Origin of the sequence: Streptomyces camponoticapitis (genome assembly GCF_014646115.1) — a bacterium.
Lineage (GTDB): Bacteria > Actinomycetota > Actinomycetes > Streptomycetales > Streptomycetaceae > Streptomyces > Streptomyces camponoticapitis.
Genome location: NZ_BMMV01000008.1, coordinates 1 through 115343, shown reverse-complemented (window position 1 = coordinate 115343; position 115343 = coordinate 1). Strand labels below are relative to the sequence as shown.

Annotated in this window: 100 protein-coding genes, 1 pseudogene and 1 riboswitch; of the genes and pseudogenes, 68 read left to right on the top strand and 33 right to left on the bottom strand. The window is 71.7% G+C overall.

The window, feature by feature from the left end; genetic code table 11:
- The first annotated feature begins 151 nt into the window (after window positions 1-151).
- Entirely contained in the window at window positions 152-472 is a 321-nt protein-coding gene (locus IEY79_RS14835) for a (2Fe-2S)-binding protein (protein ID WP_189107920.1), read from the top strand.
- Window positions 473-498: 26 nt separating this feature from the next.
- Here the strand turns inward: IEY79_RS14835 and bfr are convergent, their stop codons facing one another.
- Window positions 499-978 (bottom strand): bacterioferritin, encoded by a 480-nt coding sequence (bfr, locus tag IEY79_RS14830; RefSeq protein ID WP_189107919.1) that lies wholly within the window; start codon window positions 976-978, stop codon window positions 499-501.
- A 151-nt stretch (window positions 979-1129) separates the two neighbouring features.
- Here bfr and IEY79_RS14825 point away from each other — a divergent pair, with 151 nt between their 5' ends.
- Window positions 1130-1762, top strand: a complete 633-nt coding sequence (locus IEY79_RS14825; protein ID WP_189107918.1) for a sulfite oxidase-like oxidoreductase — start codon at window positions 1130-1132, stop codon at window positions 1760-1762.
- On the opposite strand, the gene IEY79_RS14820 is transcribed toward IEY79_RS14825, so the two are convergent.
- The 5 genes from IEY79_RS14820 to thiO form a co-directional block, all read right to left on the bottom strand.
- Window positions 1759-2646, bottom strand: coding sequence for a deoxyribonuclease IV (locus IEY79_RS14820; RefSeq protein WP_189107917.1), 888 nt, complete (start codon window positions 2644-2646; stop codon window positions 1759-1761). The genes IEY79_RS14825 and IEY79_RS14820 overlap by 4 nt on opposite strands.
- A gap of 3 nt (window positions 2647-2649) precedes the next feature.
- The gene (locus IEY79_RS14815) at window positions 2650-4821 is read right to left on the bottom strand and encodes a Stk1 family PASTA domain-containing Ser/Thr kinase (RefSeq protein WP_189107916.1); all 2172 of its coding nucleotides are present in this window, start codon (window positions 4819-4821) and stop codon (window positions 2650-2652) included.
- A 165-nt stretch (window positions 4822-4986) separates the two neighbouring features.
- Window positions 4987-5781: a thiazole synthase gene (locus tag IEY79_RS14810; RefSeq protein ID WP_189107915.1), complete on the bottom strand. Its 795-nt coding sequence runs from the start codon at window positions 5779-5781 to the stop codon at window positions 4987-4989.
- Between the two features lie 5 nt (window positions 5782-5786).
- On the bottom strand, window positions 5787-5987 hold the full coding sequence (gene thiS / locus IEY79_RS14805; protein ID WP_229700887.1) for a sulfur carrier protein ThiS: 201 nt from the start codon (window positions 5985-5987) through the stop codon (window positions 5787-5789).
- A gap of 98 nt (window positions 5988-6085) precedes the next feature.
- Complete coding sequence (gene thiO, locus IEY79_RS14800; protein ID WP_189107913.1) at window positions 6086-7369, bottom strand: glycine oxidase ThiO; 1284 nt, start codon at window positions 7367-7369, stop codon at window positions 6086-6088.
- A riboswitch (TPP riboswitch) is annotated at window positions 7366-7480 on the bottom strand. (Overlaps the previous gene by 4 nt.)
- A 175-nt stretch (window positions 7481-7655) precedes the next feature.
- Here thiO and IEY79_RS14795 point away from each other — a divergent pair.
- The 5 genes from IEY79_RS14795 (at window position 7656) to IEY79_RS14775 (ending at window position 12204) form a co-directional block, all read left to right on the top strand.
- A complete protein-coding gene (locus tag IEY79_RS14795) occupies window positions 7656-8819 on the top strand; it encodes an NAD(P)/FAD-dependent oxidoreductase (protein ID WP_373292545.1) in 1164 nt (387 codons plus the stop codon).
- 114 nt (window positions 8820-8933) lie between these two features.
- Window positions 8934-9299 (top strand): Rv2175c family DNA-binding protein, encoded by a 366-nt coding sequence (locus IEY79_RS14790; RefSeq protein ID WP_031231907.1) that lies wholly within the window; start codon window positions 8934-8936, stop codon window positions 9297-9299.
- A 102-nt stretch (window positions 9300-9401) separates the two neighbouring features.
- Entirely contained in the window at window positions 9402-10061 is a 660-nt protein-coding gene (gene thiE / locus IEY79_RS14785; protein WP_189107911.1) for a thiamine phosphate synthase, read from the top strand.
- Between the two features lie 154 nt (window positions 10062-10215).
- Window positions 10216-11133, top strand: a complete 918-nt coding sequence (gene metF / locus IEY79_RS14780) for a methylenetetrahydrofolate reductase [NAD(P)H] (RefSeq protein ID WP_189107910.1) — start codon at window positions 10216-10218, stop codon at window positions 11131-11133.
- A 51-nt stretch (window positions 11134-11184) separates the two neighbouring features.
- Complete coding sequence (locus IEY79_RS14775; protein WP_189107909.1) at window positions 11185-12204, top strand: hypothetical protein; 1020 nt, start codon at window positions 11185-11187, stop codon at window positions 12202-12204.
- A 63-nt stretch (window positions 12205-12267) separates the two neighbouring features.
- On the opposite strand, the gene IEY79_RS14770 is transcribed toward IEY79_RS14775, so the two are convergent.
- The 5 genes from IEY79_RS14770 to IEY79_RS14750 all read right to left on the bottom strand — a co-directional run bounded on the left by IEY79_RS14770 (window position 12268) and on the right by IEY79_RS14750 (window position 18344).
- Window positions 12268-13803: a phytoene desaturase family protein gene (locus IEY79_RS14770; protein ID WP_189107908.1), complete on the bottom strand. Its 1536-nt coding sequence runs from the start codon at window positions 13801-13803 to the stop codon at window positions 12268-12270.
- Between the two features lie 112 nt (window positions 13804-13915).
- Window positions 13916-14524 (bottom strand): DUF4126 domain-containing protein, encoded by a 609-nt coding sequence (locus IEY79_RS14765; protein WP_189107907.1) that lies wholly within the window; start codon window positions 14522-14524, stop codon window positions 13916-13918.
- Window positions 14525-14807: 283 nt separating this feature from the next.
- The gene (locus IEY79_RS14760; protein WP_189107906.1) at window positions 14808-15416 is read right to left on the bottom strand and encodes a TetR/AcrR family transcriptional regulator; all 609 of its coding nucleotides are present in this window, start codon (window positions 15414-15416) and stop codon (window positions 14808-14810) included.
- Between the two features lie 38 nt (window positions 15417-15454).
- Complete coding sequence (locus tag IEY79_RS14755; protein ID WP_189107905.1) at window positions 15455-17572, bottom strand: YhgE/Pip family protein; 2118 nt, start codon at window positions 17570-17572, stop codon at window positions 15455-15457.
- Window positions 17544-18344, bottom strand: coding sequence for an ATP-binding cassette domain-containing protein (locus tag IEY79_RS14750; protein WP_189107904.1), 801 nt, complete (start codon window positions 18342-18344; stop codon window positions 17544-17546). Before IEY79_RS14750 ends, IEY79_RS14755 begins: the two co-directional genes overlap by 29 nt.
- Before the next feature lie 159 nt (window positions 18345-18503).
- On the opposite strand from IEY79_RS14750, the gene IEY79_RS14745 reads away from it, so the two are divergent.
- From IEY79_RS14745 to IEY79_RS14735, 3 genes are all read left to right on the top strand, one after another.
- Window positions 18504-19043, top strand: coding sequence for an SAV_6107 family HEPN domain-containing protein (locus IEY79_RS14745; protein ID WP_189107903.1), 540 nt, complete (start codon window positions 18504-18506; stop codon window positions 19041-19043).
- A gap of 93 nt (window positions 19044-19136) precedes the next feature.
- Window positions 19137-19922: a class I SAM-dependent methyltransferase gene (locus tag IEY79_RS14740; protein ID WP_189107902.1), complete on the top strand. Its 786-nt coding sequence runs from the start codon at window positions 19137-19139 to the stop codon at window positions 19920-19922.
- 285 nt (window positions 19923-20207) lie between these two features.
- The gene (locus tag IEY79_RS14735; RefSeq protein WP_189107901.1) at window positions 20208-20603 is read left to right on the top strand and encodes an SCO2097 family morphological protein; all 396 of its coding nucleotides are present in this window, start codon (window positions 20208-20210) and stop codon (window positions 20601-20603) included.
- Between the two features lie 348 nt (window positions 20604-20951).
- Here the strand turns inward: IEY79_RS14735 and IEY79_RS14730 are convergent, their stop codons facing one another.
- From IEY79_RS14730 to IEY79_RS14715, 4 genes are all read right to left on the bottom strand, one after another.
- Complete coding sequence (locus IEY79_RS14730; RefSeq protein WP_189107900.1) at window positions 20952-23375, bottom strand: transglutaminase TgpA family protein; 2424 nt, start codon at window positions 23373-23375, stop codon at window positions 20952-20954.
- Window positions 23372-24730, bottom strand: coding sequence for a DUF58 domain-containing protein (locus IEY79_RS14725; RefSeq protein WP_189107899.1), 1359 nt, complete (start codon window positions 24728-24730; stop codon window positions 23372-23374). Before IEY79_RS14725 ends, IEY79_RS14730 begins: the two co-directional genes overlap by 4 nt.
- On the bottom strand, window positions 24730-25767 hold the full coding sequence (locus tag IEY79_RS14720; protein WP_189107898.1) for an AAA family ATPase: 1038 nt from the start codon (window positions 25765-25767) through the stop codon (window positions 24730-24732). Before IEY79_RS14720 ends, IEY79_RS14725 begins: the two co-directional genes overlap by 1 nt.
- Window positions 25768-25971: 204 nt before the next feature.
- Window positions 25972-26535, bottom strand: coding sequence for a beta-class carbonic anhydrase (locus tag IEY79_RS14715; protein WP_189107897.1), 564 nt, complete (start codon window positions 26533-26535; stop codon window positions 25972-25974).
- Between the two features lie 377 nt (window positions 26536-26912).
- On the opposite strand from IEY79_RS14715, the gene rsmH reads away from it, so the two are divergent.
- The 16 genes from rsmH (at window position 26913) to IEY79_RS14635 (ending at window position 45356) form a co-directional block, all read left to right on the top strand.
- The gene (rsmH, locus tag IEY79_RS14710; RefSeq protein ID WP_189107896.1) at window positions 26913-27869 is read left to right on the top strand and encodes a 16S rRNA (cytosine(1402)-N(4))-methyltransferase RsmH; all 957 of its coding nucleotides are present in this window, start codon (window positions 26913-26915) and stop codon (window positions 27867-27869) included.
- Window positions 27866-28516 carry a cell division protein FtsL gene (gene ftsL, locus IEY79_RS14705; protein WP_373292542.1) on the top strand — a complete coding sequence of 217 codons (651 nt, stop codon included), beginning with the start codon at window positions 27866-27868 and terminating at the stop codon, window positions 28514-28516. The genes rsmH and ftsL overlap by 4 nt, the downstream gene beginning before the upstream one ends.
- A gap of 4 nt (window positions 28517-28520) precedes the next feature.
- On the top strand, window positions 28521-30539 hold the full coding sequence (locus IEY79_RS14700) for a peptidoglycan D,D-transpeptidase FtsI family protein (protein ID WP_189107895.1): 2019 nt from the start codon (window positions 28521-28523) through the stop codon (window positions 30537-30539).
- A 184-nt stretch (window positions 30540-30723) separates the two neighbouring features.
- Window positions 30724-32271, top strand: a complete 1548-nt coding sequence (locus IEY79_RS14695) for a UDP-N-acetylmuramoyl-L-alanyl-D-glutamate--2,6-diaminopimelate ligase (RefSeq protein ID WP_189107894.1) — start codon at window positions 30724-30726, stop codon at window positions 32269-32271.
- A gap of 279 nt (window positions 32272-32550) precedes the next feature.
- Complete coding sequence (locus IEY79_RS14690) at window positions 32551-33981, top strand: UDP-N-acetylmuramoyl-tripeptide--D-alanyl-D-alanine ligase (RefSeq protein ID WP_189107893.1); 1431 nt, start codon at window positions 32551-32553, stop codon at window positions 33979-33981.
- Window positions 33978-35048: a phospho-N-acetylmuramoyl-pentapeptide-transferase gene (gene mraY / locus IEY79_RS14685; protein ID WP_189107892.1), complete on the top strand. Its 1071-nt coding sequence runs from the start codon at window positions 33978-33980 to the stop codon at window positions 35046-35048. The genes IEY79_RS14690 and mraY overlap by 4 nt, the downstream gene beginning before the upstream one ends.
- Window positions 35045-36544: a UDP-N-acetylmuramoyl-L-alanine--D-glutamate ligase gene (gene murD / locus IEY79_RS14680; RefSeq protein WP_189107891.1), complete on the top strand. Its 1500-nt coding sequence runs from the start codon at window positions 35045-35047 to the stop codon at window positions 36542-36544. Before mraY ends, murD begins: the two co-directional genes overlap by 4 nt.
- 90 nt (window positions 36545-36634) lie before the next feature.
- The gene (gene ftsW / locus IEY79_RS14675) at window positions 36635-38152 is read left to right on the top strand and encodes a putative lipid II flippase FtsW (protein WP_189107890.1); all 1518 of its coding nucleotides are present in this window, start codon (window positions 36635-36637) and stop codon (window positions 38150-38152) included.
- 6 nt (window positions 38153-38158) lie between these two features.
- Window positions 38159-39253, top strand: a complete 1095-nt coding sequence (gene murG, locus IEY79_RS14670; protein ID WP_189107889.1) for an undecaprenyldiphospho-muramoylpentapeptide beta-N-acetylglucosaminyltransferase — start codon at window positions 38159-38161, stop codon at window positions 39251-39253.
- Between the two features lie 13 nt (window positions 39254-39266).
- Window positions 39267-40064, top strand: a complete 798-nt coding sequence (locus IEY79_RS14665) for a cell division protein FtsQ/DivIB (RefSeq protein ID WP_189107888.1) — start codon at window positions 39267-39269, stop codon at window positions 40062-40064.
- Window positions 40065-40339: 275 nt separating this feature from the next.
- Window positions 40340-41554, top strand: coding sequence for a cell division protein FtsZ (gene ftsZ / locus IEY79_RS14660; RefSeq protein WP_189107887.1), 1215 nt, complete (start codon window positions 40340-40342; stop codon window positions 41552-41554).
- The gene (gene pgeF, locus IEY79_RS14655; RefSeq protein WP_189107886.1) at window positions 41551-42303 is read left to right on the top strand and encodes a peptidoglycan editing factor PgeF; all 753 of its coding nucleotides are present in this window, start codon (window positions 41551-41553) and stop codon (window positions 42301-42303) included. Before ftsZ ends, pgeF begins: the two co-directional genes overlap by 4 nt.
- Complete coding sequence (locus IEY79_RS14650) at window positions 42300-43019, top strand: YggS family pyridoxal phosphate-dependent enzyme (protein ID WP_189107885.1); 720 nt, start codon at window positions 42300-42302, stop codon at window positions 43017-43019. The genes pgeF and IEY79_RS14650 overlap by 4 nt, the downstream gene beginning before the upstream one ends.
- 124 nt (window positions 43020-43143) lie before the next feature.
- Window positions 43144-43761, top strand: coding sequence for a cell division protein SepF (locus IEY79_RS14645; RefSeq protein WP_031231917.1), 618 nt, complete (start codon window positions 43144-43146; stop codon window positions 43759-43761).
- 67 nt (window positions 43762-43828) lie between these two features.
- On the top strand, window positions 43829-44125 hold the full coding sequence (locus IEY79_RS14640; protein WP_189107884.1) for a YggT family protein: 297 nt from the start codon (window positions 43829-43831) through the stop codon (window positions 44123-44125).
- 49 nt (window positions 44126-44174) lie between these two features.
- A complete protein-coding gene (locus tag IEY79_RS14635) occupies window positions 44175-45356 on the top strand; it encodes a DivIVA domain-containing protein (RefSeq protein ID WP_189107883.1) in 1182 nt (393 codons plus the stop codon).
- A gap of 351 nt (window positions 45357-45707) precedes the next feature.
- On the opposite strand, the gene ileS is transcribed toward IEY79_RS14635, so the two are convergent.
- Complete coding sequence (ileS, locus tag IEY79_RS14630; RefSeq protein ID WP_189107882.1) at window positions 45708-48854, bottom strand: isoleucine--tRNA ligase; 3147 nt, start codon at window positions 48852-48854, stop codon at window positions 45708-45710.
- Between the two features lie 608 nt (window positions 48855-49462).
- Between ileS and IEY79_RS14625 the strand changes: the two genes are divergently transcribed.
- From IEY79_RS14625 to IEY79_RS14600, 6 genes are all read left to right on the top strand, one after another.
- On the top strand, window positions 49463-50275 hold the full coding sequence (locus IEY79_RS14625; protein ID WP_189107881.1) for a TraR/DksA family transcriptional regulator: 813 nt from the start codon (window positions 49463-49465) through the stop codon (window positions 50273-50275).
- 58 nt (window positions 50276-50333) lie between these two features.
- On the top strand, window positions 50334-50894 hold the full coding sequence (lspA, locus tag IEY79_RS14620; RefSeq protein WP_189107880.1) for a signal peptidase II: 561 nt from the start codon (window positions 50334-50336) through the stop codon (window positions 50892-50894).
- Between the two features lie 138 nt (window positions 50895-51032).
- On the top strand, window positions 51033-51977 hold the full coding sequence (locus tag IEY79_RS14615) for an RluA family pseudouridine synthase (RefSeq protein WP_189107879.1): 945 nt from the start codon (window positions 51033-51035) through the stop codon (window positions 51975-51977).
- Window positions 51974-52498, top strand: coding sequence for a GNAT family N-acetyltransferase (locus IEY79_RS14610; RefSeq protein WP_189107878.1), 525 nt, complete (start codon window positions 51974-51976; stop codon window positions 52496-52498). Before IEY79_RS14615 ends, IEY79_RS14610 begins: the two co-directional genes overlap by 4 nt.
- A 175-nt stretch (window positions 52499-52673) precedes the next feature.
- Window positions 52674-53768: a glycoside hydrolase family 5 protein gene (locus tag IEY79_RS14605; RefSeq protein WP_189107877.1), complete on the top strand. Its 1095-nt coding sequence runs from the start codon at window positions 52674-52676 to the stop codon at window positions 53766-53768.
- A 183-nt stretch (window positions 53769-53951) separates the two neighbouring features.
- Window positions 53952-55538 (top strand): Na+/H+ antiporter, encoded by a 1587-nt coding sequence (locus IEY79_RS14600; RefSeq protein WP_189108106.1) that lies wholly within the window; start codon window positions 53952-53954, stop codon window positions 55536-55538.
- Between the two features lie 55 nt (window positions 55539-55593).
- On the opposite strand, the gene IEY79_RS14595 is transcribed toward IEY79_RS14600, so the two are convergent.
- Window positions 55594-56739: a mechanosensitive ion channel family protein gene (locus tag IEY79_RS14595; protein WP_189107876.1), complete on the bottom strand. Its 1146-nt coding sequence runs from the start codon at window positions 56737-56739 to the stop codon at window positions 55594-55596.
- A gap of 44 nt (window positions 56740-56783) precedes the next feature.
- Between IEY79_RS14595 and IEY79_RS14590 the strand changes: the two genes are divergently transcribed.
- On the top strand, window positions 56784-57365 hold the full coding sequence (locus tag IEY79_RS14590) for a dienelactone hydrolase family protein (RefSeq protein ID WP_189107875.1): 582 nt from the start codon (window positions 56784-56786) through the stop codon (window positions 57363-57365).
- A 140-nt stretch (window positions 57366-57505) separates the two neighbouring features.
- Here the strand turns inward: IEY79_RS14590 and IEY79_RS14585 are convergent, their stop codons facing one another.
- From IEY79_RS14585 to IEY79_RS14575, 3 genes are all read right to left on the bottom strand, one after another.
- Entirely contained in the window at window positions 57506-58321 is an 816-nt protein-coding gene (locus tag IEY79_RS14585; RefSeq protein WP_189107874.1) for a DsbA family protein, read from the bottom strand.
- Window positions 58322-58426: 105 nt separating this feature from the next.
- On the bottom strand, window positions 58427-59119 hold the full coding sequence (locus tag IEY79_RS14580) for a hypothetical protein (RefSeq protein WP_189107873.1): 693 nt from the start codon (window positions 59117-59119) through the stop codon (window positions 58427-58429).
- A gap of 93 nt (window positions 59120-59212) precedes the next feature.
- A complete protein-coding gene (locus tag IEY79_RS14575) occupies window positions 59213-60547 on the bottom strand; it encodes a DUF2252 domain-containing protein (protein ID WP_189107872.1) in 1335 nt (444 codons plus the stop codon).
- 295 nt (window positions 60548-60842) lie between these two features.
- On the opposite strand from IEY79_RS14575, the gene dnaE reads away from it, so the two are divergent.
- Window positions 60843-64388, top strand: a complete 3546-nt coding sequence (gene dnaE, locus IEY79_RS14570; RefSeq protein ID WP_189107871.1) for a DNA polymerase III subunit alpha — start codon at window positions 60843-60845, stop codon at window positions 64386-64388.
- Between the two features lie 111 nt (window positions 64389-64499).
- On the opposite strand, the gene IEY79_RS14565 is transcribed toward dnaE, so the two are convergent.
- Window positions 64500-64676 carry a hypothetical protein gene (locus tag IEY79_RS14565; protein WP_189107870.1) on the bottom strand — a complete coding sequence of 59 codons (177 nt, stop codon included), beginning with the start codon at window positions 64674-64676 and terminating at the stop codon, window positions 64500-64502.
- 236 nt (window positions 64677-64912) lie between these two features.
- Here IEY79_RS14565 and IEY79_RS14560 point away from each other — a divergent pair, with 236 nt between their 5' ends.
- The 4 genes from IEY79_RS14560 (at window position 64913) to IEY79_RS14545 (ending at window position 69484) form a co-directional block, all read left to right on the top strand.
- Window positions 64913-66223, top strand: coding sequence for an NYN domain-containing protein (locus IEY79_RS14560; protein WP_189107869.1), 1311 nt, complete (start codon window positions 64913-64915; stop codon window positions 66221-66223).
- A 124-nt stretch (window positions 66224-66347) separates the two neighbouring features.
- On the top strand, window positions 66348-67319 hold the full coding sequence (locus tag IEY79_RS14555) for an ABC transporter ATP-binding protein (protein ID WP_189108105.1): 972 nt from the start codon (window positions 66348-66350) through the stop codon (window positions 67317-67319).
- Window positions 67320-67935: 616 nt separating this feature from the next.
- Window positions 67936-68778, top strand: coding sequence for an ABC transporter permease (locus tag IEY79_RS14550; protein WP_189107868.1), 843 nt, complete (start codon window positions 67936-67938; stop codon window positions 68776-68778).
- Between the two features lie 34 nt (window positions 68779-68812).
- Window positions 68813-69484 (top strand): hypothetical protein, encoded by a 672-nt coding sequence (locus IEY79_RS14545; RefSeq protein WP_229700870.1) that lies wholly within the window; start codon window positions 68813-68815, stop codon window positions 69482-69484.
- A 9-nt stretch (window positions 69485-69493) separates the two neighbouring features.
- Here the strand turns inward: IEY79_RS14545 and ybaK are convergent, their stop codons facing one another.
- From ybaK to IEY79_RS14525, 4 genes are all read right to left on the bottom strand, one after another.
- A complete protein-coding gene (gene ybaK, locus IEY79_RS14540) occupies window positions 69494-69994 on the bottom strand; it encodes a Cys-tRNA(Pro) deacylase (protein WP_189107867.1) in 501 nt (166 codons plus the stop codon).
- Window positions 69995-70052: 58 nt separating this feature from the next.
- Window positions 70053-70793 (bottom strand): LON peptidase substrate-binding domain-containing protein, encoded by a 741-nt coding sequence (locus IEY79_RS14535; protein WP_189107866.1) that lies wholly within the window; start codon window positions 70791-70793, stop codon window positions 70053-70055.
- Between the two features lie 5 nt (window positions 70794-70798).
- Entirely contained in the window at window positions 70799-71827 is a 1029-nt protein-coding gene (locus IEY79_RS14530) for a hypothetical protein (RefSeq protein ID WP_189107865.1), read from the bottom strand.
- A 113-nt stretch (window positions 71828-71940) separates the two neighbouring features.
- A complete protein-coding gene (locus IEY79_RS14525; protein ID WP_189107864.1) occupies window positions 71941-73560 on the bottom strand; it encodes an oxidoreductase in 1620 nt (539 codons plus the stop codon).
- Between the two features lie 348 nt (window positions 73561-73908).
- Here IEY79_RS14525 and hisD point away from each other — a divergent pair, with 348 nt between their 5' ends.
- From hisD to IEY79_RS14455, 14 genes are all read left to right on the top strand, one after another.
- Window positions 73909-75267, top strand: coding sequence for a histidinol dehydrogenase (gene hisD / locus IEY79_RS14520; RefSeq protein WP_189107863.1), 1359 nt, complete (start codon window positions 73909-73911; stop codon window positions 75265-75267).
- Window positions 75264-76373 carry a histidinol-phosphate transaminase gene (locus IEY79_RS14515; protein WP_189107862.1) on the top strand — a complete coding sequence of 370 codons (1110 nt, stop codon included), beginning with the start codon at window positions 75264-75266 and terminating at the stop codon, window positions 76371-76373. Before hisD ends, IEY79_RS14515 begins: the two co-directional genes overlap by 4 nt.
- Window positions 76370-76963 carry an imidazoleglycerol-phosphate dehydratase HisB gene (hisB, locus tag IEY79_RS14510; RefSeq protein WP_078077820.1) on the top strand — a complete coding sequence of 198 codons (594 nt, stop codon included), beginning with the start codon at window positions 76370-76372 and terminating at the stop codon, window positions 76961-76963. Before IEY79_RS14515 ends, hisB begins: the two co-directional genes overlap by 4 nt.
- 4 nt (window positions 76964-76967) lie before the next feature.
- On the top strand, window positions 76968-77135 hold the full coding sequence (locus IEY79_RS14505; protein ID WP_189107861.1) for a CG2302 family histidine operon protein: 168 nt from the start codon (window positions 76968-76970) through the stop codon (window positions 77133-77135).
- Window positions 77132-77767 (top strand): imidazole glycerol phosphate synthase subunit HisH, encoded by a 636-nt coding sequence (gene hisH / locus IEY79_RS14500; RefSeq protein ID WP_189107860.1) that lies wholly within the window; start codon window positions 77132-77134, stop codon window positions 77765-77767. Before IEY79_RS14505 ends, hisH begins: the two co-directional genes overlap by 4 nt.
- Entirely contained in the window at window positions 77767-78519 is a 753-nt protein-coding gene (priA, locus tag IEY79_RS14495; protein ID WP_189107859.1) for a bifunctional 1-(5-phosphoribosyl)-5-((5-phosphoribosylamino)methylideneamino)imidazole-4-carboxamide isomerase/phosphoribosylanthranilate isomerase PriA, read from the top strand. The genes hisH and priA overlap by 1 nt, the downstream gene beginning before the upstream one ends.
- The gene (locus IEY79_RS14490; protein WP_189107858.1) at window positions 78516-78962 is read left to right on the top strand and encodes a RidA family protein; all 447 of its coding nucleotides are present in this window, start codon (window positions 78516-78518) and stop codon (window positions 78960-78962) included. The genes priA and IEY79_RS14490 overlap by 4 nt, the downstream gene beginning before the upstream one ends.
- On the top strand, window positions 78959-79714 hold the full coding sequence (hisF, locus tag IEY79_RS14485; protein WP_189107857.1) for an imidazole glycerol phosphate synthase subunit HisF: 756 nt from the start codon (window positions 78959-78961) through the stop codon (window positions 79712-79714). The genes IEY79_RS14490 and hisF overlap by 4 nt, the downstream gene beginning before the upstream one ends.
- Before the next feature lie 214 nt (window positions 79715-79928).
- Window positions 79929-80903 (top strand): bis(hydroxyethyl) terephthalate hydrolase, encoded by a 975-nt coding sequence (gene bdeA / locus IEY79_RS14480; protein WP_373292541.1) that lies wholly within the window; start codon window positions 79929-79931, stop codon window positions 80901-80903.
- Window positions 80904-81070: 167 nt separating this feature from the next.
- Complete coding sequence (locus IEY79_RS14475; protein WP_189107856.1) at window positions 81071-83917, top strand: helix-turn-helix transcriptional regulator; 2847 nt, start codon at window positions 81071-81073, stop codon at window positions 83915-83917.
- Window positions 83918-84020: 103 nt separating this feature from the next.
- Window positions 84021-85337, top strand: coding sequence for a PucR family transcriptional regulator (locus tag IEY79_RS14470; RefSeq protein WP_189107855.1), 1317 nt, complete (start codon window positions 84021-84023; stop codon window positions 85335-85337).
- 110 nt (window positions 85338-85447) lie between these two features.
- A complete protein-coding gene (locus IEY79_RS14465) occupies window positions 85448-86035 on the top strand; it encodes an ArsR/SmtB family transcription factor (protein ID WP_189107854.1) in 588 nt (195 codons plus the stop codon).
- A 40-nt stretch (window positions 86036-86075) separates the two neighbouring features.
- On the top strand, window positions 86076-86270 hold the full coding sequence (locus tag IEY79_RS14460) for a hypothetical protein (RefSeq protein WP_189107853.1): 195 nt from the start codon (window positions 86076-86078) through the stop codon (window positions 86268-86270).
- Window positions 86271-86289: 19 nt separating this feature from the next.
- Window positions 86290-87591: an MFS transporter gene (locus IEY79_RS14455; RefSeq protein ID WP_189107852.1), complete on the top strand. Its 1302-nt coding sequence runs from the start codon at window positions 86290-86292 to the stop codon at window positions 87589-87591.
- 6 nt (window positions 87592-87597) lie between these two features.
- Here IEY79_RS14455 and IEY79_RS14450 read toward each other — a convergent pair whose 3' ends face one another.
- Window positions 87598-88230: a TIGR03085 family metal-binding protein gene (locus tag IEY79_RS14450; RefSeq protein WP_189107851.1), complete on the bottom strand. Its 633-nt coding sequence runs from the start codon at window positions 88228-88230 to the stop codon at window positions 87598-87600.
- An 85-nt stretch (window positions 88231-88315) separates the two neighbouring features.
- On the opposite strand from IEY79_RS14450, the gene hisI reads away from it, so the two are divergent.
- The 11 genes and pseudogenes from hisI to lgt all read left to right on the top strand — a co-directional run bounded on the left by hisI (window position 88316) and on the right by lgt (window position 97491).
- A complete protein-coding gene (hisI, locus tag IEY79_RS14445; RefSeq protein ID WP_189107850.1) occupies window positions 88316-88717 on the top strand; it encodes a phosphoribosyl-AMP cyclohydrolase in 402 nt (133 codons plus the stop codon).
- A gap of 11 nt (window positions 88718-88728) precedes the next feature.
- A complete protein-coding gene (locus tag IEY79_RS14440) occupies window positions 88729-90252 on the top strand; it encodes an anthranilate synthase component I (RefSeq protein ID WP_189107849.1) in 1524 nt (507 codons plus the stop codon).
- 6 nt (window positions 90253-90258) lie between these two features.
- Window positions 90259-90942: a TIGR02234 family membrane protein gene (locus tag IEY79_RS14435; protein WP_189107848.1), complete on the top strand. Its 684-nt coding sequence runs from the start codon at window positions 90259-90261 to the stop codon at window positions 90940-90942.
- Window positions 90943-91077: 135 nt separating this feature from the next.
- Window positions 91078-91317, top strand: a pseudogene (locus IEY79_RS14430) (HGxxPAAW family protein); the annotation flags it as partial.
- 275 nt (window positions 91318-91592) lie between these two features.
- On the top strand, window positions 91593-92030 hold the full coding sequence (locus IEY79_RS14425; protein WP_189108103.1) for a DUF2752 domain-containing protein: 438 nt from the start codon (window positions 91593-91595) through the stop codon (window positions 92028-92030).
- A 125-nt stretch (window positions 92031-92155) separates the two neighbouring features.
- Window positions 92156-92965, top strand: coding sequence for an indole-3-glycerol phosphate synthase TrpC (gene trpC / locus IEY79_RS14420; protein WP_189107847.1), 810 nt, complete (start codon window positions 92156-92158; stop codon window positions 92963-92965).
- 6 nt (window positions 92966-92971) lie between these two features.
- A complete protein-coding gene (gene trpM / locus IEY79_RS38195; protein WP_308426670.1) occupies window positions 92972-93190 on the top strand; it encodes a tryptophan biosynthesis modulator TrpM in 219 nt (72 codons plus the stop codon).
- Window positions 93191-93352: 162 nt separating this feature from the next.
- The gene (gene trpB / locus IEY79_RS14415; protein ID WP_373292540.1) at window positions 93353-94642 is read left to right on the top strand and encodes a tryptophan synthase subunit beta; all 1290 of its coding nucleotides are present in this window, start codon (window positions 93353-93355) and stop codon (window positions 94640-94642) included.
- Complete coding sequence (trpA, locus tag IEY79_RS14410; protein ID WP_189107846.1) at window positions 94639-95451, top strand: tryptophan synthase subunit alpha; 813 nt, start codon at window positions 94639-94641, stop codon at window positions 95449-95451. The genes trpB and trpA overlap by 4 nt, the downstream gene beginning before the upstream one ends.
- A gap of 75 nt (window positions 95452-95526) precedes the next feature.
- A complete protein-coding gene (locus IEY79_RS14405) occupies window positions 95527-96372 on the top strand; it encodes a DsbA family protein (RefSeq protein ID WP_189107845.1) in 846 nt (281 codons plus the stop codon).
- A 102-nt stretch (window positions 96373-96474) separates the two neighbouring features.
- Complete coding sequence (gene lgt, locus IEY79_RS14400) at window positions 96475-97491, top strand: prolipoprotein diacylglyceryl transferase (protein ID WP_189107844.1); 1017 nt, start codon at window positions 96475-96477, stop codon at window positions 97489-97491.
- Window positions 97492-97596: 105 nt separating this feature from the next.
- Here lgt and IEY79_RS14395 read toward each other — a convergent pair whose 3' ends face one another.
- The 7 genes from IEY79_RS14395 to IEY79_RS14365 are packed head-to-tail and all read right to left on the bottom strand — an operon-like array spanning window position 97597 to window position 106116.
- Entirely contained in the window at window positions 97597-98445 is an 849-nt protein-coding gene (locus IEY79_RS14395; RefSeq protein WP_189108101.1) for an HpcH/HpaI aldolase/citrate lyase family protein, read from the bottom strand.
- Between the two features lie 38 nt (window positions 98446-98483).
- Complete coding sequence (locus IEY79_RS14390) at window positions 98484-99722, bottom strand: CaiB/BaiF CoA transferase family protein (RefSeq protein WP_189107843.1); 1239 nt, start codon at window positions 99720-99722, stop codon at window positions 98484-98486.
- A complete protein-coding gene (gene rbsK / locus IEY79_RS14385) occupies window positions 99719-100609 on the bottom strand; it encodes a ribokinase (protein WP_189107842.1) in 891 nt (296 codons plus the stop codon). Before rbsK ends, IEY79_RS14390 begins: the two co-directional genes overlap by 4 nt.
- The gene (locus IEY79_RS14380; RefSeq protein ID WP_189107841.1) at window positions 100606-102075 is read right to left on the bottom strand and encodes an ADP-ribosylglycohydrolase family protein; all 1470 of its coding nucleotides are present in this window, start codon (window positions 102073-102075) and stop codon (window positions 100606-100608) included. Before IEY79_RS14380 ends, rbsK begins: the two co-directional genes overlap by 4 nt.
- On the bottom strand, window positions 102072-103238 hold the full coding sequence (locus IEY79_RS14375; RefSeq protein ID WP_189107840.1) for an ADP-ribosylglycohydrolase family protein: 1167 nt from the start codon (window positions 103236-103238) through the stop codon (window positions 102072-102074). Before IEY79_RS14375 ends, IEY79_RS14380 begins: the two co-directional genes overlap by 4 nt.
- 56 nt (window positions 103239-103294) lie before the next feature.
- Window positions 103295-105067 (bottom strand): ADP-ribosylglycohydrolase family protein, encoded by a 1773-nt coding sequence (locus tag IEY79_RS14370; protein ID WP_229700869.1) that lies wholly within the window; start codon window positions 105065-105067, stop codon window positions 103295-103297.
- Window positions 105067-106116, bottom strand: a complete 1050-nt coding sequence (locus IEY79_RS14365) for an ADP-ribosylglycohydrolase family protein (protein ID WP_373292539.1) — start codon at window positions 106114-106116, stop codon at window positions 105067-105069. The genes IEY79_RS14370 and IEY79_RS14365 overlap by 1 nt, the downstream gene beginning before the upstream one ends.
- 251 nt (window positions 106117-106367) lie before the next feature.
- Between IEY79_RS14365 and IEY79_RS14360 the strand changes: the two genes are divergently transcribed.
- The 5 genes from IEY79_RS14360 (at window position 106368) to IEY79_RS14340 (ending at window position 114953) form a co-directional block, all read left to right on the top strand.
- Window positions 106368-107087, top strand: coding sequence for a VIT1/CCC1 transporter family protein (locus IEY79_RS14360; protein WP_373292544.1), 720 nt, complete (start codon window positions 106368-106370; stop codon window positions 107085-107087).
- A gap of 443 nt (window positions 107088-107530) precedes the next feature.
- Complete coding sequence (gene gltB / locus IEY79_RS14355; protein ID WP_189107839.1) at window positions 107531-112129, top strand: glutamate synthase large subunit; 4599 nt, start codon at window positions 107531-107533, stop codon at window positions 112127-112129.
- Window positions 112122-113582, top strand: a complete 1461-nt coding sequence (locus tag IEY79_RS14350; RefSeq protein ID WP_189107838.1) for a glutamate synthase subunit beta — start codon at window positions 112122-112124, stop codon at window positions 113580-113582. Before gltB ends, IEY79_RS14350 begins: the two co-directional genes overlap by 8 nt.
- Window positions 113583-113767: 185 nt before the next feature.
- Window positions 113768-114514 (top strand): VWA domain-containing protein, encoded by a 747-nt coding sequence (locus tag IEY79_RS14345; RefSeq protein WP_189107837.1) that lies wholly within the window; start codon window positions 113768-113770, stop codon window positions 114512-114514.
- Window positions 114515-114749: 235 nt separating this feature from the next.
- Entirely contained in the window at window positions 114750-114953 is a 204-nt protein-coding gene (locus IEY79_RS14340; protein WP_015607926.1) for a cold-shock protein, read from the top strand.
- Window positions 114954-115343: the final 390 nt, after the last annotated feature.

The window sequence follows — 115343 nt, the reverse complement described above, 5'->3', positions numbered from 1 at the left end:
ACAGAAGTGGGGCGCGGATCGCGATGTGATCCGCGCCCCACCCACGTACGGGGGCCTGTCGCGTGCGCCGGGCGGCGGGTAAGGTTAGGTTTGCCTCACCGTTCAGTACGGGGACGGCGCCAGCCAACGATCCCGCCGGGAGGTGAACCGCGTGTACATCTGCTCATGCTTCGGCATCACCGAGCAGCAGGTGCGTGAACACGCGGAGGCGGGTGCGTGCACCCCCCGCCAGATCGCCTCGGCCTCGAAGGCCGGCACGGACTGCGGGTCGTGCGTACGCAGCATCCAGTCGCTCCTCGGGCGCGGCGGCTGTCCGCGCCGCGAGCTGCTGGGGGCGGCGACGGAGCCCGCGATCGCGGAGACGGCGATTTCGCGGCCGACGACCCCTCAGCCGGTGCTCGCACAGCCGGTGCTCGCACAGTCCGGTGCCGTACCGACCGCGGCCACCTCGGCGGGCCTGGAAGCCGCCTGACGCACGGTCGCGCCGTCGGTCGCCCGTCAGCTGTCCGGCTGCTCGATCAGCTGGGCGATGTACAGCGGCTCACCGAGCTTCTCGATCAGATCCAGCTGGGTGTCGAGATAGTCGATGTGGTGCTCCTCGTCCTTGAGGATCGACTCGAAGATCTTCGCGGAAGTGATGTCGGACTTCGCGCGCATGACCTCGACCCCGCGCCGCAGCCGGTCGATCGCCTCGATCTCGATCTGCCGGTCGGCGTTGAACATCTCGGTGACGGTCTGGCCGACACGTACATGGAAAAGTCGCTGATAATTCGGCAGGCCGTCCAGGAAGAGAATCCGGTCGGTCAGAACCTCCGCGTGCCTCATTTCGTCGAACGACTCGGCCCGGGTGTACTTCGCGAGCTTCGTCCAGCCGAAGTTCTCCTGCATTTTCGCGTGCAGGAAGTACTGGTTGATCGCGGTCAATTCGGCGGTCAGCTGCTCATTCAGGAACTCGATGACCTCGGGGTCGCCCTGCATCGCAGAGGCTCCTTCCGCGCGGGGACTGGCAGTTCGCGCATCCTCGCACCAGGCTTGAAAAGCGTCCAGTAAGTCCATCCTTAGTAGTAGTTGCCCGAATCGGGCCGTACCTGGTCATGACCACCCTTCGCGGTCTGTCACCATGGATGGCATGGGTCAGCCGGAAAGCCGGGATGAGCGGGAGTCGGCGCAGTCCGGGCTTCCGCCGGGGCAGCGGCTCCAGCGCGGCTGGCCGGTCACCCATTACGGACCCGTGCCCAAGTTCAAACCGGACCGCTGGGAGTTCCGGGTCTTCGGCGCCACGGCCGACGGTGGCAAGAGCTGCTGGAATCACGAGGAGTTTTCGGCCCTGCCGTTCTCGACGGTCGTCGCCGATCTGCATTGCGTGACGAAATTCAGCATGCTCGGGGCCGAATGGGGCGGTGTACTCGCCCGTACGATCCTGGAACTGGCTCCGCCGGCGACCACCGTGACCCATGTCATGGTCTGGGCCGAGTACGGCTACAGCGCCAATATCAGGCTCGCCGACTTCGCATCGGAACGGTCCGTCTTCGCCACCCACAAAGGCGGCGAACTCCTCACCGCCGAGCACGGATTTCCGCTGCGCCTCGTCGTCCCGCATCTCTACGCGTGGAAGGGCCCGAAATGGGTCCGGGGCGTGGAGTACATGACCGCCGACCGCCGAGGCTTCTGGGAGGAGCGCGGCTATCACAACATCGGCGACCCCTGGGGCGAGGAGCGCTACTCCTACCAGGAAGGCCCCGGGGACGGTCCAGAGCTCTAGCCTTGGGCCTGCCCGTCCTCGCGCAGCTTCTTGAGAAGAGCCACGTCAGCCGCGTGGCCCTCCTTGCCGCCGGGGGTCTCGATCACCAGCGGCACGCCCTCGGTCGCCGGATGCGAGAACAGCTCGCGGAACGGCCCCTCGCCGATATGCCCCCCGCCGACGTTCACATGCCGGTCCTTGCGTGCGCCGCAGACGTCCTTGGAGTCGTTGGCGTGGATCAGCCGCAGCCTCCCGGGACCCACGGTCTCCACGAGCTCGTCCAGCGTCCGGTGGGTCCCGCCGGGCGCGGCCAGATCGTGGCCCGCCGCGAAGATGTGGCAGGTGTCGAGGCAGACACCGAGCCTGGGGTGCGAGTCCAGCGCGGCGAAGTACGGACCGAAGTCCTCGGCCAGCGAACAGAGCGAGGAGCCCTGCCCCGCGGTCGACTCCAGCAGCAGATACGGGTCGTCGTCGTGCGTCAGCTCGTCGAGGAGCGGCAGCAGCCGCTCCCGTACCTGTGCCAGCGCCACCTCGCGCGTCCGCCCGCCGGTCGCCGAACCGGTGTGCACCACGACGCCCGGCGCACCGATCTCCCGCCCTCGGCGAAGGCTGTGCCGCAGCGAATCCACGGACCTCTCGGCCGTCTCCGGTGTGTGGGAGCCGAAGTTGATCAGGTAGGGCGCGTGGATGTACGCGGAGAGCCCCTCGGCCGCGCACTCCGCGCGGAACCGCTCGTCCTGCGCCGGATTCCCGGCCGGTGTCGCCCAGCCCCTGGGGTTGGCGACGAAGACCTGGACGGTCTCGGCGCCGATGTCACGCGCCCAGGCCAGCCCGACACGGGCGAGGCCGCCCGCCACCGGAACATGGCCGCCTACGGGATTGCGCGGCCGGTCGGGGAGCGTCAAGCCTCAGATTCCCTTGGTCGTGAGGGTGATGGTGCTGCCCTCGGGGGCTTCCTCGCCGCCCTCGACGGACTGCTTCGAGACGGTGTCGTCCAGGAACGGGAAGCTCCGGTCGACCTTCACCTCGAAGCCCGCCTCGGACAGCTCGGTCCTGGCGGCGTCAATCGACCTGCCCGTGACATCCGGGACGGCGATCATCCGCGGGCCCTTGGAGATGGTCAGCGTGACGCTGTCGCCCCGGGCGAGCCTGGTGCCCTCCTTCGCGGACTGCTTGGCCACCGACCCCTCGTCCTCGGGGGAGTTGACGCGCTCGGCCGCGATCTTCACATCGAGTCCGGCGTCTTCCAGGGAGGCGGTCGCCTCCTCCTCCGGCTGACCCGTCACGTCGGGCATGTGGACCGGGCTGCCCTTGCTGACGACCAGCGCCACCCCCGCGTCGGGCCGCAGCTCCGTCCCCGCCTTCGGCTGGGTGCGGATGATGTCGCCCTGGCCGGTCTCCTGGTCGAAGGAGCGGGTGATGACGCCGGGCGCCAGCCCGGCCTCCTTCAGCGCGTCCTTGGCGTCGGCCAGCGACTTGCCCGCCAGATCCGGGACCCGCACGATCTCCGGGCCGCGGGAGATCACGAGGGTCACCGACCCGTTGCCCCTTATCCGAGAACGGGGCTCGGGGTCGGTGCGCATCACCGTGCCGCGCTCGAACGTCCCGCTGAAGTCCTTCTCGACCTTCGCGTCCAGCCCCGCGTCGCCGAGGCGCTTCTTCGCGACCTGCTCGGTCTGGCCGAGGACGGAGGGGACGCGGGTGAACTGCCCGGAGTTGATGTACCAGACACCGACGCCCACACCGAGCACCAGCAGCGCGCCCACCACGATCGCGACGATGCCCCTGCGGGGCCCTGAGGCGCTGCGTCCGGCCCGGCGGCGCACCGGTGGACGCTGCGGAGGGGCAGGCGGTCCGGGGGGCGGCATCGTGAGCCGGCTGGTGCGGCGGACCTGGTCGTCCCCCAGGGAGGCGGCCGGGTCGGGCGCACCGGATCCGTCGGGCGCGACCTGGGAGCGGACAAGGCGCGGAATCACGCTCGTACGGTCGTCGGAGCCGTCGCCGGGCCCATCAGCCGTACGGGTGGCCGGGGCACCGGCGGAGGGGGCGTACGAGGCCAGGGAGGCGTCCTGCGCGCGGCCGGCCCCGCCGTCGATGCTGTCGTGGCTGTCCTGGGACGGCTCCGAGGCGCCGCCCGCGCTCGCGCCGCCCGCGCTGTCCTTGGTCCCGGCCGGGGCCGAGGTGGTCTTCTCCGTGGCCGTCGTGGCCTGCGGCGGCATCGCGTCCAGCTGCGCGTCGTCGAGCGCCGCGCGTGTCCGCCGGGTCATCGCGAGGAGCGCCACCGCGTCCTCGGGGCGGGCCTCAGGATCGCGGGCGGTGGCCGCCGCGACCAGCTCGTCCAGCCCGATCGCCATTCCGGGCACCGCGGCGGACGGCGCGGGCACGTCCTCGTTCAGATGGAGGTAGAGCACCTGCGCGGGGGTGTCCCCGCCGTGGGGCTTGGCGCCGGTCAGCATCTCGTGCAGGACGACACCGCACGCGTACACGTCGACCCGGGTGTCGGAGGTGCCGTACTCGATCTGCTCCGGGGCGAGATAGGAGACCGTGCCGAGGATCGTGCCCGTGGTGTCGGTGACCGAGCCGATGGCCCGTACGAGACCGAAGTCGGCGACCTTCACCCGGCCGTCGTCCCCTATCAGGACGTTCTCCGGCTTGATGTCCCGGTGGATGAAGCCGGCCCGGTGCGCGGCGCCCAGCGCGGCCAGCATCGGCTCCAGGATGTCGAGGGCGGCACGCGGCTGGAGGGCGCCGCGCTCGCGCAGGACGTCCCGCAGCGTGCAGCCCTCCACGTACTCCATCGCCAGATACACGTACGCACCCTCGGCGCCCTGGTCGAAGACCCCCACCACGTTGGGGTGCGCCAGCCGCGCCACGGACTTGGCCTCGCGGATGAAGCGCTCCACGAAGACCGAGTCGGTCGCCAGCGCCGGGTGCATCACCTTCAGGGCCAGGACCCGGTCGAGCCGGGTGTCGACAGCGCGGTAGACCGTGGCCATGCCGCCGACGGCGATGCGCCCGTCGACGCGGTAACGGCCGTCGAGCACCTGCCCGACAAGAGGGTCCCTGAGCGTCGTATCCACCCGGCCGAGTCTACGAGCCGCCACCGGCACTCCCGCAGCCCCGGGTGAGGCGGGACGCCTCAATGGAGCCGTCTTGTGACAGCACCCACACCACATCGCGGCAATCGGCCGGGGGACTTCCGGCCGCCCTCCCCCGGTGCGCCTTGGGCCCCCGTCAGAGTTCCGTCAGAACGCCGGCCGCTCCGGGTCCAGCATCGCCAGCCCCTCCTTGGGAGACGAGGCGTCGGCGAAGTGCCGGCGCGGGATGCGGCCCGCGCGGTGCGCCAGCCGGCCCGCCTCGACCGCGTGCCGCATCGCCTCGGCCATCAGGACGGGCTCCTGGGCGCGTGTGACCGCCGACGCCAGCATGACGGCGGCGCAGCCGAGCTCCATGGCGAGGGCCGCGTCCGACGCGGTGCCGGCCCCCGCGTCCAGGATGACGGGCACGCGCGCGTGCCCGGTGATCAACTGGAAGTTGTGCGGATTACGGATGCCCAGACCCGATCCGATCGGCGAGCCGAGCGGCATGATCGCCGCGCAGCCCACGTCCTCCAGCTTCCTCGCGAGCACCGGATCGTCGTTCGTGTACGGCAGCACGGTGAAGCCGTCGTCCACCAACGTCTCTGCGGCGTCGAGCAGTTCGATCGGGTCGGGCAGCAGCGTCCGTTCGTCGGCCACCACCTCCAGTTTGATCCAGTCGGTGCCCAGCGCCTCACGCGCCAGCCGGGCGGTGAGGACGGCCTCGCCCGCGGTGAAGCAGCCCGCCGTGTTCGGGAGCACCCGGATGCCGAGACGGTCGAGCACGGACAGGACGGAGCCCTGCACGGTGGGGTCGAGCCGGCGCATGGCGACGGTGGTGAGTTCGGTGCCGGAAGCGGTGAGCGACCTCTCCAGTACGTCGAGGCTGGGCGCGCCGCCCGTCCCCATGATGAGCCGGGAGTTGAGGGCGGTGCCGCCGATGACGAGCCTGTCGTCGGACATCCGGTTCAGCCTCCCTGGACCGCGGTGAGGACTTCGACGCGGTCTCCGTCGGACAGGGTGGTGGCCGACCAGCGCCCGCGCGGGACGACGGTCTCGTTGAGCGCGGCGGCGACGCCCGACGGGGCGGGGGTGAGGGTCGCGACGAGGACATCGAGGGTGACGGGGCCGGCGAGGACGCGGGCCTCCCCGTTCACCGAGACGGTCACGGAGGAGTTCACGGCCCGATCGGGCCGAGCGGCCCGGTCCACGGAGGGATCGACGGACGGATCCACGGACCGGTTCACGGACGGATTCACGGTGTCTGTCATGCGTGCTGCTCCTGACCTGCGGAGACGGCGGGGGAGAAGCCCGGCGACGGGCTGGGTGCGACGGTGGGCGAGAAGCGGTCCGGTGTGAAGGGCCGTGCGTCGTCGGGGAGTTCGCCCGTCGTGAGCACGGTGGCCATCACCTGGCCCGTGACGGGCGTCAGGAGCACCCCGTTGCGGTGGTGCCCGGTGGCCAGATGCAGGCCCGGCAGAGCGGTCGGCCCGAGCAGCGGGGCGTTGTCCGGCGACGTCGGCCGCAGCCCCGCTCGGGTCTCGGTGAGCGGCAGTTCGGTGATGCCGGGGAGCAGTTCATGGGCGTCGCGCAGGAGTTCGTACACCCCGCCCGCCGTCACCGTCGTGTCCCAGCCGAGCTCCTCGCTCGTGGCGCCCACGACCAGCTCGCCGTTCTCGCGCGGCACCAGATAGATGTGGCTGCCGCGGACCTCGGCCCGCAGTGTCCGGGACAGGAACGGCGCGTACGGGCGCGGCACCGTCAGCCGCAGGACCTGGCCCTTGACCGGCCGTACCGGCGGCAGGACGTCGTCCGGCACCCCGGCGAGCCGCCCGCTGAGGCTGCCGCCGGCGATGACGACCTGTTCGGCGTCGAGTTCGGTGCCGCCGCCGACGGTGACCCCGGCGGCCCGGTCCCGGACCACCCGCAGCCTCTCGGCCCACCCCCGGTGGAAGTCCACCCCGGCCCGTTCGCAGGCCGTCACGAGGGCGGCCGCGAGCCTGCGCGGGTCGATCTGATGGTCGCCGTCGGCCCGCAGCCCGCCGCGTACACCCGGAGCGAGCATCGGCTCCAGCCGCCGGCACTCACGGCCGGTGAGCCATTCGGACTCCAGCCCCGACCTCCTTTGGAGGGCGTGCAGTTCACGCAGCCGCGCCCGGTCGTCGGAGTCGAGAGCGACCGAGAGCGTGCCGCAGGCGCGGTAGCCGGTGTCCTGGCCGGTGGCGGCCTCCAGCTCGGCGACGAAGCCGGGATAGAGCCGCGCCGAGGCGATGTTCAGTCCCAGCAGGGTCTGTTCGCCGTGGTCGAGTTCGCTGACGGGGGCGAGCATCCCGGCGGCGACCCGCGCGGCCCCGCCGCCCGGCTCGGGATCGACGACGGTGACGCGGAGCCCGCGCTGCGCCGTGCGCCAGGCGGTGACGAGGCCGATGACGCCGCCCCCGACCACCAGGACGTCGGTGTGCCGCCGGCCCGGGCCGGCGGACGGGTCCGGAGACCTGCCCGGAGACGTCTCCGGACCGGATTCCCCCAACGGAACGTGAGATGAGCGCATGGGCGTCCAGCTCCTCCCTTCGCCGGCATGACCCGGATCAGGTTCGTACGGTCGGAGGCCGCGTCAGCCTCCCTCTCAGCCCGGTGCGTACGGGCTCCCGCGAGGTGTGAAGTCTCTTGTTCGCTACTGCCGATAAGTGCTTCCGGGTCAGGGTAACCCCCGGTCCCCTTGCCCTGTAAGGGAGTCGCCGGGGGAGTCGTCGTCCCGGCCGGGTCCTTAAGGTGATCGGGTGAACGAGCAGCGGAAGCAGGCGGACGGGCGGCGCACCGTCGTCGTCGGCGCGGGCATGGCGGGCGTGCAGACCGCCGTCGCACTGCGCGAACTGGGATACGGCGGCCCCGTCACCCTCATCGGAGCCGAGCCCCACCGGCCCTACGACCGGCCCCCACTCTCCAAGGCCGTCCTCCTTGGGACGGCGGAGAGTTCGGCCTTCGACGTGGACTTCGACGCACTCTCCGTGGAACTGCGGCTGGGGCTCGAAGTGACCGGCGTACGCCCCGACGACCACGAGGTGGACACGGCGGCGGGACCGGTCCCGTACGACGTACTCGTCATCGCCACCGGCGCCGAACCGGTCACACTCCCCGGTACGGAGGACGTGCCCGGTGTCCATCTGCTGCGCACCCTCGACGACGCCGCGCGGCTGCGCCCCGTCCTGGACCGCCGGAACCACGTTGTCGTGGTCGGCGCGGGCTGGATCGGCGCCGAGTTCACCACCGCCGCCAGGGAGGCCGACTGCGCCGTGACCGTCGTCGAGGCCGCGGACCGTCCGCTCGTCGGCGCCCTGCCGGCCGAGGTCGCCACTCCGATGGGGGACTGGTACGCCGAGAGCGGCGCGGAACTCCTCACCCACGCGCGCGTGGCGGGCGTGGGGCCCGGCACGGTGGTCCTCGCCGACGGCCGCGAGCTGGCCGCGGACGCCGTCGTCGTCGGCATCGGCGCCCGGCCCGCGACGGCCTGGCTTGCGGGCTCCGGCATCGCGACCGGCCCCGAGGGAGCCGTCACCGCCGACGACAGGCTGCGCACCTCACGGGCCGATGTGTACGCGGTCGGGGACTGCGCCTCGTTCCCGTCGGCCCGCTACGGCGAGCGGCTGCTGGTGCACCACTGGGACAACGCGCTCCAGGGGCCGCGTACGGTCGCCGCCGACATCGTGGGGGAGGCGCACGAGCCGTACGACCCGGTGCCGTACTTCTGGTCCGAGCAGTTCGGCCGCTTCGTGCAGTACGCGGGCCACCACGCCCGGGCCGACACGCTGCTGTGGCGCGGCGACCCGGCGACCGCCGCCTGGTCGGTCCTGTGGCTGCGTGACGAGGCGCTGGTGGCGCTGATGACCGTCGGCCGGCCGCGTGATCTGGCGCAGGGCCGCAAGCTCGTCGCGGCGGGCGCGCGGATCGACACCGAGCGGGCCGCCGACCCCGCCGTACCGCTGAAATCGACGGTTCTCTGACCTCCGCCGATCCCGCTCCCGCGCTGTCATCCCCAGGCTGACGCGGGGGTTCGGTGACCCGTTCGGTGCCCGGCTCGGCTTCCGACTGTCAGTCCGGGATGGCAGGCTTGTCCTGTGACTGAGATTGACGCAAAGATCGATGCTCTCGTCCCTGCATGGCTTCACCTGCCTGATATCGCCGAGATGCTGGATATCGAGGTGACGCGTGTGCGTCAGCTGGTGAAGGAAGGCACGCTGATCGCCGTGCGCCGCGGGGAGAACCGCGCGCTTCAGGTGCCGGCCGCCTTCATCGACGGCAACAAGGTCGTCAAGGGGCTCGCCGGGACCTTGACGCTCCTGAGGGACGACAGCTTCACCGACGAAGAGATGCTCGAGTGGCTCTTCACTCCCGACCCGTCCCTGCCGGGCACGCCCGCGCAGGCCCTCAGCGAGAATCGCGGTACGGAGGTGAAGCGCCGCGCTCAGGCGCTCGCCGTCTGACGACACCACCACCGGCCGTACGCGGGACGGGGCGCTCCGCCCCGCGTACGGCCGTCCCGGAGAACCGATCCGACAGACACCGATCCGACGGGGGAGACCCGCATGCCCGCAGCGCCCAGCGCACTCGATCTGCTGTCCGACGCCCGGCTCTATCTGTGCACCGACGCGCGGAAGCGCCAGGGGGATCTCCCCGAGTTCCTGGACGCCGTCCTCTCCTCCGGTGTGGACATCGTGCAGCTGCGTGACAAGGGCATGGAGGCGGCGGAGGAGCTGGACCACCTCCAGGTCTTCGCCGACGCCTGCCGGCGCCACGGCAAGCTCCTCGCCGTGAACGACCGGGCGGACGTGGCGCACGCCATCGGCTCCGACGTGCTGCATCTGGGCCAGGGCGACCTGCCCGTGTCCGCCGCCCGCGCCATCCTCGGTACGGAGCTGCTGATCGGCCGCTCCACGCACTCCGAGGCCGAGGCGATGGCGGCGGCCGGTGAGCCCGGGGTGGACTACTTCTGCACCGGTCCCTGCTGGCCCACCCCCACCAAGCCCGGCCGGCACGCGCCCGGGCTCGACCTCGTGCGGTACGCGGCGTCGCTGTCCACCCGGCGTCCGTGGTTCGCGATCGGCGGGATCGACGCGGGCAATCTCGACGAGGTACTGGACGCCGGGGCCCGCCGGGTCGTGGTCGTCAGGGCCCTGACGGAGGCGGACGATCCGGCCATGGCGGCGGCCGGTCTCGCCAAGCGCGTGCGCGACCGGGTCGCCTGACACCGGCGCCCGACCCCCGGCGCCGGGCGCGCGCACCCGTCCGTCCCCGATCTTCGGTGGCCTTACCGTCCGAGGGATGGACAGGGATGGTGTGAAGTGGACAAATCGCCCTGCTCTGGTTGGGTGATCGCCGCAGCCTCGATAGCCTTCGGGTATGGCCCTTGGCACAGCTTCGACCAGGACGGATCACGCCCGTACGGTGCGTGACCTGCTTGCGACCGGCAAACTGTCGTACTCGTTCGAATTCTGGGCGCCCAAGACGGAGAAAGGCGAGCGCAATCTCTGGAACGCGCTGCGCCGGGTCGAGGCGGTCGGCCCGAGCTTCGTCTCCGTGACCTACGGCGCGGGCGGTTCCACGCGGGCCGGGACGGTCAAGGCGACCCAGCGCATCGCCTCCGACACCACGCTCATCCCGGTCGCCCACCTCACCGCCGTGAACCACTCGGTCGCGGAGCTGCGCAACATGATCGGCCAGTACGCGGACGCCGGGATCAGGAACATCCTGGCCGTGCGCGGAGACCCGCCCGGCGACCCCATGGGCGAGTGGGTCAAGCACCCCGAGGGCGTGCGGTACGCGGCCGATCTCGTCCGCCTGATCAAGGAGTCCGGCGACTTCTGCGTCGGCGTCGCGGCCTTCCCCGAGATGCACCCGCGCTCGTCCGACTGGGAGAGCGACATCCGGCACTTCGTGGCCAAGTGCCGTGCCGGCGCCGACTACGCGATCACCCAGATGTTCTTCGACCCGGAGGACTATCTGCGGCTGCGGGACAAGGTCGCGGCCACGGGCTGCGACACGCCGATCATCCCGGAGATCATGCCGGTCACCAACGTCCGGCAGATCGAGCGCTTCTCGCAGCTCAGCAACGCCTCGCTGCCCCAGGCGCTGAAAGAGCGGATCCTCTCCGTCAAGGACGATCCCGCCGCTGTACGCTCCATCGGTATCGAGTACGCGACGGAGTTCTGCGCGACGCTGCGCGCGGAGGGTGTTCCCGGACTCCACTTCATTACACTCAACAACTCCACGGCGACGCTCGAAATCTACGAGAATCTCGGACTGCACGAGCAGTCGTGACCGGTCGTACCCGCCCCGCTCCGGGGCGGTGACCGCAGGAGAGGGGCGGGCATGGGCTGGACGGTCCTCTACATCGCGTTCGGCATCGTCGCGCTGTGGCTGCTGGGCGAAGTACTGCTCCAGTACAAGGCGCGGCTCCGTTGGCGGCTTCTCGCCTTCACCGGTTTCGTCGGCGTGGTGCTGGGTGTCCTGCTCGCCTCCGTCCCGGTCATCGCGGTCGGCGCGATCGCGTTCGCGGTCGGCCAGACCTATGTGACGCTCTCGTTCCGCCGCGGCTTCTCCACCGGCTGGGCGATCGGCGGCAGCCCCGGCGCCAGCCGGCGCCGCAGGGCCGGCGGCGGTGAGGCCGAGGTCCGCGAACCGAGCCTGGAAGTCTCGGACTTGGAGTACCAACCTGTCGCCGCGAACCTCGCGGAGGCCGCCGGTCCCGTCCCCGACGAGCCCCCGTACGCCGCCTCCGTCTACGAGCCGGAGCCCATGCCGGACGAGACCGGGCAGTACGGCGTGTACAGCGACGCCGCCTACCAGGCGACCCAGTACGGCGACTACGACCCGTACCACGGTTACGACGCGCCGGCGGGCCAGGACGCCTACGCCGGTCACGACGCGTACGCCGGCCAAGGCCAGGGCCCCCAGGACGGATACGGCACCTCCGACGTCTACGCGGCCCCTGACCCGTACGCGAGCCAGGGCCAGGACGTGTACGGCGGCCAGGACGCGTACGGCGCCCAACAGGACCCGTACGCGGCGCAGAACGGCCAGGGCGGGCAGTACGACTACGGCACGGGGCAGCAGCAGTACGCCGCCTACACCGACCCGTACAGCGGCGCGACCACCGGCGGCGAGTCCTACGGCTCGTACGACGGCTACGGCGGCCAGCAGCAGTACGCCGACCCCTACGGCGACCAGAACGGCCAGAGCGCCCAGCCCGAGTACGGCGCGGAGACGCCGCCCGGCGGGGTCTGGGTCCCGCAGCAGCGCGAGGGTGAGAACGTCCCCCCGATGCCGCAGCAGGAACCCCAGCAGTACGGCTACGACCCCAACTACGACGAGCAGCGCTACCGTTACTGACCTCCCCTGACGGGCGCTCAACTCCCGCCCGCTTCGGCTGAGTTCACGCGGCGGCGGAGCGGGTCAGCGCGAGCCGCGGAAGTCCGCGCCCTCGACGATCAGCCCGGCGACCAGCGCCCCCGACATCCCGGCGTGTGCCAGCCCGCCGCCCGGGTGCGCCTCGCCGCCGACGAGATACAGCCCCGGCAGCCGCGTGGTGTTCGCCGGATGCAGCAGCCGGCCTTCGGCTCCGGCCAGCGACGGCGCGGGCACCGAACCGCCGCGCGCCCCGGTCCGGTCAGCCGTGTCCGCCGGAGTACGGACCTCCCGCCAGCGCAGCCGCTCCCGCAGCTGAGGCACGGCGGCGCCCGCCACCTCCACGAGGACATCGGCGTACCGCTCACGCAGCCCCGGGTCCCTCCAGTCCACCGGACCCTGCGGTGCGACGGTCGCCGTGACGGTGACCGCCTCGTGCCCGTCGTCCGGACGCGCCGTCGGATCGTCGGGCCGCAGCACCGTGACCGTGGGACGCTCCGCCGTCCGCCCGGAGAAGACGGCGGCGGCCTCGCCGACGCCGGCGGGGGAGTGGACCACCGTACGGTGTGCCGTGCCCCGAGGCCTGCCTCCCCGCAGGGCCAGCAGCACCGTGAACCTGCCGGGGACCGACGGTGTTCCGCCCCCGCCACCGCCCTGCGGCCGTACGTCTGCGTCCCGCCACAACTCCTGGCCCGTCAGGGCGGCGGGAGCCGTGCCCGCCACCACATGGTCCGCCTCGACGACCGGGGAGGGGCCTGCCGACGCTCCCGGCGCCAGCTCGACACCGGCCGCGCGGCCGTCCTTCTCGACGATCCCGGTCACCTCGGCGTGGAAGACGAACTCCACCCTGCGCTCCAGGCACCGCTCGTACACCGCGTGCGCCAGCGCCCGCATCCCGCCCTGTACGTACCAGCTGCCGAAGGTCTGCTCCATGTACGGCAGCAGGGCCGCGCCCGCCGGGGCGTGCCTCGGATCCAGCCCGTACGACAGGGCGTACCCCTCCAGCAGCGCGGCGAGCCGCGGATCCGCCAGTTCCCACGCCCCCACCTCGGCGACGGTGCCCGCCAGCCGGGGCGCGCGCAGCAGCCTCCGCTGCCGGACGGCGGGATACGGATCGCGCCCCAGCGCCTGCCGGTCCGCGCGCAACGGCTCCTCCAGCAGAGGCCGCCGCGACCGGTCCCAGGCGTCCCGCGCCCGGCCGAGGAAGTCGCCCCAGCGCGCGCCCGCGCCCGCGCCGAGCGCGGCGTCCAGGGCCGCGACGACCCCGGCGCGCGACGCGTTCGGCAGCGACACATCGGTGCCGTCCGGGAAGACATGACGGCTCGCCGGGTCGACCTGGGTCATCCGCACGCACTCTTCGAGCGGCTTCCTGCCGGTCTTGACGAACAGATCCCGGTAGACGGCCGGCAGATGCAGCAGACCGGGCCCCGTGTCGTACGCGAACCCGTCCCGCTCGAACCGGCCGAGGGCCCCGCCGTACGTCGCGGAGCGCTCGTACACCGTCACCCGGTGCCCCGCCACCGCCAGCCGGGCAGCCGCCCCCATCGCGCCCATCCCGGCGCCGATCACCGCAATCCGTGCCATGGAAGTGGACCTTAGCGGCCCGTTTTTCCCCGGTCGCGCGCGGGAGGCTCGGCGGGCGGCGCCTGCCTCGGCGGAGCGGTGCTCGCAAGCGCCGGGACAGCGACCGCGGCGGTCAGAGTGGCGGCCACGTCGTGGCGATGCGCCGCTCCGCGCGTCTCTCCGCCCTGCGCCGCCAGTACCGCCGGATCTTCGAGGCCACGAAGAAGGTGGTCACGATGCCGATCAGCAGGAGGCCGCCCGCGACGATCGCCGCGGGGAGCGGGTGGAAGATCGCGAAGGTGATGATCCCGGCGACACCCAGGTCCTCCGCGGTGCTCACCGCGATGTTGCTGAAGGGCTCGGGCGAGGTGTTGACCGCCATCCTCGTACCGGCCTTCACCAGATGGCTCACCAGAGCGGTCGATCCGCCGGCCGCGCCCGCCGTGATCTCCGGGAGGGAGCCGCTCTGCCCGGCGAGCAGCGCCGCGACCACCGCGCCCGTGACCGGTCTGATCACGGTGTGCACGGAGTCCCAGACCGTGTCGACGTACGGGATCTTGTCCGCCACCGCCTCGCAGAGGAAGAGCGCGCCGACGACGATCAGGACGTCGGTGCGCTGGAGCGACTCGGGGACCTCGTCGGTCATCCCGGTCGCACCGAAGATGCCCAACAGGAGAACCACCGCATAGGCGTTGATCCCGCTGGCCCAGCCACTGGTGAAGACAAGGGGGAGTACGGACACGGAGGCGATCGTAGCCAGAGACTTGGCCGGACGGGTGAGCTCCGGAACGGGGGCGTGAGTATCCGTACCTAGTACATGAGATGAGTAGAGACGCGGATAGGCCCTCATCTGCGAAGACGGAAGAGTGAGGGGCACGGGAGGGGCGCGACGCCGAAACCGCCGGCACGGGGCGGCGGAGCGGCGTGGCACCCCGACCGCCACGGGGTGGGCGGTGCGTCGCTCCGGTCGGGTCGAGTGAGGACGCCCGGTCGGAGCGGCGCACTTTCCGTTGCCCGGCGCCGCGTCAGCTTCCGCCCACCCGGCCGTGCAGCAGCAGCGAGAGCGCCGAGTGCACGTCGTCGATCGACCGCTCGGGCTGGAACGCCTGCCAGTCCAGGGCCGCCACCAGCACCATCCCCACCAGCGCCGCGGCGGTCAGCGGAATGTCGATCTCACGGCTGAGCTCACCGCCCTCGATCCCCTCCTGGAGCACCTTCTCCACGACGGCGACGGCCCGCTGACGCACCACCAGTAACGTCGACTGCCACGCGCGGTTGGTGCGCCAGAGCTCGGCCACGTACAGCTGGGTGAAGGCCGGGTAGCGGTCGATGAAGGCGAGCCCCGCGCGGACCATGGCGTCCAGCGCCTCGACGCTGGTCCCGCCGCGCTTCGCCGTCTCGTCGGCCGCGGTCTGGAGGGAGGCCGTGAGCAGGCCCACGCCGTGCCGCAGGAGCTCCTCGAACAGCTCGTTCTTGTTCTTGAAGTTGTAGTAGACCGTGCCCTTGGCGACTCCGGCGCGCTCGGCGATCTCGTCCACGGTCGTCGCCGAGAAGCCCTGTTCGGCGATGAGCGTCACCGCGGCCTCGTAGAGCTTCTGACGGGTGGCCTGCCGGCGGGTGCTGCTCCTGTCCATGCGGCCGATTCTCACAGGTGCCGGGGGACGCGTCCGACTCACAGGCTCAATTCGGGATGGAGCCGGTCCACGGTCCACACCTGCCCGCGGCGCGCGGAGACGGCGGTCAGCGCCAGCGCGCCTGCGGTGAACGCCGCGAGTACGGCGCAGCCCCGCCACACCGGTCCGAGACCGCCGCCCGTGATGAGGACGCGCAGCGACTCCACCACGTAACTCATCGGCAGGAAGGGGTGGATGGCGTTGAAGAAGCCCGGACTGGTCTGTACGGGGTACGTGCCGCCCGCCGAGGTCAGCTGGAGCATCAGCACGGCGAGTACGAGGATCCGGCCCGCCGCACCGAAGCGGGCGTTCAGCCACTGCACGATCGCGGCGAAGCAGCAGGTGACCAGCGCCAGGAAGCCGACCGTACCGACCGGGCGGGTCATCTGGAGCCCGAGTCCCCAGTGCAGTACGGACATGAGCGCGCCCACCTGGAGCAGGCCGATGCCCACCACCAGCAGCCAGCCCGCGACGGCGATCCGCCGGGCGGAGGCACCGGCGGCGAGGGCACGCCGGTTGAGCGGCCGGATGAGCATGTACGCCACCATCGCGCCGACCCAGAGGGAGAGCGGGATGAAGTAAGGGGCGAAACCGGTGCCGTAGTTGGGGGCTTCGTGCGTGGACCGGGAGGCGAGGTGGACGGGGTCGGCCATCACCTCCGTACGGAGGTCGCGGTCGCTCTTGCCGTAGTCCGGGATCTTGCCCACGCCGTCGTGGAGTCCTACGGCGAGATCGGAGGAGCCGCCGACGAGCTTGAAGAGACCGCCGTCCAGGCCGGCCGCCCCGGACCGCAGCTTTCCGACGCCGGTGTCCAGGTCGGCGGAGCCCTTCTTGGCGCTGGAGAGACCGGTGTGCAGTGCGTCGGCGCCCTTGGCGACCTTCCTGGCGCCGGAGTTGAGCTGGTTGATCTTGGCGACGGCCGTCCTGAGGTCCTCGTCCAGATGAGGGGCGCGTTCGGCGAGGGCGTGCGCCTGCTTCTGGAGCTTCGCCAGCCGGCCGTCGAGCTTCGTCAGATCACCGCTGTTGTCCTTGACCAGGGTGTTGACGCGGTCGGCGACCCGGGCGGCGTCGGCAGCCGCGGTCATGGCGCGCTTCAGGGCGGGACAGGCGGTGGGGTCGGGGACGCCGTCGGGGGCGCCGGCTTCCTGGGCCGTTGCCGCCTTCTCGCAGCGTGTCCGGTGGATGCCGGCGAGATCGGCGGACGCCTCGTGGGCGGCGGTCGCCGCCAAGGGCGCGCCCTTCACGAGGCCGTCGAGGCTGCCGCGCATCGCCCCGGAGGAGTCGGCGACCAGACGGGCGGTGTCGGCGATGGTGCCGCCGTTGTCCCTCAGATACGGACTCAAGCCCCCTGCCGCCCCGTTGACCTTGTCGGCGAGCGCCCGCGTGCCGGCGGAGACCTTCCGTGAGCCCTTCTCCAGATCCCCCGCGCCCTTGTCGAGCTTCTTCACGCCACCCGCCAGTTCGCCGCTGCCCGCCTTCGCGTCCTTCAGGCCGTCCGCGAGGTCCTTGGATCCCTTCTTGGCCGTGCCGACACCGCCCTTGAGCTTGTCGGCGCCCTCGGCGGCCTTCTCCGTCGCGTCGTGGATGCCGGAGAAGGAGATGAAGATCCGGTCGAGGAAGGAGCGCGAGGCCTTGGTCGACGCCGCCGTCCGTATCTCGCTGAAGACGGTCCGGGAGATCTGGCCGACGATGTAGTTGTTGGCGTCGTTCGTACGGACCTGGAGTGCGGACGTCCGCGGCGCGTCGCCCGAACCGGACGCGATCCGCCGGCTGAAGTCCGCGGGCATGGTCAGCGACAGGTAGTACGAGCCGTCCGCCACGCCCGCGCGGGCCTCGGCGCCGCTCACCTCGTGCCAGTCGAAGACCTCGCTCTTCCGCAGGCCCCGGGTGATGTCGTCGCCGGCGGCGATCTTCTCGCCGGACACGGTGGCGCCGCTGTCGTCGTTGACCAGCGCGACGGGTACGCGGTCGAGCCGGCCGTACGGGTCCCAGAAGGACCACAGGTAGAGCGCGCCGTACAGCAGCGGCAGAAGTGTGATCGCGACCAGCGCGGCGCGCGGGAGGCGCCCCCTGCCGAACCGCTTGAGTTCAAGCGCGGCCAGTCCCGGCGAGCGCATCGGCCGTCCCCTCCTCTGTCGTGTCCCGGGTCGTTCCCTCGGTCGTGTCTCCGGCCGTGTCCTCGGTACGGAGGCGTGTGCCGGCCGTCCGGAGGGTGGCGATGCCGGCGGGTGCCTGGGCGCAGACGGCGACAACGGTCGTTCCACCGGCGGCGACGGATCTCAACAGGTCCCAGGCGACGGTGCGTTCGGCGTCGGAGAGGCCCAGGCCGAGGTCGTCGACGGCGATCAGACGTGGCCGGCCGAGGAGCGCCAGGGCCACAAAGAGGCGCAGCGCCTCCAGCCGTTCCAGATCGCGTACGGCGGTGCGTTCGCCCTTGGGCAGGTCCGCGAGGTCGAGTCCCACGGCCGCCTTCGCGTCGGCGGTCACGGTCCGTACCTCGTCGGCCCGTTCGGCGCGCGACCGCAGCAGCGCGCGGAGCGAGCCTCCCAGGGAGGCGTCGAACCGGCGGCGGAGCAGGGCCCGTTCACGCAGATGCTCGGCGACGGTCAGGGCCGGATCGAGTTCGCTCACGCCGGGGACAGGGCCCAGCGCGCTGATCCGGCGCACGGCCGCCATCGCGCGCGGCACCCGCAGACCGTCGATCTCCGCCCAACCGGCCGTGGGACGCATCCGCCCGGTGAGCGCCAGCAGGAGGCAGGTACGGCCCGTGCCGGACGCGCCCTCGATCGCGAGGATCCCGCCGGGGGGCACGTCGAGGCCGACATCGCGGAAGACCCAGCCCCGCGGTCCCTTCAGCCCGAACCCCTCGGCGACGACCGCGGCTCCCATACGCCCTCCCCGGATTTTTGCACTGACCAGTCAGTGCAAAAACTACCCCGCGCCTTCGTGCGAAGCAAAAGCGCAGGTCAGGGCCGATTGTCAGTGGCGTACTCCACGATGGACACATACGGCCACAGAGCCGTCACAGAGACGACCAGGAGGTTCGTCATGGCCAGTTCCTACGCCGCAGCCGCACACCGGCGAAGCACAGGCGGCCCTGCCCCCTCACTGACCGGCGCCGCGACCGATGTCCACCCCGTCCTGAGGCGCGCCACCGCGCCGCCCGCCGCCCTCGACCTGCTCGCCCAGGCCCGCTCGGGACTGGACGAGGCCGCCACACTCGAAGCGCCCAACGAGCGCTACGCCACGGCACATCTGGCCGCCCTGCGCACCGCGGCGGCGGTCCTCGCCGCCCGTGGCCGCCCCGAGCCCACGAGCCCGCGCCGCAGGCGCATACGGAGCGCCTGGGAAGTCCTGCCCGAGATCGCCCCCGAGCTCACCGAGTGGAGCGCCCTGTTCGCCTCGGGAGCCGGCCGCAGGGCGCGGGCGGAGGCGGGCATCCAGGGCGCGGCGAGCAGCCGCGACGCGGACGATCTGCTGCGCGACGTGGCGATGTTCCTGCGCCTCGTGGAGCGGCTGCTCGTGCTCGAACCGGTGCTGCCCCGGCCGAGGGCCGAACAGCCGGAGAAAGGCGGCGCCGTTGGGTGACGGGGACGGCCGACGGAGGCAATAGGCTGTGCGGTGCCTGCACCGATCACGCCCCGCGACCTGGGGCGGCACCGCGCCGAGGAGTCAACTGCCGTGTCGGACCCTTCCCCTGCCTTCGGTGGAGAGACGCCGTCGCGCCCCCGTAGCTCCCTGCGCACCGCCGTGGTCTGGGAGGTGCTCAAGGTCGCCCTCGAAAGCCGCGCCGCCGCGGTGGGTACGGCCGGCCTGGACGTCCTCGACACCGGGGGCGGCACGGGCAACTTCGCCGTGCCCGTGGCCCGCCTCGGGCACCGGGTGACCGTCGTCGACCCCAGCCCCAACGCACTGTTCGCGCTGGAGCGCCGGGCGGCCGAGGCCGGTGTCGCCGACCGTGTCACCGGCGTGCAGGGCGACATCCACGGCCTGTTCGAGGTGGTGGGGCGCGGCGGCTACGACGCGGTGCTCTGCCACGGTGTCCTGGAGTACGTCGACGACCCCGCCGAGGGCGTCCGGAACGCGGTCGAGGCGCTGCGCCCCTCGGGTGCGCTCAGCCTGCTCGCGGCGGGCCTCGGCGGTGCCGTCCTCGCCAGGGCGCTCGCCGGGCACTTCACCGAGGCCCGGCAGGCGCTCACGGACCCCGCCGGCCGCTGGGGCGAAGGGGACCCGGTGCCCAGGCGGTTCACCGTCGAGATGCTCACGGAGCTGGTCGACAAGGCCGGTGTCGATGTGGGCGCGGTACACGGCGTGCGGGTCTTCTCCGACCTGGTTCCCGGTGTTCTGGTGGACACTCAGCCGGGCGCTCTGGAAGCCCTCCTGAAGCTGGAGGCGGCCGCCGCCGAACTGTCGTCCTTCCACTCCGTCGCGAGCCAGTTGCACGTCCTGGGGGAGAAGCGGGCCTGACGGCGGACGTCCCGGAGCGCTGATCGCGGGGCTGATCAGCAACGCAGCTCTGGATGGAGTGCGCCACAGGCCCCCCGGCAAAGCCTCCGGCGCCGTATGATCGGGGTACGCCTTCCGGCATGACGGGTCGACGGTTGGGGAATCAACGCCTCAGCGGCCGAGTCGGCATGGCGGCCCGGATTGGCGAAATGGCGTAGAGGGCGGGTTTCACGGGGGCGATTCCCTGCCTATCCTGAAGGGGCCGCATACCGGTCGCCCCCCGCGACCGACGACTAGGAGGACTCCGTGCCGCTCTCGGAGCACGAGCAGCGAATGCTCGAGCAAATGGAGCGAGCGCTGTACGCCGAAGATCCCAAGTTCGCGACAGCGCTTGAGGGAAGCGGGCTGCGTAGGTACACCCGGCGACGGGTCTACCAGGCGGTCGTCGGCTTTCTGGTGGGTATCGCGCTCCTCATGACCGGTATGGTCGCCAAGCAGATCTGGATCGGCGTGGTGGGATTCCTCGTCATGCTGGGCTGCGCGGTCCTCGCGGTCACCGGCTGGCGCAAGGCCCCGAAACCGGGTGAGCAGCAGCCGTCCGGGGAAGCCACGGCCGACCGACGACAACCTCGGCAGCGCCGCTCGTTCATGAACCGGATCGAGCAGCGATGGCAGCGCCGCCGTGACGAGCAGGGTCAGTAGGACGGCGCAGAGGTACCCGAGCCAAGCTTGTAGTAGTGGTGCGGCTGCCGGGAGACACGGCAGATACGGGTGAGGGGCGGACGCGAGAACGCGTCCGCCCCTCACCCATTTCCGTCCACGGCCCCATCTCCGCCCACGGCGCCGTACCCCCGCCCGGTATCCCGCCCCCCGGCGTCCCTGGCGCGCCTCCCGTCCTGTCCCGCCTCACCACCGGGCTCCCGGAGCCTGCCCCGGGAGCCCTCAGCCTCTTGCCCCGGACCCCGGACCCCGGACACACCGCGGGGGCGGGGTACGAGGCCCGGAAGCCGCCTCGTACCCCGCCCCCGCGGACGGTCCTGTCCCGCCCGCTCAGCCCCGCTGCCGGGACGGCCTGCTGAACAGCGCCGCCGCCCTGCGGGCCAGCTCCAGGCGGTGCACTCCCCAGCGGTCCGTGACGGCCGCCCAGCGCTCGGACAGCGCCCACATCACCCGAATGGACGAGCGAGGCAGGAGAAGCGCGCGCTGCCTGGTCCAGCCGCTCACCCCTTCGCCCAGGCCCGCGCGCACCCGCTGGACCTCGTCGGCGAGGCCCGTGACGGGCCGTGGCTCCGGCGCGTACAGCACCTGCTCCACCGCACGTGCCACCCGGAACACGGCGTTGGCGGCCTCACCCTCCAGCCTCCCCAGCCGCACGATCCGGGCCGCCGTCCTGCGCGGGGTCTGCGCATCGTCGGGACGGATGCCGTGGTCCCAGGCCGTGTCGATGATCTCCCGCCAGACGCCCAGCACCCGCGCCGTGGCATCGGCGGGCGTACGGCCCCCGGAACCGAGACGCCGGGCCCGGGCCCGGACCCGCCACAGCAGTGGCAGGAGTGGCAGCAGCAGCGCGGCCAGGACGCCCAGCGTGATGCCGACGATCGTCCCCGCGGACGTACCCGAGTCGCTCGGCGGCAGCGCACCCGCCTGCGCCGTCGAGCCGCAGTCGCCGATCCTGGCCGCCTGGGGCGGGCAGCTGTCCGAGGCGGACGGCTGCGAACTCGGCGCGGACGAAGCGCTGGCCTCGGGCTGGGACGCATCGCTCGGGTCGCCCGAAGGCGCCTCCGGGATGGTGTAGTCCGGTGCGCTGCCCCGGCTCGGCGTCGGCTCGAAGCGGGTCCAGCCGACCCCCTCGAAGTACAGCTCGGGCCAGGCGTGCGCGTCCCGGAGCCCGACGGACATCGTGCCGTCCGACTGCGGGGTGCCCGGGGTGAAGCCCACCGCCACCCGGGCCGGGATGCCCAGCGTGCGGGCCATGGCCGCCATCGAGAACGAGAAGTGGACGCAGAAGCCCTGCTTCTCCCTGAGGAAGCGGGTGATGGCCGAGGCGCCCGTGCCGGACGCGACCTGCGTGTCGTACGTGAAGCCGCCGTCCACGGCGAACCAGTCCTGGAGTCGGACAGCTCTCTCGTAGTCGTTCGCCGCGCCCTCGGTCACCTCGCGCGCGGTGGCCTCGACCTCCTCCGGAAGGACGTCGGGCACCTTCGTGTACTCACGCACCAGCGAGGCCGGCGGCCGGGGCGCCGCCGCGAGCTGCTCACGGGTCGGTTCCACCAGCAAGCTGCTCACCTGGTACTGCGCGCCCCGCGTCGTCTCGCCCCGGTCGCCGACCAGCGTCCGGCCGCTCGGTTCGAAGCGCCAGCGCCCCTCGATCTCCACCTGCGAGGCCGGATAGGGCATCGGCAGATAGTTCTGCCGGTACCAACCGGCGGCGGAGATGCTCGTCTTGATCTCGGTGGTCCTGACGTCACCGTTCAGACCGGGCGGATTGGGCAGCCTGTTCGGCACGTCCTCGACACTGCGCTGGGAGAACCGCCAGGACGTACCGTCGAAGTCGTCCAGCGCCATGATCCGCAGATACAGATTCTGGGTGCTCTCCGCGTTCGTCCGGTACCGCAACGCCTCCCGGTCCTCTGGCTGGTTGAGGTTGTCCTGGAGCGAGACGAGCGGGTTGACGGCGGAGATCGTGCCACCGCCCAGACCCGAACCCGTCCCGGCCCCGGTGCCGTTGAGCAGTCCGCCGTTCAACGACGGCAGCGCGGCGGGCACGACGAGCGCGATTCCGAGGGCCATCACACCGATACGGTGACCCGCGCGGATCGGCGCGGCGGCCCCGCCCCCGGTGTCCATCCCGGCGGCGGTACGGCCCGGGGCGCGCGGAGCGCCGCCGAAGACCCGCCCCCACTGGGAGAGCCGGTCCCGGCCCTCGGCCAGCAGCAACAGCAGATAGCCGCCGGCCGCGAGCAGGAACCAGAGCCAGGAGGCCGCGCCGCCGTTGAGACCGGCGGCGACCGAGTACAGCGCGAGCAGCGGCAGTCCCGCCGGGGCCGCGCTGCGGAACGTCACGGCGAGCGCGTCCACGGCGAGTCCGATGACCAGCACACCGCCGACCAGCATCAGCTTGATGCCGTCGGTCGCCGGGGCGGGGATCGCGTACCGCCCGACGTCCTCGCCGCCCGCGTTCAGCAGTTCGCCGAAGCGCTGGAAAACCTCGGGGCCGGGCAGCAGACCGAGCACCGCGTGCTCCGAGGCGAACACCACCGTGAGCATCAGCAGCCCGACGACCGCCTGGAGCGCCACGATCAGCGTCCTGGCCAGCGGCACCCGACGGCCGAGCGCGCCCGCCCCGACCAGCACCGCCACCATGAACGCCGCCTGGAGGAGCCAGGTGGCGGGATCGACCAGGGGCAGCAGCGCGCCCGCCGACATCAGCGTGGCGGCGAACGCGCACAGCGCCAGCCTCCCGCGACCGCTCATGACCATCCTCCGGAGAAACCTGCCGAGCCCTGGGTCGCACCCGACTCGGTGCGCTGTTGTGCCGCGAGCTGCCACAGGTCCGGGAGCGCGGACCCGGCGGGCACCGCGAGGGCCGTCCAGCCGGACTCCCGCAGCTGCCTCAGCCGGTCCTGCACCCGCGCGGGCGGTTCACCGCCGTCCTGGAGCCAGCCGGAGCTGTCCAGGACGAAGGCCACCGCGGCGCCGCTGCGGTGCCGCATTCGGCCGGCCACGGCCGTCTGCTCCTCGTCGAGATCACCGAGGAAGGCGATGAGCAGCCCCTCGGTGCCGCTGCGCAGCACGTCGTACGCGCGCGACAGCCCCGCTCCGTCGGAGTGGTCGACGACCGCGAGCGTGTCCATCATCAGTCCGGCCGCGTCCGCGGACTCCTGCGTCGAACCGGCGAATCCGTCCGCGCCCTCGCCGGGCACCGAACTCCCCGTGTCCGTCAACAGCCTTACGGCGAAGCCCCGTTCCAGCATGTGCACCAGCGCGGACGCCGCGCCCGACACCGCCCACTCGAAGGCGGAGTCGGGGCCCGCGCCCTGGTAGGCGAGCCGCCGGGTGTCGAGCAGCACCGTGCATCTGGCCCGCTGCGGCTGCTCCTCACGCCGCACCATCAGCTCGCCGTAGCGCGCCGTGGAACGCCAGTGCACCCGGCGCAGGTCGTCACCGTGCCGGTACCCGCGCGGAATGACGTCGTCCTCGCCGGCCAGCGAGAGCGAGCGCTGCCGCCCGTCGCCGTACCCCGCGGTCGCTCCCGCCAGCCGGACCGGTGGCAGCGGCTCCGTGCGCGGGATGACCGTCAGGATGTCCTGTGCGCTGAAGGAACGCGTCAGCTCGCACATCCCGAACGGGTCGCTCAGCCTGAGCTGGAGCGGCCCGAGCGGATAGCGCCCGCGCAGGTCCGAGCGCACCCGGTAGGAGACCTCGCGGCGCCCGCCCGCCTCCACCCGGTCCAGGACGAACCGCGGGCGCGGGCCCAGCACGTACGGCACATGGTCCTGGAGCATCAGCAGACCGGTGGGCAGCCGCGACACGTTGTCCATCCGCAGATGGACACGGGCCTCGGACCCCGAGGGCACCCGCGACGGCGAGAGCCGCCTGCTGCCGGCGACCCGGTAGCGCGTGCGGTACAGCACGCCCACACAGACCAGCGGCAGCACCGCGAGCAGCATCCCCACCCGGAGCAGATCCGCCTGGCCGAGGACATAGGCACAGACGGCCGCCGCTATGCCCGCGGCGAAGAACGACCGGCCACGGGTGGTGAGACCGCCCAGCGCCGCCCGCAGCCCGCCCTTGTCCCCGGCCTCCGAGGGGGCGGCGCCGGGCTCCATCACAGCCGCCGGACGCCCGGCTGCTGCCGGTCGTAGAGCGGCGCGGCGGCCACGGGAGCCTGCCGGCCTCCGTCGGCCGTCGGCACCGGGACGCGCTGGAGGATCTCCTGCACCACCTGCTCGGCGGTCCGGCGGTTGAGCTGTGCCTGCGCCGTCGGCAGCAGCCGGTGCGCGAGCACCGAGACCGCCAGCGCCTGCACGTCGTCCGGCAGCGCGTACTCCCGGCCGCTCAGGGCCGCGGACGCCTTCGCCGCGCGCAGCAGATGCAGCGTCGCGCGAGGCGACGCGCCCAGTCTGAGATCCGGGTGGTTACGCGTGGAACCGACCAGCTCCACCGCGTACCGCCGCACGGAGTCGGCCACATGGACCTTCCGTACGGCGTCGATCAGCTTCACGATGTCGTGCGCGTGGGCCACCGGCTGGAGGTCGTCCAGCGGCGAGACCCCGCCGTGCACGTCCAGCATCTCCAACTCGGCCTCCGCACTCGGATAGCCGATGGAGACCCTGGCCATGAAACGGTCGCGCTGCGCCTCGGGCAGCGGATAGGTGCCCTCCATCTCGACCGGGTTCTGCGTCGCCACCACCATGAAGGGGCTGGGCAGTTCGTACGTCTGCCCGTCGACGGTGACCTGGCGCTCCTCCATCGACTCCAGCAGCGCAGACTGTGTCTTCGGCGAAGCGCGGTTGATCTCGTCGCCGATCACGATCTGCGCGAAGATCGCCCCGGGCTTGAACTCGAAGTCGCGCCGCTGCTGGTCATAGATGGAGACCCCGGTGATGTCCGAGGGCAGCAGGTCAGGCGTGAACTGGATACGCCGCACCGAGCAGTCGATGGAGCGTGCGAGCGTCTTGGCCAGCATCGTCTTGCCGACGCCGGGGACATCCTCGATGAGGAGATGTCCCTCGGCGAGCAGCACTGTCAGCGAAAGCCGTACGACCTCAGGCTTGCCCTCGATCACACCCTCCACCGATGCGCGCACACGCTCCGCTGTGGTGGTCAGATCTGTGAGGCTCGCTCGATCGTCATAGGTCGTCACCCGGCCCTCCTCGGCCCGTTCATACGGGCCGAGGCTCTTCTCACGGCCCGGCCCACCCCGACATACGGACGCCGCGCCCGGATGGTTCCGGAGCGCCGCCGTCACTCACGCATTCTTGTAGCCGTTACCGCTTCGTGTCACTCGCCTGTGGATAAGTGGGTGTGAATTGCCGGAGTTGCCGTGCTTCAGGGCCGGGCGACGCGATCAGCTCGCCGGGTCGACCTCCCGCAGAAGGCCCGTCGACACGTCGAACACGAAGCCCCGCACGTCGTCGGTGTGCAGAAGGAACGGAGACGTCCGCACCCGCTGCATCGACTGACGTACATCCTGGTCCACGTCCCGGAAGGACTCAACGGCCCAGGACGGACGCTGCCCGACCTCCATTTCCAGTTCGTGCCTGAAGTCCTCGGTGAGGGCTTCCAGGCCGCAGCCGGTGTGATGGATGAGTACGACGCTGCGGGTCTGGAGGGCCCGCTGGCTGATGGTGAGGGAGCGGATGACGTCGTCGGTGACGACGCCGCCCGCGTTGCGGATCGTATGACAGTCGCCGAGCTCCAGGCCCAGCGCGTCGTGCAGGTCGAGACGGGCGTCCATGCAGGCGACCACGGCGACGCGGAGCACGGGGCGGGCGTCCATCCCGGGGTCGGCGAAGTCCTTGGCGTAGAGGCGGTTGGCGTCCACGAGTCGATCGGTGACCGTGCCGTCGGTACGGGCCGCGCCGGTGGATGCCTGGGCGGACTCGGCGGGGAGGTTCGCTGAAGTCGACATACTTGTAGACGGTAATACTCACCCGCGCCGGGAGCCCGCTGTACGACGGGACAAACATCGTCAACGAGCCCCGGTGTGAGGTAAGCCACACAGATGGTGTCCGACCCGCGCACGATTCACCGGACGATCCGTGCCGCCGCTCCGCCCGCACCCGGCCGGGCGACGCGCTGGCCGGTTGATTGACCGGGAGGACCTGTGGACTAAAGTGACGCGAAGTTCACGGACATCCCCAACACTTACCGGAACACTCCCGGAATTCCCCCGCGTGTGCGGCGTACGTGCGGCTCGGCCTCCTCACGCTCGGCGGTACGTACAACCACGCCGGACCTGAGAGGGCGCATGAGCGACCGCAGCCAGCGAACCCGCGAGGCCCGGGTATGACCGCGACCCGGCACGTTCCGGTGATGCTCGACCGGTGCCTCCATCTGCTCGCCCCCGCCCTCGCCGAACCGGGCGCCGTCGTCGTCGACTGCACTCTCGGTCTCGGCGGCCACAGCGAGGCGCTGCTCAGCACCTTTCCCGCCGCGCGGCTGGTCGCGCTCGACCGCGACAAGGAGGCGCTGCGCCTCTCCGGCGAGCGCCTCGCCCCGTACGGCGACCGCGCCACCCTCGTCCACGCCGTCTACGACGAACTCCCCGACGTCCTCGACCGGCTGGGCATCCCGCGCGTCCAGGGCGTGCTCTTCGACCTCGGCGTCTCGTCCATGCAACTCGACGAGGCGGAGCGGGGATTCGCGTACGCCCAGGACGCCCCGCTCGACATGCGCATGGACCAGTCGGCCGGGATGAGCGCCGCCGAGGTCCTCAACACCTACGCGCCGGGCGAACTGGTACGGATCCTGCGGGCGTACGGCGAGGAGAAACAGGCCAAGCGCATCGTGTCGGCGATCGTCAGGGAACGCGCCGTCGAGCCCTTCACCAACAGCGCCCGCCTGGTCGAACTCATCCGTGACGCGCTCCCGCAGGCCGCCAAGCGCACCGGTGGCAACCCCGCCAAGCGCACGTTCCAGGCCCTGCGTATCGAGGTCAACGGCGAGCTGTCCTCCGTGGAAGCGGCCATCCCCGCCGCCGTGGGAGCCCTCGCCGTCGGCGGCCGTATCGCCGTACTCGCCTACCACTCCCTCGAAGACCGCCTGGTCAAGCAGGTCTTCGCGGCCGGCGCCGCCAACACGGCGCCGCCCGGCCTGCCCGTCGTACCCGAGCAGTACCAGCCGAGGCTCAGACTCCTGACGCGCGGCGCCGAACTGCCCACCGAGACCGAGATCGCCGAGAACCGGCGGGCCGCCCCCGCCCGGCTGCGCGGCGCGGAGCGGATCCGGGAGGCCGTGCGGTGAGGGGACCGGCCGGACAGCTGAGGGGGCGCGCCGCGCGGCTCGCCCGGCTGATGCCGACGACCGGGGCGAGCACCGCCGCGCGTACGCCCTTCGTCCTGCTGGTCGTTCTCCTCCTCGGCGGCGGGCTGATCACCCTGCTCCTGCTGAACTCCTCGCTCAACGCCGGGTCGTTCAAACTCAGCGAACTCAAGAAGCAGACCACCGACCTGACCGACGAGCAGCAGGCGCTCCAGCGGGATGTGGACAACCTCTCGGCGCCCGACGCCCTCCAGCACCGCGCCCGGCAGCTCGGCATGGTGCCCGGCGGCAGCCCCGCCTTCCTGAACCCGGACGGCAAGGTCAGCGGCGTCCCCTCCGAGGCCGACGCGCTCCCGTACGCCGGGCCTTCCGCCCTGGAGGCCTTCCCGCCCGTCGCGCCGAGCCTGCCGGCCTCGCTCGCGCCGTCCGTGTCCCCGTCGGCGTCACCCACGGACGCGGCGGTCTCCCCGTCCTCCTCGGAAGGACTCACGTCCGCGGACCCGTCGACCACGCCGAGCGCCCCGCCCGTCCCGTCCGCCCTTTCCTCCTCGGCCGACGCTCTCTCCACCGCGCCCCTCCCCGGACCGACGTCCGGCACGCCCACCACCCCGACGACCTCCGGCAGGTGACCCAGTGCCCCCCGAGCAACCACCGCGCCGCCGGGTCCCCGGCCCCGCGCGCTCCGGGAGCGGCGCCCGCCCCCGGCCCGAATCGCGCTCCCCGCGGCGTCCCTCGCCACGGCCCACCGGGCGCCCGCGGCGCCCCGACCCGGACCGCCCGCGCTCCCAGGCCGCGGCCCGCGGTTCGCAACGCATCCGGCTGAGCAGCCACCGCCCCCGGCTGCGCATGGTCAGCCTCGGACTGACCCTCGTCATGCTGGTCTTCGTCGTCCGGCTGCTCCAGGTCCAGGCCGTTGACGCCAGCGCCTACACCGCCAAGGCCGAGAAGAACCGCTTCACGAGCGTCACGCTGGCCGCCGAACGCGGTGAGATCACCGACCGTGCCGGCGTCGCCCTCGCCACCAGCGTCGACGCGCACGACATCACGGCCGACCCCAAGATGTTCACCCCCGAGGACAGCAACGTCGCCGACGCCCCCGAGCAGGCCGCCGCGCTCCTCGCCCCGATCCTCGACAAGGAGGCCGAGACGCTCGCCAGGCAGCTCTCCGCCCCCAAGTCCCGCTTCACGGTGCTCGCCCACCGCCAGACACCCCAGGTCTGGAACCAGATCAGCGATCTCAAGACCGTCCTCGCCGAGAAGGCCGAGAAGGCGCGCTCCGCCAAGGGCGCCAAGGCACCGGCCAGCGTCCTCGCCGGAGTCTTCCAGGAGCCCAGCAGCAAGCGCGTGTACCCCAACGGGGACCTCGCGGCCGGGATACTGGGATACGTCAACGCGGCCGGTCACGGAGGCGGCGGCGTGGAGTCCATGCTCGACGGGAAGCTGTCCGGCCAGGACGGCGAGATCACCTACGCGCACTCCGGCGGCCGCCGCGTCCCGACGGCGGACTCCGAGGAGACCCCGGCCGTCCCCGGTACGGACATCGAGCTCACCATCGACCGGGACATCCAGTGGGCCGCCCAGCGGGCGATCGCCGACCAGGTCCAGAAGTCGCAGGCGGACCGCGGTTACGTGATAGTGCAGAACACCCGGACGGGCGAGGTGCTCGCCATGGCCAACGCCCCCGGCTTCGACCCCAACGACCTCTCGCAGACCGACGGCGCCCGCATGGGCAACGCCGCGCTCCAGGACGCCTTCGAACCGGGCTCCACCAGCAAGGTCATGTCCATGGCCGCCGTGCTGGAGGAGAAGGCCGCCATCCCCGGCACCCATGTCACCGTGCCCAACCGGCTGCACCGCGGCGACCGTCTCTTCAAGGACGACATCGACCACCCCACGTGGTATCTCACCCTCAACGGCGTCCTCGCCAAGTCCAGCAACATCGGCACCATCCTGGCCACCGGACAGCTGGGCAGGACACAGCCCGAGGCCAACCGGGTCCTCCACTCCTATCTGCGTAAATTCGGCATCGGCAGCCCCTCGGGCCTCGGCTATCCCGGCGAGACCCAGGGCATCCTGGCCGATCCGAAGGACTGGTCGACCTCGCAGCAGTACACGATCCCCTTCGGCCAGGGACTGTCGGTCAACGCCATGCAGGCGGCCTCGGTCTACTCGACCATCGCCAACGGAGGCGTACGGATCGAGCCCACCCTGGTCCGGGGCACCCAGGGCCCCGACGGCCTCTTCACCCCCGCCGCCGCCCCCAAGAAGACCCGCGTCGTCAGCGAGAAGACAGCGAAGACGCTGGCCACCATGCTGGAGTCCGTGGTCTTCGACGAGGCGGGCACCGGCACCAAGGCCCGTATCCCCGGCTACCGCGTCGCCGGCAAGACGGGAACGGCCAACCGCGTCGACCCCGTGACCGGCCGCTACAAGGGCTACACCGCGTCGTTCGCGGGCTTCGCGCCCGCCGACGACCCGCAGATCACCGTCTACTGCGCCATCCAGAACCCGACCGAGGGCAGCTACTTCGGCGGCCAGATCTGCGGCCCCATCTACAAGGAGGTCATGGAGTTCGCTCTCAAGAGCCTCCAGGTCCCACCGACCGGTAGGAAATCAGATCCGCTGCCGGTCGAGTTCACGCCCGGCGAGTGACCCAGGGAACACCGCAGTGACAACGATCACCCCCGACTCGGGGAACCAAGACGACCCGTCCGTCACCCCACCGGACGGCTCCGGCACCCGGCCGCCCTCACTTGGCCCGGCCCCCGGTGAGCCCGGTACGCTCACCGCCGTGTCCCACGCAGATAACCACCGAACCGCCACAAAGGACGCGCCCGTGAATCACCCCGGAGCGCCCCGCCCGGACCATGTCCGGCCGACGTCACTCGTGGACCTGGCCGCCCGGCTGGGTGCCGAGCCCCCGGCGGACGGGGCGGCGACAGGCATCACCCACGACTCACGAGCGGTACGCGACGGGGACGTGTACGCCGCCCTGCCCGGCGCCCGCTTCCACGGCGCCGACTTCTCGGCCCAGGCGGCGGACCTCGGCGCGGCGGCGATCCTGACCGACCCGGCGGGCGCCGAACGCGCCGCCGCGACCGGGCTGCCGGTGCTGGTGACCCCCGACCCCCGGGGCAGCATGGGCGAACTCGCCGCCGAGATCTACGGCCACCCGGGCGCCGGCCTCCTCCAGATCGGCATCACCGGCACGTCCGGCAAGACCACCACGGCCTACCTGGTCGAGGGCGGGCTGCGCGGCGCCGGACACCACACCGGGCTGATCGGCACCGTCGAGATGCGGATCGGTGACGAGCGCATCAAGTCCGAGCGCACCACCCCCGAGGCCACCGATCTCCAGGCGCTCCTCGCCGTCATGCGCGAGCGCGGTGTCGACTCCGTTGCCATGGAGGTTTCCAGCCACGCGCTGGTGCTCGGCCGGGTCGACGGCTGCGTCTTCGACATCGCCGTCTTCAACAACCTCAGCCCGGAGCACATGGAGTTCCACTCCGGCATGGAGGACTACTTCCAGGCGAAGGCGCGGCTGTTCACGCCCGAGCGCAGCCGGGTCGGTGTCGTCAACTACGACGACGAGTACGGGCGCCGCCTGGTCGACGAGGCGGGCGTGCCCATCACGACCTTCTCCGCCGAGGGCCACCCCGACGCCGACTGGCGTGCCGAGGAGGTCGAGGTCGGCTCGCGCGGCAGCACGTTCACCGTCGTCAGCCCCAAGGGCGAGCGGATCCGCGCCGAGGCGCCGCTGCCCGGCCCCTTCAACGTGGCCAACACACTGGCCGCCGTCGTCACCCTCGCCGTGGCCGGAATCGACCCCCAGGTCGCCGCGGACGGCATCGCGAACGTGCCCGGCGTTCCCGGCCGGCTGGAGCGGGTCGACGCGGGCCAGCCGTATCTCGCCGTCGTCGACTACGCGCACAAGACGGACGCGGTCGAATCGGTCCTGCGCTCGCTGCGCAAGGTCACCCGGGGCAAGGTGCACGTCGTTCTCGGCTGCGGCGGCGACCGCGACCGGTCCAAGCGACCCTCGATGGGCGCGGCGGCCGCCAGGCTCGCCGACACCGCCGTACTGACCTCGGACAACCCCCGCTCCGAGGACCCGCTCGCGATCCTCGCCGCGATGCTCGCGGGCGCCGCCGAGGTGCCCATCCACGAGCGCGGCGACGTCCTGGTCGACGCCGACCGCGCGGCGGCCATCGCGTCCGTGGTGTCACGCGCGGGCGAGGGCGACACCGTCCTGATCGCCGGCAAGGGCCACGAACAGGGCCAGGACATCGCCGGGGTCGTCCGCGCCTTCGACGACCGCGAGGTGCTGCGCGAGGCCATCGAGCGCTCCTGCCGCGGCAGGAGCGAGAGCGGCCACCAGGGATGAGTTCCCCGCCGGTCACCCGGAGACCCCCACCGGGCCGCGCGCCCCGCCCCGGGGCGTGTCCGGCGGATCCTCGTGGGCCCGGAACGCCCGGCACGGCACCTCGCTTCGTCGCCGGACTCGTCCACGTACGTCCAGTTCGAGCACGATCCTCCGCCTCGCGACGCACCGCACCATGTGACATCAGCCGCTTCGCGGCGGGCCCGGGCTGATCCACGATGATCCGCCGGACAGGCCCTCGTCCCCATCCATCACCCGCCCTCCAATTGCCGGACGGTCCCCGTGATCACCCTCTCCCTCGCCGAGATCGCCACCATCGTCGGCGGGCAGCCGCACGACATACCGGATCCGGACGTCCGCGTCACCGGGCCCGTCGTCATCGACTCCCGCCAGGTGGCGGACGGCAGTCTCTTCGCCGCCTTCGCCGGTGAGAACGTCGACGGCCACGACTACGCCCGCAAGGCCGTCGACGCGGGCGCCGCCGCCGTCCTGGCCCTCCGCCCCGTCGGTGTCCCCGCCATCGTCGTCGAGGACGTCGTCCAGGCCCTCGGCGCCCTCTCCCGCGCCGTCGTGAAGCGCACCGGCGCCACGACCGTCGCCCTCACCGGATCGTCGGGCAAGACCAGCACCAAGGACCTCATCGCCCAGCTCCTGCGGCGGGCCGCCCCCACCGTCTGGCCCGACGGCAATCTCAACAACGAGATCGGACTCCCGCTCACCGCCCTGCGCGTCGCCGAGGACACCCGGTTCCTCGTCCTGGAGATGGGCGCGCGCTACATCGGTGACATCCGCTACCTCACCGGCCTCGTCCCACCGAGGATCGGCCTCGTGCTGAACGTCGGCACCGCCCACATCGGCGAGTTCGGCGGCCGCGAGCAGATCGCCGAGGCCAAGGGCGAGATGGTCGAGTCCCTGCCGTCCGCCGACGAGGGCGGCGTGGCCGTCCTGAACGCCGACGACCCCCTCGTACGCGCCATGGCCACCCGCACCAAGGCGCGCGTGCTGCTGTTCGGAGAGTCCGACGAAGCAGACGTACGGGCAGAGAACGTGCACGTCGACCCCCTTGGCAGGCCCTCCTTCCTCCTTCGAACACCCACCGGGTGCAGCGAGCTGACGCTACGGCTGTACGGTGAGCATCACGTGTCGAACGCGCTCGCCGCGACCGCCGTCGCCCATGAGTTGGGCATGTCCGTCGACGAGATCGCCCTGGCGCTCTCCGAGGCGGAAACCCTCTCCCGTTGGCGTATGGAGGTCACCGAGCGCGCGGACGGCGTGACGATCGTCAACGACGCCTACAACGCGAACCCCGACTCCATGAGAGCAGCGCTCCGCGCGCTGGTCGCCATGGGCGGTGCCGCCAGGGAAACCGGCGGACGCACGTGGGCGGTGCTCGGCCCGATGGCCGAACTCGGTGACGAGGCGCTCGCCGAGCACGACGCGGTCGGACGGCTCGCCGTCCGGCTCAACGTCAGCAAGCTCGTCGCAGTCGGGGGCAGGGAAGCGTCCTGGCTGCAACTGGGCGCCTACAACGAGGGTTCGTGGGGTGAGGAGTCGGTGCACGTGTCCGACGCGCAGGCGGCGGTCGATCTGTTGCGCAGTGAACTGCGTTCGGGAGACGTCGTGCTGGTGAAGGCTTCCAGGTCGGCCGGACTGGAGCGGGTCGCCCAGGCACTGCTCGAGAACGCAGTCGAGGGTGAGGTCTCCGGCCGATGAGGCAGATCCTCTTCGCGGGAGCCATCGGGCTCTTCCTGACCCTGATCGGCACGCCGCTGCTGATCAAGCTGCTGGCCCGCAAGGGCTACGGCCAGTTCATCCGGGACGACGGCCCTCGCAGCCACGGCAGCAAGAAGGGCACGCCCACCATGGGCGGCATCGCCTTCATCCTCGCGACCCTGATCGCCTACGCCCTGGCGAAGGTGATCACCGGTGAGGACCCGACGTTCTCCGGTGTGCTCGTCCTGTTCCTGATGGCGGGAATGGGCCTGGTCGGCTTCCTCGACGACTACATCAAGATCGTCAAGCAGCGTTCGCTGGGTCTGCGGGCCAAGGCGAAGATGGCCGGACAGCTGACCGTGGGCATCGCCTTCGCGGTGCTCTCGCTCCAGTTCGCCGACATCCGCGGCAACACCCCGGCCTCCACGAAGCTGTCGTTCGTGACGGACTTCGGCTGGTCCATCGGACCCGTGCTGTTCGTGGTCTGGGCGCTCTTCATGATTCTCGCGATGTCCAACGGCGTGAACCTGACGGACGGTCTGGACGGTCTGGCCACCGGCGCGTCGGTGATGGTCTTCGGTGCCTACACCTTCATCGGCCTCTGGCAGTTCCAGGAGTCCTGCGCCAACGCGCTGACCCTGACCAATCCCGACGCCTGTTTCGAGGTACGCGATCCGCTCGACCTCGCCGTCGTCGCCTCGGCCCTCATGGGCTCCTGCTTCGGCTTCCTGTGGTGGAACACCTCACCCGCCAAGATCTTCATGGGCGACACCGGCTCGCTCGCCCTGGGCGGCGCCCTCGCGGGCCTCGCCATCTGCTCCCGTACCGAACTCCTGATCGCCCTGCTCGGCGGCCTCTTCGCCCTCATCACCATGTCCGTCGTGATCCAGGTCGGTTCGTTCCGGCTGACCGGCAAGCGCGTCTTCAGGATGGCCCCCCTCCAGCACCACTTCGAACTCAAGGGGTGGTCCGAAGTCCTTGTCGTGGTCCGCTTCTGGATCATCCAGGGCATGTGCGTGATCGTCGGACTCGGACTCTTCTACGCGGGCTGGGCGGCCGACAAGTGAGCGACCGTCAGCCGGCCGGAGACTCGGTCGGAACGTCGCCCGGAGACCCGGCCCGAGACGCGGCCGGCCTCCGGGCCCGTTGGCACGGCAAGCGGGTCACCGTCGCCGGCCTCGGAGTCTCCGGGGTTCCCGCGGCCCGCACGCTGAAGGACCTGGGCGCGGTCGTCACGGTCGTCAACGACGGCGACGACGAGCGCGCCCGTAGCCAGGCCGCCGAACTGGCCGAGGCCGGCATCACCGTACGGCTCGGCGACGGCGCCACCCTCCCCGAGGGAACCGAACTCGTCGTCACCGCGCCCGGCTGGAAGCCCGACAAGCCCCTCTTCCTGGCCGCCGCCGAGGCCGGCGTACCCGTCTGGGGAGACGTCGAGCTGGCCTGGCAGCTCAGGGGCCCCGACGCCGCCCCCTGGCTGGCCGTCACCGGCACCAACGGCAAGACCACCACCGTCCGGATGCTCGCCGCGATCCTCCGGGCGGCGGGCCTGCGCACCGAGGCCGTCGGCAACATCGGCGTCTCGCTGCTCGACGCGGTCCTGCCCGACGAGAACGGCCGGGAGAAGTACGACGTCCTCGCCGTCGAACTCTCCAGCTACCAGCTGCACTGGGCGCCGAGCCTGCGCGCCCACTCCGCCGCCGTCCTCAACATCGCGCCCGACCACCTCGACTGGCACGGCTCCATGGAGGCGTACACCGCCGACAAGGGCCGTGTCTACGAGGGCAACACCGTCGCCTGCGTCTACAACGCCGCCGACAAGGTGACCGAGGACCTGGTCCGCGAGGCCGACGTCGAGGAGGGCTGCCGCGCGATCGGCTTCACCCTCGGCACCCCCGGTCCCTCCCAACTCGGCGTCGTGGAAGGCATCCTGGTCGACCGCGCCTTCGTGGAGAACCGGAGCGCACAGGCCCAGGAGCTCGCCGAGATCGGGGACATCGACCCGCCCGCCCCGCACAACATCGCCAACGCCCTCGCGGCGGCGGCCCTCGCCCGCGCGTACGGCGTCGCGCCCGCCGCCGTACGCGACGGACTGCGCGCCTTCCGCCCTGACCCGCACCGTATCGAGCATGTCGCGGACGTCGCGGGCGTGAGCTACGTCGACGACTCCAAGGCCACCAACACCCATGCCGCGGAGGCCTCGCTGGCGGCCTACGACCCGATCGTCTGGATCGCCGGCGGACTCGCCAAGGGCGCGTCCTTCGACGAGCTGGTCGGGAAGTCGGCGAAGCGGCTGCGCGGCGTGGTGCTCATCGGCCGCGACCGTGCGCTGATCGGCGAAGCCCTCGCGCGACACGCCCCCGAAGTCCCGGTCGTGGACCTCGAACAGACGGACACTGGGGCGATGTCGGCCGCGGTCCGTGCGGCGGCGCGCCTCGCGAAGACCGGGGACACCGTCCTGATGGCCCCGGCCTGTGCCTCGATGGACATGTTCGTCAACTACAACAAGCGGGGCGAGGCGTTCGCGGACGCGGTCCGCGCACTCGCCGCCGAGCACGCCTGACCGACCGGCCGACAGCCCGGCGAGCGCGAGCCGCGAGGGCCCCACCGGCCGGTCCGGTCGTGCCGCGCACGACTGGAGGGGACAGCGAAGATGCCGGCCGACGACACCGCGGGGCGACACCCGCGTTCCGCGCGTCCTTCGGTAGGCGGACGGTTCCCCGCCGCCGTACCACCCTTCGCCCTGCCCTCCCTCGGCTCGCCGCCCCTCGCCCTGCCGGGAGCGACCGGCGGCGCCGTCACGGGGCCCGTGGGCCCGCCGGCACCGCCCGGCCTCGCCCTGCGCGGCCGGGCCCCCGGAGCGGCCGTACGGCGCGCCCCGGCCGTCCGTGGCGGGTCCGCCGGCCCCGGCAGCCGGGGGCCCCGCCCGCCGAGCGGCAACAGGGTGCGGCGGATGTACGAGCAGGCCCGCCGCACCTGGGACCGGCCGCTCACCGCGTACTACCTGATCTTCGGCGCCAGCATGCTGCTCACCGTGCTCGGTCTGGTGATGGTCTACAGCGCCTCGATGATCAAGGCGCTGGAGCTCTCGCTGCCCGGCTCGTATTTCTTCCGCAAACAGTTCCTGGCGGCCGTCATCGGCGCGGGGCTGATGATGCTCGCCTCCCGGATGCCCGGCAAACTGCACCGCGCCCTCTCCTACCCGCTGCTCGTGGGCGCCGTCTTCCTGATGGTCCTCGTGCAGGTCCCGGGGATAGGGCACTCGGTCAACGGCAACCAGAACTGGATCTATCTCGGCGGCCCGTTCCAGCTCCAGCCCAGTGAGTTCGGCAAGCTGGCGCTGATCCTGTGGGGCGCCGATCTGCTCGCCCGCAAACAGGACAAGCGGCTGCTGACCCAGTGGAAGCATCTGCTGGTGCCGCTCGTCCCGGTCGCCTTCATGCTGCTCGGTCTGATCATGCTCGGCGGCGACATGGGCACCGCGATCATCCTCACCGCGATCCTCTTCGGACTGCTGTGGCTGGCGGGGGCGCCCACCCGGCTCTTCGGCGGCGTCCTCGCCGTCGCCTGCACCCTCGGTCTCATCCTCATCAAGACCAGCCCCAACCGGATGTCCCGGCTCGCCTGCATCGGTGCCACGGACCCCGGTCCGGGCGACCAGTGCTGGCAGGCCGTGCACGGCATCTACGCGCTGGCCTCCGGTGGATGGTTCGGTTCCGGCCTCGGCGCGAGTGTGGAAAAATGGGGTCAACTCCCGGAACCTCACACCGACTTCATCTTCGCCATCACCGGGGAGGAACTGGGCCTGGCGGGGACGCTGTCGGTACTCGCCCTCTTCGCGGCTCTAGGCTATGCGGGTATCCGCGTGGCCGGACGCACGGAGGACCCCTTCGTGAGGTACGCGGCGGGAGGTGTGACCACGTGGATCACGGCGCAGGCCGTGGTCAACGTCGGCGCGGTGCTCGGTCTGCTGCCGATCGCCGGAGTCCCGCTCCCGCTGTTCTCCTACGGAGGCTCAGCCCTGCTGCCGACCATGTTCGCTGTCGGGCTGCTGATCGCGTTCGCGCGAGAGGATCCCGCCGCGAAAGCGGCCCTGGCCATGCGAAGGCCCGGCGTGAGATGGAAGACGATGAGACGGCGCGTCAAGAAGCGTCCGTCCGGAGAGCGGTGAATTTCGGTGCATGTCGTACTCGCCGGTGGGGGGACCGCCGGCCACATCGAGCCCGCGCTCGCCCTCGCGGACGCCCTGCGGAGGCAGGACCCCACCGTGGGGATCACGGCCCTCGGTACGGAGCGCGGACTCGAAACCAGGCTGGTACCCGAGCGGGGGTACGAACTGGCCCTCATCCCCGCCGTCCCGCTGCCGCGCAAACCCACCCCTGAACTGATCACCGTCCCCGGCCGGCTCCGCGGCACCATCAAGGCCGCGGAGCAGATCCTGGAGCGTACGAAGGCGGACTGCGTCGTCGGCTTCGGCGGCTACGTCGCGCTGCCCGGCTATCTCGCCGCCAAGCGCCTCGGGGTGCCGATCGTCGTGCACGAGGCCAACGCCCGCCCCGGCCTCGCCAACAAGATCGGTTCGCGGTACGCGGCGGCCGTCGCCGTCTCCACCCCGGACAGCAAGCTGCGCGGCGCCCGCTACATCGGCATCCCGCTGCGCCGTACGATCGCCACCCTCGACCGGGCGCGGGTGCGTCCCGAGGCGCGCGCCGCCTTCGGGCTCGACCCCAACCTGCCCACGCTGCTGGTCTCCGGAGGCTCGCAGGGCGCCCGCAGGCTCAACGAGGTGGTCCAGCAGGCGGCGCCGTTCCTCCAGCGCTCCGGGATCCAGATCCTGCACGCTGTCGGACCCAAGAACGAAATGCCGCGCGTCGACAACATGCCGGGAATGCCGCCCTATGTCCCGGTACCGTATGTGGACCGGATGGATCTCGCTTACGCTGCGGCGGACATGATGCTCTGCCGCGCCGGCGCGATGACCGTCGCCGAACTCTCCGCCGTCGGGCTCCCGGCCGCCTACGTACCGCTGCCGGTCGGCAACGGTGAACAGCGGCTCAACGCCCAGCCGGTGGTGAAGTCGGGCGGCGGACTGCTGGTCGACGACGCCGAACTGACGCCCGAATGGGTCCAGGCGCATGTGCTGCCGGTGCTCTCCGATCCGCACCGGCTGTACGAGATGTCCCGCGCGGCCGCCGAGTTCGGCCGCAGGGACGCGGACGAGCTGCTCGTCGGCATGGTGTACGAGGCGGTCGCAGCGCGCCGCCAGGCATAGGAAGGCAGGGCCAGTGGCCGGACCGACGACCGCCGAGCGTGAAGCGGAACGCACCGAGTCGGAATCCGGCCGCCCCCGTTCGGGGCGGCGTCCGGGCCGTCGATTCCGGCTTCCCGGCCGCCGTTTTCTGCTTCTTCTTACTTCCTTGATCGTGCTCACCGGTGGCGGAATCTGGCTGCTTTACGGTTCCGCCTGGTTGCGGGTCGAGGAGGTGAGGACTTCGGGGCTCCAGGTGCTGAAGCCCGCCGAGGTGGAAGGTGTGGCGGCAGTTCCGTTCGGCACCCCCCTGATTTCCGCCGACACCGAAGCGATTGAGCGTCGACTTCGGCAGAAGCTGCCGCGTATCGACTCGGTGGATGTCGAACGGTCATGGCCGAACGGCATCGGTCTGAAAGTGACGGAGCGAAAGCCCGTGCTGCTTATCGAAAAGGGCGCAAAGTTCATCGAAGTGGACGCGAAGGGTGTTCGTTTCGCCACCGTCGAGAAGGCCCCGAAGGGCGTACCTCTGCTGGAATTGACGGTGGATCAGTCCCCGAGTGTGCGACGCTTCACAGCCACTCGTCTGATGTCCGAAGCGGTACGTGTCTGGGACGAACTCCCCGGCAAAGTCGCCGACGCCACCAGCGTGGTGAAGGTGCGTTCGTACGACTCGATCGCGCTGGAGTTGACCGGCGGGCGCACCGTGATGTGGGGGAGCGGCGAGGACGGCGGCGCGAAGGCGCGGGCTCTCACCGCTCTCATGAAAGCAGTTCCCGACGCGGCGCACTTCGATGTGAGTGCGCCCACCGCCCCTTCCGTATCAGGGAGTTGACGCGTATATGTGCTGACCAGCACCCTGGTTGGTCAGCCCTGTGCGTGATCACATAGGGTGAAAAGAAAAACGGGAGGTTCGGCGTGTTCGTTGAACGTGCGCCACGTGTCGACTTAGTGTCCTGTTCGGAAGAGTCCAAGAAGCAGACACACTGGTAACCCTAAACTTCAAGGTTAGGGTTCGGGTCGGCGTCCGGACCGTCCCATCGGCATCAGTCCCCGCCTCGCGACATCAGCGAAGCGGCGACACGTAACTCGAGGCGAGAGGCCTTCGACGTGGCAGCACCGCAGAACTACCTCGCAGTCATCAAGGTCATCGGTGTCGGCGGCGGTGGTGTCAATGCCATCAACCGAATGATCGAGGTCGGCCTCAAGGGCGTCGAGTTCATCGCGATCAACACCGACGCACAAGCCCTGTTGATGAGCGACGCCGACGTCAAGCTCGACGTCGGCCGTGAACTCACCCGCGGCCTCGGTGCCGGGGCGAACCCGGCAGTCGGCCGCAAGGCGGCAGAGGACCACCGCGAGGAGATCGAGGAGGTCCTCAAGGGGGCCGACATGGTCTTCGTCACCGCCGGCGAAGGCGGTGGAACCGGTACCGGAGGCGCTCCCGTCGTCGCCAACATCGCCCGCTCGCTCGGCGCCCTCACGATCGGCGTCGTCACCCGGCCCTTCACCTTCGAGGGCCGTCGGCGCGCGAACCAGGCGGAGGACGGCATCGCCGAACTCCGCGAAGAGGTCGACACCCTCATCGTCATCCCCAACGACCGCCTGCTGTCCATCTCGGACCGTCAGGTCAGCGTCCTGGACGCGTTCAAGTCCGCGGACCAGGTGCTGCTCTCGGGTGTCCAGGGCATCACCGACCTCATCACCACGCCGGGTCTGATCAACCTCGACTTCGCCGACGTCAAGTCCGTGATGTCCGAGGCCGGATCGGCCCTCATGGGCATCGGCTCCGCCCGCGGCGACGACCGCGCGGTGGCCGCCGCGGAGATGGCGATCTCCTCGCCGCTCCTCGAAGCCTCCATCGACGGCGCACGCGGTGTGCTGCTCTCCATCTCCGGCGGTTCCGACCTCGGTCTCTTCGAGATCAACGAGGCGGCGCAACTGGTCAGTGAGGCCGCGCACCCCGAGGCCAACATCATCTTCGGCGCCGTCATCGACGACGCCCTCGGCGACGAGGTACGGGTCACCGTGATCGCGGCCGGCTTCGACGGCGGCCAGCCGCCGACCCGACGCGAGACCGGACTCACCTCGGCCAAGCGGGACGACCAGCCGTCCTACCGTGCCTCCGCCCCGGAGCCCGAGTCGGCCCGTCCTTCCAGCGGGCTCGGCACGGTCCCCTCCCGCGAGGAGGCGCCCGCCCCCGAGCCGGCCCCGGTGGCCAACGAGAAGCCCCTGCCCCCGGTCTCGCCGCCGCACGTTCCGCCGGCCCGTCCGTACCAGGACACCCAGGCCGAAGAGCTGGATGTTCCGGACTTCTTGAAGTGATAGTCCAGCACAACGCGTTGAGCTCGGCCGGCGGCGCCCATTTCGCTTTCACCGACAGGTGGGGCGGGGTGAGCGCCGCTCCGTACGAGCAGCTCAACCTCGGCGGCGCGGTCGGCGACGACCCCGCCGCCGTCCGCGCCAACCGCACCGCCGCCGCCGAGTCCCTCGGGCTCGACGCGGCGCGGGTCGTGTGGATGAACCAGGTGCACGGCCGCGATGTCGCCGTCGTCGAAGGACCCTGGGAGCCGGACGGGTCGGGCGGAATCCCGGCGGTCGACGCCGTGGTCACCACGAGCCGGGGTCTCGCACTCGCCGTGCTCACCGCCGACTGCGTCCCGGTCCTGCTGGCCGATCCGGTGGCGGGAGTCGCCGCCGCCGCGCACGCCGGGCGCCCCGGAATGGTCGCGGGCGTCGTCCCGGCAGCCGTCGGGGCGATGGTCGAGCGGGGCGCCGACCCCTCCCGTATCACCGCTAGGACCGGCCCCGCCGTCTGCGGGCGCTGCTACGAGGTGCCCGAAGCCATGCGGGCCGAAGTCGCCGAAGCCGTACCGGAGTCCTGGGCCGAGACCAGCTGGGGCACCCCCGCGGTCGACGTCATCGCCGGGGTGCACGCGCAACTCGCCGAACTCGGGGTCGAGGACCGGCACCGCTCGGAGACCTGCACCCTCGAATCGGCCGACCATTTCTCGTACCGCCGCGACCGCACCACCGGACGGCTCGCCGGATATGTCTGGCTGGGGGCGTCATGACCGATCGCGCGACCGAACTCGCGGAGAATCTTCACACGGTGGAGAACCGTATCTCCTCCGCGTGCGCCGCGGCCGGGCGGAGTAGGGACGAAGTGACCCTGATCGTCGTGACCAAGACATACCCCGCGAGCGACGTCCGGCTGCTGCACGGTCTGGGCGTACGGCATGTCGCCGAGAACCGGGACCAGGACGCGGCACCCAAGGCCGCCGCGTGCGCGGATCTGTCACTGACTTGGCACTTCGTGGGTCAGTTGCAGACCAACAAAGTCCGTTCCGTGGTCGGTTACGCCGACATCGTGCAGTCGGTCGACCGGCTCAAGCTCGTCTCGGCGCTGTCCGCGGCCGCGGTGCGCGCGGACCGTGAGACCGGCGCGCTGATCCAGGTCGCGCTCGACGCCGACTCGGGCGCGCGAGGCGAGCGGGGAGGCGTCGCGCCGGACGGAATCGGGGAGTTGGCGGCGGCCGTCGCCGAGGCTCCCGGGCTGCGGCTGGACGGTCTCATGACGGTCGCACCACTCGCCGGGCCGTACGCCGGTCGCCAACGGGCGGCGTTCGAGCGGCTGCTGGAATTGTCATCCCTGCTGCGCGCGGACCATCCTGCTGCGAACATGGTGTCAGCAGGGATGAGTGCGGACCTCGAAGCAGCCGTTTCGGCCGGAGCGACACATGTGCGCGTCGGTACGGCGGTACTCGGAGTCCGCCCCCGGCTCGGGTAACGTCGCGAAGCAAGTCGGACCACAGCAGAAAATATGGTCATTTCCGCCGAAAGGTGGATAGACCGCGTGGATCGAGGGCACTTGGTGACGAGGCCGATCCACCACAGAGCGGAGGACTCAGAGCATGGCCGGCGCGATGCGCAAGATGGCGGTCTACCTCGGCCTCGTGGAGGACGATGGGTACGACGGCCGGGGTTTCGACCCCGATGACGACTTCGAACCCGAGCCCGAACCCGAGCGTGAACACCGGCGCCACCAGCCGGTGCACCAGGTCGAACGGGACGAACCAGTACGAGTGGTGCAGCCGCCTCCGCAGCGTGAACGGGAGCGTCAGCCAGTGCCGGTAGCGGCAGAAAGCGGACGTCCTGCCCGAATCGCCCCCGTGGCATCCATCACACCTGAACGCCCCAGCCTGGAGAAGAACGCACCAGTGATCATGCCCAAGGTCGTCTCCGAACGAGAGCCCTACCGCATCACCACATTGCACCCGCGGACCTACAACGAGGCCCGTACCATCGGGGAACACTTCCGCGAGGGGACCCCGGTGATCATGAATCTGACCGAGATGGACGACACCGATGCGAAGAGACTTGTCGACTTTGCCGCGGGACTTGTCTTCGGTCTCCATGGCAGCATTGAGCGAGTGACGCAGAAGGTGTTCCTGTTGTCGCCTGCTAACGTCGATGTCACGGCGGAGGACAAGGCCCGTATCGCAGAGGGCGGGTTCTTCAACCAGAGCTGAGATTCGACACCGGGAACGACCCGGCCGAGAGGCCGGACCAGAGAGCCAGGGGAGAGGGAAGCGCGGGATGAGCGTTGCGCTACAGGTGGTCTACATCGCGCTGGTGTGCTTCCTCATCGTGCTGATCTTCCGGCTGGTCATGGATTACGTCTTCCAATTCGCCCGCTCATGGCAGCCCGGCAAGGCGATGGTGGTCGTTCTGGAGGCCACCTACACTGTCACCGATCCACCGCTCAAGCTTCTGCGGCGGTTCATCCCGCCGTTGCGTCTCGGGGGCGTGGCACTCGACCTGTCCTTCTTCGTTCTGATGATCATCGTGTACATCCTGATCTCGGTCGTCAGTGGCCTTGCGAGGGGCATGTGAACGATACGGTCCTGCCGACTGCCGACGACTACGTAGAGGTGAAGAAGAGATGCCGTTGACCCCCGAGGACGTGCGGAACAAGCAGTTCACGACCGTCCGCCTCCGAGAAGGCTACGACGAGGACGAGGTCGATGCCTTCCTAGACGAGGTCGAGGCCGAACTGACGCGCCTGCTTCGTGAGAACGAGGATCTGCGCGCCAAGCTTGCCGCCGCGACGCGTGCCGCCGCGCAGAACCAGCAGCAGCAACAGCAGCAGGGGATGCGCAAGCCGCCGGAGCAGCAGGAGCGGCCCGGTGCGCCCGTCCCCGCCGCCATATCTGGACCGCCGGTACAGCAGCAGCAGCCCCCGCAGATGGGCCAGCCCCAACTGCCCGGTGGGCCCCCGCAGCTTCCCGCGGGTCCCGGCGGACACGGCCCCGGCCCGGGTGGACACCCCGGTCACGGTCCCGGCCCGCAGGGTCAGCACGGTCCCGGTCCCATGCAGGGCGGCCCCATGCAGGGGCAGATGCAGGGTGGTCCGATGCAGGGCCAGATGCAAGGGCAGATGCAGGGCGGTCCCATGGGTGGACCGATGGGCGGACCCATGGGTCACGGCCCGGGGCCCGGTCAGGGCGGTCCTGGCGGCGACAGCGCCGCGCGTGTGCTCTCGCTGGCGCAGCAGACGGCCGACCAGGCGATCGCGGAGGCCCGTTCCGAGGCCAACAAGATCGTCGGTGAGGCGCGCAGCCGCGCCGAGGGTCTGGAGCGGGACGCCCGTGCGAAGGCGGACGCCCTGGAGCGGGACGCGCAGGAGAAGCACCGCGTGGCGATGGGCTCCCTGGAGTCCGCGCGCGCGACGCTGGAGCGCAAGGTCGAGGACCTGCGTGGCTTCGAGCGCGAGTACCGGACCCGGCTGAAGTCCTACCTGGAGAGCCAGCTGCGTCAGTTGGAGACCCAGGCCGACGACTCGCTGGCCCCGCCGCGTACGCCGGCCGCGGCCTCGCTGCCGCCGTCGCCGTCCATGGCACCGGCCGGCGCGGGCGCGATGGGTCACACCATGGGTGGCAACCCGTCCATGGGCGGTGGGCACGGTCCCTCCTCGGGTCCGTCGTACGGGAACCAGCAGCAGATGTCCCCGGCGATGACCCAGCCGATGGCACCGGTACGGCCGCAGGCGCCGCAGCCCATGCAGCCGATGCAGCAGGCGCCGTCGCCGATGCGTGGGTTCCTGATCGACGAGGACGACAACTGACGGGCGTTGCGCGCGGTCGTCGCGCACAGCCGTCGGCAGGCTGAAGGGCCGGGCCCGGGGTATCACACCCCGGGCCCGGCCCTTTTCGCCTGCACGAAAGCCAGTCCGCTGCGCGGGCTTTCCCCCAACCCCGCCCTTCCCGAACCCGGGGACGGTGCCCCCGGGCCCCCTGGGCCCTGGCGGGGCGGGGTTGTTCGCCGCTGTGCGGTGGGGTGTTGGGCCTGGTGGCCCCGGGGTCCCGCGGCCCCGGACGCCCGGTCCTGTTTGGTTGACGCTGTGCCGTCCGGGCGGGGGCCGGGGGCCCCGCCCCCGGGTTCGGGAAGGGGCGGGGTTGGGGAAACGACCCCGGGGTCAGGCCTTGCGGAGGTGGAACGTGAGGGACAGGCCCTCGTCCGTGAACGGCGGGCCGAAGCTCTTGTCCGGGGGGGCCGGGGTGAAGTCCAGGGCCAGGACCTCGTCCGAGATCAGGGACGCGTGCGTCGACAGCGCCGTACGGGTCTCCTCCGTCGTCGAGGACCAGCGGACGGCGATACGGTCCGCGACGTCCAGGCCGCTGTTCTTACGGGCCTCCTGGATCAGCCGGATCGCGTCGCGGGCCAGCCCCGCCAGGCGGAGTTCCGGAGTGATCTCCAGGTCCAGCGCCACCGTCGCGCCCGAGTCGGACGCCACCGACCAGCCCTCGCGGGGCGTCTCCGTGATGATCACCTCGTCCGGTGCCAGCGAGACCGGTTCGCCGTCGACCGTGACCGACGCCGTCCCGTCGCGCAGCGCCGCGGACAGCGCCGCCGCGTCCGCGTCGGCCACCGCCTTCGCCACCGCCTGCACGCCCTTGCCGAACCGCTTGCCCAGCGCCCGGAAGTTCGCCTTCGCCGTCGTGTCGACCAGCGAGCCGCCGACCTCGGAAAGCGCCGCCAGCGACGAGACGTTCAGCTCGTCGGTGATCTGCGCCCGCAGCTCGGGCGACAGCGTCTCGAAGCCCGCCGCCGCCACCAGCGCGCGGGACAGCGGCTGGCGCGTCTTCACGCCCGACTCCGCCCGCGTGGCCCGGCCCAGCTCCACCAGCCGCCGTACCAGCGCCATCTGGCGGGACAGCGCGGGGTCGACCGCCGACAGGTCCGCCTCCGGCCAGGACGACAGGTGCACCGACTCCGGTGCCTCGGGTGTGACCGGGACGACCAGGTCCTGCCAGACCCGCTCGGTGATGAACGGGGTGAGCGGCGCCATCAGCCGGGTCACCGTCTCCACGACCTCGTGCAGCGTGCGCAGAGCCGACTTGTCGCCCTGCCAGAAGCGGCGGCGTGAGCGGCGTACGTACCAGTTGGACAGGTCGTCCACGAACGCCGACAGCAGCTTGCCGACCCGCTGGGTGTCGTACGCGTCCATCGCCTTGGTGCTCTGGTCCACCAGCGCGTGCAGTTCGCTCAGCAGCCAGCGGTCCAGCACGGGCCGCTCGGCCGGCGCCGGGTCGGCCGCGGAAGGCGCCCAGCCGGACGTGCGGGCGTACAGCGCCTGGAAGGCGACCGTGTTCCAGTACGTCAGCAGCGTCTTGCGGACGACCTCCTGGATCGTCGAGTCACCGACCCGCCGCGCCGCCCACGGCGAACCGCCCGCCGCCATGAACCACCGCACGGCGTCCGCGCCGTGCTTGTCCATGAGCGGGATCGGCTCCAGGGTGTTGCCCAGGTGCTTGGACATCTTCCGGCCGTCCTCGGCGAGGATGTGCCCGAGGCAGACCACGTTCTCGTAACTCGACTTGTCGAAGACGAGCGTGCCCACGGCCATCAGCGTGTAGAACCAGCCGCGCGTCTGGTCGATGGCCTCCGAGATGAACTGCGCCGGGTAGCGCTTCTCGAAGAGGTCCTTGTTCCGGTGCGGATACCCCCACTGCGCGAACGGCATCGAACCGGAGTCGTACCAGGCGTCGATGACCTCGGGAACGCGCGTCGCGGTCTCGCCGCAGGTCGGGCAGGGGAAGGTCACCGCGTCGATGAACGGGCGGTGCGGGTCGAGCGACGACTGGTCCTCGCCGGTCAGTTCGGTCAGCTCCGCCCGCGAGCCCACGCAGGTGAGGTGCCCCTCCTCGCAGTGCCAGACGGGCAGCGGTGTGCCCCAGTACCGGTTGCGGGACAGGGACCAGTCGACGTTGTTGTTCAGCCAGTCGCCGTAGCGGCCGTGCTTGACCGAGTCGGGGAACCAGTTGGTCTTCTCGTTCTCCTCAAGGAGGCGGTCCTTGACGGCGGTTGTACGGATGTACCAGGACGGCTGCGCGTAGTAGAGGAGCGCCGTGTGGCAGCGCCAGCAGTGCGGGTAGCTGTGCTCGTACGGCACATGCCGGAACAGCAGTCCGCGCGCGTCCAGGTCGGCGGTGAGCGCTTCGTCCGCCTTCTTGAAGAAGACGCCGCCGACCAGCGGTACGTCCGGCTCGAACGTGCCGTCGGTACGGACCGGGTTCACCACCGGCAGGCCGTACGCCTTGCAGACCACCAGGTCGTCCGCGCCGAACGCGGGGGACTGGTGGACCAGACCCGTACCGTCCTCCGTCGTCACGTACTCCGCGTTGACGACGTAGTGCGCCTCGGTGCCCTCGGGGAAGTCGACGAGCGAGAACGGACGCTCGTACGTCCACCGCTCCATCTCACGGCCGGTGAACCGCTCACCGGTCAGCTCCCAGCCCTCCTCGCCGAGCGCCTTCTCCACCAGCGGCTCGGCGACGACGAGCTTCTCGGTCCCGTTCGTCGCGACGACGTACGTGACATCGGGGTGCGCGGCGACCGCGGTGTTGGACACCAGCGTCCAGGGCGTGGTCGTCCAGACGAGCAGCGCCGCCTCGCCCGCGAGCGGGCCCGACGTCAGCGGGAAGCGGACGAAGACGGACGGGTCGACGATCGTCTCGTAGCCCTGGGCGAGCTCGTGGTCCGACAGGCTCGTCTGGTCGCGCGGGCACCAGGGGGCGACGCGGTGGTCCTGGACGAGCAGGCCCTTGTCGAAGATCTCCTTCAGCGACCACCAGACGGACTCGATGTACTCCGGGTTCATCGTCTGGTACGCGTCGTCCAGGTCGACCCAGTAACCCATGCGGGTCGTCAGCTCGGCGAAGGCGTCCGTGTGCCGGGTCACCGACTCGCGGCACTTGTCGTTGAACGCGGCGATGCCGTACTTCTCGATGTCCTGCTTGCCGGTGAAGCCCAGCTCCTTCTCGACGGCGATCTCCACGGGCAGGCCGTGACAGTCCCAGCCGGCCTTGCGCGCGACGTGGTAGCCGCGCATCGTACGGAAGCGCGGGAAGACGTCCTTGAAGACGCGGGCCTCGATGTGGTGCGCGCCGGGCATGCCGTTCGCCGTGGGCGGGCCCTCGTAGAACACCCACTCGGGGCGGCCCTCGGACTGCGCCAGGCTCTTGTCGAAGACCTTGTTCTCGCGCCAGAAGGCGAGCACGGCGTGCTCAAGCGCGGGCAGGTCGACCTGGGCGGGCACCTGGCTGTACTGCGGTGGCGTCATGGACGAAACTCCTCCAACGGAACTGCGGCATCTCCGTCGGAGGGACGAGAGCCAGGGGCTCCCGCGGTACCACCCTCCTTGGCCCCGGGCGTAACCGCCCTCGGCCCCCTCATTGGGGTCGCGCTGCCGGGTCTACGGCCCCGCGTACGGCCAGGGCTTTCTTCCGGCGGCTCCGGGGTGATGCTTCACTCCGCGCTCTGCCCCCGGGCTCGCACCGTCCCCGGGTCGCTCATGGCCGCTCTCGGAGCTACTCGTCCCCATCCACGCCTCTCGCTCGGCCCAGTGTACGGGGCGGCGCGAGGCGTGGCAGACCCTTTTCCGGGGGCCGCGCGGGGCTGCCGACGGCGGCCCCCGGGCGGGAGCGCGGCCCGCGCGGCGTACGGCTCCGCGCCTGACCCGAATGGTCCGGCGGGGCCCGTGGACTTCTCCGAGCGGCCCGTGCGGCGGATTACCCGGCGGGGAGCTGGGCACAACGGATGGAGGCTCGCCTTGTCACCGGCGGAGGCGGGTCTCACCGGCGGCGTGCCCCGTTGCCGCGTGGCTGGTGTCGATTTATCGTCCCAGCACGACTCGCGTGCAAGATCACAAAATGTGAAGGGGCCGCGGCCATGGTGGCGAAAGAGACCGCCGCGAAGAAGAAAGCGGCCAAAAAAGCGGCCAAGAAATCGGCTGTGAAGAAGTCGGCGGCCAAGAAGACGGCCGCCAGGAAGACGTCGGCGACGAAGGCACCGGAGCGAGAGACACCGGCGACGCACGCACCGGACGCGGAGGAGACCGCCGCGTCCGAGCCGGAGCACCAGGCACCTGCGAAGAAGACCGTGGCCAGGAAGACGACGCCTCCCAAGAAGGTTGTCGCCAAGAAGGCCGCGAAAGAGGCCGCGTCCGCGGCCGAGGGGGCGGCCGAGGCCGCGGAACAGACGGGAGCCAAGACGGTGGCAGCGAAGAAGACAGCGGGCAAGGGACCGACGGCGGCCCCGGGCGGCACGGCGACCGCGGCGCCCCCGGTGCGCGGCACCACAGCGGCCGGGGAGCTCCCCGTACGGCCGGGCGAGGATCCGTGGACCGAGGCGGAGGTCGCCGAGGCGCGGGCGGGTCTGGAGAGCGAGGCGGCCCGGCTGAACGCCGAGATCTCCTCCTCCGAGCAGGCACTCGCCGGTCTGATGCGGGACTCCGGAGACGGCGCGGGGGACGACGACGCCGACACCGGCACCAAGAACATCACCCGCGAGCACGAGATGTCGCTCGCCGCGAACGCGCGCGAGATGGTGGAGCAGACGGAGCGGGCGCTGCTGCGCCTCGACGCCGGTACGTACGGCCTCTGCGAGGTCTGCGGCAAGCCGATCGGCAAGGCCAGGATGCAGGCGTTCCCGCGGGCCACGCTGTGTGTCGAGGACAAGCAGAAGCAGGAACGGCGCGGCTGAGACCATACGTGGGTGCCGTACCCTCGACCCTAATCGGGATCTAACTTGAGGGACTCACGTGGCAGAGGCGGAGCGCGTCATCGGTACGCCGGATGTTGACGACGAGGGCGCGGCTCCCGCCGAGCCGGTCAGGGGACAGCGCAAGATCGTCGCGCTGTTCTCCGTGGCACTGGTCGCCTATCTGCTCGACCTCGGCAGCAAGATGCTCGTGGTGGCGAAGCTGGAGCATCACGATCCGATCAATGTCGTCGGTGATCTGCTGAAGTTCGAGGCGGTGCGCAACGCGGGCGCCGCCTTCGGTATCGGCGAGGCGTACACCGTCTTCTTCACCTTCGTCGCGGCGACCGTGATCGTGGTGATCGCGCGGCTGGCCCGCAAGCTCTACAGCGGACCGTGGGCCGTGGCGCTCGGTCTGCTGCTCGGCGGGGCGCTCGGCAATCTCACCGACCGGATCTTCCGTGAGCCCGGGGTGTTCAAGGGCGCCGTCGTGGACTTCATCGCGCCGGCGAACTTCGCCGTGTTCAATCTCGCCGACTCCGCGATCGTCTGCGGCGGCTTCCTGATCGTGATCCTGTCCTTCCGCGGGCTCGACCCCGACGGGACCGTCCACCGCGACTGAGCCCGGGACAGGAACCGGGGACCGGGCCGGCGACACCGCGACCGACTCCGCGACCGACACCGCGACCGGCGCCGCGTCCGGGGGCCGGGGAGGCCGTCCGTGGGCGGCCGGGCCGTGCGGGCAAGGCATACTCGACGGGTGAGTACCGTTCCCGATATCCGCACCCTGCCCGTTCCCGACGGCCTCGAGGGCGAGCGCGTCGATGCCGCCATCGCCCGCATGTTCGGTTTTTCCCGTACGAAGGCGGCCGAGCTGGCCGCCGCCGGCAAGGTGCAGGTCGACGGCGCTGTGGTCGCGAAGTCCGAACGGGTCCGTGGCGGCGCCTGGCTTGAGGTGGAGATGCCCGCGCCCGCCGCCCCGGTGCGGGTGGTGGCCGAGCCGGTCGAGGGCATGGAGATCGTGTACGACGACGACGACATCGTCGTGGTCGTCAAGCCGGTCGGCGTGGCCGCGCACCCGAGCCCCGGCTGGACGGGTACGACCGTCATTGGCGGGCTCGCCGCCGCCGGCTACCGCGTCTCGACGTCCGGCGCCGCCGAGCGGCAGGGCGTCGTGCACCGGCTGGACGTCGGCACCTCCGGGCTGATGGCCGTGGCCAAGTCGGAGCGCGCCTACACCTCGCTCAAGGCGCAGTTCAAGGAGCGGATCGTCGACAAGCGCTACCACGCGCTGGTGCAGGGACATCCGGACCCCATGAGCGGCACCATCGACGCCCCGATCGGGCGGCACCCGAACCACGACTACAAGTTCGCCGTGACCGCCGAGGGCAAACTGTCGGTCACGCACTACGACCTGATCGAGGCATTCCGGTCCGCGTCGCTGCTGGACATCAAGCTGGAGACGGGCCGCACCCACCAGATCCGGGTGCACATGGCGGCCCACCGCCACCCGTGCGTGGGCGACCTGACGTACGGCGCCGATCCGACGCTGGCCAAGCGGCTGGGACTGACCCGGCAGTGGCTGCACGCGATGAAGCTGGGCTTCGAGCACCCGTCGGACGGCCGGTGGGTGGAGTTCGAGAGCACGTACCCGGACGATCTGCAGAACGCGCTGGACAAGGTCCGCGCCGAGAGCAACGTATGACCCCGGGGGAGACCGCGGCCGCGCCCGGAGCCGGTGCTGGCCTCGACGGTCTGGCGTACGAGATCCGGTCGGCGGCGGGCGCGGCCGACCGTGAGGCGTGTCTCGTGGTCCGCAGGCGGGTGTTCGTCGTGGAGCAACAGGTGCCCGAGGAACTGGAGTTCGACTCCCACGACTCCCTGGACGCCGCCGCCGAGCATGTGCTCGCGGTGCGGGACGACGGCCGGCCGCTCGGTACGGCGAGGCTGCTGTACGGGCCGGAGGCGGCGGACCGGACCGACGGTGATCCGGCGGTCGGCTCGCTCGGCCGGCTCGCGGTGGTGAAGGAGGCGCGCGGCCTCAGGGTCGGTGCCGCACTGGTGAGGGCCGTGGAGGACATGGCGCGGGAGCGCGGGCTGCTCGTGGTGGACCTGCACGCGCAGACGCGGGCGCTGGGGTTCTACGAGCGGCTGGGCTACGAGGCGTACGGCCCGGAGTACGAGTCCGTGGGGATCCCGCACCGGGGGATGCGGCGCGCGGTGTAGCCGGGGTCCGTGGGCGGTGAGGTGATCGTGGGTGATCTCCGGGGTTCAATCGTTAGGAAACTTTCCCAACACTCTTGACGGTGATTGGAAACAACCTTAACTTTCACTCACTTGCTGTCATGCCTCTGACAGTTGATCTCCCGTCACGGACCCCACCCGAAGGGAGCACCACCCCATGCCCCAGCAGATCGCCCCCGGCGCGAACCGCGCGTCCCGTACCCGAGGACGGCGCGGCCGAAAGGCACTCCTCGCCGTCTCCGCGCTCGGCATCGTCACCGCCATGCTGTCGCCCATGAGGGCGGGCGCCGCCACACCGACCACCGGCACCGCCCCGGCGTCCGCCGCCGGCGTCGCCTCACCCATCAGCGACAACGGCCAGCTCAGGGTCTGCGGCACCCGCCTCTGCAACAGCCAGGGCCAGGCTGTCCAGTTGCGCGGCATGAGCACGCACGGCACCCAGTGGTACTCCCAGTGCGTCACCAACGGCTCGCTCGACGTCCTCGCCAACGAGTGGCGGGGCGATGTGCTGCGCGTCTCCACATACGTACAGGAGGGCGGGTACGAGACCGACCCGGCGCGCTTCACCTCCCTCGCCCAGAAGTTCGTGGACGGCGCCAACCAGCGCGGGATGTACGCGGTCATCGACTGGCACATGCTCAGCCCCGGTGACCCCAACTTCAACCTGGAGCGGGCGAAGACCTTCTTCACGGCCATGGCGAAGAAGTACAAGGACAGCCCCGGCGTCCTCTACGAGATCGCCAACGAGCCGTCCGACGTGAGCTGGGGGACCGTCAAGTCGTACGCGGAGAAGATCATTCCGGTCATCCGGGCACAGGACCCCGACGCCGTCGTGCTCGTCGGCACGCGTGCCTGGTCCTCGTTCGGGGTCTCCGACGGCGCCAATGAGCAGGAGGTCGTGAACAACCCCGTCAACGCCTCCAACATCATGTACACGTTCCACTTCTACGCCGCGTCGCACCGCGACGAGTACCTGGCGGCGCTCGACCGGGCCTCGAACCGACTGCCCGTCTTCGTCACCGAGTTCGGCACCCAGAACTACGCGGGCGAGGGCGCCAACGACTTCGGTATGTCGCAGCGCTTCCTCGACCTGATGAAGCGGAAGAACATCTCCTGGACCAACTGGAACTACTCCGACGACCACCGCTCCGGAGCCGTCTTCAAGACAGGCTCCTGCAACGCCGGCAACTTCTCGGGCACCGGCGTGCTCAAGGAGGCCGGGGTCTGGATCCGCGACCGGATCCGCGAGTAGCGGTAACGGCGCGTCCGTTACGGCGATGACGGCGCCCGGGCGGTGACGGCGCCCACCGCCGAAACGTCTCCTCGCGGTCCGGAAGCGGGCCGCGAGGAGCAGCGCCTCGCCGGGTTCGGTGCACCCGCGTGACAGGGTTGAGAGGCCTTGATCGTCAGGGCTCACGACACCGGAGGGCGCACCGTGGCCCAGTTGGCGCTGCTGCTCGTGCTGTTGCTGGGCGCCGTGGTGACGGTGCCACTCGGGGAACGGCTCAACCTGCCGTCGCCCGTGCTGATGACCATCCTCGGGGTCGTCCTGGCGCTGCTCCCCTTCGTACCGAACATCGACGTGCCGCCGGACCTCATCCTCCCGCTGCTGCTTCCGCCCCTGCTCTACGCGGCCGTACAGCGCACCTCCTGGCGGCAGTTCACCGCCAACGTGCGGCCGATCCTGCTGCTCGCCGTGGCGCTGGTCCTCGTCACCATGGCGACGGTGGCGAGCGTGGCCAGCTCCGTCGTCCCCGGGCTGCCGATCGCCGCCGCGTTCGTCCTCGGCGCGCTCGTCGCACCGCCCGACCCGGTCGCCGCTACCGCCGTCGCCGGCTCCCTCGGACTGCCCCGGCGGCTCGTCTCGATCCTGGAGGGCGAGGGGCTGTTCAACGACGTCACCGCGATCGTGCTCTACCACGTGGCCGTCGGCGCGGTGGTCGGCGGCAGCTTCTCGTGGCCGGAGGCGGCCGGGACGCTGGTGCTCTCCGCGGTGGTGGCGGTGGTCGTGGGGCTGGCGCTCGGCTGGCTCTCCAACAAGCTCATGTCGCTGCTCGGCGACGCGCCGCTCCAGGTCGGTCTGACGCTCCTGGTGCCGTTCGTCAGCTATGTGATCGCCGAAGAGCTGCACGGCTCCGGTGTCCTCGCCGTCCTGACCACCGCGCTCTTCCTCGCCGAGCACTCCGCCGACGCGGACGACGTGATGGGACGGATCGCCGGGAACACCTTCTGGGAGATCATCGACATCCTCGTCACCGGCATCGCCTTCGGCCTCGTGGGGCTCGAACTGCACAACGCCTTCGGCACGGCCGACGGCCGCACGGGCGAGGTGCTCGGCTGGTCGGCCGCCGTCGTCGGGGTCGTCGTCCTCGTACGGCTGGCGTGGCTGCTCCCCGCGGTATGGGTCACCAAACGGCTGCACAAACTCCGGGACTACAACGAGGAGATCCCGGTCAGCTGGCGGGAGACCGTCGTCATGTGGTGGGCCGGGATGCGCGGGGTGGCCTCGGTCGCGCTGGCGCTGGCCATCCCGCTGGAAACCGACGACGGGTCACCCTTCCCCGGCCGCGACACGATCATCTTCATCGCCTTCGCCGTCATCATGACGACGCTGGTCTTCCAGGGGCTGACCCTGCCGTGGCTGGTGAAAGTCCTCGGCGTACGGGCCGACACCGAGGCCGAACGGGGCTTCGAGCACACGCTGGCCATCCGCGCCGCCAAGGCCGCGAAGCGCCGCCTCAAGGAGATCGAGGAGGTCGAGGACCTGCCCGAGGAGCTGAGTGAGCGGCTGGCGCGCGGGGCGTACGACATCGGGGCGCGGATCAGCCCGGACGTGGTCGACGACGAGCGGCGCGACTGGTTCGCCAAGCGCAGCCAGCGGGCCAGGACGATGCAGCGCATCCAGCGCGAGATGATGTCCGCGGCCCGGCACGAGGTCCTGGCGGCGCGCAGCGAACCCAACGCGAACCCGGAAGTGGTCGACCGGGTGCTCAGATATCTGGACGTACGCAGCATGCGCTGAGGCCCTGCGCCTGCGCCTGCGCCCGCGCCTGCGTCGGCTCCTGGGCGGGGCCCCGTCAGCCCCGGCCGGCGCGCGGGTCGCCGTCGGCGTTCTCCGTCAGCGCCGGGTCGGGGTGGTGGTGCGCTCCGGCATCGCCCGTGGCGTCGTTCCTCCCCGGGGCCGGCAGCACCACCGCCTGCGCGGTCGCGATCCGCGGCAGCGCGTACGGATGCTCGGCCGCCAGCCAGGCGATCAGCTGCTCCCGTACGGTGCAGCGCGCCGTCCAGACGTCGTCCGCGTCCTTCGCGGTGACGACGGCCCGCACCTCGATGGTGCTCGGGGTGGTGTCGGTGACGGCCAGACTCCAGTCCCGGCCGTCCCAGGCCGCGCAGTCCTGAAGTATCTCGTGGAGCTTCTCGCGCATCAGCTTCACCGGCGCCGAGTGGTCGAGCTGGAGGAAGACCGTGCCGGTCATCTGGACCCCGCCGCGCGACCAGTTCTCGAACGGCCTGCTCGTGAAGTACGACACCGGCATCGTGATCCGGCGCTCGTCCCACGTGCGTACCGCGAGGAAGGTGAGCGTGACCTCCTCGACCACACCCCATTCGCCGTCCACCACGACCGTGTCGCCGATCCGCACCATGTCGCCGAAGGCGATCTGGAAGCCGGCGAAGAGATTGCCGAGCGTGGACTGCGCCGCGACACCCGCGACGATGCCGATGATGCCGGCGGAGGCGAGCATCGACGTACCGATGCTCCGCATGCTCGGGAAGGTGAGCAGGATCGCGGCGACCGCCACCACGACGACCACCGCCGTCACGATCCGCATGATGAGCGTGACCTGGGTACGGACCCGGCGGACCTTCGCCAGGTCGCGGGCGGAGGTCGCGTAACGGGCGTACGTCGACTCCACGACGGCCGACACGATCCGCACGACCAGCCAGGCCCCGGCACCGATCAGGACCAGTGTCAGCACCCGGCCGATGCCGGTCTCGTGGTTCTCGACGACAGGCCAGCGCGTCTCGCGGTAGGTGACGCACAGCAGGGCGGTGAGGACGACGACCTGGAGCGGCAGCCGGCAGCGCCGGAGCAGCCCCCACAGCGGGGTCTCCGGGTGCCGGGCGTCCGCGCGGCGCAGCATCAGGTCGACGATCCAGCCGAGCAGCAGCGTCAGGAGGACGGCGCCACCCAGCACGGTCAACGGTCGCAGTACGTTCTCCATGGCTCCGGATTCGGACGGGGGTGCCCACCTGGCAGGATGGGCGGATGGACGTCGTTCTCTTTCATTCGGCCCACGGCCTGCGCCCGGCGGTGCACGCGGGAGCCGAGCGGCTGCGCGCTGCCGGACACCACGTGCACGTGCCCGACCTCTTCGAGGGCCAAACCGTCGAGACGGTCGAGGAGGGCAGGGCGCTCAGGGACAAGATCGGTTCCGACGAACTGCTGAGGCGCGCCGTCCTCGCCGTGGCGCCCTATTCGGAGCGCGGTCTGCTGTACGCGGGCTTCTCCCTCGGCGGGTCCGTCGCGCAGACGCTCGCGCTGGGGGACTCGAAGGCCCGCGGGCTGCTGCTGATGCACGGTACGTCGGACATCGCCGCGACCGCGTCGGTGGACGACCTGCCCGTACAGCTGCATGTCGCCGACCCGGACGTGTCCGAGCCGCACGACTGGCTGAACACCTGGTATCTGCGCATGCGGGAGATCGGCGCCGACGTGGAGATCTACCGGTACCGGGGCGTCGGGCACCTCTACACCGACCCGGACCTGCCGGACTACGACGAGTCGGCGGCCGAGCAGACCTGGCGCACGGGGCTGGCCTTCATCGAGTCGCTGGGCGACCAGGCGTAGACCGTTTCCCAGCGGCCGGGGGTATGTCCCCCGGCCGCCGGGCGCGGCGTCGCGCCCGGTCATGCCCGACGGCGTACGGACCACGGAGGAGTGGCCCGTACGCCGTCACCCGTTGGCCTCGTCCCGGTGACTCCGTACCGTCACGCGGCCAGGGCCTTGGCGATCGCCGCCGTGTACTCCGGAGCCGTGAGCGGGGCGTTCTCGCTGCCCTCCGCGGTGACTGCCCTGCCGTCCATGCGGAGCGTCGGGGTGCCCTCGACGCTGCTGCTGTCGAACGTCGCGGACATCTTCATCGCCCAGGCGTCGAACGTGCCGCTCTCGACGTCGTTCTTGAACGCCGCGTTGCCCTTGAGCCCGTCCACCGAGTCGGCGATCTTCAGCAGGACGCTGTCGTCGGCGAACTTGTCGTCGCTCTCGCTGGGGTGGTTCTGCGTCGAGTAGAGCGCGGTCTTGTACGCCGAGAACGCCTCGGGGCTCACGTCGAGCGCGGCGCCCAGCGCGGACAGCGCGTTCTTCGAGCCCTCGCCGTTGTCCGAGTTGTCGATGAACGTGGCGCCGACGTACTTGACCTTGTACTTGCCCGCGTCCACGTCCTTCTGGATCGTGGCGCCGACATGCTGCTCGAACGTCGCGCAGATCGGGCAGCGGGAGTCCTCGTACAGCTCCAGGGTCTTCTTCGCCTCGGGCTTGCCGATGACGACGGTCGTGCCGTTCGTGCCGGAGGTGTGCTTCGGCGCGGTGACCTTGGTCGCGTCCTTGGCCGCCTCCCAGTGCGAGGGCTTGTTGGCCTGGACGACGCCGAAGCCGACGCCCCCGGCGATCGCCAGGATGGCGACGGTGGATCCGGCGACGACGAGCTGGCGGCGGGTGCGGTCCTTCTTCGCCTGCCGCTCGCGCTGCTCGCGCAGCCTCTCGCGGGCGGCGGCCTTGTTGGCGTTGCTGTTGCGTGCGCTCATGACTGGTCTGCTCCGTGTGGGTCGGACGAGACGCGCGGGCGCGGAGGATCGCGCGCCGGTACGCGGGGGACGGACGGTGGCCGAAGACGGCTGCCGCCGTGGTGCTCAGGCCGGGAGAAGGGCCGAGCGAGGTGGTCCCCGTCGTCCGACGGAGTGCGCGCACAGGCGCGTACGGGAGGTGTGCGGGGCCGTGGCGGGGCGGGGGAAGCGCCGTACCGTACGGCGGACCGTGCCGGCCACCGCGACGGCGACCAGCAGCGGCCGGAAGGCGAAACCGGCGAGGGCCCGCACCAGGCCGGCCATGGCTGCCTCGCCCCGCCGCAGCCAGAGCGCGGCGAGCAGACCGATCGCGACATGAGTGGCGAGGAGCAGCCACGGGAGCGCGGGATCGGGGGAGCCCAGCAGGGTGGCCGCCGCGCTCTCGGGCGAGGCCGCCGCCGAGACGCCGGGCAGCGGGGAGCCGAAGCTGCCGCCGCACAGGACGTCGAAGCCGACGGAGCGCAGCGGTCCGGCGACGGGGCCGCCGGCGGCCCCGTAACAGACGTTCTGGCCGGTGGTGAAGATGGTGTCCGCGGCCAGTTCGAGCGGGACGAGCAGGGCCGCTATACGCCAGAAGCCCCGCTCGCGCCCCGCGAGGGCGTAGGAGACCGGGAACACGACGGCGCACAGGACGGCGACGACGGACAGGGGCAGCGGGGCCCGCGACAGCAGGACATGGGAGCCGGCGGACAGCGTCACGGCCAGTGCCGTGAACAATGCCGCCCGCAGCGCCCTGAGCCGTGCCGCCGATATGTCCATCGTCGCCGAGTGTGCCACGAGAACCTGTAAGGGGTCCCTAAGGTCGCCGTCGCCCCGGTCGGATCCGGCCGGTCGGACCGGGGCGGCGCGGGGTCAGCCGCCGGCGAGCTGTCCGTTGCGGAAGAGGTCCACGAAGATCTGGTGGTCCGCGCGGGCCCGCGCCCCGTAGCTGTGGGCGAACTCCACCAGCAGCTCGGGGAAGCCCTCCTCGTCCGCCGCGATCGCCGCGTCGATGGCCCGCTCCGTGTTGAACGGCACCAGCGAGTGCCCGCTCTCGTCGTCCGCCGCTCCGTGCATCGTCGCCGTCGCGCGGCCGAGGTCGGCGACGACGGCGGCGATCTCGGCCGGGTCGTCGAGATCCGACCAGTCGAGGTCGACCGCGTACGGGGAGACCTCGGCGACCAGCTGGCCCGCGCCGTCCAGCTCGGTCCAGCCGAGCCACGGGTCGGCGTGCGCCTGGAGCGCGCGCTGCGAGATCACCGTGCGGTGGCCCTCGTGCTGGAAGTAGCCGCGCACCCGCTCGTCGGTGATGTGCCGGGAGACGGCAGGGGTCTGCGCCTGCTTGAGGTAGATCACGACGTCGTTCTCCAGGGCGTCGCTGTTGCCCTCCAGCAGGATGTTGTACGAGGGCAGGCCGGCCGAGCCGATGCCGACGCCTCGCCGTCCCACGACGTCCTTCACCCGGTACGAGTCGGGGCGGGTCAGGCTGGACTCCGGCAGGGTCTCCAGATAGCCGTCGAAGGCCGCCAGGACCTTGTAGCGGGTGGCGGCGTCCAGCTCGATGGAGCCGCCGCCCGGGGCGAAGCGGCGCTCGAACTCACGGATCTCGGTCATCGAGTCGAGCAGGCCGAAGCGGGTCAGCGAGCGGGCGTCGCGGAGCGCGTCGAGCAGCGGGCCGGTCGCCGTGTCCAGGGTGAAGGGCGGCACCTCGTCGTTCTTGGCGCCCGTCGCCAGCGCGTGGATCCGCTCGCGGTAGGCGGCGGCGTAGATCCGGACCAGTTCGCTGATCTGGTCGTCGCTGAGGGCCTTCGTGTAGCCGATCAGCGCGAGCGACGCGGCCAGGCGCTTCAGGTCCCAGGTGAACGGTCCTACATAGGCCTCGTCGAAGTCGTTGACGTTGAAGATCAGCCGGCCGTTCGCGTCCATGTACGTGCCGAAGTTCTCGGCGTGCAGATCGCCGTGGATCCAGACCCGGCCGGTGCGCTCGTCCACGTACGGCCCGCCGTGCTGCTCCCGTTCCAGGTCGTTGTAGAACAGGCTCGCGGTGCCTCGGTAGAAGGCGAAGGCGGAGGCGGCCATCTTCCGGAATTTGACCTGGAAGGCCGCCGGGTCAGCGGCCAGCAGGGCACCGAAGGCGGTGCCGAACACGGTGAGGATCTCCTCCCCTCGCTGCTGGTCAGCTGCTTCGACCGGGCGCGGGACCGACATCGGTGGTGCCTCCTGGAACATGACGAACTGGGCGGACGAACTGACACGCCACCCGCCTCGGGCGACGGCGCCGTCAGTACTGGCAACGCACGAACGTACCGGTGCGTGCCCGTCCGGCGCCGGTCGACCCGAAGGTTCGTGACGCCCGGTTCGGACTCGTCGGGACATCGCCCCGACGCGCTCGGATTGTCAGTGGGCGGTCGTACACTTCGAGGCTGTTCCCCCGTGGCCGAGCCGAGGCGGGCCCTCGCTCGGCAGCCCCGCTCGTCCGCTCGTTTCGCTGGAGGCCTCAGCCGTGACCAAGCCGCCGTTCACGCACTTGCATGTCCACACCCAGTACTCGCTGCTGGACGGTGCGGCGCGGTTGGGGGACATGTTCAAGGCGTGCAATGAGATGGGGATGTCCCATATCGCGATGACGGACCATGGGAATCTGCATGGTGCGTACGACTTCTTCCATCAGGCGAAGAAGGCGGACGTGACGCCGATCATCGGCATCGAGGCGTATGTGGCGCCGGAGTCCCGGCGCAACAAGCGGAAGGTGCAGTGGGGGCAGCCGCATCAGAAGCGGGACGACGTCTCCGGTTCGGGTGGTTATACGCACAAGACGATCTGGGCGGCCAACAAGACGGGTCTGCACAATCTGTTCCGGCTGTCGTCCGACGCGTACGCGGAGGGCTGGCTGACGAAGTGGCCGCGGATGGACCGGGAGACGATCGCGAAGTGGTCCGAGGGCCTGATCGCGTCCACGGGGTGCCCGTCGGGTGAGTTGCAGACGCGCTTGAGGCTGGGGCAGTTCGACGAGGCGATGCAGGCGGCCTCGGACTACCAGGACATCTTCGGCAAGGACCGGTATTTCCTGGAGCTGATGGACCACGGCATCGAGATCGAGCGCCGCGTGCGGGACGGGTTGCTGGAGGTGGGGAAGAAGCTCGGGATTCCGCCGCTGGTGACGAACGACTCGCATTACACGTACGCGAACGAGGCGACGGCGCACGACGCGCTGCTGTGCATTCAGACGGGTAAGAATCTGTCGGATCCGGACCGGTTCCGGTTCGACGGGACGGGTTATTACCTGAAGTCGACGGACGAGATGTACGCGGTCGACTCGTCGGACGCGTGGCAGGAGGGGTGCGCCAACACCCTTCTGGTGGCGCAGCAGATCGACACGGAGGGCTGGTTCCAGGAGCGGAACCTGATGCCGAAGTTCGACATCCCCGACGGCTTCACCGAGATCACCTGGTTCCGCGAGGAGACCATGCGGGGAATGGCCAGGCGTTTCCCGAACGGCATCCCGGAGGACCGCCAGAAGCAGGTCGAGTACGAGATGGGCATCATCATCGAGATGGGGTTCCCCGGGTACTTCCTGGTCGTCGCGGACTTCATCATGTGGGCCAAGAACAACGGCATCGCCGTGGGCCCCGGCCGAGGCTCCGCGGCCGGCTCGATCGTCTCGTACGCGATGGGCATCACCGACCTCGACCCGATCGAACACGGCCTGATTTTCGAGCGGTTCCTCAACCCCGAGCGCATCTCGATGCCGGATGTCGACATCGACTTCGACGAGCGCAGGCGCGGTGAGGTCATCAGGTATGTGACGGAGAAATACGGCGCCGACAAGGTCGCCATGATCGGCACCTACGGAAAGATCAAGGCGAAGAACGCCATCAAGGACTCGGCGCGCGTGCTGGGTTATCCCTACGCGATGGGCGACCGGCTCACCAAGGCCATGCCCGCGGACGTCCTCGGCAAGGGCATCGACCTCAACGGCATCACCGACCCCAAGCACCCGCGCTACAGCGAGGCGGGCGAGATCCGGGGGATGTACGAGAACGAGCCGGACGTCAAGAAGGTCATCGACACCGCGAAGGGTGTCGAGGGCCTGGTGCGGCAGATGGGCGTGCACGCGGCCGGCGTCATCATGTCCAGCGAGACGATCACGGACCATGTGCCGGTCTGGGTCAGGCACACAGACGGCGTCACCATCACGCAGTGGGACTACCCGCAGTGTGAGTCGCTCGGCCTGCTGAAGATGGACTTCCTGGGTCTGCGGAATCTGACCATCATGGACGACGCCGTCAAGATGGTGAAGGCCAACAAGGACATCGATCTCGACCTGCTGTCCCTGCCGCTGGACGACCCCAAGACGTACGAACTGCTCTGCCGCGGTGACACGCTCGGCGTCTTCCAGTTCGACGGCGGTCCGATGCGCTCGCTGCTGCGGCTGATGAAGCCCGACAACTTCGAGGACATTTCCGCCGTGTCGGCGCTGTACCGGCCGGGCCCGATGGGCATGAACTCGCACACGAACTACGCGCTGCGCAAGAACGGGCAGCAGGAGATCACCCCGATCCACCCGGAGTTGGAGGAGCCTCTCAAGGAGGTTCTCGGCCTCACCTACGGCCTGATCGTGTATCAGGAGCAGGTGCAGAAGGCCGCGCAGATCATCGCGGGCTACTCGCTCGGCGAGGCGGACATCCTCCGCCGCGTGATGGGCAAGAAGAAGGCCGACGAACTGGCGAAGAACTTCGTCCTGTTCCAGGCCGGTGCCAAGAAGAACAACTTCTCGGACGAGGCCATCAAGGCGCTCTGGGACGTGCTGGTCCCGTTCGCGGGATACGCGTTCAACAAGGCGCACTCGTCCGCGTACGGCCTCGTCACCTACTGGACCGCCTATCTGAAGGCGAATTACCCCGCCGAATACATGGCGGCCCTGCTGACCTCGGTGAAGGACGACAAGGACAAGTCGGCGATCTATCTCAACGAGTGCCGGCGAATGGGCATCAAGGTGCTGCCGCCGAATGTGAACGAGTCGGTGGCGAACTTCGCCGCGCAGGGCGACGACGTGATCCTCTTCGGGCTGACGGCCGTCCGGAATGTCGGCACGAACGTCGTCGAATCGATCATCCGGTCGCGCAAGGCGAAGGGGAAGTACGCCACCTTCCCCGACTTCCTCGACAAGGTCGAGGCGGTCGTCTGCAACAAGCGCACCGTCGAATCGCTCATCAAGGCGGGCGCCTTCGACGAGATGGGCCACACCCGCAAGGGGCTCGTCGCGCACCACGAGCCGATGATCGACAACGTCGTACAGGTCAAGCGTAAGGAGGCGGAGGGGCAGTTCGACCTCTTCGGCGGGATGGGCGACAGCGACGACGCGTCCTCCGAGCCCGGCTTCGGGCTCGACGTGGAATTCTCCGACGTGGAGTGGGACAAGTCGTATCTGCTCGCGCAGGAACGCGAAATGCTGGGTCTGTACGTCTCCGACCACCCGCTCTTCGGTATCGAGCACGTGTTGTCCGACAAGTCCGACGCGGCGATCTCGCAGCTCACCGGCGGTGAGCACGCGGACGGCGCGGTGGTCACGATCGGCGGCATCATCTCCGGCCTCCAGCGGAAGATGACCAAGCAGGGCAACGCCTGGGCGATCGCCACCGTGGAGGATCTGGCGGGCTCGATCGAGTGCATGTTCTTCCCCGCGACGTACCAGCTGGTCTCCACCCAACTGGTCGAGGACACCGTCGTCTTCGTCAAGGGCCGTCTCGACAAGCGTGAGGACATCCCGCGTCTTGTCGCGATGGAGCTCCAGGTCCCCGACCTGTCGTCCAGCGGGACGAACGCGCCGGTCACGATCACCATCCCCACGGTGAAGCTCACGCCGCCCATGGTCAGCAGGCTGGGTGAGATCCTCAGCCACCACCGGGGCAACTCCGAGGTGCGGATCAAGCTCCAGGGCGCACGGAAGACGACGGTGCTGCGGCTCGACCGGCACCGGGTGCAGCCCGACCCGGCGCTCTTCGGCGACTTGAAGGTGCTGCTCGGGCCGTCCTGTCTGGCGGGGTAGCGGTACCCGGCGGGGCGGCGGAAGCGGAACGCGTACGCACGGAGGGGCACGCCCGGGAGACCGGGCGTGCCCCTCTTCGGTCATGTGCGGCCGACCGCGTGAGTCGGCGCGTCAGTTGTGGCCGAAGCGCTTCTGGCGGCCCTTGTGGGCCACGTCGGACGGGTTGACCTGCGACTGTATCTGCTCGGCCTTGGCCTCCGTCGAGGAGGACGAGGGCTGCTCGGCGCCACGCTCGGTGGACGAGCGGTCCTGGTGCTTGCCGCGGTCACGGTTCTTGTTCTTGGCCATGGTGCTGCCTCCTGAAGGATGTTGGGGCCAGGGCCGCGACCAGATTCACATATGCCGTGACTCACCGCATTTTGGATCATAGCTGTGCGTAACGGACCACGGTTCGACCGTCCCTGGGGGTAGCCGGGAGGGACACGCCACGCCGATGATCCAGTTCCGGCCGTTAAGCCAGTTGCGGTCGGGCAGACTCGAAGCAAACCCGTAGCAACTTCCGATCCCGACGTTCCCGAAAGAGGGTGGAACACGTGGACCGCTGCGTCGTCCTGGTGGACGCCGGTTACCTGCTGGGCGCCGCCGCGAGCCTCCTCGCCGGAGAACCGGCCCGCTCACGCATCACCGTCGACCACGCCGCCCTCATCCAGGGGCTGCGCGAGCGTGCCGAGGCCGATACGGAGCAGCCGCTGCTCCGTATCTACTGGTTCGACGGCGCCCCCGACCGCGTACCGCAGCCCGAACACCGCCGGCTGCGCGTCATGTCACGTGTCACCGTCCGGCTCGGTGCGCTGACCCGTAGCGACGGGAGATGGGCGCAGAAGGGCGTCGACGCGGCCATGCATGCCGAGCTCACGGAGTTGGCCAGAAATCGCGCCTGCTCGGACGTGGTGCTGGTGACCGGTGACGGCGATCTGCTGCCCGGCCTGATGTCCGCGAAGGAACACGGCGTCGCCGTGCACCTGTGGGCGGTCCAGGCGGCGGACGGCGACTACAACCAGTCCGAGGACCTGGTGGCCGAGGCCGACGAACGCCGGGTCCTCGACCGGGCCTGGATCACCAAGGCCGTACGGGCCAAGGACTTCGGCGGTGTCTGCGCGCCCCCGCCCGCGCCGCGCCCCGAGATCGCCGCCATCCTCTCCGCGCCGCTGCCCGAGTCGGCGCTCGCCGCGTCCGCCGAGCGGGCGGCCGAGGCACAGGCCGCGTCCGCCCGCAACGGGACGGCGCCGGCGACGACGGAGCACGGCCCGGACGCCGGGCCGGGGCACGAGCACGACGCCGGGACCGGGCAGTCGGCGCCCGCCGGCGGCAAGGGCGTCCCCACCCCGAAGGACCTGGCCGCCCTGCGCGCCCCGGGACCCCACGCCGCGCCCGCGCCCCCGCCGGGGAACGCCACGCTGCGCTGGTCGTCCGACCGGGGCTGGGTCGAGCGCACGGGCGGCGGAGGGCAGCTCGGTGAGTCGCCCGAGACCGCGTCGCTGCCGACGCTCGCGCAGCTCACCAGCGCCGAGCAGCGCTGGGCCGACCGCGAGGAGGACATCACGACGGTCGGCGGTGACCCTTTCGAGGTGGGACAGGTGTTCGCCCGACGCTGGATGGAGCGGCTGCCGGACGCGGCCCATGTGCAGAAGCTGTCCACGATGTACCCGCGGATCCCGCACCGTATCGACGGCGAGGTGCTGCGGTACGCGGCCCGCTTCGGGCTCCTCGCGCACAAGGACGACCAGATCGACGAGCACGACCGGTACGCGATCAGGGCGGGGTTCTGGCGTGAGATCGATGTGCGGGCGGCGGCGGAGCGTCCGTCCGTGAAGGGTGACGGGGCGGCGGAGTAGTGCCCGCCCTCGGCCGCCGGACCCGGCCGGTGGCCCGAACCGCGCCCGAGAGCGGGAGGCGGGCGGGCGCCCCCGGGCGGATTCCGGGCAGTCGGACCCCGTAGGCTCGTCTCTTGTGAGTACGGTGTGCGCGGTGCGGGAGCTGGTCAAGACGTACCCCGCCGCGCGCGGCAGACGGGGGACCCCGGCGACACCCGAGGTGCGCGCGAACGACGGGATCTCCCTCGATGTGCGGCAGGGCGAGATCTTCGGACTGCTCGGTCCCAACGGTGCGGGCAAGTCCACCCTCGTACGTCAGCTCACCGGGCTCATGCGGCCGGACTCGGGCAGCGTCGACGTCCTCGGCCACGATCTGGTCGGCCATCCCGAGCGTGCGTCGCGCCTCATCGGCTATCTCGGCCAGGAGTCCACGGCGCTCGACGAGTTGACGGTCGGGCTCGCGGCCGAGACCACGGGCCGGCTGCGGGGGCTCGGTCTGCGCGAGGCGCGGGCGGAGCGGGACGCGGTGCTCGCGGAACTCGGCCTGACCGAACTCGCCGGGCGCCCGTTGAAGAAGCTCTCCGGCGGGCAGCGGCGGATGGCCTGCTTCGCGGCGACGCTGGTGGGGGACCGGCCGGTGCTCGTCCTGGACGAACCCACGACCGGTATGGACCCGGTCGCCAGACGCGCCGTCTGGGCGGCGGTCGACCGCCGCCGGGCCGAACGCGGCGCGACGGTGCTGCTGGTCACCCACAACGTCATCGAGGCGGAGACGGTCCTGGACCGGGTCGCCGTGCTGGACCGGGGCAAGGTCATCGCCTGCGACACCCCGTCCGGTCTGAAGGAACAGGTCGCGGGCGACGTACGCCTCGAACTCGTCTGGCGCGAGCGTGCCCCGCTCGACGTCCCCGAGGTCGCCGCGCTGCGCGGCTCCGCGCAGGAGTCGGGCCGCCGCTGGGTGCTGCGGCTCGCCCCCGACGAGGCCCGCGCCGCGGTGGCGGCGGTGACGGGCGGCGCGGCGTTCGCGGCCCTGGACGACTTCACACTGGCGACGCCCAGCCTGGAGGACGTCTATCTGGCCCTCGGCGGCCAGGCCCAGGGGCTGGTGAAGGCGTGAGCGCGAAGAACTCAAGATGTACGGCTCCGACGCCTGCCCGGACACCCACCGGGGGCCGCGCCGCGGTTTCCGCGCGCGCCGCGTTCCTGGGCGGGGCGGGCGGTCGCTTCCGGCCGGTATCTGCCGTGACCGCCGGGGGTGACGAGGCCGGGAGCGGGCGCACAGGCCCGGTACCCACGGTGATCACCCGGATGGTCGCGGGCCGTGACAGCGCTCCCGCGCGGGCCGCCTTCGCGGCCCCCGGGGCCGGCGCCGCCGTCCGCGCGCGCGTCGCCCTTCCGTCCGCCGGAGACGGGTCCGTCCTCTCCGCGCCCGCCGGACACGCGCCCGCCGTGACCGGCGCGGGCGGCCATGGAGTTCCGCCTTCCGCCTCCGGCGGTCAGGACGATGTCGCAGGGAGGCGCGCCGGGTCTCCGGGTGCCGGAGTCGGGCGCGGCCGACCGGCGCCAACCCCGGTCGCACACGGTGGCGCGCCGCCCGTGCTCGGCCGGAACTCGACCGCCCCTACGGGGCGTTCGGCGCGTTCCGGGCGTATGGCACGCTGGTCGCGGTCGGCCACGTGCGTCACACGGCGTGCCCGCATCCGTCCGTCCGGAGCGAACAGGAGCTGCGTCAGGTGAGCATCGTGCCCGCGGAGGCCGTCGGCGGGAAGAGCCGGACAGTTCCGGACCCCCGTGCCGCGACCGACCGAGCCGACCGGGTGCCGGCGGCGCTGGCGCCGCGGGCGCGGCTGCTGCCCTCGCTCGCCGCCGTGTACCGGGCGCAGCTGTCGCGGGCCCGGGTCGCCCGGATCCCACTGCTCTTCGTGGCGACCTTCCAGTCCGTCGGGATCATGATCCTGATGCGCGGTGTCGTCGACGGCGCCGCCGAGTCGCGGGCCGTGGTCGCCGGGTCGAGCGTGCTCGTCGTGGCGTTCGTCGCGCTCAATCTGCTCGCCCAGTACTTCGGTCAGCTCCGGGCCACCGGCGGTCTCGACCACTACGCGACGCTGCCCGTGCCGCCCGCCGCCGTGGTGCTGGGCGCGGCCGGGGCGTACGCCTCGTTCACCGTGCCGGGCACCGCCGTGACCGCGGTGACCGGCAGTCTGCTCTTCGATCTGCCGCTCACCCATCTCTGGGTGCTGGTCGCCGTCATCCCGCTCTCCGGCGCCGCGCTGGCGGGCCTCGGGGCGGCGCTCGGGCTGCTCGCGCCCCGTCAGGAACTGGCCACGCTGCTCGGGCAGCTCGGTATGTCCGCCGCGCTGCTGCTGGGTGTGCTGCCCGCCGACCGGCTGCCGGGGCCGATCACCTACGCCCGGGATCTGCTGCCGTCCACGTACGGCGTCGAGGCCCTGGCCCGTACCTTCGACCGGCATCCCGACTGGCCCACCGTCGCGCTCGACCTCGCGGTGTGCGCGGCCGTCGGCGTCGTCTCGCTGGCCGTGGCGACGTGGGCGTACAGGCGTGCGGCAGTCCGATGAGGCACCGCCGGGCCATGCCTGGCACGATGGCGGGGTGACAGCTCCTCTGACGCCGCCCCACCAGCCCTCGAACGACGACCCCTGGCAGAAGGCCCAGGGTCCGGGAGCCACGGCCGCCCATCCGTCCGCCGACGCGGCGGACGAGACCGACAGGAGGACCGAGCTGAAGCAGGCCGCCGTCGTGACGCTCCTCGTGGCTGTCTCCGGTGCCCTGCTCGGACTGCTCTGGCTCTGGCTGTCGCCCCGGGTGCCGCTGATCGCCGGTGAGTCGGCCGTGTTCCTGAAGGACACGGAGGGCGAGGAGGCGATCGGCGCGGACGGCACGTTCGTGCTGCTGGCCCTGGGATTCGGCGCCGTCAGCGCGGCCCTCGTCTTCCTGTTCCGCCGGCGCGGCGGTGTCCCGCTGGTCGTGGGCCTGGCGCTGGGCGCGCTGCTCGCGTCGGGGCTGGCCTGGCTGGTCGGCTGGAGCCTGGGCCCGGACGACGTGGTCACGCAGGCGCGCGCGGCGGGAGAGGGCGCGACGTTCGACGCGCCGCTGGAGCTGAACGCCCGGGGCGCGCTGCTGGCGTGGCCGGCGGCGGCGATGGTCGTGCATCTGGCGCTGACGGCGCTGTTCGGTCCGCGCGACCCGGAGCCGGAGTGGGTGCCCTTCGGGGCGCCGTATCTGCCGGCCGACCGGGAGGACGGGCCGGAGACCGGTCGCTGACGGGCCCCGTCAGGCCTTGGCGATCGGGGCCAGCGTCGCGGCTGTCAGGGAGGTCAGGTCCGACGGGGACAGCTCCACCTCCAGCCCGCGGCGGCCCGCCGAGACGCAGACCGTCGCGTGGGCCCCTGCCGAGGAGTCGAGGACCGTACGGAGCCGCTTGCGCTGGCCCAGCGGAGAGATGCCGCCGCGTACGTAGCCCGTGGTGCGCTCCGCCGCCGCCGGGTCCGCCATCGTCGCCCGCTTGCCGCCCACCGCGGCTGCCAGCGCCTTGAGGTCCAGCGAGCCGGAGACCGGGACGACCGCCACGGTCAGTTCCCCGTCGACGTCGGCGACCAGTGTCTTGAACACCCGGTCCGCCGAGACCCCCAGAGCCGCCGCGGCCTCCTCGCCGTACGAGGGGGCCGCCGGGTCGTGCTCGTACGCGTGCAGGGTGAACTCGGCCTTCGCCGCCCTCAGCGCGACCGTCGCCGGGGTGGCACCCGCGGCTTTCCTCGCTTGCTTCTTCGCCAAGAGACCTGTTCCTCGCGTCGGTTGAGAGCCGGAAGGTGCTGGGACGAGCCGGCGGAGGTCAGTTCGGGCTCGTCGGAGCCCGGGTGAGGTCCACGGCCGGCAGCGACGGAAGATGCCGGATCACCGCCGTCTCGGCGCGCAGCAGCTTCAACTCCTCGCGCAGCCGCGTCACCGTGTCCGGGGCCTGGAGCAGCCGCTGTTTCGCCGGGATGTCCAGGACGGCCGCCGCGGCCACCAGATACGAGACGACGGACGGCTCGTCGGGCAGGTCGTCGCCGGTCGACAGCGACCTCTCACGTGCTCCCGCCAGCCGTTTCTGGTAGCTGCGGAACGCCCGCAGGACGCCTTCGGCGAGTGCTCCCGCACCCTCGCCCGAGTCCTCCTCGACCGCCTCGACCTCGGCGGTCAGATAGGGCCCGCTCGTGTCGACGGAGAGCAGCCGGACCCGGCTGGTGCCGGTGCCGAGCACCTCGAAGCTGCCGTCCTGGCGTTCGCGGATGGTGGTCGCGTCGGCGACGCAGCCCACCTGGTGGAAGGCCTTGAGCGGCTCGGTGCCGAAGCCCGCCGAGGGCCCGCGTGCGGGCAGGGACGTGAGGTCGGGCATGCCCGAGGCGGTCGGCGCGACCTCGTGCCCGTCGCGGATGGCGACCACGACGAAGCGTCGCGGTTCGGACTCGTCTGTCTTGAGCAGGTCGCGCATCATGGCGCGATACCGCTCCTCGAAGATGTTCAGGGGCATGACGAGGCCCGGGAACAGCACCGCGTTCAGCGGAAAGAGAGGGAGATGTGCGGTGGTCACAACGGTCAAGCGTAATGGCCGCGCGGACGCCCTCGGTCTGTCCGGTTCCACAACGGCATCCCGGAGGCCACCTGGAGACGCACACCGTCGCGTGTCTCCAGGAACTGACCCAGCGGATCGTCGGTCAGCGACGTCCAGGGAAAGGACGTCGCGTACGGGCCGATCAGCCGGAACTGTTCCAGAGCCTCGTCCCAGCGGTGCCGTCTGACCAGCACGTACGCCAGCAGATTCCGTACCTCCGCCGGCCAGGGGTCGCCCACCACGTACACGGACGAGAGCAGGATCGCCTCGTCGCAGGCCGCGTCGATCCGGTCCGTCGTCACGGAGGTGAGATCGTCACTCAGCAGCCGGCTGAAGGCGGCCCGCATCGGAAGTGCCTTCACGAGCGACCCGGGCAGCGCGTCCGCGGCGGCCTGTTCGGCGAAGTCGAAGCACTCCTGGTGCGAGCCGTGCCACTGGCCCGAGAGGTACTGGAGGGCCGCCACATGGCATCCGTAGTGGTGCGAGGAGCGGCGCACCGCCTCGCCCCACAGCGACTCGAAGTCCCGGTGGCCCGCGCGCGTGCCCCGCGCGTGGTCCAGGGCGATCCGCCACGGCACGGGGTCTCGCGGGTCGCCCTCGGCCGCCGCGCCGATCAGCGGGCCCGTCTCACGCAGCAGTTCGGCGCGGGCCGGGGACTCCCAGGCCTTGCGTACGCCGAGTTCGGCCCTGACGACGAGCGCGTCCGGGTCGGCGGGCGAGGCGGCGAGCCAGCGGGCCAGCCATTCATCGCGGTTGTGGGCGAAGGCGGCGAGCCGCATCACATAGCGGTCGCGGTCCTCCCACTCGGCGGATTCGCGCGTGGTCGCCAGCAGCTTCGCCGCGTGCTCGTACTCGCCGAGTGCGGCGGAGACGAGTGCCGGGGCGAGCCGGTCGTCGGGGGCGTCGAGCAGTACCGCATCGTCCGGCGGAAGCCCCTCGGCGAGCCGCGGAGTGTGCCGGACCATGCGCGCGGTGCTGATCAGGGCGCGAATCAATGACATGGTGCGGACCATTGAAAACCGCAGGTCGCAGGGGCGCCAGAGGGCATATGTGAAGCTTTGGTGGGGGGCGAAAGGTTGTCTCGGGGCGGGTCAAGGGAGGGCAAAGAAAGCCCTCGGACGCTGGGTCAGCCGCGACGCAGGAGACGTGTGGCACCTGCTGCGACTGTTGTGGCGAGGATCCAGCCGAGCAGAATCATCACCGCCGAAAGCCACTGCCAGCCGCCCTCCGGCCGCCAGTGCCCGTCCTGGCCCAGATCGATCACCGGCACCAGCAGATCCAGCACGTACAGCGCCGGATTCCACGCCGGATGCTCCTCGGACTTGATCGGGTCCAGGGGGTTCCGCGCGAAGACGGCCGTGCCCGCCGCCCACAGCATGGCCATCCACAGCGCGGCCCGGCCCGGCCGGTAGCCGTACGCCACCGTCCAGTCCTGGATGACGCCCCACACCTTGCCCGCCAGCGGCAGCGTCTCGCGCCGTCTGCGCTGCTTGGCCAGCAGCACCTCACGGGCGTCGGCGTCCTCGCCGCTGTTGCGCATCACCTGCGCGAGGCGTTCGTACGGCTCCGGCGAGTACTCCGGTGTCGCCGAGTCCAGCCACTCCAGCCGCCGGTTGAGCGGGAAATGGCCGGACGGCACCACGTTCTCGTAGACGAAACCGCCCATCGCCAGACCGCCGGGGCCAGGCCAGCTCGTGGAGAGATCCATCAGCGTGATGATCTTTGCGCCGTTCAGCACGACCCGGCCCTCCAGCGGGCGCTCGCACTGGAAGCGCAGCTCCGTCGCGGTGATCCGGCGCAGCGACAGCTCCTCCCCGGACGACATCAGGAAACGGGCCTGGTGGAGGTCGATCGTGTCGCCGAACCTGCCGTCGTCCAGCCGGACCCCGCCGTAGCACTCGAAGCGCCGGATCTCGGTGCCCGGCGGCAGTGACGCGGGGCTGACCGCGTTGCCCGTGTAGACCGTGCCGTAGGGAGGTGTGGAGTTGGCGTTGCCCGTCGCGATGCTCACGACGGCCCCCGTCATGTAGAGCGAGCGCTCCACGGTCAGCTGCGGCGCGTTGAGCGCGCGGCGCTCTCCCGCGGCCCGCAGCCGGCTGCCGCGCAGCATCAGCGAGCCCCCGACCTTCGAGCCGCGCAGACTGAACTCCCCGTGCGTCTCGATCTGTTCGGCCTGGAGGTCCTGGCCGACCGACATCCCGTCCGCCGCTATCGACCGGTTGCTGCTGTCGGGGCGGACGGCTATCTGGCTGATCAGCAGGTCCGTGCCGATCTGCGCGTCGGTGAGCCGGATACCGCGCGCGACCTGGCAGCGCGGCAGATGCAGATCGCCCTCCGTGCGCAGCCGGGCCGCCTCCAGGCGCGGGATCACACAGCCCACCAGCCGCAACGTGGTGAAGTGGCACTCCGGCAGCACCAGTTCCCGCTCGAAGCGGCAGTAGGTCAGCTCCACGTACGGCTCGACATTGCCGCCCGCGAGATCCAGCGACCCGCTGATGTACGCCCCGCGCAGCTTGAGGGCGGCTACCCGCCCCGGGCGCGCCGACGGGCCGCTGAGCAGCAGCAGTGCGACCACCCGGGCGCGCACGCTGCGGTGTTCGCCCCAGGGGCCGGCCGCGGCCGGATCGTTGAGCAGTGGACTCGGCACACTCAGGTCGTAGGTGCTGCCGTTCCGGAACGCCTGCCACATGCCGAGTTCTGTGGCCGAGAGCCAGTCCGGAGCTTCGTCGTCCTGCGGCTCGGACACTGCCGCGCCTCGCTTCCCCGTTTGCCGTGCTGCGTGCCGCGCGCCGTACCTCGATGGATGCCGTACCGCGTGCCTGTCGTCGTGCGGTCGTTCGTCGTGTCCTGGGTCTTGGGTCTTGGTGTCGTCGTGGGCTGGTCGTGCCCGTCGTCCTGCCCCGCGGTCGTGTGACTCCCGGGCAGCCGTCGCCGGGCGGGGCTGCTGTTGTGTGGTCGTACGGACGTTCTTCCCTCTGAGTGACCGATCGAACGCCAATCGTCAACATTAGTAGCCGTGAGTGACATTCAGAGCTCATATCAGCCAGTGATACGGGCGGCCGTCGGCCGGATCGGGTCTGCGAGAATTGACCGCGTGATCTCACGAATCGATCTGCGCGGCGACGCCCTCCCCGAGGGCGCCGCACTGCGCGACCTGCTGCCCCGTGCCGACTTCGACGTGGAAGCCGCCCTCTCGAAGGTGCGCCCCATCTGCGAGGACGTGCGCCATCGCGGCACCGCGGCGCTGATCGACTACGCTTCGATGTTCGACGGCGTGAAGCTGGACCGGGTACGGGTGCCCGCCGAAGCCCTCACCCGGGCGCTGGAGGTGCTGGATCCCGCCGTACGGGCCGCGCTCGAAGAGTCCATCAGAAGGGCCCGAATCGTCCACCGCGCCCAGCGCCGCGCGGAGCACACCACCCAGGTCGTGCCCGGCGGCAAGGTGAGCGAGAAGTGGGTGCCGGTCAGCCGCGTCGGGCTGTACGCGCCCGGCGGCCGCGCCGTCTACCCCTCGTCCGTGATCATGAACGTGGTCCCGGCGCAGGAAGCGGGCGTCGCCTCCATCGCCCTCGCCTCACCTCCGCAGCGGGAGTTCGACGGCCTGCCGCACCCGACGATCCTCGCGGCCTGCGCCCTGCTGGGCATCGACGACGTGTACGCGGTCGGCGGCGCCCAGGCCGTCGCGATGTTCGCGTACGGCACCACCGGGCCCGACGGCTGCCCGCCCGCCGACATGGTCACGGGACCCGGCAACATCTGGGTCACCGCCGCCAAGCGCTACTTCGCGGGCCGTATCGGCATCGACACCGAGGCCGGCCCGACCGAGATCGCGATCCTCGCCGACGCGACGGCCGACCCTGTGCACGTCGCCTCCGACCTGATCAGCCAGGCCGAGCACGATCCGCTCGCCGCCGCCGTCCTCGTCACTGACTCCGTGGAGCTGGCCGACGCGGTCGAGAGGGAACTCGCGCCGCAGACCGCCGCCACCAAGCACGTCGAGGAGCGCATCGCGCCCGCCCTGGCGGGCAAGCAGTCGGCGATCGTGCTGGTCGACGGCGTCGAGGAGGGCCTGCGGGTCGTCGACGCGTACGGCGCCGAGCACCTGGAGGTGCAGACCGCCGACGCCGCCGGCATCGCCGCCCGGGTCCGCAACGCGGGCGCGATCTTCGTGGGGCCCTACGCCCCGGTCTCGCTCGGCGACTACTGCGCCGGCTCCAACCACGTCCTGCCGACCGGCGGTTGCGCCTGCCACTCCTCCGGCCTCTCCGTCCAGTCCTTCCTGCGCGGCATCCACATCGTGGACTACACGCGAGACGCGCTCGCCGACGTCGCCCACCACGTCGTGACGCTCGCCGAGGCCGAGGACCTGCCCGCGCACGGCGCCGCCGTCAAGGCGCGTTTCGGCTGGAAACTGCCCTCGCGGCGGCCCACCGGGGAGGTGCCCGTCGCGTGACGCACATCGACGACCTTCCCGTACGCGACGAGCTGCGCGGCAAGTCCCCCTACGGTGCGCCCCAGTTGGACGTCCCCGTCCACCTCAACACCAACGAGAACCCGTACCCGCTGCCCGAACCGCTCGTCGAGCGGATCACCGAGCGGGTCCGGGAGGCCGCCCGCGGCCTCAACCGCTACCCCGACCGGGACGCGGTCGAACTCCGCACCGAGCTGGCCGCCTATCTCCGCCGCACCGCCGGAGACCTCCCGCTGACCGTCGCCAACGTCTGGGCGGCCAACGGCTCCAACGAGGTCATCCAGCAGCTGCTCCAGACCTTCGGCGGCCCCGGCCGCACCGCGATCGGCTTCGAGCCGTCGTACTCGATGCACAACCTCATCGCGCGCGGCACCAGCACCGGCTGGATCTCCGGCCCGCGCAACGAGGACTTCACCATCGACGCCGACGCCGCCGCGCGGGCGATCACCGAGCGCCGCCCCGACGTCGTCTTCATCACCACGCCCAACAACCCCACCGGCACCGCCGTCGACGCCGCGACCGTCGTACGCCTGTACGACGCGGCGCAGGCGGCCAGGCCCTCGCTGGTCGTCGTGGACGAGGCGTACGTCGAATTCAGCCACCACCCCTCGCTCCTGCCGCTGCTCGCGGGCCGGCCGAACCTCGTCGTCTCCCGCACGATGTCCAAGGCCTTCGGCGCCGCCGGACTGCGCCTCGGCTATCTCGCGGCCGATCCCGCCGTGGTCGACGCGGTGCAGCTGGTGCGCCTGCCGTACCACCTGTCGGCCGTCACGCAGGCCACCGCGCTCGCCGCACTGGAGCACACCGATACGCTGCTCGGATATGTCGAACGGCTCAAGACCGAGCGGGACCGGCTGGTCACCGAGCTGCGGGCGATGGGCTTCGAGGTCACCGAGTCGGACGCCAACTTCGTCCAGTTCGGTGTCTTCGAGGACGCCCACCGGGCCTGGCGGACGATCCTCGACCAGGGAGTGCTGGTACGCGACAACGGCGTCCCCGGCCGGCTGCGGGTCACGGCGGGCACGCCGTCCGAGAACGACGCGTTCCTCGACGCGGTCCGTAAATTGACGAAGGAGCAGAGCGCATGAGCCGTATCGGCCGCGTGGAACGAACGACCAAGGAGACCTCGGTCGTTGTCGAGCTCGACCTCGACGGCACGGGCAAGGTCGAGGTGTCGACGGGCGTCGGCTTCTACGACCACATGCTCGACCAGCTCGGCAGGCACGGACTCTTCGACCTGACGGTCAAGACCGAGGGCGATCTGCACATCGACTCGCACCACACCATCGAGGACACCGCCCTCGCGCTCGGCGCCGCCTTCAAGCAGGCGCTCGGCGACAAGGTCGGCATCTACCGCTTCGGCAACTGCACCGTCCCGCTGGACGAATCGCTCGCCCAGGTCACCGTGGACCTCTCCGGCCGCCCTTACCTGGTGCACACCGAACCGGAGTCCATGGCGCCGATGATCGGCAGCTACGACACGACGATGACCCGGCACATCCTGGAGTCGTTCGTGGCCCAGGCCCAGATCGCGCTGCACGTGCACGTCCCGTACGGGCGCAACGCGCACCACATCGTCGAGTGCCAGTTCAAGGCCCTCGCCCGCGCGCTGCGGTACGCGAGCGAACGCGATCCGCGCGCCGTCGGCATCCTCCCGTCCACGAAGGGCGCCCTCTAACCCCATGACCGGTCTCAACACCATCCTCATCGTCCTCGGCCTGTTCCTGGCCGGCGGCGTGTACTCCTTCGCCAAACAGAAACAGCCCACGGGCGTCATCGTCCTGCTCGGCATCTGCTCCGCGCTCTGTCTCCTCGCCGGCATCCTCCGCATCCAGGGACTCTGGGAATGACCAAGAACGTCGTCATCCTCGACTACGGCTTCGGCAACGTCCGTTCGGCCGAGCGCGCCGTGGCGCGCGCCGGGGCGGACGTCGAGATCACCCGTGACTTCGACAAGGCCATGAACGCCGACGGACTGATCGTGCCCGGCGTCGGCGCCTTCTCCGCCTGTATGGAAGGGCTCCGCGCGGCGCGCGGCGACTGGGTCGTCGGCCGCCGGCTCGCGGGCGGCCGCCCCGTACTGGGCATCTGCGTCGGCATGCAGATCCTCTTCGAGCGCGGCATCGAGCACGGAGTGGAGACCGAAGGGCTCGACGAGTGGCCGGGCACCGTCGGCCCGCTCACCGCCCCTACCGTCCCCCACATGGGCTGGAACACCGTCGAGGCGCCGGCTGACAGCGAGCTCTTCGCCGGGCTCGACGCCGACGAGCGCTACTACTTCGTGCACTCGTACGCCGTCCACGACTGGACCCTCGAAGTCTCGAACCCCAAGATCCGCGCTCCGAAGGTCACCTGGTCCCGGCACGGCGAGCCGTTCGTGGCCGCCGTGGAGAACGGTGCACTGTGGGCCACGCAGTTCCACCCCGAGAAGTCCGGCGACGCCGGAGCCCAGCTGCTGTCCAACTGGATCGGAACCTTCTGATGTCCGGCACACCCCCCTCCCCCTCCGTACCGAGGCTCGAACTCCTCCCCGCCGTCGACGTGCGCGACGGCCAGGCCGTGCGGCTCGTGCACGGCGAGTCGGGTTCCGAGACCGGTTACGGCTCACCGCTGGAAGCCGCACTCGCCTGGCAGCGCGCGGGCGCCGAGTGGCTGCATCTCGTGGACCTCGACGCGGCGTTCGGCACCGGCGACAACAGGGACCTGGTCGCCGGGATCACCGACGCCATGGACATCAAGGTCGAACTGTCCGGCGGTATCCGCGACGACGCCTCACTCACCGCGGCGCTCGCCACCGGCTGCACGCGCGTCAACCTCGGTACGGCGGCCCTGGAGACGCCCGAGTGGGCGGCCAAGGCCATCGCCGAGTACGGCGACAGGATCGCGATCGGCCTCGACGTACGCGGCACGACACTGCGCGGGCGCGGCTGGACCAGCGAAGGCGGCGACCTCTGGGAGACGCTGGCGCGCCTCGACGCGGAGGGCTGTGCCCGCTACGTCGTCACCGACATCGCCAAGGACGGCACCCTCCAGGGGCCCAACCTGGAGTTGCTGAAGAGCGTGTGCGCGGCCACCGACCGGCCGGTCGTCGCCTCCGGCGGCGTCTCCTCGCTCGCCGACCTGCGCGCGATCGCCTCGCTGGTGCCCGTGGGCGTCGAGGGCGCGATCATCGGCAAGGCCCTGTACGCGAAGGCGTTCACACTGGAAGAGGCGCTCGCGGAGGTGGCCCGATGAGCGAGACCCCGGCTACCCCGCACACGAGCGCGAACGCCTCCGGCGGCGTACGCCGTATCGCCTCGGACGGCCTCTGGGAGGACACCTACGGCTACTCCCGCGCCGTCGAACTGCCCGGCGGTCTCGTCCTCGTCTCCGGCTGCACCTCGGTCGTCGACGGGCGGATCGCCGAGGGCGGCCCCTACGAACAGGCCGTCACCGCCTTCGGCGTCGCCGTCAAGGCGCTGGGCGACCTCGGCCTCGGCGCCGAACACGTCGTCCGCACCCGGATGTACCTCACGCACGCGGGGGACGCCGACGACGTCGGCCGTGCCCACAAGGAGGCGTTCGGCGCCGTACGGCCCGCCGCCTCGATGATCGTCGTCGCCGGTCTCATCGACCCCAGCCTGGTCGTCGAGGTCGAGGTCGAGGCCTTCCGCGCACCCTCCGGAGGCCCGGCATGAGCCTCGCCGTCCGAGTCATCCCCTGCCTGGACGTGGACAACGGCCGGGTCGTCAAGGGCGTCAACTTCCAGAATCTGCGCGACGCGGGCGACCCCGTCGAGATGGCGAGGCTGTACGACGCCGAGGGCGCCGACGAGCTCACCTTCCTCGACATCACCGCCTCGTCGGGGGACCGCGAGACGACGTACGACGTGGTGCGCCGCACCGCCGAGCAGGTCTTCATCCCGCTCACGGTCGGCGGCGGCGTCCGTACCACCGAGGACGTCGACAAGCTGCTGCGGGCGGGCGCGGACAAGGTCGGCGTCAACACGGCCGCCATCGCGCGCCCCGACCTCCTCCGGGAGATCGCCGAGCGCTTCGGCCGCCAGGTGCTCGTCCTGTCGGTCGACGCGCGGCGTACGCCGGAGGGCTCTTTCGAGGTCACCACGCACGGCGGGCGCCGGGGCACCGGCATCGACGCCGTGGAGTGGGCGCACCGCGCCGCCGAACTGGGCGCCGGGGAGATCCTGCTCAACTCGATGGACGCGGACGGCACGAAGGACGGCTACGACACGGAGATGATCGCGGCCGTACGCGGGCATGTGACGGTCCCGGTCATCGCCTCGGGCGGCGCGGGCAAGCTGGCGCACTTCCCGCCGGCCGTCGACGCCGGCGCGGACGCCGTACTGGCCGCCTCCGTCTTCCACTTCGGCGATCTGCGGATCTCCCAGGTCAAGAAGGAACTGCGGGACACGGGCCACGCGGTGCGCTGAGCCACTCGGCGGCCACGTCACTGCCCCGGAACGATCCATTCCGGGGCAGTTCGCGGTCAAGACCGGCGAACTCGCCGATGCGTGAGGGGGGTTGGCGGCGGGAGGGTGGTTCCCGTCAGCCAGTACGGCGGTCGCCATCCGGCGGGTCCCCGGCCCAGGACGACGGGTCCGGTCCTCGTACGACGGTGCCGCCCCCACCGAGAGGACCCCCCTCGTGCAGCAACACTCCACCGGCGACAGCCCGGCGGGCCGCAGCCGCGCTTCCCTCTCCACCTCTTCCCGCCCCGCCCGTTCGCGGTCGCGTACCTGGAGCGTCGCCCTGACCGCCGGCGCCGCGACCGCCGCCCTGTTCGGCGGGCTCGTCCCCGGCGCACAGGCGGCCCCCGGCGCCCCCGAGGCCGCCGCCGCCAACCCGTACGAGCGCGGCCCCGACCCGACCACGTCCAGCATCGAGGCGGCTCGCGGCTCGTACGCCGTCTCGCAGACCAGCGTCTCCTCGCTCGGTGTCACCGGCTTCGGCGGCGGCACCATCTACTACCCGACGTCCACGGCGGACGGCACCTTCGGCGCGGTGGCCGTCGCCCCCGGCTTCACCGCGACGCAGTCCAGCATGGCGTGGCTCGGTCCCAGACTCGCCTCGCAGGGCTTCGTCGTCTTCACCATCGACACCAACACCACCCTGGACCAGCCCGACAGCCGGGGCCGTCAACTCCTCGCCGCTCTCGACTACCTGACGCAGCGCAGCACGGTCCGCACCCGCATCGACGCGGCACGGCTCGGTGTCATGGGCCATTCCATGGGCGGCGGCGGCACGCTGGAGGCCGCCAAGAGCCGTACCTCGCTGAAGGCGGCGATCCCGCTGACCGGCTGGAACACCGACAAGTCCTGGCCCGAGCTGCGGACGCCCACCCTGGTCGTCGGCGCCGACGGCGATACGGTCGCCCCCGTCGCCACGCACTCGGAGCCGTTCTACGAGTCGCTGCCCGGCTCGCTCGACAAGGCGTATCTGGAGCTCAACGGCGCCTCGCACTTCACGCCCAACACGTCCAACACGACGATCGCGAAATACAGCATCTCGTGGCTGAAGCGGTTCATCGACGACGACACCCGCTTCGAGCAGTTCCTGTGCCCGCTGCCCCGGCCGAGTCTCACCATCGAGGAGTACCGGGGGAGTTGCCCGCTGGGCTGACCCCGCTCCGCGGAGACCGCGCCCGCAGGTGATCCCGGCCCCCGTACTGTGCGCGCGCACAGTACGGGGGCCCGCCCGCTGGGTCGCCGCCCACGCCCGGCCGTCCGGGGCAAGGCCCCTGGACGTGAGCCTTCCGGGCTTGTTTACGCGGCAGTAACGTGCCGGACGTGAACCCATCGACGACCGTTCGCAGTCCGCTCCGGCTGTACGGCCGCAGCGGTGAACTCGCCATCCTGGAAACGCTGCTGACCCGGCTGAGGGCCGGCCTCGGGGGCACCCTCGTCCTGACCGGGGCGCCGGGGCTCGGCCGGACCGCGCTCCTGCGCCACGCCCTCAACGCCTACGCCCACGACACCCACCCCCTCGACATCCACGCCGCCGACATCCACGCCGCCGACACCCGCGCCCCCGGCACCCGCGCCCCCGGCACCGGCCGCGGCACTCCGGTCCTGCTGCACGCGACCGCCGCCCCCGCCGAACGCCTGCTGCCCTACAGCGGGTTGCACACCCTCCTCTGCTCGGCGCCCGGACCGCTGCCGCCGCCCGCCGTCGGCGTCGCACGCCCCGACACCGCCCCCACCGCCCTGCTCGACCTCCTGACCACCCTCGGCGCGCTCCGCCCCCTGCTCGTCTGCGTCGACGACGCGCATGCCTGGGACGCGGGGTCGAGAGCGGCGCTCGTCTTCGCGATCCGCCGGCTGAGCCCCGCACGCGGGGTCGCCGTGCTGCTCACCGCCGCCGAACAGCACGCCGGGGAGCGGGACTTCACCGCTCTGCCCGCCCTCCGTCTCGGACCGCTCGACCGCTCAGCGTCCCGGGCGCTGCTCGACCGGCTGACCGGTGGCCGGGCCGATCCCGGCGTACGGGAGGAACTGCTGCGCGAGGCCGCGGGCAACCCCCGGCTGCTCACCGCGCTCGCCGCCCGCCTCACCGAGGACCAACTGGCCGGACGGGGCGGGCTGCCGCAGCCCCTGAGCGGCGGCGAGAGCGTGCTCGACGCCTACGCGGCGCATGTCGACGGGCTGCCCGACGACACCCGGCTCCTCCTGCTGCTGGCGGCGGCCGCGGAGGAGCACGAACCCGAGGGAACAGGAGCGGACGCGGGGCTCCTGCTGCGCGCCGGACGGCTCGCCGGGGTCGACCCGGGGCGGCTGAGCCTCGCCGAGACGCTGGGCGCCGTACGGCTCGACGGCGATCGCGTCCACTTCGCCCAGCCGCTGCTGCGCCGGGCTCTGCTGCGCCGCGCCCCGCTCTCCCGTCGCCGCGCCGTGCACCGGCTCCTGGCCGCGGTGCTCGACGGACCGCACCGGACGCTGCCACGGCTCGTCCAGCGTGCCTGCGCGGCCACCGGGCACGACCCGGCGCTCGCCGAGGCCCTGGCCCGCGCGGCGGGACCGCCCCGCCCGCACGCCGACCGCGCCGCCGCCCTCACCCGGGCCGCGACGCTGTCGACCGACGAGGCCCTGCGCGGCGAGCGGTTCGCCGCCGCCGCCGAACACGCCTGGCTGGCCGGTGACCCGGGACGCGCCCGCGCGCTGCTGACCCGGGTGCGCACCGAGCCCGCGCCCGGCCGCGCCCACTACGTGCGCGGGCTGATCGCCCTGCGCGACGGACCCGCCGCCGACGCGGGAGAGGTCCTGCTCACCGCCGCCGAACTGCTCGCGCCGCAGGACGAGGCGCGCGCCGTCGGCGCCCTGCTCGGCGCGGCGGAGGCCGCCTGGGTCGCCGGCGACGTGCCCGGTTATCTGCGGGCCATGAGCCGGATCGGGGGCCCCGGCACCACGCGCCGGGCGCTCGATCCGGCGCTCGACCACTTCCGCGCGGGCATGTGCGCCGTACTCGACGGCCGTACGGACGAGGGGCGGGCCCTGCTGCGCGGCTGCGTCGAACTGGGTGACGCCACCGCCGACAGCACCGGCGATCCCGCCGCTCTGCTGCGGCCGGGCATCGCCGCCCTGGTCCTCGGCGAGGTCGACGCCGCGTGCCGCGCGGGCGCGCGGGCGCTGGCCGCCGTACGCGCCCACGGCCCCGAGGCGCTGCTGCCGCAGGCCCTGGAGCACCTCGCGTACGGCGAACTGCGGGCGGGCCGCCACGCGCGGGCCCGCGTCCACGCCTACGAGGGGCTGCGTGTCGCCGACCGGCTGGGGCAGCGCAACGCCGCCGCCGCGCTGCACGCCGTACTCGCCATGGCGGCCTCGGTGGAAGGCGACTTCGCCGCCTGCACGGAACACGCCGCGTCGGCGGCGGCCGACGCCGGGCCGCACGGCCTCGGCCAGGCAGCCACCCTCGCCACCTGGGCGGTGGCCCGCGCGGACCTGGCCGCGGGCCGGCACACACGAGCCGCCGCACGGCTCGCGCCCCTGGTGCTCAGGGGCCCCCGGCGCGGCCACTTCGCCGCGCTGATGCTCGCCGTGCCGTGTTTCGTGGAGGCGGCGGTCCTGGCGGGCCGGGGCGAGGAGGCGCGTGCCGTGGTCGAGGAGTTCACGGCGTGGACCGGGTGGACGGCCGATCCGCAGGCCCCGGCCCAACTGGCCCGCTGCCAGGCGTTGTTGGCCCCGCCGGAGGAGGCAGCCGCGCGGTACGAGGAGGCGCTCGCCCACCACGCCCGGTCGAGCGGCGACTTCGAACGCGCCCGTACGGAGCTGCTGTACGGCCAGTGGCTGCGGCGGCAGCGGCGGACCCGCGAGGCGCGTGACCCGCTGCGGGACGCGCTCGTCGCGTTCGAGCGGTGCGGGGCGCGGGCCTGGGCCGAGCGCGCGGCCGGTGAACTCCGGGCGGCGGGGGAGTCGGTGGCCGGCTCCGGGCCGGTGGACCTGCTGACCGCCCAGCAGCGGCGGGTCGCCCGGTACGTGGCGGAGGGCGCGACCAACCGGGAGGTGGCGGTGCGGCTCTCGGTGAGCCCACGCACGGTCGACCACCATCTGCGTAACGTCTTCGCCGTGTTGGGGGTGCGTTCTCGGACGGAGTTGGCGCGGTTGCTGGACCGTGATGAGGAGAATGCGGCAAACCCCTAGGTACCGACCGGCCGGTATGCCATTCTGCGGGCTCAGGAAGATCCGGCGCGGGCCGGCCGCACTCCGCCGCGCCGGAGCGAACCGACTCCCGGTGGAGGCCGCCATGCCGTATGTCGTGCGCTCGCGGGTCAGGGCGCCGCACGCGTCACCCGTCACCTCGCCCGTCGCTTCCTCCGTCGCGTCCCGGCCCACCCGCTCCCTGGCGGACGCCGAGGCCGTCGCCGTACTGCACCGGGCCGCGCAGGCGCTCATGGACGACCTCTCCGGGCTGACGCACCGGCTGGTCGCCGCGCTCCGCGAGAAGGAGCCGGCCTACCGGGCGGCGATCGAGGCCGACGCCGCCGAGATCTGGCACGAGGCGAACCGCTCGCTTCGGCTCAGCGTCGGCTCCCTGATCCGGCCCCGGGAATCGCGCGAGGCCGCGTGCCGTCTGTCGTGGCGGATCGGCGAGTGCCGGGCCGAACAGGGGCTGCCGCTCGACGCGTTGCTGCACGCGTTCCGGCTCGGCGGCGCGATGGTGTGGCAGGGGCTGGTGGACGAGACCACCCGGCGCGACCCGGAGGACATCCGGCTCCTCGTCCATGTCGCGGCCGACGTCTGGAGCTTCGTGGACGAGCACTGCGGCCTCGTCGCCGACGCCTACCGGGCGACCGAGCGCCGGCTCGCCTGGCGCCGCGAGAACCAGCAGCGGCTGACGGTCGCGGCGCTCCTCGACGGCACCGCGCGCATCGCCGACATCCCCGACGCCGCGGCGATGCTGGAACTGCCCGAAGAGGGGCGTTACGTCGTGGTGGCCGCCTCCGGAGCGGCGGGTGTCGCGGGCCCCGTGGTGGTTCCGCCGCCGGGGACACGCGCGCTGCGGCACGTCGCGCAGGGCGCCGAACAGGTCGTCGAGCATCTCGTCGTCCTGCTGGCGAACGAGCCCCCGGACGAGGGCGCACGCCGCGACGACCGTGAACTGGTCGCGCTCGCGGCCGAGTTGACGGTGCCCGCCGGTACCCGCGTCGGCATCGGCTCGGCCGTCACCGGGCTCGCCGCCCTCGGCGAGGCCCGCGGGCTCGCCGAGACCGCGCTGCGTGCCTGCCCGCGCGGCGGCGGCGTCGTCCTGCTGGACGAACACCTGCCGGCCGCGCTGGTCGTCTCCTCGTCCCGGCTGGGCGCGGCCCTCGCCGAGCGGGTGCTCGGTCCGCTGGACCGGCTCGACCCGGCCGACCGTGACCTGCTTGTCGACACGCTCAGGGCCTGGCTGGAGGCGGACGGTTCGGCGCAGCGCGCCGGTACTCGCCTCTACTGCCACCGCAACACCGTCCTCAACCGGCTGCGCAGGTTCGAGCAGTTGACCGGCCGCTCGCTGGCGCGGCCCGCCGACGTGGTCGAGATCTCCCTCGCGCTGACGGCCAGGCGGCTGCTCGACATCTGACGCCCCAGGCTCCTCGCTCCGCCCGGCGCCGCCCGCCCGTCCTCCAATCCGCAGGATTTATTGCGCAACCAATATTGTGCAACTTTCCTTGCGTATCTATGGTGGTCGGTATGGCAGCCAAGGAATCCCGCAGAATCGACGACCTGGCCACCCTCAAGGCGTTCGGCCACCCCCTGCGGATGAAGCTCTACCGCGCGCTCTACGTCGCCCGCGCCGCCACCGCGTCGCAGCTCGCCGAGCAGGTGAACGAGGCCGTCTCGCTGATCAGTTACCACCTGCGCAAACTCGCCGACTACGGCCTGATCGAGGAGGCGCCGGGTCACGGGAAGGACGGCCGCGAGCGCTGGTGGCAGCCCGCGTCCGAGGGGCTGAGCTTCCGCGACGAGGACTTCCGGGACGCGCCCGAGGCCGTCGCGACCCACGCGGCCGTCGGCCGGCTGTCGTTCGAGCAGCGCTCGGAGCTCTACCGGAGCTACCTCGACAGCCAGTCGGCCTGGGCTCCCGAGTGGCGCGGCGCCTCGTTCAGCAGCGAGTACCTGTCCCGGCTCACCGCCGGGGAACTGGCCGGGCTCAGCCGTGAGATGCACGAACTGGTCAAGCGGTACGAGGAGGCCGGCCGGGCCGCGGAGGAGGCCGGTGACACCGAAGGGCGCGAGAACGTCGCGTTCCACCTGTACGGATTCCCGTTCCGCCAGTAGCCCCGCACATCCTTCCCGTCCTCCGAGAGGAGCCCACGCCGTGCACACCGACGTACATCTGACGCCGCACGCCCTGCGCGCCGCCGAACTCCGTGCGGAAGCTGCCCGGTCGGGGCCGGCCGGCGCCGCGGCGCGTCCCCCGGGCCGGCTGCGACGCCGGCTGGGACGGCTCCTGGTCGAGGTGGGCCTGCGCATCCTGCAGGGCCCGCCGGTACCGGCCGCCCCTACGGCCTGACGGAAGGTCCGCCGCCCTCATGTCCGCGCACCCGGCCGTCTCTCCACCCGCGATATCGGCATCCGCCCCCGAGCGGCCCGCGCACCGTGACGCCAACGTCCTGCGCTGGCTCGCCGCGTACACCGTGTCGATGGTCGGCGACAGCCTGTACTACATGGCCCTGGCCTGGGCCGCGGCCCGCTCCGGGGACCCCACCCGGGCTGGACTCGTGCTGGCCGTCGGCGCCGTGCCACGGGCCGTCCTGATGCTCGGCGGGGGAGTGCTCGCCGACCGGTGGGGCCCGCGCAGGGTCGTCATCGGCAGCGACGCCGCGCGCTGCGTGGTGATCCTCGCCATCGCCGCGGTCCTGCTCCTCGGCGCGCCCGGCCTCTGGCTGCTGATCGCCGTGGCTCTCGTCTTCGGCGTCGTGGACGCCCTGTTCCTGCCCGCCGTCGGCGCCCTGCCGCCGCGGATCACCGCCTCCGGACAGCTCGCCCGGGTCCAGGGGCTGCGCGGTCTCGCGGCGCGCGTGGCCAACGTGACCGGGGCGCCGCTCGGCGGGCTCCTCGTCGCGTTCGGGGGCTCGGCGGCCGCGTTCGCGGCGGCGGGCGCGCTCTTCGCCGTCTCGCTGGTGCTGCTCGTCGCCGTACGCGTCGCGCCCCTGCCCACCGACACGGCCGGCCACGCCGGACCCTCGCGAGCCGGCGCCCGGGGCGAACTCACCGACGGGCTGCGGCATATCCGCCGCCACCGCGTCCTGGCCCCGCTGATGCTCGTCATCGCCCTCAGTGAGCTGGGCTTCGTCGGCCCGCTCAACCTCGGCCTCGTCCTGCTCGCCCAGGACCGGGGCTGGGGCGCCGGCGGCATGGGCTGGATCGTCGCCGCCTTCGGCGTCGGCGCGGGCGCCGCCTCCCTGCTGCTCGCGGTCCGTGGCCGCCTCCCGCGCGCGGGACTCGTCCTGTGCCTGTCCGTAGTCACGGGCGCGTTCGCCGTCGGCGCCATCGCCTTCGTGCCCACTGTCGCCCTCGCCGCCGTCGCGGGCCTCTTCGTCGGGCTGCTCGCCGGGCTCGGCGGAGGACTCTGCGGGGCGCTGACGCAGACCGTCACCGAACCCGCGTACCTCGGTCGGGTGACATCCGTGGCCACCCTGTTCACCCTCGGCATCGCGCCGCTGAGCTACCCGGTGACCGGCGCCGCCGTGGGGCTCTGGGGCACCGGCCCGGTCTTCGTCGTCAGCGCCGCCGTCTGCGCGGCGGGCGGCGCGCTGGGCCTCGCCTTCGCCGGCCTGCGCCGCGCCGAACTGCCCGGCGGCCGAGCGGCCCCGGCGGACCCAGCGGCCTGAAACGGCCTACATCCCGAGCTTCGCCCGCTGGAGCTTGTCGATCGCGTCCTTGTCGCCCTCCACATCCACCCGGGCCGCGTCCTGCCGGCCGTAGACGAAGAGCAGCAGCTCGCCCGGCTCCCCCGTGACCGTCACCACCGGAGAGCCCCGGTGCGCCACCGCCGTCTGCCCGTCGGGGCGGCGCAGCACCAGCCCCACCGGCGACTTGCGGCCCATCAACCGGGCGCCCTTCTCCAGCCGCGCCCACAGGGTGTTGGAGAACACCTTGTCGAGCTCGCGGGGCGTCCAGTCGGGCTGCGCCCGCCGCAGATCCTCGGCGTGGACGTAGTACTCGACGGTGTTCGCCGCCTCGTCGAGCTGCTTGATACCGAAGGGCGACATCCGGGGCGGCCCCGTACGGATGAGCTGGATCAGCTCCTCGTACGGCTTCGCCACGTACTCGCCCTGCACCCGCTCCAGCCGGTTCCTGAGCGGTCCGATGACCGATCCGCCCGCCGCGTCCGGGCGGCGCTCACGCACCACCACATGGGCCGCGAGATCCCGGGCGGTCCAGCCGTCGCACAGGGTCGGGGCGTCGGGGCCCGCCGACTCCAACAGGTCGGCGAGCAGGAGTCGTTCACGCTTCGCATGGGTCGACATACGTGCCAGCGTACGACCGCCGCGCGCCGTCCGCCCAGTGGACGCCCGCGGCCCGCGACGCGACACGCGCGGCACAATGGGCCGTATGACCAGCGCGACCGGGGGCCCAGGCCCCACCAGTGGCCTCGATCCCGCCATCGCCGCCCGGCTCAAGCGCGGCGCCGACGGGCTGATTCCGGCCGTCGCCCAGCAGTACGACACGGGCGAGGTGCTGATGCTCGGCTGGATGGACGACGAGGCCCTGCACCGGACCCTCACCACCGGGCGCGCCACCTACTGGTCCCGCAGCCGCCGCGAGTACTGGGCCAAGGGGGACACGTCCGGCCATGTCCAGCACGTGAAGTCGGTGGCGCTCGACTGCGACGCCGACACCGTGCTCGTCAAGGTCGACCAGGTGGGCGCCGCCTGTCACACCGGCGACCGGACCTGCTTCGACGCCGACACCCTCCGGCCATCGGCGCCCACGACGGGCCCCGCCGCCGACTAGGCTCCGCTGCCATGGATCTCGACACCTTCCGCAAGCTGGCGGTCGACCGCCGTGTCATCCCGGTCGGCCGCAGGCTCCTCGCGGACGGCGACACCCCCGTCGGCCTCTACCGCAAGCTCGCCGCCGAACGCCCGGGGACGTTCCTCCTCGAATCCGCCGAGAACGGCCGCTCCTGGTCGCGCTACTCGTTCGTGGGCGTCCGGTCCGCCGCCACCCTCACCGAACGGGACGGGCAGACCCACTGGCTCGGCACCCCGCCCGTCGGCGTCCCCGTCGACGGGGACCCGCTGGTCGCCCTGCGCGCCACGGTGGAGGCCCTGCACACCCCGCACGACCGCGAGGGCGACAGCCCGCCCTTCACCGGCGGCATGGTCGGCTACCTCGGCTTCGACGTGGTGCGCCGGCTGGAGAAGAAGATCGGCGACCACGCGCGCGACGATCTGCGGCTGCCCGAGCTGACGATGCTGCTCACCTCCGACCTCGCCGTGCTGGACCACCGTTCGGGCACCGTCCTGCTCATCGCCAACGCGATCAACCACAACGACCTCGACACGGGCGTCGACGAGGCCTACGCGGACGCCGTCGGCCGGCTCGACGCGATGGAACGGGACCTGGCCCGCCCCGTGGACAGCCTCCCCACCGCGCTGCCGCCGTCCGAACTGCCCCCGTACACGGCGCTCTGGGGCGGCGTCGCCTACCAGGAGGCCGTCGAGGACATCAAGGAGCGCATCAGGGCGGGCGAGGCCTTCCAGGTCGTGCCCTCGCAGCGGTTCGAGACCCCCTGCGAGGCGAGCGCGCTCGACGTCTACCGGGTGCTGCGGGCCACCAACCCGAGCCCGTACATGTACCTCTTCCGCTTCGACGGCTTCGATGTCGTGGGCTCCAGCCCGGAGGCGCTGGTCAAGGTCGAGGACGGGCACGCGATGGTCCACCCCATCGCCGGCACCCGCCCGCGCGGCGCGACCCCGCAGGAGGACCAGGCCCTCGCCGACGAACTGCTCGCCGACCCCAAGGAACGCGCCGAGCACCTGATGCTGGTCGACCTCGGCCGCAACGACCTGGGCCGGGTCTGCGAACCCGGCAGCGTCGAGGTCGTCGACTTCATGTCCGTCGAGCGCTACTCGCACGTCATGCACATCGTCTCGACCGTCACCGGCCAGGTGGCCGAAGGCCGTACCGCCTTCGACGTACTGACCGCCTGCTTCCCCGCCGGCACCCTCTCCGGCGCCCCGAAGCCCCGCGCCCTGCAGATCATCGACGAACTGGAGCCCTCACGGCGTGGTCTGTACGGAGGCTGCGTCGGCTATCTCGACTTCGCCGGCGACTCCGACACCGCCATCGCCATCCGCACAGCCCTGCTCCGCGACGGCACCGCCTACGTACAGGCGGGCGCGGGCGTCGTCGCCGACTCGGACCCCGTCGCCGAGGACACCGAGTGCCGCAACAAGGCCGCCGCCGTACTGCGCGCGGTCCACACCGCGAACCGGCTGAGAGCCCCCTGGACGGGCCCGTCCGAGGCGGAGCGGGAGCGGTAGGGGATAGTGGGGCGGGTGAGTGCCGTACCGATTCCCCAGCCCCGCGCCGAGACCACGGCGGACGCCACGAGAAGGCGCGCCGTCCGCAGTCTCGGCATCGCCCTCCTCCTCGGCGCCGCCGGCTCCGCCGTGGTGCTGATCGCCTCCGGCCAGACCTGGGCCGACGGCAGCGCCGCCGTGGCGGGCGGCATCGTGTCGCTCCACGCCGGTGGCCGCGACATCACCGGCGTCCCCGCCGCGCTCGCCATCGCGGGCCTCGCCGCGCTCGTCGCCGTCTTCGCCGTCCGTACGGGCGGCCGGCTGCTGGTCTCCGCGCTGCTCGCCCTCAGCGGCGCGGGCGCCGCCCTCGCCGCGCTGATCGGCGCGAGCGACAGCTCGGCCCTCAACGACGAGGCCGCGCGCACGACCGGCGACACCGCCGCGACCGTCGACGCCCTCACCCACACCGCCTGGCCCTACGTGACAGCGGCCGGCGGTGTACTGATCCTCCTCGCCGGGCTGCTGGCACTGCGATACGGATCACACTGGCCCACCATGTCGGGCCGCTACGAGCGCGACGGCACCCCCCGGGCCGCCCGCGTCCGCAAGCCGTCCGCCAGGCCCGCCAAGGCCACCGGGCCCGCTGCCGACCCCGACCGGCCCGAGGACATCTGGAAGGCCCTGGACCGGGGCGAGGACCCGACGGGCTGACGCGGTGACCCCCTGCGACGGGGAACGCCGAGGGGTGCGGGACAATGAACGGTGAGCGTTCGGCTCAGCCGGCGCGCGACCCCGGCGCCACAGCAGCACACCGGCGCAGCACATCAGCAAACGAGGAGCGAATTCATGGCGGGCAGCAGCCACGGACACACCCCGGCCGCCTGGACCGGTGTCACCATCTCTGTCATCGGCTTCGGCATCGCAGGCGTCTTCATGGTGGCTGCCGACCCCATCGGGTTCGTGGGCGGCCTCGCGGTCGTCCTCCTCGGCGGCATCGTCGGCCTCGCCATGCGGGCCGCGGGCCTCGGCGCGGTGAAGGAGTCCGAAGCGGCCAAGCAGGCCCGGGTGGAGGCCGCCCGCGCGTCCCTGGACCGTGAGGAGCGCGAGGCCGTGGAGCGTGGCGAGGGCCACCCGACCGGTCAGCCGCAGGTCGCCCAGACGGGCCCGGAGCCGGCCAAGCAGACCGCGTAACCGACACGCCCGCGGCCGTACGGGAACGTACGCCGCACAGCGACACCAGGCGCAGCCCCGCCACCGCCGGGCTGCGCCTTCGTCGTACGTACGGCCCCACTCGGCGGCCGGCGTGAAGGGCCGGGCTGCGCTCTCGTGCCGCCACGGGGGACAATCACCCGGTGGACGCCATGCCTGCACCCGCCGCGCCGCCCCCGGCACCCGCTCCGGCGACCCGCGCCCGGCGGCTCCTCGCCCCGCTGGGCACGCTCGCCGGCGTCGTCGCCGCCTTCACCTACGTCGGCCTGGTCGACCCCAACGAGAGCGGCCACTACCCCGTCTGCCCGCTGCTCAGCATGACCGGCCTCTACTGCCCCGGCTGCGGCGGTCTGCGCAGCGCGCACGCCGTCGCGCACGGCGACATCGCCGGAGCCCTCGGTTCCAACGCGCTCGCCGTCGCCGGCTACGCGATCTTCGCGGCGGTCTGGCTGATCTGGCTGATTCTCGTCGCTCGCGGAACACGCCCGCGTGTCTCGGTGCCACCCTTCACGGGATGGGCCGTCGGTGCGGTCGTCGTGGTCTTCACGGTGGTACGAAACCTTCCTTTCGGCTCGTCGCTCGCCCCGTGAAGTGCCAGGTGGTGGGAGGCTGGACCGGCGGATGCGGGCGCTCGGCCCTCCTCCGGATACCATCGACATGGCTGATCCTGATCCATGGCCGAATCCGACACCGTTCCCGGAAGGGGGCCGCTCGCGTGAGTGTGCTCGACGAGATCATCGAAGGCGTACGCGCCGACCTCGCGGAGCGGCAGGCGCGCGTCGGCCTCGACGAGCTCAAGGAGCGCGCGGGCAAGGCGCGGCCGGCCAAGGACGGCGTCGCCGCACTGCGCGGCGAAGGTGTCACGGTGATCTGCGAGGTCAAGCGCTCCAGCCCCTCCAAGGGCGCGCTCGCCGCGATCGCCGACCCCGCCGGACTGGCCGCCGACTACGAGACGGGCGGCGCCGCCGCCATCTCCGTACTGACCGAGCAGCGACGCTTCGGCGGCTCTCTCGCCGACCTCGAAGCCGTGCGGGCCAGGGTCGACATCCCCGTCCTGCGCAAGGACTTCATCGTCACGGCGTACCAGCTGTGGGAGGCGCGCGCGTACGGCGCCGACCTCGCCCTGCTGATCGTCGCCGCCCTGGAGCAGCCCGCGCTCGTCTCGCTCATCGAGCGCGCCGAGTCCATCGGACTCACCCCGATCGTCGAGGTGCACGACGAGGACGAGGTCGAGCGCGCGGTCGACGCCGGCGCGCGGATCATCGGCGTCAACGCGCGCGACCTGAAGACGCTGAAGGTCGACCGCGGCACGTTCGAGCGGCTCGCCCCCGAGATCCCGGACGGCATCGTCAAGATCGCCGAGTCCGGGGTGCGCGGACCGCACGACCTCATCGCGTACGCCAACGCGGGCGCCGACTCGGTGCTCGTCGGCGAGTCCCTGGTCACCGGGCGCGACCCGAAGGGGGCGGTGGCCGACCTCGTCGCCGCCGGAGCCCACCCGGCCCTGCGGCACGGGCGGAGCTGACCCCCGATGCCCGTCCCCGCCTCCGGACGCCCGGCCGCCGTGCCCGCGCCCCACGCGCCGCTGGCGCGCGGGTGCCGGCCGCGCGGCTGCCGGGCCCCGGCCAGGCGGGTGCACGGCCGGCGGGTGCGGTACGTGATCGGTGACGAACCCGGTCAGGTCAACGGGATGCGATGGCCCCGGGCCGCGCTCCGGCGAGGCCCTTCCGACCGCGACCACCGCGCGTAGGCGGACAACCGCCGCGCGGCCCGCGTGGACGGCGTGCACACGTCGTCGCGCGGCGGTGACGCGCCCGAAGGACCGGTCCACGACCCGCGCCCCTCCCGGCCACGCCGGTCACGGGGCCGCCTCGCCCATGGCGCCCACGGTGCACCCCACCCGTCGCTTGTCATGAGGAGATCATCCGTGACGTCCGCTTCCCCCATTCCTTCCGGTTCTTCCGGTGCTTCCGGGTTCTTCATTCCCGACCCCGAGGGCCTGAGCCCGAACACCGACGGCTACTTCGGCGCGTACGGCGGCAAGTTCATCCCGGAGGCGCTCGTCGCCGCCGTCGACGAGGTCGCCGTCGAGTACGAGAAGGCCAAGGGAGACCCCGCCTTCGCCGACGAACTCAACGACCTCATGGTCAACTACACCGGCCGCCCCAGCGCCCTCACCGAGGTCCCCCGGTTCGCCGAGGAGGCCGGCGGCGCCCGGGTCTTCCTCAAGCGGGAGGACCTGAACCACACCGGGTCGCACAAGATCAACAACGTGCTCGGCCAGGCGCTGCTCACCAAGCGCATGGGCAAGACCCGCGTCATCGCCGAGACCGGCGCCGGACAGCACGGTGTCGCCACCGCGACCGCCTGCGCGCTGTTCGGACTCGAATGCACCATCTACATGGGCGAGATCGACACCGAGCGCCAAGCGCTGAACGTCGCCCGCATGCGGATGCTCGGCGCCGAGGTCGTCCCGGTCAGGTCCGGCAGCCGCACCCTGAAGGACGCCATCAACGAGGCGTTCCGCGACTGGGTCGCCAACGTGGACCGTACGCACTACCTGTTCGGCACCGTCGCCGGGCCGCACCCCTTCCCCGCGATGGTGCGGGACTTCCACCGCGTCATCGGCGTCGAGGCGCGCCGCCAGATCCTGGAGCGGGCGGGCCGGCTGCCCGACGCGGCCGTCGCCTGCGTGGGAGGCGGCTCCAACGCGATCGGTCTCTTCCACGCGTTCCTCGCCGACGAGGCCGTACGGCTGGTCGGCTGCGAGCCCGCCGGTCACGGCATCGCCACCGGCGAGCACGCCGCGACACTGAGCGCGGGCGAGCCCGGCATCCTGCACGGTTCGCGGTCCTACGTCCTGCAGGACGAGGAGGGCCAGATCACCGAGCCGTACTCGATCTCGGCCGGACTCGACTATCCCGGCATCGGCCCCGAGCACGCGTATCTCAAGGACAGCGGACGCGGCGAGTACCGCGCCGTGACCGACGACGGCGCGATGAAGGCCCTGCTGCTGCTCTCCCGCACCGAGGGCATCATTCCGGCCATCGAGAGCGCGCACGCGCTCGCCGGGGCGCTGGAGGTCGGCCGTGAGCTGGGGGAGGACGGCCTGATCGTGGTCAATCTCTCCGGGCGTGGCGACAAGGACATGGACACCGCCGCCCGCTACTTCGGGCTGTACGACGAGGAGAGCGCCAAGTGAGCGGGAACATCCAGCTGTTGAGCGACACCCTCGCGGCCGCGCGGAGCGAGGGGCGCGCCGCGCTCATCGCCTATCTGCCGGCCGGATTCCCGACGGTGGACGGCGGCATCGAGGCGGTGAAGGCCGTCCTCGACGGCGGCGCCGACGTGGTCGAGATCGGGCTGCCGCACAGCGACCCGGTGCTGGACGGCCCCGTCATCCAGACCGCCGACGACATCGCCCTCAAGGGCGGCGTGAAGATCGCGGACGTGATGCGCACGGTCCGCGAGGCGTACGAGGCCACCGGGAAGCCCGTGCTGGTCATGACGTACTGGAACCCGATCGACCGGTACGGCGTCGAGCGCTTCACCACCGAGCTGGCCGAGGCGGGCGGCGCCGGGTGCATCCTGCCCGACCTGCCCGTACAGGAGTCCGACGTGTGGCGGCAGCATGCCGAGAAGCAGGGCCTCGCCACCGTCTTCGTGGTCGCGCCCAGCAGCAAGGACGACCGGCTCGCGAAGATCACCTCCGTCGGCTCCGGATTCGTCTACGCCGCCTCCCTGATGGGCGTCACCGGCACCCGCCGGTCGGTGGGCGCGCAGGCCCAGGACCTGGTGCGGCGGACCCGCGCCACCACCGATCTGCCGTTGTGCGTCGGGCTCGGGGTCTCCGACGCGGCGCAGGCCGCCGAGGTCGCCTCGTTCTCCGACGGCGTCATCGTCGGCTCGGCCTTCGTCAAGCTGATGCTGGACGTGCCCGACGCCGGGGCGGGGCTGGCCGCGGTCCGCGCGCTCGCCGCCGACCTGGCGGAAGGCGTTCGCAAGCGCTGACGGCTGGGGTAGCTCGTACGGGTGGACATGGGACCGGGGAGGTGCGTACGCGCCTCCCCGGTTCGTTGCTGAGGCGTGAGCGAGAAGAACCGTGAGGCAAAGCGGAGCGCCAGAGAGCGGCTCCAGGAGCAGCGTGAGCAGGAGAAGAGGCGGGAGCGGCGCAGGCGCACCCTCGTCGTCTCGGCGGCGGTGGTGGGCGTGCTGGGCGTGGCGGCGGCGATCGGACTCGTCGCCAATGACGCGAACAAGGACAAGGGCGACAGAGGCGCGGCGGGCCCCGTTCTCGCCCCGTCGGGCGCGCAGGGCAAGGACGAGCTGTCAATCCCCGTGGGCAAGGCCGACGCCCCGTCGACCCTCACCGTGTGGGAGGACTTCCGCTGCCCGGCCTGCGCCCAGTTCGAGAACGCGTTCCGGGACACGGTCAAGGAGCTGGAGACCGACGGCCAGCTCAAGGTCGACTACCACCTCGCCACGATCATCGACGGCAACATGGGCGGTACCGGCTCGCTGCGCGCGGCCAACGCGGCGGCGTGCGCCCAGGACGTCGGCAAGTTCGCGCCGTACCACGACACGCTGTTCCAGAACCAGCCGCCGGAGTCCGACGACGCCTACGCGGACAACGCGCGGCTGCTGGAGCTCGCGGGCAAGGTCGACGGCCTGGAGGCGGCCCCCGGCTTCCGTCAGTGCGTCGAGGACGGCAAGCACGACAAATGGGTGGTGAATTCGAATACGGCGTTCCAGAACGGCGGCTTCAGCGGCACGCCGACCGTCCTGCTGAACGGTGAATCCGTCTTCCCCAAGAAGGGCGACGAGAACATCACTCCCGACAACTTCAAGAGGTGGGTCAGGGAGGCCAACAAGGGCAAGCAGCCGGGCACCGCACCGGCGACGCCGCCCGGGACCGGGGCCTCCCCCTCCTGAGCCGGCGGGCCGGACGGGGGCTTATTCGCGTGTGCTCGTTATCAGGACGTTGCCGGGCGGGTTGCCGTAGGCCCCGCCCGGCACGGTAGCGTCGGAACCGCCATGGAACTTGCCTATATCCCCAGTCCGTCGAGCGGCGTGATCCATCTCGGACCACTTCCGCTGCGCGGCTATGCGTTCTGCATCATTCTCGGTGTCTTCGTCGCCGTCTGGTACGGCAACAAGCGCTGGATCGCCCGCGGCGGCAAGGCCGGCACCGTGGCCGACGTCTCCGTCTGGGCCGTGCCCTTCGGACTTGTCGGCGGCCGGCTCTACCACGTGATCACTGACTACCAGCTGTACTTCAGCGACGGTAAGAACTGGGTCGACGCCTTCAAGATCTGGGAGGGCGGCCTCGGGATCTGGGGCGCGATCGCCTTCGGCGCCGTCGGCGCGTGGATCGGCTGTCGCCGCCGGGGCATCCCGCTGCCGGCGTACGCGGACGCCATCGCACCCGCGATCGTGCTCGCCCAGGCCATCGGGCGCTGGGGCAACTGGTTCAACCAGGAGCTGTACGGCAAGGCCACCGATCTGCCGTGGGCCGTGGAGATCTCCGACGGGGTGAACCGCGAGGGCGGTACGTACCACCCGACGTTCCTCTACGAGTCGCTGTGGTGCGTCGGTGTCGCGCTGCTCGTGGTCTGGGCCGACCGCCGCTTCAGGCTCGGCCACGGACGGGCCTTCGCGCTCTACGTCGCCGCGTACTGCGTGGGCCGGTCCTGGATCGAGTACATGCGCGTCGACGAGGCGCACCACGTGCTGGGGCTCCGCCTCAACGTGTGGACGGCGATCGTCGTCTTCGTCCTCGCGGTGGCGTACATCGTGATCTCGGCGCGGATCAGGCCGGGGCGCGAGGAGCTCGTCGAGCCGGACCGCGAGACGCTCCGCAAGGACGCGAAGGGCGCGAAGGACGCGAAGGGTACGAAGGACGGCGAGGACAAGACCGAGGACGGCGCGCGGGACGGCGACGCCAAGGTCGGGATCAAGAAGGGCGACGAGCCCGAGACCGTCGGGGCCGGTGCGGATGCCGATCCGGACGCCGAGAGCAGTTCCGACACCGCGGCGGCCAAGAACGTCTGACGCGCGCCGCGCCGGGAAAGCCACCGGAGCCACGAAAGGGCCGCCGGACCTCCTCAGGGGTCCGGCGGCCCTTTCGCGCGACAGCCGCGCGCCGGTGGACGGGCGTCAGTCCAGAAAGACGCCCTGCCCGCGGGCGGCCAGGGCGAGCGTGCGGTGCGCCGCCGCCACGATCGCCGCGTCCACGAACCGCCCGTCCGGCAGCGCCAGCGCCCCCGCGTCCTCCGCCGCCGCCTCGACGATCTCCGCGGCGGACTCGACCTCACGCGCCGTGGGGAGATACGCGCGCTCGATCACCGGCAGCTGGCGTGGATGGATCGCGGACCGCCCGAAGAAGCCGAGGGATCGGCCGTGCGTGCAGGAGGCCGCCAGCCCCTCCAGGTCCCGCACGTCGGGAAAGACCGACTGGACGGGCGCCGGCAGACCGGCGGCCCGCGCCGCCACCACGATGCGGCTGCGCGGCCAGTCGAGCCCGGCGTCGTTCCGTACCCCCAGATCGGCGCGGAGGTCCGCCTCACCGAGCGCGATACCGCGCACGGCGGGATGGGCCGCGGCGACGGCGTGGGCGTTCTCGATGGCGAGGGCTGACTCCAGCAGCGCGTACAGCGGGGCGCCCGGGGCCCTGGCGGCGGCCCGGCGGATGTCCGACGCGTGCGTGACCTTCGGCAGCCGCAGCCCGGCCAGGCCGGGGAGGCCGGCCAGCACGGGGATGTCGTCGTCGCCCGCGATACGGACATGGACCGGCGTGGGGCCTGGGGAGGCCAGCAGATCGGCGGTCGCGGCCCGCGCGTACTCCCTGCGGTCGGCGGCCACCGCGTCCTCCAGGTCGACGATCACCGCGTCGGCGCCGGAGGTGAGCGCCTTCTGTACGACGTCGGGCCGGTCCCCGGGCACGTACAGCCAGGTGAGCGGGGCGTGCGTCGGGTGCGTCGGGTAGAGCGGCCCCCCGGCGGGCACGGTGTGCGGCGTGCGCGGCGGATGGGGCGCGGGGCGGCTCACAGCGCGCCCTCCTCACGCAGTGCCGCGATCTCCGGAGCGGAGAGGCCCAGCTCGCCCAGGACCGCGTCCGTGTCGGCGCCGTGCGCACGGCCGGCCCACCGGATGGCCCCGGGGGTCTCGGAGAGCCGGAAGAGGACGTTCTGCATGCGGATCGGCCCGAGGTCCGGGTCCGCGACCTCGGTGACGGTGTCCAGCGCCCGGTACTGCGGGTCGTCCATGACGTCGCGGACGTCGTAGACGGGGGCGACGGCCGCGTCCGCCTTCTCGAACGCGGCCATCACGTCGTCGCGTGAACGCCGGGCGATCCAGCCGCCGACCGCCTCGTCCAGCACGTCCGCGTGGTCGGCCCGCCCACTGCCGGTGGTGAACCACGGCTCCTCGACCAGTTCCTCCCGGCCCACCAGCCGCATGACGCGCTCGGCGACCGACTGCGCGGAGGTGGAGACCGCGAGCCAGGAGCCGTCGGCGGTGCGGTAGGTGTTGCGGGGGGCGTTGTTACGGGAGCGGTTGCCGGTACGGGGCTGTACGTAGCCGAGCTGGTCGTACCAGAGCGGCTGCGGCCCCAGCACCGTCAGGATCGGCTCGATGATCGCCAGGTCGACCACCTGGCCCCGGCCCGACGCGGCCCGGCCGTTGAGCGCGGTCATCACGGCGTACGCGGTGGCCAGCGCGGCGATCGAGTCGGCCAGACCGAACGGCGGCAGCGTCGGCGGCCCTTCGGGCTCGCCGGTCATGGCGGCGAAGCCGCTCATCGCCTCGGCGAGCGTGCCGAAGCCGGGGCGCCGGGAGTACGGGCCGAACTGCCCGAAGCCGGTGACCCGGGCGAGGACCAGCCGGGGGTTGACGGCGCAGAGTTCGGCCCAGCCGAGGCCCCATCTCTCCAGCGTGCCGGGGCGGAAGTTCTCCACGATCACGTCCGCGCCGGCGGCCAGCCGCAGCAGGACGTCCCGGCCGGGCGGGCTGCACAGGTCGAGGGTGATGGTGCGCTTGTTGCGGCCAAGGATCTTCCACCAGAGGCCGACGCCGTCCTTCGCGGGACCGTGCCCGCGCGAGGGGTCGGGGCGGGTGGGGTGCTCGACCTTGATGACCTCGGCGCCGAAGTCGCCGAGCATCGTGGCGGCGAGCGGGCCGGCGAAGAGGGTGGCGAGGTCGAGGACGCGCAGACCGTCCAGCGGGGGAGCGGCGGGGGCGGAGGGGGCCTTCGGGTCGGTGCCCGTGCCGGTGGCGTCGGTCATGAGGCGGCCTCGTCGATCTCGCAGCGGTACGGCATGGACGTGGACGCCCCGTGCCGCTGTACGCAGAGCGCGGCGGCGGCCGACGCCCAGCGCGTCGCCTCCGGCATCGGAAGTCCCTCGCCGATCGCCACGGCCAGCGCGCCGACGAAGGTGTCACCGGCGGCCGTCGTGTCCACGGCGGTGACCTTCGGCGCGGGGACGGTGACAGGCCCCGCGTCGCGCGCCGCGTACAGACAGCCCGCCGCGCCCAGGGTGATCACGACCTCCGGGACCTGCCGGAGCAGCACCTTCGCCGCCTCGTGCGGGTCCGCGACGCCCGTGAGCTCCGCGGCCTCGTGCTCGTTGGGGACCAGCAGATCGGTGGCGGCGAGGAGTTCGGGCGGCAGCGGCTGGACGGGGGCGGGGGTGAGGATCGTCCGCACTCGGTGCCGCCTCGCCGCCCGCGCGCCGTCGAGGACGACGCTCAGGGGGAGTTCGAGCTGGAGGAGCAGGGAGGTGGCGGTGCTGATGAGCGTCTCCTCGCCGGGACCGAGCGTGGTGAGGGTGCCGTTGGCGCCGGGGATGACGACGATCGCGTTGCCGCCTTCGTCGTCGACGACGATGTGGGCCGTGCCGGAGGGCCCCTCGGCGGTGTGGAGGAGATCGGTGTCCACGCCGGACGAGGTGAGCGTGTGCCGGAGCGGTACGCCGAACTCGTCGTCGCCGACCGCGCCGATCATCGCCACGTCGCCACCGGCGCGGGCGGCGGCCACGGCCTGGTTGGCGCCCTTGCCGCCGGGGACCGTGCGGAATTCACGGCCCGTGACGGTCTCCCCGTGCTTCGGGGCCCGCGCGACGTACGCGACGAGGTCCATGTTGGTGCTGCCGAGCACCACGATGCCGGTCATGGGCGGAGTGCCTCCTGGGTGAGTCGGGCGAGTTCGTCGAAGCCGGTGCCGTCGAAGCCGACGACGGAGGTGGCGAGGCGGTTCTTGAGCGGAGCCGTCCACCGCTCGGGCAGCCGGTCCGGGTGCCCGGCGAGCAGACCGGCGACGGAGCCGGCCGTCGCGCCGTTGGAGTCGGTGTCCCAACCGCCGGACACGGCGCGGCAGATGGAGCCGGTGAAGTCGCCGTCGGCGTGGGTGAGCGCGGCGGCGACGAGCGCGGCGTTGGGAATGGCGTGGACCCAGTGGTGGTGGCCGTGGGCGGCGTGCAGTCGGTCGACGACGGTGTCGAAGTCATTGTGGGCGCGGGCGGTCCCGATCCCGTGGCGGACGGCCTCCGCGAGTCGTGAGCGCGGGGGTACGACGGCGAGGCCGGCGCGCAGAGAGGCGTGCACGTCCGCGCCGCCGCCCGCCGCGGCGATCGTGCCCGCGACGAACATCGCGCTGTACACACCGTTGGCGGTGTGCGTCAGCGTCGCGTCCCGGTAGGCCTGTTCGGCGGCCGACGCGGGGTCGCCCGGGTGCGTCCAGCCGTGCACGTCCGCGCGGATCGCCGCGCCGATCCACTCCCGGAACGGGTTGTGGTGCCGGGCCGTGTCCGGGGGCTCGATCCCCGAGAGCAGATTGCGGTACGCGACGCGCTCCGCGGTGAACGTACGCCCGGCGGGCAGCTGGTCGAGCCAGAGCCGGGCGACGTCCGCGGTGCGGAAGCCGCGGCCGTACCGCTGGAGCAACAGCACGTTGAGCAAGGGGTAGTTGAGGTCGTCATCCTCGGGCATGCCGTCGATGTTCTCGGCGAGTGAGTTCGCGGCGGAACGCCGGTTCCAGGGGTGCGCGGCGGCGAGGTCCGCCGGGACGCCCTCGGCGGTGAACCAGCTGTTCAGGGGCCAGTTGCCGGTGGCGCGGGCGAGTGCGCGGATGGCGGGGAGGGTGAGCTTCTCGACGGGTTTGCCGAGGAGGCACCCCGCGGCGCGGCCGAGCCAGGCGGCGTGCAGCTGGTGGGTGCCGAGGGTTTCCCCCCTCCCGCCTCTTCCCCGAATCGGGGGCGGGCCCCCGGACCCCTGTCCGTGCGTGGCTCGCGGTGTTGTGGTCGCGTCCGGTCTCGCCCGCGCCGTGGGTGTGGTCGGCTCGGCGGCCGGCCATCCGCCCCCGCGTGCTCGGACGATCTCGGGCAGCTCCGTCGGTTCGCTCTCCGCCAACGGGCCCGGCAGGTCCGCCAGTCGGGACAGCAGCGTCAGGGCCAGCGCGCGCAGTTCCGGGGGCGCCGGGGGTGTGGACGCGCCCGCGCGCGGCGGCGACGGGGGGCCGCCGGCGGCGTACCAGGTGGCGGCCGCCGCCGCCGCGTCGCGCCCGTCCTCGGCCGCCTGGCGCAGCTCGTGGCCCAGCAGGTCCTCCGGCTGGACCCAGGTCACCCGCAACGGCTCCGTCATCGCCCCACCGTCAGCTCGGCGAACGCCGACTCGTGGGCGCGGCGACGCTCCGTGTCCCGGGCGAACACCTCGTACGCCACCTCCGTCAGCGTCCCCCCCGGGCCGTGCAGATCGAGCCGGCTCGCCTCCGAGACCCGCTTCGACCAGTCCGGCGGGATCGTCGCCCCGCCGGACAGCGCCCCGGCCACCGCCCCGCTCATCGTGGCGATCGAGTCGCAGTCGCGGCCGTAGTTGACCGAGCCGAGCACCGTACGGCGGAAGTCGCCGTCGCCGATGAGCAACATGCCGAGCGCGACGGGCAGTTCCTCGATGGAGTGCAGCCGGGACGGCCGGCGCGCGCCGAGGGAGGGGGCGCGGTAGTCGGGACCCACCGTGTCGAACGGCGCGACCGCCTCCCGCAGCGGACGCAGCGCCGGCTCGAAGTCCTCATGGGCGGCGGCCACTTCGCACACCGCCTCGATCGCGGCGCGCGTCCCGTCCTTGGCGAGCGCGAGGCACGCGTCCACGACGCTCGTCGGCGTCGCGCCCGGCGCACACGCCGCCGCGACAGCGGCCGCGAGGACCCCGGCCGCCTCACGGCCGTAACTGGACTGGTGCGCGCCGGCGACGTCGAGGGCCTCCGCGTACGCGGCGGCGGGGTTCGCCGCGTTGACCAGGCCCACCGGCGCCATGTACATCGCCGCACCGCAGTTGACGATGTTCCCGGCGCCCGCCTCGCGGGGGTCCACATGCCCGTAGTGGATACGCGCGACGAGCCACTTCTCCGCCAGGAAGATCCGCTGGAGCGGCAGGGCCTCCGCCTCCAGCTCCGGGATCCAGCGCGGTGTGGAGATCAGGTCGGGGACGAGAAGGTCGGCCACGGCGTACGCGTCGAGGTGGTCGCGGACCGTGGCGTACACCCGCACCAGCGCGTGCGTCATCAAGGTGTCGTCGGTGACGTGGCCGTCGCCCTTGTGGTACGGGGCGATGGGCCGCGCCGTACGCCAGTCCTCGTTCCACGGGCCGACGATGCCGGACACCCGGCCGCCGTGCCGGTCCATGATCTGCTCGGGGGTGTAGCCCTCGACGGGGCCGCCGAGCGCGTCTCCGACGGCCGCGCCGACGAGACTGCCGGTGATCCGGTCTTCGAGCGCGGGCGTCGTGGATGCTCTGAGCGTCGTCATGCCGGAATTGTCCACCCGGGTACGTCCACGGGGGGTGAAGCTCGCCGCCCGTGGTGCTACGGGGAGTTGTGGTCCGCCGAGGCGACGGTGCGCGCCAGCAGACCGGCGAGTTCCACCAGGTCCGTACCCGCGAGACGCGGCAGCGCGCAGCCGGCCAGGACGCGGCAGGCGTCGCGCCAGGCCGCGGGCACGGCCGCGCCCCCGCCGAGCGCCCCGGTCAGCGCACCGGCGAGCGCCGGGGCCGAGTCCGCGACCCGCGAGAGGCACGCGGCGGCGGGTACGGCGGCGGAGACGATCCCGTCGGACGCGAGGGTCAGGGCGAGGGCGACCGGCACGGTCTCGGCGGCGGCGATGCCGTAGCTGTAGACGTGGTCGACGATCTGATGCTCCAGCAGGGGGACGAGCGCGAACGCTCCTGCGGGCTCGTCCGCGAAGTCCCGCGCCAGCTTGACCGCGTGCTGGGCGTTGCGGCCGATCTCGGTGCTGTCCGGCAGCTGTTCGAGCGCGGCGTCGACCGCCGTCGCGGTGTCGGCGCCGCCGAGCGCCGCGGCCACGGCGGCGGCCATGGCGCGGGCGCCGTGCACCCCGTCGCCGTCCTGCGTGTAGCGGGCGTCGAACTCCGCGAGTTCGGCGGCGTCGTGGGGCCGTCCCGGATGCACGACGGCCAGTACGACCGCCCGTACGCAGGCCGCGTCGTCGAAGTAGTGCGGGTTGTCGTGGCCCGTCGCGGGCGGGCGCAGACCGGTGGCGAGATTGCCGAGCCCCGCGCGTACGGAGATCCGGGCGCGGAGCGGCAGTACGGCGGACTCCACCTCCGGCGCGCGGTCCGCCGCCGCGGCGATCTCGCCGGCGAGGGTGGACCAGGCCAGGTCGACGGCGGCGCGTGTGCGGCGGTCGGCGGGGAGACCGACGAAGAGCTCACCGAACGCGGTGAGCACGGTCTCGGCGGCGAAGGCCGCCCACTCGGCGTCGTCGGACGGCCCGAGGCGCAGCGGCTCGGGTGGCTGGTTGAGGGCGATGGGTACGGGGAGGGTGGTGGTCGCGTTCTGTTCGGCGAAGGTGTCGAGCTCCCGGGTGAGCCGCCGCGTCCACTCGGGCATCCGCGCGGCCCGATGCCGGGCGGCGGGCCACCCGGCGGCATCCCCGGCCCCAAGCCCGAGAAGCAGCCCCTCGACACGATCCCGGTCCACCCCGGGGCCGCCCCCGTGCGCCAGGTGCTCACACCGGGGGGCGCCGCCGCCCGTCCGACCACCGCTCCCGGGTCGACCCGCGATCCGCCCGCCTGCGGGCCGTTCGTGGGCGCCGCGGAGCGCCTGCGGCGGCTGAAGGCCGGTGCCGGCCTCCGACCGGCCTGGGATCCGACCGGCCGGGGCCTCGCCCTGCGTCCCCGCGCTCAGCGTGTACGGCGGCTGAGGGCCAGCCGGAGGCCTGGCGTTCGCCTTGTGGCCGGGCAGCTGGTCGCCGCTGTCCGCGTACGCGCCGTCCGGGTGTGCGGGGTTCGGCCCGGTGGGCGATGCCTCGTCACCCTTCGGTCCACCGGGAATCCGACCGGTCGGGGTCTCGTCCCGTGTCCCCGCGCTCAGCGTGTACGGCGGCTGAGGGCCGGCCGGAGGCCTGGCGTTCGCCTTGTGGCCGGGCAGCTGGTCGCCGCTGTCCGCGTACGCGCCGTCCGGGTGTGCGGGGTTCGGCCCGGTGGGCGATGCCTCGTCACCCTTCGGTCCACCGGGAATCCGACCGGTCGGGGTCTCGTCCCGTGTCCCCGCGTACCGCGGCCGGGGGCCCGCCTCCGTACCCCCCGACAGCTCCGCCCCACGGCCCCGGCCGCTCATCACGAGCCCTGCCCGTCGTCGTCCGGGGTCAGGAGGTCCGCGATGTCCAGGACGTGGTAGCCGCGCATCGACGGAAGGCAGCTGCCCCGGACCGGGCCGATCGCCGAGGACCACTCCGTCGGGATCGCCTCGGCGCCGGAGACCGCACCCGAAAGCGCTCCCGCCACCGCCGCCGTGGTGTCCGCGTCGCGGCCCATGTTGACCGCCGTCAGGACCGACGTACGGAAGTCGCCGCGGGCCGCCGCGAACGCTCCGAAGGCCAGGCCCACCGCCTCCGGCGCCAGGTCCGTCCACGGGTAGCCGCCGATCACGACCGCCGAACGGACCGCCCGCTCCATGGTCAGCGTGTCGGGATGGTCCCGACCCGCGGCGACCACCGCCCGGCGCAGCGAGCGGGCCGTCCAGGAGTCCATCGGGATCACCGAGAGCGCGGCGGCGACCACCGATGCCGGGCCCGCGCCCGTCATCGCGGCGGCGACCCCGGCCGCCACCGCCTGGCCGCCGTAGATGCCCTCGCCCTCGTGGCTGACCGTGCCGTCGACCGCGACGAGCCGGGCCGCCTCGGCCGGGTGGCCCGCCGCGAAGACGCCGAACGGGGCCGCCCGCATCGCGAGGCCGTCGCTCCAGGCGTGCCGGTGCTGGGCGGTGATCGGGGCGGCGAGGCCCCTGCGCAGATTTTCCAGCGTGCCGCGCTCGCTGAACCCGGCTCCCCGGAACGCTCCCTCGTCGAGGTCGGCCAGCCAGTGGTGCCAGGCGTTCTCGACATGGGAGACGGTCAGGGCCGAGCCGTGCCTGGCCAGCAGGAGACCGGAGAAGATCGCGTACTCGGTGTCGTCGGTACCGGCCGGGTTGTCGCTGACGAATCCCTCGATGCGGCCCCAGCGGCGGCGGATCTCCGAAGGGCGCATGTTCTCCGCGGGGGCGCCGAGCGCGTCGCCGACCGCGAGGCCGAGCAGTGAGCCGCGCGCCCGTTCCCGCAGAGCGGCGACCTCGTCGACCCCCGAGCCGGCACCAGGACCGGGGCCGGAACCGCAGGCAGTCAACTCCATCGCGGGGCCTTTCGCGCGCATCGGGCCCCAGGGAGGCCACTCTTCCTCCCATACGTCCCACGCGGCGCCCCGCAGGAGTCGCACAAGCGCCTCTGTCACCCGGCTGGTGCCCTGGTAAGCATGGCTTTCCTTGCTGGCGGGTGCCTTGTTTCGTGCGTACTTTCGAAGCCGTGGCGGGTGTCCCGTCACGCCCGAGCAGCCGGATCAGCCGGATCAGCGGGAACAGCAGGGAAGGGGACAGCGTGTCCGTCATGGACAACGAGGCGTCACTCCACGGAGCACACCGTGACAATCACACGCACCGCGATGTGAACGGCGGCTGGCTGCGCCCCGCGGTGTTCGGCGCGATGGACGGACTCGTCTCGAACCTGTCCCTGATGACCGGCGTGGCGGGCGGCTCCGTCGACCGGCAGACCCTCGTCATCACCGGTCTCGCGGGCCTGGCGGCCGGCGCCTTCTCGATGGCCGCGGGCGAGTACACCTCCGTGGCGTCCCAGCGCGAGCTCGTCCAGGCCGAGCTGGAAGTGGAGCGGCGGGAGCTGCGCAAGTACCCCAAGGACGAGATGGCGGAGCTCGCCGAGCTGTACGAGTCGCGCGGTGTGGAGCCGGAGCTGGCACGTCAGGTCGCCGAGCAGCTCTCGAAGGACCCCGAGCTGGCGCTGGAGATCCACGCGCGCGAGGAGCTGGGGATCGACCCGGACGATCTGCCGTCGCCGATGGTCGCCGCCGTGTCGTCGTTCGGCTCCTTCGCGCTGGGCGCGCTGCTGCCCGTCCTGCCGTATCTGCTCGGCGCCACCGTGCTGTGGCCCGCCGTGCTGCTGGCGCTGGCCGGTCTCTTCGCCTGCGGCGCGCTCGTGGCGCGGGTGACCGCGCGCAGCTGGTGGTTCAGCGGTCTGCGCCAGCTGCTCCTCGGCGGTACGGCGGCGGCGCTCACGTACGGGCTCGGGGCGCTGTTCGGCGCAGCGGTCTGACCGGCCGTCCGGGCCCGGTGACCACACCCGGGCCCGGCCCGGCCGGCGCCCCCACCCTCCGGGCGTACGACATATTGCGCGGTCGGGGAGGTGCCGTCACTGTGGTGACGAACATCCCTCGACCATTCTCCGGCGTTGCCGCCACCAGGGCGGGACACTATGCATGGCGTCACATATTTAGCCGTTTCCCGGTTGTTTCGAACGCTTGAACTCCGGGCATGACCCGTAGGCGCTGCGGGCAATGAAGCTCGTTCCGCCACGGTCGGGTGTCCGGCATCCCGTTCACCTCAGACCCCTTCGCCGCTGCGAGCGGCGTCCACATGCTGGATTCAGCTATCCGCTTTCTGAACAGCCGACCCATCATGTAACCTGCACGAAATTTTGCCCAGGGCCAACGTCGTCCCTCGGTTATCGCATATGCCACGACGACGACGGGAGAGCCGATGCGTTTCGACGCCTGGTCGCCCATGGATGGCCGCCCCGCTGCGCAGGGCATGTATGACCCCCGTAACGAGCACGACGCCTGTGGCGTCGGGTTCGTGGCCACCCTGACCGGTGTGCCCGGCCACGAGATGGTCGAGCAGGCGCTGACCGTGCTGCGTAATCTCGAACACCGCGGTGCCACCGGCTCCGAGCCCGACTCGGGCGACGGCGCCGGCATCCTGCTCCAGATCCCGGACGCGTTCCTCCGCGAGGTCAGCGGATTCGAGCTCCCCGAGGCCGGTTCGTACGCCGTCGGAATCGCCTTCCTGCCCGCCGACAACCCGGACGAAGCCGTCTCACGGATCGAGACGATCGCCGCCGAGGAGGGCATCGACGTCCTCGGCTGGCGCGAGGTGCCGGTCGCGCCGCAGATGCTCGGTGCCATCGCCCGCTCGACGATGCCGGTCTTCCGCCAGCTCTTCGTCTCCGCGCCGACGGACACCGACAGCGAGACCGACCCGGGCCCGCGCACGGGCATCGCCCTCGACCGCAAGACGTTCGTCCTGCGCAAGCGCGCCGAGCGCGAGGCCGGGATCTACTTTCCCTCGCTCTCCGCCCGGACGATCGTCTACAAGGGCATGCTGACCACCGGCCAGCTGGAGCCCTTCTTCCCCGACCTCTCCGACCGCCGCTTCGCGACCGCGGTCGCCGTCGTGCACTCGCGCTTCTCCACCAACACCTTCCCGAGCTGGCCGCTCGCCCACCCGTACCGCTTCGTCGCCCACAACGGCGAGATCAACACGGTCAAGGGCAACCGCAACTGGATGCGCGCCCGCGAGTCCCAGCTGGCCTCCGACGTGTTCGGTGACGACCCCCGCACGCTGGAGCGGACCTTCCCGGTCTGCACCCCCGACGCCTCCGACTCGGCGTCCTTCGACGAGGTCCTGGAGCTGCTCCACCTCGGCGGCCGTTCGCTGCCGCACTCCGTGCTGATGATGGTTCCCGAGGCGTGGGAGAACCACGACTCCATGGACCCCGCCCGGCGCGCCTTCTACCAGTACCACGCGACGATGATGGAGCCCTGGGACGGCCCCGCCTGCGTCACCTTCACCGACGGCGTCCAGGTCGGCGCGGTCCTCGACCGCAACGGACTGCGCCCCGGCCGCTACTGGGTCACCGACGACGGCCTCGTCGTCCTCTCCTCCGAGGTCGGTGTCCTCGACATCGACCCCGCGAAGGTCGTCCGCAAGGGGCGCCTCCAGCCCGGCCGCATGTTCCTCGTGGACACCGCCGAGCACCGCGTCATCGAGGACGACGAGATCAAGGCGACGCTCGCCGCCGAGAACCCGTACGAGGAGTGGCTGGAGGCCGGCGAGATCGAGCTGGAGGACCTCCCCGAGCGCGAGCACATCGTGCACACGCACGCCTCGGTCACCCGTCGCCAGCAGACCTTCGGCTACACCGAGGAAGAACTGCGGATCATCCTCGCGCCGATGGCCCGTACCGGTGGTGAGCCCCTCGGCTCCATGGGCACCGACAGCCCGATCGCCGCGCTGTCCGCGCGCCCCCGGCTGCTGTTCGACTACTTCACCCAGCTGTTCGCGCAGGTCACCAACCCGCCGCTGGACGCCATCCGCGAGGAGCTCGTCACCTCGCTGCGCTCCACCCTCGGCCCCCAGGGCAACATCCTGCGGCCGTCCGCCGCCGCGTGCCGCAGCGTCACCCTCCCGTTCCCGGTGATCGACAACGACGAGCTGGCCAAGCTCATACACGTCAACGCCGACGGCGACATGCCGGGCATGACCACCGCCACGCTCTCCGGTCTCTACCGGGTCAGCGGCGGCGGCGAGGCCCTGGCCGCCCGTATCGAGGAGATCCGCGCCGAGACCGACGCCGCGATCGAGAGCGGCGCGCGGATGATCGTGCTCTCCGACCGGCACTCCGACGCCGAGCACGCCCCCATCCCGTCCCTGCTGCTCACCGCGGCCGTGCACCACCACCTCATCCGCACCAAGCAGCGCACCCAGGTCGGTCTGCTGGTCGAGGCCGGCGACGTACGCGAGGTGCACCACGTCGCGCTGCTCATCGGCTACGGCGCCGCGGCTGTCAACCCGTACCTGGCGATGGAGTCCGTCGAGGACCTCGTCCGCGCGGGCACCTTCATCGAGGGCCTGGAGCCCGAGAACGCCATCCGCAACCTGATCTACGCGCTGGGCAAGGGCGTACTGAAGGTCATGTCCAAGATGGGCATCTCCACTGTCGCCTCTTACCGCGGCGCGCAGGTCTTCGAGGCCGTCGGTCTCGACGAGGCCTTCGTGGAGAAGTACTTCAGCGGTACGGCGACCAAGATCGGCGGCGCCGGTCTCGACATCGTCGCCCAGGAGGTCGCCGCCCGTCACGCCAAGGCGTACCCGCCCTCCGGCATCTCGGCGTCGCACCGCGCGCTCGACATCGGCGGCGAGTACCAGTGGCGCCGCGAGGGCGAGCCGCACCTCTTCGACCCGGACACGGTCTTCCGCCTCCAGCACGCCACCCGCAACCGCCGCTACGACATCTTCAAGCAGTACACGGACCGGGTGAACGAGCAGTCCGAGCGCCTGATGACGCTGCGCGGACTCTTCAGCTTCGACTCCGGCCGCGAGCCCGTCGCGCTGGACGAGGTCGAGCCCGCCTCCGAGATCGTCAAGCGCTTCTCCACCGGCGCCATGTCGTACGGCTCCATCTCCAAGGAGGCGCACGAGACCCTCGCCATCGCGATGAACCGGCTCGGCGGCAAGTCCAACACCGGCGAGGGCGGCGAGGACGCCGACCGGCTCCACGACCCGGAGCGCCGCTCGTCCATCAAGCAGGTCGCCTCAGGCCGCTTCGGTGTCACCAGCGAGTACCTCGTCAACGCCGACGACATCCAGATCAAGATGGCCCAGGGCGCCAAGCCCGGCGAGGGCGGCCAGCTGCCCGGCCACAAGGTCTACCCGTGGGTCGCCAAGACCCGGCACTCCACGCCCGGCGTCGGCCTCATCTCGCCGCCGCCGCACCACGACATCTACTCCATCGAAGACCTCGCGCAGCTGATCCACGACCTCAAGAACGCCAACCCGGCCGCCCGCATCCACGTGAAGCTGGTCTCCGAGGTCGGTGTCGGCACGGTCGCGGCCGGTGTCTCCAAGGCCCACGCCGACGTGGTCCTGATCTCCGGCCACGACGGCGGCACGGGCGCGTCCCCGCTCACCTCGCTCAAGCACGCGGGCGGACCCTGGGAGCTCGGCCTCGCCGAGACACAGCAGACCCTGCTGCTCAACGGGTTGCGCGACCGGATCGTCGTGCAGACCGACGGCCAGCTCAAGACCGGCCGTGACGTCGTCGTCGCGGCGCTGCTGGGCGCCGAGGAGTTCGGTTTCGCCACCGCGCCGCTCGTCGTCTCCGGCTGCGTGATGATGCGCGTCTGCCACCTCGACACCTGCCCGGTGGGCATCGCCACCCAGAACCCGGTGCTGCGCGAGCGCTTCTCCGGCAAGGCCGAGTACGTCGTCAACTTCTTCGAGTTCATCGCCGAGGAGGTCCGCGAGATCCTGGCCGGCCTGGGCTTCCGTACGCTCGAAGAGGCCGTCGGGCACGCCGAGTTGCTGGACACCGAGCGGGCCGTGGACCACTGGAAGGCGCAGGGTCTGGACCTCCGGCCGCTCTTCCACGTGCCCGCCCTGCCCGAGGGCGCCGTACGGCACCGGATCATCGAGCAGGACCACGGTCTGGCGAAGGCGCTCGACAACCAGCTGATCAAGCTGGCCGCCGACGCCCTCGCGGCCGAGAGCCCCGAGGCCGCCCAGCCGGTCCGCGCGCAGATCGCGATCCGCAACATCAACCGCACCGTCGGCACGATGCTCGGCCACGAGGTGACCAAGAGGTTCGGCGGCGCGGGACTGCCCGACGACACCGTCGACATCACCTTCACCGGCTCGGCGGGCCAGTCGTTCGGCGCGTTCCTGCCCAGCGGCGTCACGCTGCGCCTGGAGGGCGACGCCAACGACTACGTCGGCAAGGGCCTCTCCGGCGGCCGGGTCGTCGTCCGCCCCGACCGGGGCGCCGACCACCTCGCCGAGTACTCGACCATCGCGGGCAACACCATCGCGTACGGCGCGACCGGCGGTGAGCTGTTCCTGCGCGGCCGCACCGGCGAGCGCTTCTGCGTCCGCAACTCCGGTGCCACGGTGGTCTCGGAGGGTGTCGGCGACCACGGCTGTGAGTACATGACCGGCGGCCACGCCGTCGTACTGGGCGAGACGGGTCGCAACTTCGCGGCCGGCATGTCCGGCGGCGTCGCGTACGTCATCGACCTCGACTCCGACAACGTCAACGCCGGCAACCTCGGCGCCGTCGAGACCGACCTCTCCGACACCGACAAGAAGTGGCTGCACGACGTCGTGCGCCGCCACCACGAGGAGACCGGCTCGACCGTCGCGGAGAAGCTGCTGACCGACTGGGACACCTCCGTGGCCCGGTTCAGCAAGATCATTCCTTCCACCTACAAGGCAGTGCTCGCCGCCAAGGACGCCGCTGAGCTCGCCGGTCTCTCCGAGCAGGAGACCACCGAGAAGATGATGGAGGCGGCGACCAATGGCTGACCCCAAGGGCTTCCTGACCACCGGGCGCGAGGTCGCCAAGTCCCGCCCGGTGGACGAGCGCAAGAACGACTGGAACGAGGTCTACGTTCCGGGCTCACTGCTCCCGATCATCAGCAAGCAGGCCGGACGCTGCATGGACTGCGGCATCCCGTTCTGCCACAGCGGCTGTCCGCTCGGGAACCTCATCCCCGAGTGGAACGACTACGCGTACCGCGAGGACTGGACAGCGGCGAGCGAGCGGCTGCACGCGACGAACAACTTCCCGGAGTTCACCGGCCGGCTCTGCCCCGCGCCGTGCGAGTCCGCGTGCGTGCTGGCCATCAACCAGCCCGCCGTCACGATCAAGAACGTCGAGGTCTCCATCATCGACAAGGCGTGGGACAACGGCGACGTCGTCCCGCGGCCGCCGGAGCGGCTGTCCGGCAAGACCGTCGCCGTCATCGGCTCGGGCCCGGCCGGCCTGGCCGCGGCCCAGCAGCTCACCCGGGCAGGCCACACGGTCGCCGTGTACGAGCGCGCCGACCGTATCGGCGGCCTGCTGCGCTACGGCATCCCCGAGTTCAAGATGGAGAAGTCCCACATCAACCGCCGTATCGAGCAGATGCGCGCGGAGGGCACCAAGTTCCGTACGGAGACGGAGATCGGCCGCGACGTCGACGCGGCGAAGCTCCGCAGGCGCTACGACGCCGTGGTCATCGCGGCCGGCGCCACCGTCTCGCGCGACCTGCCCGTGCCCGGCCGTGAGCTGAACGGCATCCACTTCGCCATGGAGTATCTGCCGCTCGCCAACAAGGTGCAGGAGGGCGACCTGACGGTCTCCCCGATCACCGCCGAGGGCAAGCACGTCGTGGTCATCGGCGGCGGCGACACCGGCGCGGACTGTGTCGGTACGGCCCACCGCCAGGGCGCCGCGTCCGTCACCCAGCTGGAGATCATGCCCCGGCCGGGCGAGGAGCGCGCCCCGAACCAGCCCTGGCCGACGTTCCCGATGCTCTACAAGGTCACCTCCGCGCACGAGGAGGGCGGTGAGCGGATCTACTCCGTCTCCACCACCCACTTCGAGGGCGACGAGGACGGCAACGTCCAGTCGCTGCACCTCACCGAGGTCGAGTTCAAGGACGGCCGCCCGGAACCGAAGCCCGGCACCGAGCGGACCATCCCCGCCCAGCTGGTCACCCTCGCCATGGGCTTCACCGGCACCGACCAGTCCAACGGTCTCGTGGACCAGTTCGGCCTCGAACTGGACGCGCGCGGCAACATCGCACGGGACGCCGAGTACGCGACCAACGTCGACGGCGTGTACGTTGCGGGTGACGCGGGTCGCGGCCAGTCCCTGATCGTGTGGGCCATCGCCGAAGGCCGTTCGGCGGCGCGCGGCGTCGACCGCTATCTGACCGGAGCGAGCGAACTGCACGCCCCGATCCGTCCGACGGACCGTTCACTCACGGTCTGAGACAAGAGAACGTCCCGTACAACGGCGTACGGACGGTGACGGCCCGGGGGACGTCCCCTGGACCCTCCGCAAGACACGGCGCCCGCCAGTCCCCGACCGGACGACGGCGGGCGCCGTGGCATGTGCGAGCCCTGATGTGTAGCCTCGACGCACCCCCCGCGCCCGTCGAGTGAATGGCAACGCTCATGACCACAGCGCCCTTCGCGGCCGGCCCGGCCATCAGCCTCCGTAAGGTCGAGGAGACCGCGCCCGCGCTGGTCGAGCACTACCGGTCGGCGGGCATATCACTGCACAAGCACGGCATGAGCGGTCAGCGCGCCGCGGTCTATCTGGTCCTCGACTACTCGGGATCGATGCGCGAGTACTACCAGGACGGCAGCGTCCAGGCGTTCGCCGACCGGGTGCTCGGCCTCTCGGCGAATCTGGACGACGACGGTGTGGTCCCCGTCGTGTTCTTCTCCACCGACGTCGACGCCGAGACGGACATCGCGCTCGCCGACCACCGCGGCCGTATCGACCGGATCGTCTCCGGGCTCGGGCACATGGGCAAGACCAGCTACCACCTCGCCATGGACGCGGTGATCGACCACTATCTGGACAGCGGGTCCACCGCGCCCGCCCTGGTGGTCTTCCAGACCGACGGCGGGCCGATCAGCAAACTCGCGGCGGAGCGCTATCTCTGCAAAGCGGCCGAGCTCCCGTTGTTCTGGCAGTTCGTCGGCTTCGGCAACAAGCGCAGCTCGCAGTTCAACTTCCTTCAGAAACTTGACGAGTTGGCCGTCCCGCAGAAGCGGTCCGTCGACAACGCGGGCTTCTTCCACGCCGGGCTCGACCCGCGCGAGGTGCCGGACGACGTGCTGTACGACCGGCTCGTCGCGGAATTCCCGCAGTGGCTCGGGGCGGCCCGCGCGCGGGGCATCCTGCGCGGCTGACCCGCGCGGACGCCGTTCGATCGGGACCGGGCGTGTCGGATCCGGGTAAGCCCCCGGACCGTGCTAGGCTGACCGCGTTGCAGTTTTGGTACCCATGAACTTTATGTGCGCCTGACGGGAATGTTCCTCAGGCGCATTTTATTGTTTTCGCCGGCTTCTCCGGATGGGGCTCAATGCGGCGACGAGGAATCCGTGAAGTGCGGATTCGTCTCTGCACCTGTTTTAGGAGAATGACATGGCTACTGGAACCGTGAAGTGGTTCAACTCGGAAAAGGGCTTCGGCTTCATCGAGCAGGACGGCGGCGGCGCCGACGTCTTCGCCCACTACTCGAACATCGCCACCCAGGGCTTCCGTGAGCTCCAGGAGGGCCAGAAGGTCTCGTTCGACGTCACGCAGGGCCAGAAGGGCCCGCAGGCGGAGAACATCGTCCCGGCCTGATCTCCGGACGCGTACCTCGCAGCCGGGGCCCGCACCTGCACGGTGCGGGTCCCGGCTTGTGCTGTCCCTAGAGGTGCCGATCTTGCCGGGCTCGCGGTCCCTGGCACGCACGCACGCACCAGACCCCGCTCCCTGATCCGGCCTGATCGACAAGACACCCCCTAGGGAGTGCCTGGCCGGTCCTGCCGGGCTCGCGGTCCCTGGTGCGCGCGCTCGCCGCGTTGTCGTCGGTCGGCATGGCTCCGCCATGCCTCCCTCCTCAGCCTTGCGATCGCACGCACCAGACCCCGCTCCCTGATCCGGCCTGATCGACAAGACACCCCCTAGGGCGTGTCCGCAAAGTCTGTTGGTCGTTGGTAAGTCGTGGTGAGACGTCATGAGTTGACTGAT

Bases quoted from the DNA above. Each gene is read 5' to 3' on its own strand.
- priA (WP_189107859.1), top strand. From the start codon at position 77,767: ATGTCCGGCACACCCCCCTCCCCCTCCGTACCGAGGCTCGAACTCCTC.
- IEY79_RS14370 (WP_229700869.1), bottom strand. From the start codon at position 105,067: ATGAGCGGCCGGGGCCGTGGGGCGGAGCTGTCGGGGGGTACGGAGGCG.
- IEY79_RS14530 (WP_189107865.1), bottom strand. From the start codon at position 71,827: ATGGTCCGCACCATGTCATTGATTCGCGCCCTGATCAGCACCGCGCGC.
- gltB (WP_189107839.1), top strand. From the start codon at position 107,531: ATGCGTTTCGACGCCTGGTCGCCCATGGATGGCCGCCCCGCTGCGCAG.
- ileS (WP_189107882.1), bottom strand. From the start codon at position 48,854: ATGACGCCACCGCAGTACAGCCAGGTGCCCGCCCAGGTCGACCTGCCC.
- IEY79_RS14645 (WP_031231917.1), top strand. From the start codon at position 43,144: ATGGCCGGCGCGATGCGCAAGATGGCGGTCTACCTCGGCCTCGTGGAG.
- mraY (WP_189107892.1), top strand. From the start codon at position 33,978: ATGAGGCAGATCCTCTTCGCGGGAGCCATCGGGCTCTTCCTGACCCTG.
- IEY79_RS14810 (WP_189107915.1), bottom strand. From the start codon at position 5,781: ATGTCCGACGACAGGCTCGTCATCGGCGGCACCGCCCTCAACTCCCGG.
- IEY79_RS14465 (WP_189107854.1), top strand. From the start codon at position 85,448: ATGGCAGCCAAGGAATCCCGCAGAATCGACGACCTGGCCACCCTCAAG.
- IEY79_RS14590 (WP_189107875.1), top strand. From the start codon at position 56,784: ATGGACGTCGTTCTCTTTCATTCGGCCCACGGCCTGCGCCCGGCGGTG.
- ftsW (WP_189107890.1), top strand. From the start codon at position 36,635: ATGCCGGCCGACGACACCGCGGGGCGACACCCGCGTTCCGCGCGTCCT.
- metF (WP_189107910.1), top strand. From the start codon at position 10,216: ATGGCCCTTGGCACAGCTTCGACCAGGACGGATCACGCCCGTACGGTG.
- IEY79_RS14470 (WP_189107855.1), top strand. From the start codon at position 84,021: ATGCCGTATGTCGTGCGCTCGCGGGTCAGGGCGCCGCACGCGTCACCC.
- IEY79_RS14625 (WP_189107881.1), top strand. From the start codon at position 49,463: ATGGTGGCGAAAGAGACCGCCGCGAAGAAGAAAGCGGCCAAAAAAGCG.
- hisH (WP_189107860.1), top strand. From the start codon at position 77,132: ATGACCAAGAACGTCGTCATCCTCGACTACGGCTTCGGCAACGTCCGT.
- hisB (WP_078077820.1), top strand. From the start codon at position 76,370: ATGAGCCGTATCGGCCGCGTGGAACGAACGACCAAGGAGACCTCGGTC.
- IEY79_RS14745 (WP_189107903.1), top strand. From the start codon at position 18,504: ATGGCCAGTTCCTACGCCGCAGCCGCACACCGGCGAAGCACAGGCGGC.
- IEY79_RS14375 (WP_189107840.1), bottom strand. From the start codon at position 103,238: ATGACGACGCTCAGAGCATCCACGACGCCCGCGCTCGAAGACCGGATC.
- lgt (WP_189107844.1), top strand. From the start codon at position 96,475: ATGGAACTTGCCTATATCCCCAGTCCGTCGAGCGGCGTGATCCATCTC.
- IEY79_RS14605 (WP_189107877.1), top strand. From the start codon at position 52,674: ATGCCCCAGCAGATCGCCCCCGGCGCGAACCGCGCGTCCCGTACCCGA.
- hisI (WP_189107850.1), top strand. From the start codon at position 88,316: ATGACCAGCGCGACCGGGGGCCCAGGCCCCACCAGTGGCCTCGATCCC.
- IEY79_RS14715 (WP_189107897.1), bottom strand. From the start codon at position 26,535: ATGTCGACTTCAGCGAACCTCCCCGCCGAGTCCGCCCAGGCATCCACC.
- trpB (WP_373292540.1), top strand. From the start codon at position 93,353: ATGAGGAGATCATCCGTGACGTCCGCTTCCCCCATTCCTTCCGGTTCT.
- IEY79_RS14760 (WP_189107906.1), bottom strand. From the start codon at position 15,416: ATGGACAGGAGCAGCACCCGCCGGCAGGCCACCCGTCAGAAGCTCTAC.
- IEY79_RS14350 (WP_189107838.1), top strand. From the start codon at position 112,122: ATGGCTGACCCCAAGGGCTTCCTGACCACCGGGCGCGAGGTCGCCAAG.
- IEY79_RS14440 (WP_189107849.1), top strand. From the start codon at position 88,729: ATGGATCTCGACACCTTCCGCAAGCTGGCGGTCGACCGCCGTGTCATC.
- IEY79_RS14450 (WP_189107851.1), bottom strand. From the start codon at position 88,230: ATGTCGACCCATGCGAAGCGTGAACGACTCCTGCTCGCCGACCTGTTG.
- IEY79_RS14610 (WP_189107878.1), top strand. From the start codon at position 51,974: ATGACCCCGGGGGAGACCGCGGCCGCGCCCGGAGCCGGTGCTGGCCTC.
- bfr (WP_189107919.1), bottom strand. From the start codon at position 978: ATGCAGGGCGACCCCGAGGTCATCGAGTTCCTGAATGAGCAGCTGACC.
- IEY79_RS14455 (WP_189107852.1), top strand. From the start codon at position 86,290: ATGTCCGCGCACCCGGCCGTCTCTCCACCCGCGATATCGGCATCCGCC.
- IEY79_RS14565 (WP_189107870.1), bottom strand. From the start codon at position 64,676: ATGGCCAAGAACAAGAACCGTGACCGCGGCAAGCACCAGGACCGCTCG.
- IEY79_RS14425 (WP_189108103.1), top strand. From the start codon at position 91,593: ATGCCTGCACCCGCCGCGCCGCCCCCGGCACCCGCTCCGGCGACCCGC.
- thiE (WP_189107911.1), top strand. From the start codon at position 9,402: ATGCCCGCAGCGCCCAGCGCACTCGATCTGCTGTCCGACGCCCGGCTC.
- IEY79_RS14360 (WP_373292544.1), top strand. From the start codon at position 106,368: ATGGACAACGAGGCGTCACTCCACGGAGCACACCGTGACAATCACACG.
- IEY79_RS14585 (WP_189107874.1), bottom strand. From the start codon at position 58,321: ATGAGCGCACGCAACAGCAACGCCAACAAGGCCGCCGCCCGCGAGAGG.
- IEY79_RS14575 (WP_189107872.1), bottom strand. From the start codon at position 60,547: ATGTCGGTCCCGCGCCCGGTCGAAGCAGCTGACCAGCAGCGAGGGGAG.
- IEY79_RS14770 (WP_189107908.1), bottom strand. From the start codon at position 13,803: ATGGCACGGATTGCGGTGATCGGCGCCGGGATGGGCGCGATGGGGGCG.
- IEY79_RS14755 (WP_189107905.1), bottom strand. From the start codon at position 17,572: ATGCGCTCGCCGGGACTGGCCGCGCTTGAACTCAAGCGGTTCGGCAGG.
- IEY79_RS14775 (WP_189107909.1), top strand. From the start codon at position 11,185: ATGGGCTGGACGGTCCTCTACATCGCGTTCGGCATCGTCGCGCTGTGG.
- IEY79_RS14635 (WP_189107883.1), top strand. From the start codon at position 44,175: ATGCCGTTGACCCCCGAGGACGTGCGGAACAAGCAGTTCACGACCGTC.
- IEY79_RS14380 (WP_189107841.1), bottom strand. From the start codon at position 102,075: ATGACGGAGCCGTTGCGGGTGACCTGGGTCCAGCCGGAGGACCTGCTG.
- hisF (WP_189107857.1), top strand. From the start codon at position 78,959: ATGAGCCTCGCCGTCCGAGTCATCCCCTGCCTGGACGTGGACAACGGC.
- trpM (WP_308426670.1), top strand. From the start codon at position 92,972: ATGCCCGTCCCCGCCTCCGGACGCCCGGCCGCCGTGCCCGCGCCCCAC.
- IEY79_RS14650 (WP_189107885.1), top strand. From the start codon at position 42,300: ATGACCGATCGCGCGACCGAACTCGCGGAGAATCTTCACACGGTGGAG.
- rsmH (WP_189107896.1), top strand. From the start codon at position 26,913: ATGACCGCGACCCGGCACGTTCCGGTGATGCTCGACCGGTGCCTCCAT.
- IEY79_RS14365 (WP_373292539.1), bottom strand. From the start codon at position 106,116: ATGGAGTTGACTGCCTGCGGTTCCGGCCCCGGTCCTGGTGCCGGCTCG.
- IEY79_RS14595 (WP_189107876.1), bottom strand. From the start codon at position 56,739: ATGGAGAACGTACTGCGACCGTTGACCGTGCTGGGTGGCGCCGTCCTC.
- IEY79_RS14640 (WP_189107884.1), top strand. From the start codon at position 43,829: ATGAGCGTTGCGCTACAGGTGGTCTACATCGCGCTGGTGTGCTTCCTC.
- IEY79_RS14390 (WP_189107843.1), bottom strand. From the start codon at position 99,722: ATGACCGACGCCACCGGCACGGGCACCGACCCGAAGGCCCCCTCCGCC.
- IEY79_RS14825 (WP_189107918.1), top strand. From the start codon at position 1,130: ATGGGTCAGCCGGAAAGCCGGGATGAGCGGGAGTCGGCGCAGTCCGGG.
- rbsK (WP_189107842.1), bottom strand. From the start codon at position 100,609: ATGACCGGCATCGTGGTGCTCGGCAGCACCAACATGGACCTCGTCGCG.
- IEY79_RS14725 (WP_189107899.1), bottom strand. From the start codon at position 24,730: ATGGAGCCCGGCGCCGCCCCCTCGGAGGCCGGGGACAAGGGCGGGCTG.
- IEY79_RS14505 (WP_189107861.1), top strand. From the start codon at position 76,968: ATGACCGGTCTCAACACCATCCTCATCGTCCTCGGCCTGTTCCTGGCC.
- IEY79_RS14750 (WP_189107904.1), bottom strand. From the start codon at position 18,344: ATGGGAGCCGCGGTCGTCGCCGAGGGGTTCGGGCTGAAGGGACCGCGG.
- IEY79_RS14580 (WP_189107873.1), bottom strand. From the start codon at position 59,119: ATGGACATATCGGCGGCACGGCTCAGGGCGCTGCGGGCGGCATTGTTC.
- IEY79_RS14730 (WP_189107900.1), bottom strand. From the start codon at position 23,375: ATGAGCGGTCGCGGGAGGCTGGCGCTGTGCGCGTTCGCCGCCACGCTG.
- IEY79_RS14340 (WP_015607926.1), top strand. From the start codon at position 114,750: ATGGCTACTGGAACCGTGAAGTGGTTCAACTCGGAAAAGGGCTTCGGC.
- thiO (WP_189107913.1), bottom strand. From the start codon at position 7,369: ATGCGCTCATCTCACGTTCCGTTGGGGGAATCCGGTCCGGAGACGTCT.
- IEY79_RS14490 (WP_189107858.1), top strand. From the start codon at position 78,516: ATGAGCGAGACCCCGGCTACCCCGCACACGAGCGCGAACGCCTCCGGC.
- IEY79_RS14795 (WP_373292545.1), top strand. From the start codon at position 7,656: ATGGCGGGCGTGCAGACCGCCGTCGCACTGCGCGAACTGGGATACGGC.
- IEY79_RS14345 (WP_189107837.1), top strand. From the start codon at position 113,768: ATGACCACAGCGCCCTTCGCGGCCGGCCCGGCCATCAGCCTCCGTAAG.